This window comes from Aminobacter sp. BA135 (assembly GCF_050859125.1).
GTDB classification, from domain to species: Bacteria; Pseudomonadota; Alphaproteobacteria; order Rhizobiales; family Rhizobiaceae; genus Aminobacter; species Aminobacter ciceronei.
In genome coordinates this window covers 4,177,919-4,293,261 of the sequence record NZ_CP139572.1, presented here as the reverse complement: position 1 = coordinate 4,293,261, position 115,343 = coordinate 4,177,919, and the positions used below count along the sequence as shown (strand labels likewise).

Annotated in this window: 95 protein-coding genes and 4 pseudogenes (1 of these 99 cut by a window edge); 58 read left to right on the top strand and 41 right to left on the bottom strand. The window is 62.5% G+C overall.

The window, feature by feature from the left end; translation table 11 throughout:
- On the bottom strand, positions 1–663 hold the 5' portion of the coding sequence (locus SLT36_RS20865) for an HNH endonuclease (RefSeq protein WP_432284235.1). 138 nt of this gene lie to the left of the window's left edge; the window shows 663 of its 801 coding nt (coding positions 1–663); its start codon is at positions 661–663; its stop codon lies off the left edge, out of view.
- Between the two features lie 400 nt (positions 664–1,063).
- Here SLT36_RS20865 and SLT36_RS20860 point away from each other — a divergent pair, with 400 nt between their 5' ends.
- Both SLT36_RS20860 and SLT36_RS20855 read left to right on the top strand, forming a co-directional pair.
- On the top strand, positions 1,064–1,531 hold the full coding sequence (locus tag SLT36_RS20860; protein WP_432284234.1) for a hypothetical protein: 468 nt from the start codon (positions 1,064–1,066) through the stop codon (positions 1,529–1,531).
- 94 nt (positions 1,532–1,625) lie between these two features.
- Positions 1,626–2,567: a DUF4238 domain-containing protein gene (locus tag SLT36_RS20855; RefSeq protein WP_432284233.1), complete on the top strand. Its 942-nt coding sequence runs from the start codon at positions 1,626–1,628 to the stop codon at positions 2,565–2,567.
- A gap of 603 nt (positions 2,568–3,170) precedes the next feature.
- On the opposite strand, the gene SLT36_RS20850 is transcribed toward SLT36_RS20855, so the two are convergent.
- Positions 3,171–3,872 (bottom strand): DUF1194 domain-containing protein, encoded by a 702-nt coding sequence (locus SLT36_RS20850; protein WP_432284232.1) that lies wholly within the window; start codon positions 3,870–3,872, stop codon positions 3,171–3,173.
- A gap of 565 nt (positions 3,873–4,437) precedes the next feature.
- Between SLT36_RS20850 and SLT36_RS20845 the strand changes: the two genes are divergently transcribed.
- Complete coding sequence (locus tag SLT36_RS20845; protein ID WP_432284231.1) at positions 4,438–5,586, top strand: amidohydrolase; 1,149 nt, start codon at positions 4,438–4,440, stop codon at positions 5,584–5,586.
- 239 nt (positions 5,587–5,825) lie between these two features.
- On the opposite strand, the gene SLT36_RS20840 is transcribed toward SLT36_RS20845, so the two are convergent.
- The 6 genes from SLT36_RS20840 to SLT36_RS20815 all read right to left on the bottom strand — a co-directional run bounded on the left by SLT36_RS20840 (position 5,826) and on the right by SLT36_RS20815 (position 12,876).
- A complete protein-coding gene (locus tag SLT36_RS20840) occupies positions 5,826–6,752 on the bottom strand; it encodes an IS110 family transposase (RefSeq protein ID WP_432284230.1) in 927 nt (308 codons plus the stop codon).
- 796 nt (positions 6,753–7,548) lie between these two features.
- Positions 7,549–8,502 carry an ankyrin repeat domain-containing protein gene (locus SLT36_RS20835; protein ID WP_432284229.1) on the bottom strand — a complete coding sequence of 318 codons (954 nt, stop codon included), beginning with the start codon at positions 8,500–8,502 and terminating at the stop codon, positions 7,549–7,551.
- A gap of 237 nt (positions 8,503–8,739) precedes the next feature.
- Positions 8,740–9,666, bottom strand: coding sequence for an IS110 family transposase (locus SLT36_RS20830; protein ID WP_432284228.1), 927 nt, complete (start codon positions 9,664–9,666; stop codon positions 8,740–8,742).
- 318 nt (positions 9,667–9,984) lie between these two features.
- Positions 9,985–11,181 carry a PAN domain-containing protein gene (locus SLT36_RS20825; RefSeq protein ID WP_432284227.1) on the bottom strand — a complete coding sequence of 399 codons (1,197 nt, stop codon included), beginning with the start codon at positions 11,179–11,181 and terminating at the stop codon, positions 9,985–9,987.
- Positions 11,165–11,467 (bottom strand): hypothetical protein, encoded by a 303-nt coding sequence (locus SLT36_RS20820; protein WP_432284226.1) that lies wholly within the window; start codon positions 11,465–11,467, stop codon positions 11,165–11,167. Before SLT36_RS20820 ends, SLT36_RS20825 begins: the two co-directional genes overlap by 17 nt.
- Complete coding sequence (locus SLT36_RS20815) at positions 11,419–12,876, bottom strand: hypothetical protein (RefSeq protein WP_432284225.1); 1,458 nt, start codon at positions 12,874–12,876, stop codon at positions 11,419–11,421. The genes SLT36_RS20820 and SLT36_RS20815 overlap by 49 nt, the downstream gene beginning before the upstream one ends.
- 442 nt (positions 12,877–13,318) lie before the next feature.
- On the opposite strand from SLT36_RS20815, the gene SLT36_RS20810 reads away from it, so the two are divergent.
- Positions 13,319–15,520 carry a putative bifunctional diguanylate cyclase/phosphodiesterase gene (locus SLT36_RS20810; RefSeq protein ID WP_432284224.1) on the top strand — a complete coding sequence of 734 codons (2,202 nt, stop codon included), beginning with the start codon at positions 13,319–13,321 and terminating at the stop codon, positions 15,518–15,520.
- A 13-nt stretch (positions 15,521–15,533) separates the two neighbouring features.
- Here the strand turns inward: SLT36_RS20810 and SLT36_RS20805 are convergent.
- Positions 15,534–16,291, bottom strand: a pseudogene (locus tag SLT36_RS20805) (IS5 family transposase).
- Between the two features lie 257 nt (positions 16,292–16,548).
- The gene (locus SLT36_RS20800; RefSeq protein WP_432284223.1) at positions 16,549–17,469 is read right to left on the bottom strand and encodes a LysR family transcriptional regulator; all 921 of its coding nucleotides are present in this window, start codon (positions 17,467–17,469) and stop codon (positions 16,549–16,551) included.
- A 115-nt stretch (positions 17,470–17,584) separates the two neighbouring features.
- On the opposite strand from SLT36_RS20800, the gene SLT36_RS20795 reads away from it, so the two are divergent.
- The 5 genes from SLT36_RS20795 to SLT36_RS20775 are packed head-to-tail and all read left to right on the top strand — an operon-like array spanning position 17,585 to position 23,697.
- A complete protein-coding gene (locus SLT36_RS20795) occupies positions 17,585–18,700 on the top strand; it encodes a BMP family ABC transporter substrate-binding protein (RefSeq protein WP_432284222.1) in 1,116 nt (371 codons plus the stop codon).
- 29 nt (positions 18,701–18,729) lie between these two features.
- The gene (locus SLT36_RS20790) at positions 18,730–20,316 is read left to right on the top strand and encodes an ABC transporter ATP-binding protein (protein WP_432284221.1); all 1,587 of its coding nucleotides are present in this window, start codon (positions 18,730–18,732) and stop codon (positions 20,314–20,316) included.
- Complete coding sequence (locus tag SLT36_RS20785; protein ID WP_432284220.1) at positions 20,316–21,368, top strand: ABC transporter permease; 1,053 nt, start codon at positions 20,316–20,318, stop codon at positions 21,366–21,368. The genes SLT36_RS20790 and SLT36_RS20785 overlap by 1 nt, the downstream gene beginning before the upstream one ends.
- A 9-nt stretch (positions 21,369–21,377) precedes the next feature.
- Positions 21,378–22,313: an ABC transporter permease gene (locus SLT36_RS20780; RefSeq protein ID WP_432284219.1), complete on the top strand. Its 936-nt coding sequence runs from the start codon at positions 21,378–21,380 to the stop codon at positions 22,311–22,313.
- 55 nt (positions 22,314–22,368) lie between these two features.
- Positions 22,369–23,697: an amidohydrolase family protein gene (locus tag SLT36_RS20775; protein WP_432284218.1), complete on the top strand. Its 1,329-nt coding sequence runs from the start codon at positions 22,369–22,371 to the stop codon at positions 23,695–23,697.
- 131 nt (positions 23,698–23,828) lie between these two features.
- On the opposite strand, the gene SLT36_RS20770 is transcribed toward SLT36_RS20775, so the two are convergent.
- The gene (locus tag SLT36_RS20770; protein WP_432284217.1) at positions 23,829–25,010 is read right to left on the bottom strand and encodes an N-acetylneuraminate epimerase; all 1,182 of its coding nucleotides are present in this window, start codon (positions 25,008–25,010) and stop codon (positions 23,829–23,831) included.
- A gap of 75 nt (positions 25,011–25,085) precedes the next feature.
- On the opposite strand from SLT36_RS20770, the gene SLT36_RS20765 reads away from it, so the two are divergent.
- The 10 genes from SLT36_RS20765 (at position 25,086) to SLT36_RS20720 (ending at position 34,903) form a co-directional block, all read left to right on the top strand.
- Entirely contained in the window at positions 25,086–25,232 is a 147-nt protein-coding gene (locus SLT36_RS20765) for a hypothetical protein (protein WP_432284216.1), read from the top strand.
- A gap of 213 nt (positions 25,233–25,445) precedes the next feature.
- Positions 25,446–26,177, top strand: coding sequence for a FadR/GntR family transcriptional regulator (locus SLT36_RS20760; RefSeq protein ID WP_432284215.1), 732 nt, complete (start codon positions 25,446–25,448; stop codon positions 26,175–26,177).
- Positions 26,174–27,760, top strand: coding sequence for an ABC transporter substrate-binding protein (locus SLT36_RS20755; RefSeq protein WP_432284214.1), 1,587 nt, complete (start codon positions 26,174–26,176; stop codon positions 27,758–27,760). The genes SLT36_RS20760 and SLT36_RS20755 overlap by 4 nt, the downstream gene beginning before the upstream one ends.
- Before the next feature lie 177 nt (positions 27,761–27,937).
- On the top strand, positions 27,938–28,897 hold the full coding sequence (locus SLT36_RS20750) for an ABC transporter permease (RefSeq protein ID WP_067963766.1): 960 nt from the start codon (positions 27,938–27,940) through the stop codon (positions 28,895–28,897).
- Positions 28,863–29,771, top strand: coding sequence for an ABC transporter permease (locus SLT36_RS20745; RefSeq protein WP_432284213.1), 909 nt, complete (start codon positions 28,863–28,865; stop codon positions 29,769–29,771). The genes SLT36_RS20750 and SLT36_RS20745 overlap by 35 nt, the downstream gene beginning before the upstream one ends.
- A 22-nt stretch (positions 29,772–29,793) precedes the next feature.
- The gene (locus SLT36_RS20740; protein WP_432284212.1) at positions 29,794–30,711 is read left to right on the top strand and encodes a dihydrodipicolinate synthase family protein; all 918 of its coding nucleotides are present in this window, start codon (positions 29,794–29,796) and stop codon (positions 30,709–30,711) included.
- 8 nt (positions 30,712–30,719) lie between these two features.
- Complete coding sequence (locus SLT36_RS20735; protein WP_432284211.1) at positions 30,720–31,736, top strand: ABC transporter ATP-binding protein; 1,017 nt, start codon at positions 30,720–30,722, stop codon at positions 31,734–31,736.
- On the top strand, positions 31,733–32,680 hold the full coding sequence (locus SLT36_RS20730; RefSeq protein WP_432284210.1) for an ABC transporter ATP-binding protein: 948 nt from the start codon (positions 31,733–31,735) through the stop codon (positions 32,678–32,680). The genes SLT36_RS20735 and SLT36_RS20730 overlap by 4 nt, the downstream gene beginning before the upstream one ends.
- 268 nt (positions 32,681–32,948) lie before the next feature.
- Positions 32,949–33,920: a Gfo/Idh/MocA family protein gene (locus SLT36_RS20725; protein ID WP_432284209.1), complete on the top strand. Its 972-nt coding sequence runs from the start codon at positions 32,949–32,951 to the stop codon at positions 33,918–33,920.
- Complete coding sequence (locus SLT36_RS20720; RefSeq protein WP_432284208.1) at positions 33,917–34,903, top strand: Gfo/Idh/MocA family protein; 987 nt, start codon at positions 33,917–33,919, stop codon at positions 34,901–34,903. Before SLT36_RS20725 ends, SLT36_RS20720 begins: the two co-directional genes overlap by 4 nt.
- 63 nt (positions 34,904–34,966) lie before the next feature.
- Here SLT36_RS20720 and SLT36_RS20715 read toward each other — a convergent pair whose 3' ends face one another.
- Together SLT36_RS20715 and SLT36_RS20710 are read right to left on the bottom strand one after the other, a co-directional pair.
- Positions 34,967–35,659, bottom strand: coding sequence for a DUF899 domain-containing protein (locus SLT36_RS20715; RefSeq protein WP_432288422.1), 693 nt, complete (start codon positions 35,657–35,659; stop codon positions 34,967–34,969).
- A gap of 14 nt (positions 35,660–35,673) precedes the next feature.
- Entirely contained in the window at positions 35,674–35,967 is a 294-nt protein-coding gene (locus SLT36_RS20710; protein WP_432284207.1) for a hypothetical protein, read from the bottom strand.
- 95 nt (positions 35,968–36,062) lie between these two features.
- Here SLT36_RS20710 and SLT36_RS20705 point away from each other — a divergent pair, with 95 nt between their 5' ends.
- The 9 genes and pseudogenes from SLT36_RS20705 to SLT36_RS20665 all read left to right on the top strand — a co-directional run bounded on the left by SLT36_RS20705 (position 36,063) and on the right by SLT36_RS20665 (position 47,566).
- Positions 36,063–37,277: a helix-turn-helix domain-containing protein gene (locus SLT36_RS20705; protein WP_432284206.1), complete on the top strand. Its 1,215-nt coding sequence runs from the start codon at positions 36,063–36,065 to the stop codon at positions 37,275–37,277.
- A 9-nt stretch (positions 37,278–37,286) separates the two neighbouring features.
- Positions 37,287–37,919 carry a Vgb family protein gene (locus SLT36_RS20700; RefSeq protein WP_432284205.1) on the top strand — a complete coding sequence of 211 codons (633 nt, stop codon included), beginning with the start codon at positions 37,287–37,289 and terminating at the stop codon, positions 37,917–37,919.
- Positions 37,920–38,132: 213 nt separating this feature from the next.
- A pseudogene (locus SLT36_RS20695) lies at positions 38,133–38,456 on the top strand (hypothetical protein); the annotation flags it as partial.
- 130 nt (positions 38,457–38,586) lie between these two features.
- Positions 38,587–40,386, top strand: coding sequence for a DUF4209 domain-containing protein (locus tag SLT36_RS20690; protein ID WP_432284204.1), 1,800 nt, complete (start codon positions 38,587–38,589; stop codon positions 40,384–40,386).
- Between the two features lie 149 nt (positions 40,387–40,535).
- A complete protein-coding gene (locus SLT36_RS20685) occupies positions 40,536–44,336 on the top strand; it encodes a hypothetical protein (protein WP_432284203.1) in 3,801 nt (1,266 codons plus the stop codon).
- Positions 44,337–44,824: 488 nt separating this feature from the next.
- Entirely contained in the window at positions 44,825–45,616 is a 792-nt protein-coding gene (locus tag SLT36_RS20680) for a radical SAM protein (protein ID WP_432284202.1), read from the top strand.
- 23 nt (positions 45,617–45,639) lie between these two features.
- On the top strand, positions 45,640–46,047 hold the full coding sequence (locus tag SLT36_RS20675) for a DUF6375 family protein (RefSeq protein ID WP_432284201.1): 408 nt from the start codon (positions 45,640–45,642) through the stop codon (positions 46,045–46,047).
- Between the two features lie 165 nt (positions 46,048–46,212).
- A complete protein-coding gene (locus tag SLT36_RS20670; protein WP_432284200.1) occupies positions 46,213–46,764 on the top strand; it encodes a hypothetical protein in 552 nt (183 codons plus the stop codon).
- Between the two features lie 268 nt (positions 46,765–47,032).
- A complete protein-coding gene (locus SLT36_RS20665) occupies positions 47,033–47,566 on the top strand; it encodes a hypothetical protein (RefSeq protein ID WP_432284198.1) in 534 nt (177 codons plus the stop codon).
- Positions 47,567–48,026: 460 nt separating this feature from the next.
- Here the strand turns inward: SLT36_RS20665 and SLT36_RS20660 are convergent, their stop codons facing one another.
- Positions 48,027–50,864 (bottom strand): autotransporter outer membrane beta-barrel domain-containing protein, encoded by a 2,838-nt coding sequence (locus SLT36_RS20660; RefSeq protein ID WP_432284197.1) that lies wholly within the window; start codon positions 50,862–50,864, stop codon positions 48,027–48,029.
- 301 nt (positions 50,865–51,165) lie between these two features.
- Here SLT36_RS20660 and SLT36_RS20655 point away from each other — a divergent pair, with 301 nt between their 5' ends.
- Positions 51,166–51,537, top strand: coding sequence for a nuclear transport factor 2 family protein (locus SLT36_RS20655; protein ID WP_432284196.1), 372 nt, complete (start codon positions 51,166–51,168; stop codon positions 51,535–51,537).
- Between the two features lie 115 nt (positions 51,538–51,652).
- On the opposite strand, the gene SLT36_RS20650 is transcribed toward SLT36_RS20655, so the two are convergent.
- Together SLT36_RS20650 and SLT36_RS20645 are read right to left on the bottom strand one after the other, a co-directional pair.
- Complete coding sequence (locus SLT36_RS20650; RefSeq protein WP_432284195.1) at positions 51,653–53,302, bottom strand: ABC transporter substrate-binding protein; 1,650 nt, start codon at positions 53,300–53,302, stop codon at positions 51,653–51,655.
- A 51-nt stretch (positions 53,303–53,353) separates the two neighbouring features.
- Positions 53,354–54,142 (bottom strand): HalD/BesD family halogenase, encoded by a 789-nt coding sequence (locus SLT36_RS20645; protein WP_432284194.1) that lies wholly within the window; start codon positions 54,140–54,142, stop codon positions 53,354–53,356.
- 103 nt (positions 54,143–54,245) lie between these two features.
- Between SLT36_RS20645 and SLT36_RS20640 the strand changes: the two genes are divergently transcribed.
- Entirely contained in the window at positions 54,246–55,154 is a 909-nt protein-coding gene (locus tag SLT36_RS20640; protein WP_432284193.1) for a LysR substrate-binding domain-containing protein, read from the top strand.
- Between the two features lie 36 nt (positions 55,155–55,190).
- Here the strand turns inward: SLT36_RS20640 and SLT36_RS20635 are convergent.
- The 3 genes and pseudogenes from SLT36_RS20635 to SLT36_RS20625 all read right to left on the bottom strand — a co-directional run.
- Positions 55,191–55,352: pseudogene (locus SLT36_RS20635) on the bottom strand (DDE-type integrase/transposase/recombinase); the annotation flags it as partial.
- A gap of 134 nt (positions 55,353–55,486) precedes the next feature.
- Entirely contained in the window at positions 55,487–56,230 is a 744-nt protein-coding gene (locus SLT36_RS20630) for a LuxR C-terminal-related transcriptional regulator (protein ID WP_432284192.1), read from the bottom strand.
- Positions 56,231–56,452: 222 nt separating this feature from the next.
- On the bottom strand, positions 56,453–57,676 hold the full coding sequence (locus tag SLT36_RS20625; RefSeq protein ID WP_432284191.1) for an acyl-CoA dehydrogenase family protein: 1,224 nt from the start codon (positions 57,674–57,676) through the stop codon (positions 56,453–56,455).
- A 17-nt stretch (positions 57,677–57,693) separates the two neighbouring features.
- Here SLT36_RS20625 and msuE point away from each other — a divergent pair, with 17 nt between their 5' ends.
- The 4 genes from msuE to SLT36_RS20605 all read left to right on the top strand — a co-directional run bounded on the left by msuE (position 57,694) and on the right by SLT36_RS20605 (position 61,163).
- Complete coding sequence (msuE, locus tag SLT36_RS20620) at positions 57,694–58,443, top strand: FMN reductase (RefSeq protein WP_432284190.1); 750 nt, start codon at positions 57,694–57,696, stop codon at positions 58,441–58,443.
- 17 nt (positions 58,444–58,460) lie between these two features.
- The gene (locus SLT36_RS20615; RefSeq protein WP_432284189.1) at positions 58,461–59,261 is read left to right on the top strand and encodes an alpha/beta fold hydrolase; all 801 of its coding nucleotides are present in this window, start codon (positions 58,461–58,463) and stop codon (positions 59,259–59,261) included.
- Between the two features lie 45 nt (positions 59,262–59,306).
- A complete protein-coding gene (locus SLT36_RS20610; protein WP_432284188.1) occupies positions 59,307–59,750 on the top strand; it encodes a cupin domain-containing protein in 444 nt (147 codons plus the stop codon).
- 138 nt (positions 59,751–59,888) lie between these two features.
- Positions 59,889–61,163 (top strand): MFS transporter, encoded by a 1,275-nt coding sequence (locus tag SLT36_RS20605; RefSeq protein WP_432284187.1) that lies wholly within the window; start codon positions 59,889–59,891, stop codon positions 61,161–61,163.
- A 448-nt stretch (positions 61,164–61,611) separates the two neighbouring features.
- Here the strand turns inward: SLT36_RS20605 and SLT36_RS20600 are convergent, their stop codons facing one another.
- The gene (locus tag SLT36_RS20600; protein ID WP_432288420.1) at positions 61,612–62,397 is read right to left on the bottom strand and encodes an SDR family NAD(P)-dependent oxidoreductase; all 786 of its coding nucleotides are present in this window, start codon (positions 62,395–62,397) and stop codon (positions 61,612–61,614) included.
- Positions 62,398–62,495: 98 nt separating this feature from the next.
- Here SLT36_RS20600 and SLT36_RS20595 point away from each other — a divergent pair, with 98 nt between their 5' ends.
- From SLT36_RS20595 to SLT36_RS20585, 3 genes are read left to right on the top strand one after another with little or no spacing between them, the layout of a single operon-like run.
- Positions 62,496–63,077 carry a TetR/AcrR family transcriptional regulator gene (locus tag SLT36_RS20595; protein ID WP_432288418.1) on the top strand — a complete coding sequence of 194 codons (582 nt, stop codon included), beginning with the start codon at positions 62,496–62,498 and terminating at the stop codon, positions 63,075–63,077.
- Positions 63,074–64,081 carry an NADP-dependent oxidoreductase gene (locus SLT36_RS20590; RefSeq protein ID WP_432284186.1) on the top strand — a complete coding sequence of 336 codons (1,008 nt, stop codon included), beginning with the start codon at positions 63,074–63,076 and terminating at the stop codon, positions 64,079–64,081. Before SLT36_RS20595 ends, SLT36_RS20590 begins: the two co-directional genes overlap by 4 nt.
- Positions 64,081–64,740, top strand: coding sequence for a MaoC family dehydratase (locus tag SLT36_RS20585; RefSeq protein WP_432284185.1), 660 nt, complete (start codon positions 64,081–64,083; stop codon positions 64,738–64,740). The genes SLT36_RS20590 and SLT36_RS20585 overlap by 1 nt, the downstream gene beginning before the upstream one ends.
- Before the next feature lie 40 nt (positions 64,741–64,780).
- On the opposite strand, the gene SLT36_RS20580 is transcribed toward SLT36_RS20585, so the two are convergent.
- A complete protein-coding gene (locus tag SLT36_RS20580; protein WP_432284184.1) occupies positions 64,781–69,046 on the bottom strand; it encodes an NACHT domain-containing protein in 4,266 nt (1,421 codons plus the stop codon).
- 293 nt (positions 69,047–69,339) lie between these two features.
- Here SLT36_RS20580 and SLT36_RS20575 point away from each other — a divergent pair, with 293 nt between their 5' ends.
- Both SLT36_RS20575 and SLT36_RS20570 read left to right on the top strand, forming a co-directional pair.
- Complete coding sequence (locus tag SLT36_RS20575; protein WP_432284183.1) at positions 69,340–70,701, top strand: hypothetical protein; 1,362 nt, start codon at positions 69,340–69,342, stop codon at positions 70,699–70,701.
- Positions 70,702–71,240: 539 nt separating this feature from the next.
- The gene (locus SLT36_RS20570) at positions 71,241–71,555 is read left to right on the top strand and encodes an HNH endonuclease (RefSeq protein ID WP_432284182.1); all 315 of its coding nucleotides are present in this window, start codon (positions 71,241–71,243) and stop codon (positions 71,553–71,555) included.
- A gap of 123 nt (positions 71,556–71,678) precedes the next feature.
- On the opposite strand, the gene SLT36_RS20565 is transcribed toward SLT36_RS20570, so the two are convergent.
- On the bottom strand, positions 71,679–72,824 hold the full coding sequence (locus SLT36_RS20565; protein ID WP_432284181.1) for an efflux RND transporter periplasmic adaptor subunit: 1,146 nt from the start codon (positions 72,822–72,824) through the stop codon (positions 71,679–71,681).
- 14 nt (positions 72,825–72,838) lie between these two features.
- The gene (locus SLT36_RS20560; RefSeq protein ID WP_432284180.1) at positions 72,839–75,979 is read right to left on the bottom strand and encodes an efflux RND transporter permease subunit; all 3,141 of its coding nucleotides are present in this window, start codon (positions 75,977–75,979) and stop codon (positions 72,839–72,841) included.
- A 216-nt stretch (positions 75,980–76,195) separates the two neighbouring features.
- On the opposite strand from SLT36_RS20560, the gene SLT36_RS20555 reads away from it, so the two are divergent.
- The 4 genes and pseudogenes from SLT36_RS20555 (at position 76,196) to SLT36_RS20540 (ending at position 78,708) form a co-directional block, all read left to right on the top strand.
- Positions 76,196–76,768, top strand: a complete 573-nt coding sequence (locus SLT36_RS20555; RefSeq protein WP_432284179.1) for a TetR/AcrR family transcriptional regulator — start codon at positions 76,196–76,198, stop codon at positions 76,766–76,768.
- Positions 76,755–76,907: pseudogene (locus SLT36_RS20550) on the top strand (IS3 family transposase); the annotation flags it as partial. The gene SLT36_RS20555 and the pseudogene SLT36_RS20550, both read left to right, overlap by 14 nt.
- Before the next feature lie 216 nt (positions 76,908–77,123).
- On the top strand, positions 77,124–78,215 hold the full coding sequence (locus tag SLT36_RS20545) for an AraC family transcriptional regulator (RefSeq protein WP_432284178.1): 1,092 nt from the start codon (positions 77,124–77,126) through the stop codon (positions 78,213–78,215).
- A 232-nt stretch (positions 78,216–78,447) separates the two neighbouring features.
- Positions 78,448–78,708 carry a hypothetical protein gene (locus tag SLT36_RS20540; RefSeq protein WP_432284177.1) on the top strand — a complete coding sequence of 87 codons (261 nt, stop codon included), beginning with the start codon at positions 78,448–78,450 and terminating at the stop codon, positions 78,706–78,708.
- A 361-nt stretch (positions 78,709–79,069) separates the two neighbouring features.
- On the opposite strand, the gene SLT36_RS20535 is transcribed toward SLT36_RS20540, so the two are convergent.
- Together SLT36_RS20535 and SLT36_RS20530 are read right to left on the bottom strand one after the other, a co-directional pair.
- Positions 79,070–79,831: a FadR/GntR family transcriptional regulator gene (locus SLT36_RS20535; RefSeq protein WP_432284176.1), complete on the bottom strand. Its 762-nt coding sequence runs from the start codon at positions 79,829–79,831 to the stop codon at positions 79,070–79,072.
- Positions 79,832–79,950: 119 nt separating this feature from the next.
- Positions 79,951–80,847 carry an NAD-dependent epimerase/dehydratase family protein gene (locus SLT36_RS20530; protein WP_432284175.1) on the bottom strand — a complete coding sequence of 299 codons (897 nt, stop codon included), beginning with the start codon at positions 80,845–80,847 and terminating at the stop codon, positions 79,951–79,953.
- Positions 80,848–80,944: 97 nt separating this feature from the next.
- On the opposite strand from SLT36_RS20530, the gene SLT36_RS20525 reads away from it, so the two are divergent.
- Positions 80,945–81,871, top strand: a complete 927-nt coding sequence (locus SLT36_RS20525; protein WP_432284174.1) for an NAD(P)-dependent oxidoreductase — start codon at positions 80,945–80,947, stop codon at positions 81,869–81,871.
- 24 nt (positions 81,872–81,895) lie between these two features.
- On the opposite strand, the gene SLT36_RS20520 is transcribed toward SLT36_RS20525, so the two are convergent.
- The 3 genes from SLT36_RS20520 to SLT36_RS20510 all read right to left on the bottom strand — a co-directional run bounded on the left by SLT36_RS20520 (position 81,896) and on the right by SLT36_RS20510 (position 84,835).
- Positions 81,896–82,663, bottom strand: coding sequence for a FadR/GntR family transcriptional regulator (locus tag SLT36_RS20520; RefSeq protein WP_432284173.1), 768 nt, complete (start codon positions 82,661–82,663; stop codon positions 81,896–81,898).
- 157 nt (positions 82,664–82,820) lie between these two features.
- Positions 82,821–83,807: a substrate-binding domain-containing protein gene (locus SLT36_RS20515; protein WP_432284172.1), complete on the bottom strand. Its 987-nt coding sequence runs from the start codon at positions 83,805–83,807 to the stop codon at positions 82,821–82,823.
- 47 nt (positions 83,808–83,854) lie between these two features.
- Positions 83,855–84,835 carry an NAD-dependent epimerase/dehydratase family protein gene (locus SLT36_RS20510; RefSeq protein ID WP_432284171.1) on the bottom strand — a complete coding sequence of 327 codons (981 nt, stop codon included), beginning with the start codon at positions 84,833–84,835 and terminating at the stop codon, positions 83,855–83,857.
- Positions 84,836–85,092: 257 nt separating this feature from the next.
- Between SLT36_RS20510 and SLT36_RS20505 the strand changes: the two genes are divergently transcribed.
- Both SLT36_RS20505 and SLT36_RS20500 read left to right on the top strand, forming a co-directional pair.
- The gene (locus tag SLT36_RS20505; protein ID WP_432288416.1) at positions 85,093–85,836 is read left to right on the top strand and encodes an ATP-binding cassette domain-containing protein; all 744 of its coding nucleotides are present in this window, start codon (positions 85,093–85,095) and stop codon (positions 85,834–85,836) included.
- Between the two features lie 41 nt (positions 85,837–85,877).
- A complete protein-coding gene (locus tag SLT36_RS20500) occupies positions 85,878–86,876 on the top strand; it encodes an ABC transporter permease (RefSeq protein ID WP_432284170.1) in 999 nt (332 codons plus the stop codon).
- Between the two features lie 109 nt (positions 86,877–86,985).
- On the opposite strand, the gene SLT36_RS20495 is transcribed toward SLT36_RS20500, so the two are convergent.
- The 9 genes from SLT36_RS20495 to SLT36_RS20455 all read right to left on the bottom strand — a co-directional run bounded on the left by SLT36_RS20495 (position 86,986) and on the right by SLT36_RS20455 (position 93,625).
- On the bottom strand, positions 86,986–87,219 hold the full coding sequence (locus SLT36_RS20495) for a hypothetical protein (protein ID WP_432284169.1): 234 nt from the start codon (positions 87,217–87,219) through the stop codon (positions 86,986–86,988).
- A 122-nt stretch (positions 87,220–87,341) separates the two neighbouring features.
- Positions 87,342–88,475 carry an aminomethyltransferase family protein gene (locus SLT36_RS20490; protein ID WP_432284168.1) on the bottom strand — a complete coding sequence of 378 codons (1,134 nt, stop codon included), beginning with the start codon at positions 88,473–88,475 and terminating at the stop codon, positions 87,342–87,344.
- A 203-nt stretch (positions 88,476–88,678) separates the two neighbouring features.
- A complete protein-coding gene (locus SLT36_RS20485; RefSeq protein WP_432284167.1) occupies positions 88,679–89,296 on the bottom strand; it encodes a HupE/UreJ family protein in 618 nt (205 codons plus the stop codon).
- Positions 89,297–89,346: 50 nt separating this feature from the next.
- Complete coding sequence (locus tag SLT36_RS20480; protein ID WP_192317363.1) at positions 89,347–90,393, bottom strand: arginase family protein; 1,047 nt, start codon at positions 90,391–90,393, stop codon at positions 89,347–89,349.
- 23 nt (positions 90,394–90,416) lie between these two features.
- On the bottom strand, positions 90,417–91,490 hold the full coding sequence (locus tag SLT36_RS20475; protein ID WP_192317361.1) for an agmatinase family protein: 1,074 nt from the start codon (positions 91,488–91,490) through the stop codon (positions 90,417–90,419).
- 21 nt (positions 91,491–91,511) lie between these two features.
- The gene (locus SLT36_RS20470; RefSeq protein ID WP_432284166.1) at positions 91,512–91,901 is read right to left on the bottom strand and encodes a hydrogenase maturation nickel metallochaperone HypA; all 390 of its coding nucleotides are present in this window, start codon (positions 91,899–91,901) and stop codon (positions 91,512–91,514) included.
- Positions 91,902–91,910: 9 nt separating this feature from the next.
- The gene (gene hypB, locus SLT36_RS20465) at positions 91,911–92,636 is read right to left on the bottom strand and encodes a hydrogenase nickel incorporation protein HypB (protein WP_432284165.1); all 726 of its coding nucleotides are present in this window, start codon (positions 92,634–92,636) and stop codon (positions 91,911–91,913) included.
- Complete coding sequence (locus tag SLT36_RS20460) at positions 92,633–92,845, bottom strand: hypothetical protein (RefSeq protein WP_432284164.1); 213 nt, start codon at positions 92,843–92,845, stop codon at positions 92,633–92,635. Before SLT36_RS20460 ends, hypB begins: the two co-directional genes overlap by 4 nt.
- A 75-nt stretch (positions 92,846–92,920) precedes the next feature.
- Positions 92,921–93,625 carry a TetR/AcrR family transcriptional regulator gene (locus tag SLT36_RS20455; RefSeq protein ID WP_192317355.1) on the bottom strand — a complete coding sequence of 235 codons (705 nt, stop codon included), beginning with the start codon at positions 93,623–93,625 and terminating at the stop codon, positions 92,921–92,923.
- A 689-nt stretch (positions 93,626–94,314) separates the two neighbouring features.
- On the opposite strand from SLT36_RS20455, the gene SLT36_RS20450 reads away from it, so the two are divergent.
- From SLT36_RS20450 to SLT36_RS20430, 5 genes are all read left to right on the top strand, one after another.
- Positions 94,315–94,506: a hypothetical protein gene (locus tag SLT36_RS20450; RefSeq protein ID WP_432284163.1), complete on the top strand. Its 192-nt coding sequence runs from the start codon at positions 94,315–94,317 to the stop codon at positions 94,504–94,506.
- Complete coding sequence (locus SLT36_RS20445; RefSeq protein WP_192317351.1) at positions 94,506–95,918, top strand: purine-cytosine permease family protein; 1,413 nt, start codon at positions 94,506–94,508, stop codon at positions 95,916–95,918. Before SLT36_RS20450 ends, SLT36_RS20445 begins: the two co-directional genes overlap by 1 nt.
- Before the next feature lie 194 nt (positions 95,919–96,112).
- Complete coding sequence (locus SLT36_RS20440; protein WP_432284162.1) at positions 96,113–96,619, top strand: helix-turn-helix domain-containing protein; 507 nt, start codon at positions 96,113–96,115, stop codon at positions 96,617–96,619.
- Between the two features lie 354 nt (positions 96,620–96,973).
- Positions 96,974–97,552, top strand: coding sequence for a cysteine hydrolase family protein (locus tag SLT36_RS20435; RefSeq protein ID WP_432284161.1), 579 nt, complete (start codon positions 96,974–96,976; stop codon positions 97,550–97,552).
- Positions 97,549–98,565, top strand: coding sequence for a GlxA family transcriptional regulator (locus tag SLT36_RS20430; RefSeq protein WP_432284160.1), 1,017 nt, complete (start codon positions 97,549–97,551; stop codon positions 98,563–98,565). The genes SLT36_RS20435 and SLT36_RS20430 overlap by 4 nt, the downstream gene beginning before the upstream one ends.
- 234 nt (positions 98,566–98,799) lie before the next feature.
- Here the strand turns inward: SLT36_RS20430 and SLT36_RS20425 are convergent, their stop codons facing one another.
- Positions 98,800–100,278, bottom strand: a complete 1,479-nt coding sequence (locus SLT36_RS20425) for a protein adenylyltransferase SelO (RefSeq protein WP_432288414.1) — start codon at positions 100,276–100,278, stop codon at positions 98,800–98,802.
- A 287-nt stretch (positions 100,279–100,565) separates the two neighbouring features.
- On the opposite strand from SLT36_RS20425, the gene SLT36_RS20420 reads away from it, so the two are divergent.
- The gene (locus SLT36_RS20420) at positions 100,566–101,036 is read left to right on the top strand and encodes a metallophosphoesterase family protein (protein WP_432284159.1); all 471 of its coding nucleotides are present in this window, start codon (positions 100,566–100,568) and stop codon (positions 101,034–101,036) included.
- A 350-nt stretch (positions 101,037–101,386) separates the two neighbouring features.
- Entirely contained in the window at positions 101,387–101,923 is a 537-nt protein-coding gene (locus tag SLT36_RS20415; protein WP_432284158.1) for a dihydrofolate reductase family protein, read from the top strand.
- Positions 101,924–102,204: 281 nt separating this feature from the next.
- Here the strand turns inward: SLT36_RS20415 and SLT36_RS20410 are convergent, their stop codons facing one another.
- On the bottom strand, positions 102,205–105,585 hold the full coding sequence (locus tag SLT36_RS20410; protein ID WP_432284157.1) for an autotransporter domain-containing protein: 3,381 nt from the start codon (positions 105,583–105,585) through the stop codon (positions 102,205–102,207).
- A 486-nt stretch (positions 105,586–106,071) separates the two neighbouring features.
- Here SLT36_RS20410 and SLT36_RS20405 point away from each other — a divergent pair, with 486 nt between their 5' ends.
- From SLT36_RS20405 to SLT36_RS20385, 5 genes are all read left to right on the top strand, one after another.
- Entirely contained in the window at positions 106,072–107,034 is a 963-nt protein-coding gene (locus SLT36_RS20405) for a helix-turn-helix domain-containing protein (protein ID WP_432284156.1), read from the top strand.
- A 349-nt stretch (positions 107,035–107,383) separates the two neighbouring features.
- Positions 107,384–108,370 carry an AraC family transcriptional regulator gene (locus SLT36_RS20400; protein ID WP_432284155.1) on the top strand — a complete coding sequence of 329 codons (987 nt, stop codon included), beginning with the start codon at positions 107,384–107,386 and terminating at the stop codon, positions 108,368–108,370.
- A 111-nt stretch (positions 108,371–108,481) separates the two neighbouring features.
- A complete protein-coding gene (locus SLT36_RS20395) occupies positions 108,482–109,978 on the top strand; it encodes an aldehyde dehydrogenase family protein (RefSeq protein ID WP_432284154.1) in 1,497 nt (498 codons plus the stop codon).
- A 12-nt stretch (positions 109,979–109,990) separates the two neighbouring features.
- A complete protein-coding gene (locus SLT36_RS20390; RefSeq protein WP_432284153.1) occupies positions 109,991–111,715 on the top strand; it encodes a GMC family oxidoreductase in 1,725 nt (574 codons plus the stop codon).
- Positions 111,716–112,958: 1,243 nt separating this feature from the next.
- Positions 112,959–113,618 (top strand): hypothetical protein, encoded by a 660-nt coding sequence (locus SLT36_RS20385; protein WP_432284152.1) that lies wholly within the window; start codon positions 112,959–112,961, stop codon positions 113,616–113,618.
- Between the two features lie 3 nt (positions 113,619–113,621).
- On the opposite strand, the gene SLT36_RS20380 is transcribed toward SLT36_RS20385, so the two are convergent.
- Together SLT36_RS20380 and SLT36_RS20375 are read right to left on the bottom strand one after the other, a co-directional pair.
- Positions 113,622–114,125: a hypothetical protein gene (locus tag SLT36_RS20380; RefSeq protein WP_432284151.1), complete on the bottom strand. Its 504-nt coding sequence runs from the start codon at positions 114,123–114,125 to the stop codon at positions 113,622–113,624.
- A gap of 801 nt (positions 114,126–114,926) precedes the next feature.
- Positions 114,927–115,328, bottom strand: a complete 402-nt coding sequence (locus SLT36_RS20375; RefSeq protein ID WP_432284150.1) for a hypothetical protein — start codon at positions 115,326–115,328, stop codon at positions 114,927–114,929.
- Positions 115,329–115,343 lie beyond the last annotated feature (15 nt).

Below are 115,343 nucleotides of genomic sequence, written 5' to 3'. Positions count from 1 at the left end.
CAGGACAAAGAACCATTCGCCTTGATCGCTTACAAGGAAATCGAATTCGTGAACGATCTGTTCTGCATTGCCATTAGGCCCAAAAGTCTTTCCGTCTTGATGATAAATGGTCCTGACGTGAACGGGCCAATGGTTAGTATAACCTTTTCTGGCATGATCGCGTAGAACATCCAGTTGCACCTCATCACAAAGGTAGGCAATACCTTTAGGAAATTCGACAAGACGCAAGGCTATCGCTTCCAGCGCGATCTTTGCTAGGAATCGCGAGACAATTGGCGTACCGGTAAGATCGACAACTAGTGGAAACATCATGGTTACTTCTTTAGCCTGGAGAATCTTCGCGAGATCCGGCTCTGACACCTGGGCTGAGGTAAAATCATACTTAGGATATCGTGTAAGCAGCACCGGTATATCCGGTGTTATCAATCCACTTAACGGTGGGATATTGCCGCGCTTGCTTTCAAGATCCTGGTGGAAACGCAATTGCCGAACGGCTGGTAGATCCAGAAACGGCTTTTCGACCTTTCTGGAAAAGTAGTTGTTGCAGCCGTCACATACGATGCCTCTCGGCAAGACATGTCGCTTGTTTCCCAAGGATTCAGGAATGACGTGCTCGACACTTTTCGAGGATGAGGATGGATTCTTGCAAAAAATGCAACGCATGTGTTTCGACATACTTTAAAATTGGCGATAGGGATGGCGGTGAAGCTGAGCAAAAATTAGCCACGATTTCAATATGTGACAGACATCTTCAATTGCTGAAGCAACCGCAAAGCATTCCGCCAAAGCCCGTATCCCTATTATCGCAGGTGTTCTCTTACAGAAGGCAAACGGAAAGGGTTCGCCGCTACGTTTGCTTTCGGTGAAATTTGTCACAATGCGAATGGCCTATATGAAGGTGCATTCCCGGTTGGCAGGATACTCTCTCTCGGTCGTTAGCGCGCTGGCTTCGAGATGACCGATTTGCGCCCGAAGTGGACATGTGCTTGTGCACCCTGGCCGGAAGGGGAGATTTGGGAAGTCAGGCATGGCACCCACCAATGGTTGCTAGAGGGGAGACAGCGTGGACCAGCGTTTTCGTGTACTCGTGGAAGGGCTACATCCGAAATTTGAGCAACTAGTTGGGATGGCACCTCATGCCGGCGTTCCTCCACCGACCAAAATGCCAGTGAGCGGAATCTATCTTTTCAGCGATGGCGATCAACCGCTTTACGTAGGCCGTTCGAATCGGTTGCGGAAGCGGTTTTTCCTACACACCCGCGAGGGCTCTCGACACAACCAGGCGAGCTTCGCTTTTCGGCTCGTGGCAGAGGCGCTGAAGCTCCCTCCTGCTTCCTACACCAAGAAAGACAGCCGCAAGGTGGTGGCATCGACCGAGGAGTTCATTCAAGAGTTCGCGACTGCCAAGAAGCGCATACGCGCGATGAACTACCGGTATGTCGAGGAAGTCGACCAGACGCGTCAAGCGCTTCTCGAAATCTATGCTGCAGTAGTTCTCCAAACACCCTACAACGACTTCGGAACGCACTGATGCGTTTCTAACGATTTATGAATGCAGAGGAAGCGTTCGGGCATGCGTGCATAATGAGGCTAGCGAGCCGAAGGGTGCTAAGAGTGGGGATGAGATGAGAGAGCGCACTAAACGACAACATGTCGTGCCGCGGTTCTATCTGCGGTATTTCACTCAGCCCGATGGCGAGCTTTGGACCCACGACTGCGTTACAGGTAGCGCTCGTAAGACAACGCCCGAAAAAACAGCCTTCGAGACGAATATCTACACGCCGCTAGGTGAAGATGGTTCTCGGATTGACCTGATCGAGGACACGCTCGCCACAATCGAGTCGCAGGCCGCAGCAATCTATCCCGAATTGTTGGGCTTCAGGCCGCTGGGAGAGGTTACGAAGCTCGACTTTGCGGTATTCTTGGCCACGATGTTCACCCGGAGCCCGGCTCAGCTACGGCAGTTTGCTCAATTAATGGGCCAGATGGCGTCATGGGGCGGCGAACTTGAAATGGAGCGCGAATATCGGCGGAGGCAGAGGGCTGGCGAGATTTCAACTGCTGATACGGCCGTTCGAGAAATACTCCGCAATAAAGAAATGTATAAGATGAATGTCGACCGTCGCATTGGACTCCTTGCATTTCAGCAAGCTGAGGCTTTGGCCCACCTCATGACGCGCATGACCTGGAGCTTCGAAATCAGCGACAACGAGCAATTAGTCACAAGCGACAATCCAATGTTTTGGGTCAAGGGCGGTGGTCCAGCAGACCTTCAAGGCTATGGATTTGGGCTCGGCAATCGCTACGCCGTTGTACCTTTTCCGCTAAGCCCAGGTGTAATACTTCGTCTCGATTGGCGCGCCGATGGAGCGTGGAAGAAATTCAGGTTAGAGCGGCAACGCGCAAAACTGGCAAATCAGTATCAAGCAAAGCATAAGGAAAGACTTTTATTTTTCAGAGATCATGAACAGGGACTTGTGACGCTCGCAATGAAATACAAGGCCCCTGTGAATCTTATTAACGCCGGTGTGCCATCGCCGACTATCGACATTGTCCGCAAGCTGTAGCTTGCTTAAGCTTACCGTGGCATGTGGAAGCGGTACAGGGCCATCATTGGCGAATGAGACGTCAGCGACACGCCAGCGTCGATTCAACGATGTCGGTGCTCGAAGTCAATTCCGCCAGACGATGAAATTCTCAAGGAATTCATCGCGGGTTCGAATGGGTTTTCAGCACTGGCGTTTGCGGCGCAACTCATCGTAGACAACAGGGCTTATTGCCCGAACTGCACTGCAAACTTCTAGGAAGCCTTGCTCATAGGCTTGGGTGCAAGTGGCAGGAACGCCAACGTATTCTTCCGCATCATTTCTGCTGCATGATGTTGTTAGGATGGCAACAAGCACTGTGGACGCCGTTCGCACGAAAGTCATGGTCATCTCCCCCAATCTAGGTTGACCTTGGGCGGCCGCGGCACCTGACCGCTAGGCTTTTTGTGACTTTACCATTTAGCGGCCGGGCAAACGAGAAGCGCCATCGAGCCGGCATTCGTCAACGCTATCAGTCGGCCGTGTTCGCCGCCGCCTTCTCGACATGCTTCAAAACCGCGACGCGCTTTTCGTGGAATTGCGCCCGTCCTGGAATAGCGCTGGTCCTGGTATTGCGCGGGCCAACTAGCGGTGGGCGAGCATTGTGTTGCCGGGCGAGCTGGTCGACTGGCTTATTTCTCTCACCATCTTCCACCTGAGCGCCAGCGCATAGTCGCGCGGGCTGGACAGCGGCATGACGAAGGCGTTTGGACCGCCAATGACGCTGTCGGCGAAATACCGGGTGAGATCGCGCGGAATGCCGCGTATCACTTCCGGCAGAGCGATTGCGTTGATCGTGCAGCCATTGGCGATCGCCCGCAGCCGGCTTTCTTCAACCGGCACGCCGTCATTGTTGGTGCCGTTGGCCGAGATGTCGATGATCTTGCGGGCAGCATGCCCAGGGTAGCTCTCAAGCAGCAGAACACCCAGATCGATTGCGAACGAAATCGATGTCGCACAATAGGTATGACATCCATGACCCTTGTCGCCCTCGTTGCGGATGCCGGATGCGACAGCTTGCGCGTCCGCGCCGCCGCAGACGCTTGTCCACGGCACCACCAGGCGCATTTGTCCCTGGCTCGACCATTCGACATAGGTGATGGCGATGCAGCCGCCACGGCTGCGGGCAATGGTCGCGAGAACTTCGGGTGAGGAGATCGCTGCGGCATGGCCGTCGCGCTGCAGGGCGGCCGTGGTCGGATCGATGGATGCCGAGACATCGACTGCGAACACGATCGCGGTGTCTACATCGGTGGCATGTGCCGACGGAGCCCAAGGCAGCGTCATGCCTGCGAGTATCGCCAGTGACCGGCCCAGGGCGTTCGCGGCCGCAACTGGAACCGCAACGACGCCCGCCGCTCGAAACCCGTCAACGCCCATCTTGCCCCCCAATCCCTCGGGTGACCAGGCCGGATGCTACGCCACATGCTGGATGCCTGACAGATGACCGAATGAGCTAGCTGCAGGCGGATGGCGGGCAAGCGGATAGCGCGCGGCGCGTTGCGCCCACACGGGGACGCAGGCAAGCAGAGTGTTCGTCCCATGGCCACAGCCGTCCTTTCGCTTGCCAGGCCGGCGTCATGATTTGCCGATACGCGATGTGGGCCGTCGTTCGGAACGTGCCGCTTGGCTCAAGCCGACAAGGCCGATCTCTCCAATCGGCTTGAGCCAAGCGCGGCCATCCTCGCGCTGGCACAGGCGTTGCAACCGCTGCGCCACCATGCAGGATCGAACCGAAGCGGCTATGGTCGTGGGTGGAGCAGGGCGGTCGCAGCTGCCGGAGCCGATCGAGCGGCCGGCATGACCGGCATGGCCGGCGTCACGACCAGCATATCAGCGGGAGAAGTTCGAATTGACCCTGACCAATCACGACCTTGTCGAACTGACGGCATGGCGCAGGCATTTGCATCGGCATCCCGAGATCTCCAACGAGGAAAAAAACACCGCTGCAGCCGTGGTGTCGTTCCTCAGCGACAGCGGGCCCGACACGGTGCTGACCGGCATGGGCGGGCACGGCGTCGCTTTGGTCTATGACGGTGCAGCACCAGGGCCGACGGTGCTGTTTCGCTGCGAGCTCGATGCGCTGCCGATCGAGGAGCTGTCGGGTGTGGCGCATGCCTCGCGCGTATCCGGCAAGTCGCATATGTGCGGCCATGACGGGCATATGGCGATCGTTGCCGGGCTCGGCCGGCGCTTCGGGCGGCAACGCCCGGCGCGCGGCCGTGTCGTGCTGATGTTCCAGCCGGCCGAAGAAACCGGCGACGGGGCGGCCGCCGTCGTCGCCGACCCGCGTTATCAGGAGATCGCGCCCGACTTCGCCTTTTCGCTGCACAATCTGCCCGGCGTGCCGCTCGGCGACGTCCGCCTCAAGGCCGGCACGGTCAACTGCGCCTCGCGCGGCATGCGGGTGCGGCTGACGGGCAAGACCGCGCATTCCTCGATGCCCGAGACCGGCACCTCGCCGCGTCTCGCCGTGGCGGAGCTGATCACCGCATTTCCCGGCCTCGGCAGAGCGACATTTGCCGACGACGGCTTTCGCATGGTCACCGTCACGCATGCGACGATGGGCGAGGCGGTGTTCGGCATCGCGCCGGGACATGCCGAGGTCTGGGCGTGCCTGAGGACCCGGCAGGACGACGCCATGGCGAGCCTGTGCCAGGCTGCCGAACAGCTTGTGGCTGAAACGGCAGGGGCGTCTGGCCTCGACCACGCCGTCAGCTACCACGAGATCTTCGTCGCCAGCGTCAATGCCGAGGACGCCGTCGAGCATCTGAGGCAGGCGCTGGATACGGAGGGCATAAGCCACAGCGAAGAGGCGTTGCCGATGCGGGCATCGGAAGATTTCGGGCTGTTCGGCCGCTCGGCCAGTTCGGCGATGTTTTTCCTCGGCGCCGGCACCACGCACCCGTCGCTGCACAATCCCGACTATGACTTTCCCGACGACCTGATCCCGATCGGGGCGCGTGTCTTTGCCCGCGTCGCCGACAACCTGCTCGGCTAGGCGAAGGAAAACTGTGCCGCGCCTTTCCCAGAAATTGCATCAAAACAAAGGGCTGGAGAGGTTTTGCGATTCAAGGCATGAGCTCCCTGGCCGCCTGCCGGCGCTGCAGGTCCGCCCACAGGCGTTCTGTACCGTCTGCGCGCTGACGCGAGGGTGGGGAATGTTATGCAGGGTGCAGAAAGAGCACGCGTTCTTGACCATTTGAGCCCGGCGGCGATGTCACGGCATGGCAACTGTGTTCAAGCGAAGTGTTTTTGATCGCGGATCATGGCGTTGAGGATTGTGATGAGCTTTCGCGCGACGGCGATGATTGCGCATTTCTTTGATCCGGAGCGTTGGGCGATAGCCTGGTAGAAGGCCTTGAAGCGCTGGTTTGCGCGGATGGCGCCGAGGGCTGCCATATAGAGCGCCCGGCGTAACCTTGGCCGGCCGCCCCGGATGCTGCGCCGGCCGGTCCTTGTGCCGCTGTCGTTGTTGCAAGGCGCAAGGCCGGCGAGGCTGGCGATGGCCTTGGGCGAGATGGTTCCAAGTTCAGGCATGTGGGCCAAGAGGGTGATGGCGGTCACCTTGCCGATGCCTGGAGCGGAGGTCAGGCGCTCGGCCTGTTCGGCAAGCTCGTCCAGGGTTTCGATATGGCTGGCGATCTCGACCTCGAGGGCCGAGATGCGCTGGGACAGGCCAACGATTGCAGCTTCGATGTCGGCAAGCACGGTGATGTCGGTGGTTTCGTCGTGATGGCGCAGCTCGATCGCGCGCGCTGCGACCAGTTGGTCGCGGCGGCGGGCAAGGGCAACAAGCCGCTCACGCCCGGGGCATGGCGGCGTGTCGGCATCGGGGCAGAACATCGCCCCCATCTCGCTCAGGATGCGGGCATCGATGCGGTCGGTCTTGGCCAGGTGGCCGCGCGCCTGGGCGAAACGGCGCACCGTCATCGGATTGATGCGGACGCAAGCGATGCCGGCCTTGGCGAGCGCCTGGCGTAAAGCCCGGTCATGGTGCCCCGTCGCCTCGAGGACGACAAAGCTGTTTGGTGCCAGGCCGGCAGCGAAGCGGGCCAGAGCCGCAGCCTCGTTGGCCACCCGGCTGAAACGGCGGCTGAGCGGATCGAAGACATCAATCATCGCCTTGGCGATGTCGCAACCGATGTAACTGTGATGTATCGTCATGGAACCTCTTCCTGTGGTGCGAGGTCCGCGCCAACGGCCTCGTGCAACTGTGCAGGTTGACGGCAGGTGGTGCGGGAAGGGAGCCGAGCCAAGCCGCGGTCTGTCGTGTTCAGCACGACGACCAGGATCCTGACGGCCTCCTTCCCGCATTCATTCTACACCAAGCGCAACACACAGGATCCCAGGGTCTCCGCGTCGCTGCGCTCCTGCTCCGCCCTAGGATGACGAATTGGAGAGGCCGCTCGGGCAGTCGAACATCACTCCTGCGACGCCCCCCGTCCTTCGTCATCCTAGGGCGGAGCAGGAGCGCAGCTCCGTCGCGGAGACCCTTGGATCCATGCCGTGAAGGTGAGGAATGCGGAGATGGCGGAAGAAAGAGCACTTGTTTGCTCGCTTGAACACAGTTGCCATGCCGTGAGGGTGAGGAATGTGGGGCGAGTGCAGAAAGAGCACGCGTTCTTGACCATTTGAGCCCGGCGGCGATGTCACGGCATGCATCCCCGGGTCTCCGCGACGTCGCTTCGCCTTGGGATGACGAAGGGGTGGGTGGTCGCAGGCTCAGTGATTGCCGCGAGCGTGGGCTATCCAATTCGTCGCCGAGAACAGCCTCTCCACTTCGTCATCCCAGAGGCTTGACCCGAGGATCGATGCCGTGAGCGTGAAGGGGCGGGTGGAGGAGGCTGCAGGGGGTCTCCAGCTTACCGGTGGCGGCGCAGGCCCGCGCCGCGACCGCAAAGGGTGGCAAGCAGCACCTGCCGATGCCGACATGGGTCGACAGGTTCGGCCTGTCGGGCAATCACTTGTCGGGCAGCGGCAGCGGTGTCTCGCTCAAGCTCCTGAGATAGGCGATGAGGTCGGCGCGCTGATTTTCGTCCGCCAGTCCCGGGAACGACATGTCTGTTCCAGGCAAGGTGAGGGCGGGGTTCGAGATGAAAGAATTGAGATCCTCGAAGCCCCAGACGCCGCCGGCCTGCTTCAGGCTTGACGAATACTGGACATCGCCCTGCGACCCCTTCTGCCGTCCGACGATGCCCCACAGATTGGCGCGTTTCGGAACCTTGAGCCCCGGCGCCGAGAGATGACAGGCCGCGCAGGTCTTGGCGAAAATGTCCTTGCCCGATTGTGCGTCTGCCGAGGCAAGGCGTGGCGAAATCGGCTGGATCGTCGGCCCCGCGGCACCATGGCCGTGCAGATAGGCGACGACGTCGTCGTGGCCGGCGAGCTTGGCCAGATGGATGGGCGGACTTCCATTCGACGTCAGGGCATTGACGTCGGCTCCCGCCTCGACAAGGTACGTCACGCAGGCAAGGCAGCCGGTCTCGGCCGCCACATGCAGCGGGGTCTGTGCTTTCGCCAGCTGATTTGGATCGGCGCCATGGCCGAGCAACAGTTTGACGATGTCGCCAAAGCCGGCCTTGTTGGCGGCGTAGAGTGGCGTTCGCTGCCAGCTGACGGGCAGGTTGACGTCCGCGCCACGCGTGATCAGCAGCTCGGCCAGCGCGGCATTTCCGGTTTCGCAGGCGATGTAGAGTGCGGTGACGCCGTCGATTTCGTCGATGGCTGCACCCTTGTCCAGGGCCGAGGTCACCGCCGCGACGTCGCCGCTCCTGACAAGATCGCCCAGCTCGTTGGCCTGGGCCGGCAGCGCAAGAAGCCAGAGGAGCGACCAGGCCGCTATCGCCGGCCAGGCCCCTGTTACCGACAAGCGCGCCTGCTTGATCATTGCATCCTCGCAGCTGAGGAGTTCCATGACGGACTTATCTTAGGCCAAGGGCTGGCCGGCGACAACGCCCGAGCCGGCGGACGAGGTTCTCCATGCCTGGAAATTGACCGTTCCGGGGCCGCAAGCCATGCGACACCCCCCCTTCGCCATCAAGAGGCTTGCCCCTGGAATCCATGCCGTGAGGGTGAGGAGGCGGGTGGAGGAAAGTGCAGGCGTTCTGAACCGCTTCGGCGCGGCCGCTAGGTCACGGCATGGCAACTGTGTTCAAGCGAAGTGTTTTTGATCGCGGATCATGGCGTTGAGGATTGTGATGAGCTTTCGCGCGACGGCGATGATTGCGCATTTCTTTGATCCGGAGCGTTGGGCGATAGCCTGGTAGAAGGCCTTGAAGCGCTGGTTTGCGCGGATGGCGCCGAGGGCTGCCATATAGAGCGCCCGGCGTAACCTTGGCCGGCCGCCCCGGATGCTGCGCCGGCCGGTCCTTGTGCCGCTGTCGTTGTTGCAAGGCGCAAGGCCGGCGAGGCTGGCGATGGCCTTGGGCGAGATGGTTCCAAGTTCAGGCATGTGGGCCAAGAGGGTGATGGCGGTCACCTTGCCGATGCCTGGAGCGGAGGTCAGGCGCTCGGCCTGTTCGGCAAGCTCGTCCAGGGTTTCGATATGGCTGGCGATCTCGGCCTCGAGGGCCGAGATGCGCTGGGACAGGCCAACGATTGCAGCTTCGATGTCGGCAAGCACGGTGATGTCGGTGGTTTCGTCGTGATGGCGCAGCTCGATCGCGCGCGCTGCGACCAGTTGGTCGCGGCGGCGGGCAAGGGCAACAAGCCGCTCACGCCCGGGGCATGGCGGCGTGTCGGCATCGGGGCAGAACATCGCCCCCATCTCGCTCAGGATGCGGGCATCGATGCGGTCGGTCTTGGCCAGGTGGCCGCGCGCCTGGGCGAAACGGCGCACCGTCATCGGATTGATGCGGACGCAAGCGATGCCGGCCTTGGCGAGCGCCTGGCGTAAAGCCCGGTCATGGTGCCCCGTCGCCTCGAGGACGACAAAGCTGTTTGGTGCCAGGCCGGCAGCGAAGCGGGCCAGAGCCGCAGCCTCGTTGGCCACCCGGCTGAAACGGCGGCTGAGCGGATCGAAGACATCAATCATCGCCTTGGCGATGTCGCAACCGATGTAACTGTGATGTATCGTCATGGAACCTCTTCCTGTGGTGCGAGGTCCGCGCCAACGGCCTCGTGCAACTGTGCAGGTTGACGGCAGGTGGTGCGGGAAGGGAGCCGAGCCAAGCCGCGGTCTGTCGTGTTCAGCACGACGACCAGGATCCTGACGGCCTCCTTCCCGCATTCATTCTACACCAAGCGCAACACACAGGATCCCAGGGTCTCCGCGACGGAGCTGCGCTCCTGCTTCGTCCTGGGGTGACGAAGTCCTCCTCGCTTCGTCTTCCGAGGGGCTGTGGGTGGTCGCAGGCTTAGCGATGATTGCGCGAACGGCCTCTCCACTTCGCCATCCTCAGTTCGAAGCCTTCAGGCCCGACTCTACCCCCTTGAACGGCGATGACGCCTCCGCGCTGCCCATCAGCGAACACATCCTGTTCTTGGCATCGTAGTTGAAGCCGGCACAGGCCCGGTCCTTGGCGCAGGCCAGGACACATTCGGTGTGGTCGGCGACCGCGCTGGCATAGGATTGGCCGACGACGACAGTGTCGCTGGCAAACACCAGGGTCGACAGCGTGATCGACGGTTCCAGGACCTTGCGCGCGGCCATCGTCGCTTCGTCGCTCCTGACCAGGATCGAGGCGTCCGACTTGAGGAAACAGGCGCGGTGTTTCTTGTTGTAGGTCACGGCGAGGCACTTGGCGTCGTCCTTGCAGCGGGCCTGGCACTGGTCGAAGGAGACGTTCCTGATCGGTACACTGAGCATGTCGTTGCCCAGCGCATCCCAGCCATCCCTGGTCAAAAACTCCTGCACCGCCTCCATTTCCCGGCGTTTTGCGAAGCTGGGCTGGAAGTCGGCGCTGGCGAATTTTGCCTCGTCCAGCCAGGGGCAATGGCTGGCGAGCGCGACAGCCTGTGCGTCGTTCAGGCCGGCGGAGGCAAGGGTTGGAGCAGGCGACAGCGGCGCCTGGGGCCGGGCGGTCGGCGACAGCCGGGCGGCAAGGTCGATGTTGACGTCGATGCCGTTGACGACCTTACGCGTGTAACACCAGGCATTGTCCCAGCTCTGGTCTTTCTCGTCCTTGAAATAATGGCCCGACGTCAGTTTCCAGGTCTCGCCCAACAACGGCACGTCGACATTGAGAAACTTGGTGTAGTTGACGGTGGCGACGTCAGGCTCTCTCGGCGCCTCCGGCGGGGAAGACGCTTCCGGCGGGGCAGGCCGTACGGTCGGGATCGGGATTTCCTGGGCGGGGTCGGCTGATCTGGGCGTGTCGGCCGGGGGCAGCTCGGCCTGTGCCGTTTCCGCCTGGGACGGGGCACCGAAGTCGGTGGCCACAGGCGTCTCGGCTGGCCAGAGCAGGGACACGCCGATGCCGATGCCGATCGCGGCGATGGCGATGGCGCCGCCCGTCGCCAGCCGGCGGAAGCCGGTGGCGCGTGCGATCCTGTCCTGAGCGGCGGCTTGCGCCTCGAGCGTCGGGATGGCCGAACGCTTGACCAGCAGGTCGACCGCCTGTTCCAGCAGCTGGGTGTTATGTCGAACTTGCACGCCGCCGCCGCCCATTCTTTGCCCAGACACCGTCCGTTGCCGAGACGCCGTCGGGTGCCGCAACGCCGTCGGTTGCCGAGACCCCATTCTCTGCCGAGCCCCCATTCTCTACCGACACCGTGTCCGCAACTCCGTTCCTGGCCGCAACCCGGTTCCTGGCCGAGATCTTGACCATTTCCGCGACATCGGACGGCAGGTCCGCGTCCAGCGCCTTGCGCAGGGCGTCGGGATCGTCGGTCAGAAGCGGAACATAGAGGATCTCCTTGACCACCCTTTCGACCGGCACCTCGACGCGCTTTTCGACTTCGCGATCGACGGGGACCTCGACCGGCACGGTGATTGTGCGGGTCCGGCGCCAGCGCCATTTGAGCAGCAGGGTGCGGATGAGCCGCGAAAGCCTGCCTTCGACCCGCTGTTCGGCGCGCGCCGCGATGCGCTGCAGGCCGCCATCGCCGTGATCGGCCCGGCAAGGGCGGCGATCAGCGCCAGCGAGCCGAACCAGATGACCGACACGCTGCCGGCCTGGCTTTCGGTGACGTCTTCCGGCTTCACGCCATACCAGCGCCCGGCAATGCGCCGCACCTGGTCGGTCCTGGCGATGGGGATGCGCTGTTTTTCAGCCGCGACGATCTGCTTGGCGATTTCGTCCTGCCGCAGCTGATTGGCGGCAGCGGTCCTGGCTTCGTTGGCCTCCGCCTCCTGGGCATGGGCCCAGCGGGTGCGCGCGTCGTCCTTGCGCGCCTGCCAGTCGGAGGCGGTGCTGGCATAGAGACGTTCGAGCCCGTCCTTCTGGTCGGTCAGCTTTTGTCGCTGCGCCGCCGTCATCGCCGGGCCGGAGGCGCGGAGACGATCGAACTCGGCCCTGAGGCGGTTGAGATCGCCATCGAGCGGCGCGATGGTCTGGTCGAACTTGGCGATGATGCGCGGCCTGGGGTTGGCCAGCTTGGCAACCTCCGCCTCCAGCCGGCGCGCCGAGTCGGTGTCGCCGGCGCTGCGGGCCATTTCGATGCGCCTGTCGAAGCTGTCGCGCTGGCGCTCGAAGACGTCGCCGGCCTCCTTGGCCTCCCTGTCCCGCTGGTCGATCAGGGCAGCCCTGGCCTTGTCCTTGTCGTTGATCTGGTCGCGCACTGCAGCTGCCGCCGGCGTCAGCGCGGTGGTCGCCAGAAGTTCGATCTTGACCTCTTCGATCTGGGCCTGGGTCGCCGCGAGCTCGCGGTCGGCCTGGGCGACGGTTTCGTCCATCACCGCCTTGGCATCGGCGACACGATCGGTCTTGCGGGCGAGCTCGTCGGCGGCGGCCAGTTCGGCGGCCTCCGCCCGGAGCTGGTCGATGCCGTTGGCAAGCTCCTCATATTGCAGCTGGCGCAGCGTGGCGGCCCGCTCGAGCCCCATGAACACCGTCTCGAAGGTGATGGCGGCAAGCACCAGCAGAAAGGCCAGGATGACAGGCTTCCACAGCCAGGAGGCGCTGAACAGCAAGGTGGCGATCGGGATCTTGGTCAGTTCGGCGATCGCGACCATGAAAAACGGCGCACTCGCCAGCGTCAGGTCCATCGCGGTTGCGGTCTGGCTGGCGGAAAACGCCTGCAGACCAAGGGCGAGGCCGGTTGCCAGGCCGATCGTCGCCGCGGCGATTTCCAGCGCCCAGGCACCGCGATAGGTCCACTGGCCGTAGCCGGCCAGCTTCTCGCTCATCGACGCATGCATCCTGATCCCCCAAGCCTGTCCAAGAACAGTTTGCCATCTCGGCAGCGGCTTTGCATTACATTGTTCTGAGCTGAGCCAAGAGAACATCCGGCCTGGTGTTGGACGACAGCTCGTTGGACACATGCCCGCAAGTAAAACGGTGCCGTTCGACATGGTCGTGGGGGCAGGGGCTGCCTGTTTTTTCCCTGGAGCCTGCGGCGTCACCGGCCTTGCCGTTCGGCCGGGCCGTCATGACCCCTCCCGGCCCGCCATGACTTTGCCCGGGCCGCCATGACCCTGGCCGGGTCGTCATGATCTTGCCAAGGAACCTCAGGCTGCGAGTGTCGCCGCGGCGTGGCCGAACAGAGAGGCCTTTGGCCCTGGAGTCACTGACCTAACGTTATGTTAAGTCGATGCTGATATGCCGACGGATCAATAGCTTGCGGACGCCATGGTCATACAAAGCCACCCTCGACCGCTGACCTTTCAGGTGACGCTGACGGTGTTGGCGCTTGCCGTTCTGGGTCTCGGCCTGGCGGTGGGCTTCGGATTGTTGGCCACCCTGCAGGTCGATCGCGCAGCCCTCGACACTGAGCGCACCTTCCTCGTCAACGGCCTGAAGGAAGAAGCCGAGGCGCTCAGACGCGAACAGGAGAGCATCGCCGTCTGGGACGATGCCGTCACTTACGCCAAATCGGGCAACCAGCAATGGATGACCGAAAACCTCGGCGCCTGGATGCATTCCTATTATGGCCATGACCGCGTCTATGTGCTCGACGAGCACGACCGGCCGGTTCATGCCATGCGCGAAGGCCGGACAGTGGCGCCTGATGTTTTTTCCGACGACCGGACAGCGGTCCTGCCCGTCGTCGGCCGCGTCAGGCAAGTGCTGGCCGCCGGATCAGGCGACACGGCCGACAAAGCTGCCGCCGAAGACCTCGTCACCATCGGCGACAGGCCGGCGATGCTCAGCGTCATGCCGCTGGTGCCGAGTTCGGATCGGGTCGCCCAGTCGCCCGGTACGGAATTCGTCCACGTCACCGTGCAGTTCATCGACGATGCCCTGACAGGCAGGATTGCCGCGCGCTACCAGCTGAAAAACCTCCATGTCCTGCCCCGCCTGACCCAGACAATCACCGACGCCACCGTCCCGCTGATCGGCGCCAATGGCATGATCCTGGGTTATGTCGGATGGCAGCAGGCGCGCCCGGGCACCAGCCTCGTCCGCGAAGCCGCGCCGGCGCTGTTTGGCGCGATCGCCATTTCGGCGGCGATCCTGATCTATCTGTTGCGCCGCCTGCGCCGCGCCTCCGGCCAGCTGCAGATCAGCCAGGACAAGGCGCGCTACCTCGCCTTCCACGATACGTTGACGGGGCTGCCCAACCGCGCGCTGTTCGAGGACCGGCTGCGACGCGCTTTGGTCAATGCCGACAGGGACAAAGGCCGCGTCGCACTGCTCTATGTCGATCTCGACCGGTTCAAGCATATCAACGACACGCTCGGCCATCCCGCCGGCGACGAGCTCGTGCGCCAGACCGCGGTGCGCCTGGTCCAATCGGTGCGCGAGATCGATACGGTGGCGCGGCTGGGCGGCGACGAATTTGCCATCATCCTGAGCGGCGTCAAGGACGCGCGCAACGCCGAGGATTTCTGCGACATCGTGCTTGCGCAGTTTTCCATCCCGTTCCAGCTGGCCGACGACCAGGTCTTTGTCAGCACCAGCATCGGCATTGCCCTGTCCCCCGATGTCGGAGCCGATCCCGACGACCTGTTGCGCAAGGCCGACATTGCCCTTTACGAGGCCAAGAAGAATGGCCGCGGCCGCTACCAGGTGTTTGCCGGCGACATGGACGAGATCCTGCTGCGCAAGCGCCGTATCGAAAGCGAATTGCGCGAGGCGCTGACCTCAGGTGACCAGATCCGGCTGACCTACCAGCCGATCTATGCCGGCGACTGCCAGACAATCGTCGGCGCCGAGGCGTTGCTGCGCTGGGCGCACCCCATCCACGGGGCGTTGCCGCCGGGCAATCTTGTGGCGATCGCCGAAGAGCGCGGCATGATCGGACTGCTTGGCGATTATGTGCTGCGGCAAGCCGCCCGTTTTGCCGCCACCAGCACTTTGCCCTGGGTGGCGGTCAATGTGTCGCCGCTGCAGCTGCGCGACAAAAGCTTTCCCGAACGCCTGGCGCAGCTTCTGGAAGAATGCGGACTGACGCCGTCGCGCCTGCAGCTCGAAATCACCGAAAGCGTGCTGTTGGCCAACAACGACACGACACGCAACGTGCTCGGCGAGCTGCGCGCGGCCGGCATCGTGGTCGCCCTGGATGATTTTGGCACCGGATATTCGGCGATCAGCTACCTCAGGCATCATCGCATCGACAAGCTGAAGATCGACCGCTCCTTCATCCAGACGATCGGCAACGACACAAGTGCCGCGGCCATCGTCAAGGCCCTCGTCGAGCTGGCGCTGGCATTGGACATCAGCGTCACCGCCGAGGGTGTCGAGACCGAGGCGCAGAAAGACCGGCTGATCGCCATGCATTGCCATGAATTCCAGGGCTTTCTGCTGTCGCCATCGCTGGAGGCGACAGAGCTTTCCGCAGTGCTGGCGGGCGATGCACAGCCCCTGCAGAAGATCGGGTCCAGAGACTAGGCTGAATCGACATTCAGCGGATCCAGATCATGGTTGCGGCGATGTGGATGAAGCCGAGGAAGTGGATGGCGCGCCGGTCGTAGCGGGTGGCGAAGCGTCGGAAGTGCTTGAGCTTGTTGAAGCATCGCTCAATATGGTTGCGGCATCGGTAGATGAGCGGATCATGCGGGATGGGTTGTGATCTGGAGCGGGTGGAGGGGATGACCACCTTGGCGCCGATTTCGGCGATGAGGCTGCGCAAGGCATTGGAATCATAGGCTCGATCGGCCAGAACGGCCTCAGCGGTGTAGCCTTGCAGCAGCATCGGCGCGGCAAGGATATCGTGGCTCTGGCCAGCGGCGAGCAGGAGCCTCAGCGGGCGGCCGAAGCTGTCGGCGAGCATGTGGATCTTGGTGGTCAATCCGCCTCGGGAACGCCCCAGAGCCTGATTTTGGTCCCCCCTTTTCCGGTCGCCGCCTGCTGGTGGGCGCGGACCAAGGTGCTGTCGAGCATCAGGTATTGGTTGTCCCGGTCCTTGGTGAGGTCGTCGAAGACCCGCTCCCAGACCTTCGCCTTGGACCAGCGCGAGAAGCGCTTGTGCAGTGTCTTCCACTTGCCGTAGCGCTCCGGCAGGTCATGCCAATGGGCGCCCGATCGAAGCACCCACAGCACACCATTGACGAAAAGACGGTTGTCAGAGCCAGTCCGTCCCGGATCTCCAGCCTTGCCCGGCAACAGTGCTGCGATCCGCCGCCACTGCACCTCGCTCAGTTCATATCGTTTCACTGACATCATCAGGTCTCCGCCAAATCACGGAAACCTATGAATCACGCTTCCATCCCGCCGGGAATCCTGAATGTCGATTGGCCCTAGCGCGTTTTCTTCGAATCGCGGGATTGCTCTGACTTTCTGTCTTGCGCAATCCGGATGGAAAACCGCTCCGCGCGCTCGCCCATCTCAAGCGCGGCACGCTCGACTTCAAGCTCGGCACGATGCTTTGGATCGGCGGCAAACTCGCCGCAAGGCTTGAGCCAAGGAACTGCATGAAATCAGGCATTGTTGAGCGACAACGCCTGAACTTCCTCCAATGAACTGGCGATAATGCCGGCAATTGCCTTGCCGGTGTCGGTCAGCGCGTTGACGTCGCGCGAGCAAAGAGACAGCGCCACCGACATTCGCGGGCCGGCCAGCGGCACAAAGCCCAGCTCGCCGCGTCTGACCTCCTCGTAGACATCGATCAAGGTCAGTATGCTTACGCCAAGCCCTTCCTGAACGATCGCCTTCAGGAGAGCGATCGAATTGGACACCGCAAGCTTATGGATCGGCGATCTCAATCTCTGAATGAGCAGGTCGGCCATGGGCCCGATGGTCAGGCTGTCGTCCGTCGAGATAAATCGTTCACTCAATATGTCTTCGATATCGACGTATTTGCGCTGCATCAGTTTATGAGAAGGCTGAGCCACGATTCCAAGACTGAGATGGGCAGTCTTGACGATATTCAACCCCATGTCCTGGGGCGTATTGAAGGCGATTGCCAGGTCCAGTGAGCCTGATTTCACCTTGTCGAGCAATATGTTGGTACCGTCGACATAGGCCCGCAGGCTGATGCCGGGATGCTGCGCCTGAAGGGCGCGAAACGCCTTCGGCAGGAACCCTGTCGCCAGGCATTCCATGATCCCGACACTGACGGTGCTGCCATGCGAGGGACGCAACCCTTCCACTTCGGCGCCTGTCGCGGTGATCTCCTGCTGCAGTTTCCTGACCTGCCCGACCAGAATTCGGCCGGCCTCCGTCGGTCGCATGCCGCGCGGCAACCGCTCGAACAGCGGCAGCCCATATTCCAGTTCCAGATTCAGTATCTGGCGGTTGACGGCCGAGGCTGTCGCATTCATCTGCTCTGCCGCCTTACGGATCGACCCAAAGCGAGCAACCATCTCCAGCGCCTTCGCGCCTTGCGTGATCAAGGGCATTCTCGACACCTGAAATGCGACTGTACGTTTTTTTGATACACTACTGACGCAAATATTCGCTGGTCAATGAGGGGGATGAAAAACTAGCCTTCAGCTCGATTTCGGGGGGAATTCAATGAACTTCAAGCACAGCTTTTCTCGTCGTCGGTTCCTGGCCCTGTCGGCCGCTGCGTCTTCGTCCCTGATCATGCCGAACTGGATCGGCCAGTCGCGGGCGGCACCTCTCGCGGGCATCAAGGAAGAGGATGCCGTCATCGCCTTCGGCCTGACGGGCCCGGTCTCGGACGAGGGCTGGAACACCAAGCAGAATGAAGGGGCCAAGGCGGTCCAGGCGGCCTTCCCGAAGGCGAGGGTGCTGGTGGTCGAAAGCATTCCGTTCTCCGCCGACGCGAGCCGCACCTTCCGGCAGTTCGTGCAGGAGGGCGCCCAGATGGTGTTTTCAACCTCGAACTATGGCGACTTCTTCGCATCGGTGGTCGAACGGTCGCCGGACGTTGCCTTCCTCGAAGCAGACGGCCGACGTGTCGCCGACAATCTCGGCTGGTACTACGCCGCCCACTGGCATCCGACCTATGTGCTCGGCGTGACGGCCGGCCTGCTCAGCAAGTCTGGAAAACTCGGCTTCGTCGCCTCCTTCCCGGTGCCGATGGCGATCTCGTCGAGCAATGCATTCCTGATGGGTGCCCGCTCGGTGAACCCATCGGCGACGCTCCAGGTCATCAGCATCAATTCATGGTTCGACCCGCAAGGCGCCAACCAGGCCGCAAGCGCGCTTATAGACAATGGCTGCGACTTCCTCTTCGGCTCCATGAACGAGGCCTCCTATCTGCAGGTCGCCGAACAGCGCGGCGTGCGGGCTGCGATGTGGGGCTCCGACATGCGACGCTACGGCAACAACGCCTATGTCAGCTCGATCGTGCCCGACTGGACCGCGTTCTATGTCGACCAGGTCCGCAAGCGTCTCGAAGGCAGCTGGTCGGGCGGCGGCCAGACCCTGCTTCCGCTGGGCGGCGGCATCGACCGCGATGCCTGGGGCGAGCAGGTTCCGGCCGAGGTGGCAGCCCAGGCCGACGCGGTGCGCGAGAAGATCATCGGCGGCTGGAGCCCGTTCACCGGCGAGATCAAGGACACAACAGGGGCAGTGCGGGTAAAGGCGGGCGAAACGCTCGACGAGATCGCGCTCTACAACTGGGACTGGTCGGTGGAGGGCGTGTCCGGGCTCAGCACCTAAGCCGATCGCCTCGCTCGATGGACGCTGCAATGCCAGATCCGAGACATCGCCCTGTCAATGGCGACACGACACGGCCGCTCGTGTCGCTGCGCGGGATCGCCAAATATTTTCCCGGCGTCATCGCCAATGCGGATGTCGACCTCGACATCCGTGCCGGCGAGATTCACGCCCTGCTGGGCGAGAACGGCGCCGGCAAGTCGACTTTGATGAACATCCTGACCGGCATCTACCAGGCCGATGCCGGGGAGATCGCCATCGATGGAATGCCGGTTCGCTTCGGCTCTCCGCTCGACGCGATCGCCGCAGGCATCGGCATGGTTCACCAGCACTTCAAGCTGGTCCAGGCCTTCACGGTCGCTGAAAACATCCATCTTGGATGGCGAGAGACGCCGCGGCTGGCCTCGGCCAGGCAGCTGGAAGCGCGAACGGCCGCGATCGCGGAAAAATTCAATCTTGCCGTCAAGCCTGACGCCCGCATCCACGCTTTGTCGGCCGGCGAGCAGCAGCGCGTCGAGATCCTGCGCGTGCTGGCGCGCAATGCGCGCGTCCTGATCCTCGACGAGCCGACGGCGGTGCTGACCCCAGCCGAGGCGCGCGAACTGTTCAAGGCCCTCGACGCCTTCCGGAAATCCGGCAATGCCGTCATCTTCATCAGCCACAAGCTGCATGAGGTCCTCGAGATTTCGGACCGCGTGACGATCCTGCGCGGCGGGCGCAAGGTGGCGACGCATGAGACGAAGGCGTGCGACCATCGCATGCTTGCCGGCCTGATGGTCGGGCGCGAAATCGTGCTGGGAAATTACCGCGACCGGTCGGTCGAAACGGGACAGCATGCCTGTCCGGCGGCTCTGGAGCTCAGGAACGTCTGCGCCAACGACCAACGTGGCCTGCCGGCGCTCCGGAATGTCGACCTCGTCATCCGGGCCGGCGAAATATTGGGGATTGCCGGTGTTGCCGGCAACGGCCAGCGTGAGCTGAGCGAGGTCATCACCGGCATTCGGCCGCTCGTATCGGGCGAAATCCTGATCGGTGGACAGGCGGCGAGCCGCCAGGATGCGGCAGCCTTCGCAACATTCGGCATCGGCCACATCCCGGAGGACCGCCTGCGCAGCGGCCTTTCGCCCTCGCTCTCGATCGACGACAATGTCGTGATCCGGGAATACAGGACCGATCAGGTTTCGCGCGGACCGTTCTTCGACCCACGGGCCGCCAACCGGCTGGCCCGGCGCATCGCAGCGGATGCCGAGGTGGCCATTCCCGATTTCGGCATGCCGGTGCGGAATCTCTCGGGCGGCAACCAGCAGCGCCTCGTCGCCCGGCGCGAGATCCGCATTGCGCGCAAAGTCCTCGTCGCGGCCTATCCCAGCCGTGGCCTGGATATCGGCGCCATCAACACCATGCTTCGCTATTTCGTCGAGCTTCGAAACCAGGGCGTGGCCGTTGTCCTGATTTCGGAGGACCTCGAAGAACTGCTCAGTCTCTCGGACCGCATCGCGGTTCTCTACGAAGGCCGCATCATGTCCGTTTTCGACGCCGACAATGCCGACATGGAGACCATCGGCCTGCTGATGGGCGGGCAGATGGCTGCGTCCACAACCGCTGGCGCGAGGCCGTGATGTCCTGGCGTCTGCAACGGTTCCCTTCGCCTAGGCCTTCCGTGGCCTTTGCCGTTCGCGTCATCGCGATCCTGCTTGCGCTGATCGTCGGTGGCCTCGTCGTCGCCGTCTCCGGGCTCGATCCGCTGACCCTCGGCGGCCAGGTCGTGAAGTCGACATTCGGTTCGAGCTTCGGGCTGGAGGACCTCGGCCTTCTGGCGACGCCGCTCATCCTGACAGGGCTTGCGGTCATGATCACCCGGCGCATCGGGCTCTGGAACATCGGTGCCGAAGGCCAGTTCTATGCAGGTGCGCTGGCAGCCGCCGCACTCGGCCTGTTCGTCCAAGGCCCGGCCTGGCTGATGCTGCCGGCGATGTTCCTGGCGGGCGTCGCCGGCGGCATGGCATGGATCGCCATCCCGACGCTCGCCCGTGCCTTTGTCGGGGTCAACGAACTCATCACCACGCTGCTGCTGAATTTCGTGGCGACCCTGCTCGTCTATTATGTCGCCACCGGGCCGTGGCGCGACCGGGGTGCCGGAACGCTCGGCTCCACGCCGCGCATTCCCTACGAGATGCCTGAACTCTGGGGCATGGTTCACTGGGGCTTTGCCATCGCGGTGGCGCTGACGGTGCTGGTGGCGGCCGTGCTGTCCTTCACCCGATGGGGATACGAGGTGCGCATCAGCGGCGCCAATCCCGAGAATGCGCTCTATGCCGGCATTCCGGTAAGGCGGCGCATCATCGTGGTGATGCTGCTTTCGGGCGCGATCGCGGGCATTGCCGGAATGCTGGAAGTGGCCGGCACGGTGCACCGCCTGCAGGGCGGCATTTCCAACAATTTCGGCTATCTCGGCATCATCGTCGCGGTGCTGGCGCGCACGTCGTGCCTTGGCGTGCTCGCCGCCGCGGCATTGATGGCCTTCATCCTCAACGCCGGCATCATCCTGCAGACGCAAGGACTGACCACCAGTGCGATCGTGGCGCTGACCGGCCTCGTATTGATGTTCACCGCCATCGGCGACGAGTTTGCGCATTATCGTCTCGTCCGCACCGATCGAGCCACCGCATAGGACGCCGCCATGGACATCATTACGGGGTTGCTGACGACGGCGGTGCTTGCCGGAGGCGTGCTCGCACTGGCGGCACTTGGCGAGGTCATCTGCCAGCGCGTCGGGGTGGTGAACCTTGGCGTCGAGGGCCTGATGGCGCTCGGCGCGGTGACGGCCATAGCCGTCACCATCAGCGTCCCGAACCCGTCGGCCGGTTTCGCCGCAGCCCTTGCGGTGGGTCTCTGCTTCGGCATGGTCTTTGCCTTGGCGACGGTGATCTTCCGCGCCAACCAGGTCCTGTGCGGCCTGGCGCTGACGCTGATGGGCACGGGTCTGGCCGCCACCGCAGGCAGGGCGTTTTCCGGAATGCCGGCCAAGGCGACGTTCCAGCCCGTGGCCGTGCCCTATCTGAGCGACATTCCCATCCTCGGACCGGCCTTCTTTTCCCAGAATGTGCTCGTCTACCTGATCTTCATCATCTTGCCCGTCGCCCTCCACTGGCTGATGTTCAAGACGCGTCACGGCCTCAACATGCGCGCCGTCGGAGAAAATCCGGCAGCCGCCGACGCAGCCGGCATCCCGGTCCTGGCGATACGCTTCTGGTATGTGTCGCTGGGTGCCGCACTGGCTGCGGCGGCCGGCGCATATCTCACCCTTGCTTTTGTCCCGTCATGGTCGGACGGGATGGTCGCCGGCCGGGGCTGGATCGCCGTCGCGCTGGTCATCTTTGCCCGCTACAGGCCGCTGAACGTCGTCATGGCGGCGCTTCTGTTCGGGCTGATCACGGCACTTGGCTATGTCGGGCAGGCGCGCAACTGGCCAGTCGCGCCGGCGCTGCTCGGCATGCTGCCCTATCTCGGCACGCTGGGCTTCATCATCGTTCCCGTCATCGTCCTGCAGCGCATGAGGCAAGTGTCGGCGGCGCCGGCAGCGCTAGGCCTGCCCTATTTCCGCGACGTGCGCTGAACATCTGAAATTCTGAAAAACCGGATCCCGTAACGGATCGCGTAGGAGGATACGCATGACCATCGATATCGCCATCATCAACGGCACCGTAATGCCCATGGGCGGCACCACGCCGATCGAGCGCGGAGCGATCACCATCGCCGGCGACAAGATTCTGGCCGTCGGCCCGCAGGACGCCATCGATACCAGCGGCGCTGCAAAGATCATCGATGCGTCCAACTGCGTGGTCATGCCGGGTTTCTGCGACAGCCACACCCACATTGCGTCGAACCTGCTGCTGCGCGGCCTGCTGGAGGACGTCAGGCTGTTCGAATGGCTCTCCACCATGTGGCAGCTCAAGCGCAACTTCGATCCCGAGACGCTGTACTGGGCAAGCCTCAACGGCCTCGTCGAAATGGTCAAGTCGGGCGTCACCTCCTTCAACGAGCATTTCGATGCCTATGCCGTCGAGCCGCAGATCGAGGCGCTCAAGAGGATCCCGCTTCGCTCGACCCTCGGTTACGGCTTTGCCGATCGCGGCGTCTACGCATCGATCACCGACTGGTCCTGGAAGACGCTGCACAGCTTCGGCGATATCGTCGCCAGGCACCACAAGTCGCAAAACGGATTGCTGCATGTCGGACTGTCGCCGCATGCCACCTATTCCTGCGGGCCGGAAATGTTCCGCCTGTCGCGCGAGGTCGCCGACGCGCACAACGTGCCGATCCACATCCACCTCGCCGAAGCGCCCCAGGAGACCGCCTATGTCGCCGAAACCTACGGCACGTCGGCGGTGCGCTGGCTTCATTCGCTGGAGTTCCTGAAGTCCGACGTGACCGCCGCCCACTGCACGCAGCTCGACGAGGACGACGTGAAGATCCTGGCGGCGACCAGGACGAAGATCGCCCATTGCCCCTGCTGCAACGCCAAGGTGGCGTCCGGAACGCTGCCGCTCAAATGCGTGCGCGAGCATGGCGTGACTGTCGGCATCGCCACCGACGGGCCGGCCAGCCACAACACGCTCGACATGTTCCAGGAAATGAAGTTCGCCGGCCTGATCCACAAGGACAAGACAGCCGACCCGGAATTCCTCAAGACGACCGAAATCCTGGAAATGGCGACCTCCGAGGGTGCCAAGGCAATGAACCGTCCCGAAACCGGGACGCTTGCGCCCGGCATGGCGGCCGACGTCATCGTCGTCGACCTCGACAAGGCGCACACGCTGCCGGTTTACGACACGGCTGCGGCATTGGTCTATTCAAGCCGTGCCGATGACGTGCTGCACACCATCGTTGCCGGCCGGCTGCTGATGGAGAACCGCATCGTTGCCGGCATCGATGAGGCAGAAATCCGGGCCAATTTCCGCAGCAAGGCACATGCGCTGCGCAAGCGCAGCCTGGGGTGACCGAAGCGTAAGATGCGGAGGCAATCGGCGCTCCGGGGCCGCAGGCAGACGGTCCCATGCCGCGCCGGCTGACCGGCCGCCGTCGCCTCTCCCCCGGGCCTCGGGTGAGGGCGACGACGGGCCTGCCTTGTTCAGTGTTCGATCGACAGCGCCTTGCCGTCCCATTTCATGAGGAAGACCTCGCGGCGCGGCTTGGCCTCGCCGTCTTCGCCGCCGACGATGAGCAGGCCTCCGGATACAGGGAAGGAGGCGCCGTAAGCGAGCCCGGCCGGCAGTTTTCCGACCTCCCGCCAGATCTTGCCGCCAGTAGCCTCGCCGTCGGAAGGCTTGCCCTCGGCAGCCTCATCATAAACATAGACCTCGTCGCGCCAGCCCTTTTTCAGCCCGTCATGTGCGAACCACTTGCCATCGGCGGCATTGGCCTGGGCGCCGACGAAATTGGCGCCGCCGGCAACGAGAACGGCGCCGCCGACATTGCCGGCAAAGGCGCCGGCAACGCCTTCCTGGCGGTCGTTTGCCTCAGGTGTGGGCAGGTCGGCCAGCTCAAGCCATGAGGCCGACTGGCCTGAGATGCTGACCTTTTTGACCTCCGGCGTGCGCAGGCCCGGCTTGATCTCGCCGCTGATCAGGGTGAAGGCGTCGTCGTCAAGTGCTGCCACCGCGGCGTCGCAATTGGGCAGGAACGGGCTGTCGCCGAGACTGCTCCAGCTGTTGGCCCGGGGATCGTAGGACAGCAGCTCGGCATTCCAGCGATAGTCGGCGGGCGCCATGCCCATATAGGCGTCGACCAGCGTCCTGAAACCTTCCGGGTTCTTCTCCTTGTCGGTGGCTGTGACCTTGGCGAGGTAATCGTCGAACAGCTTCTTGTTGTAGCCGCCGACAAGGGCGATGCGGCCGTCCTCCAGCGCCAGCGCTTTTGCGCCCGACAGTCCGACAGGCGTGGTGGTGTCGACCTTTGTCCAGCCGTCGGCGACAGGGTCATAGGCATAAACCGTGTCGAAGATGATGGCGGATTTTGCGTCGGCATCTGCCTTGCCGTTGCCGGAGAAGACGAAGATCCGGCCGCCCGACACCGCCGCCGCCGCGCCATTGGTGGCGGGGCCCGAAAAGGCGGCGCGCCTGACCCAGCCGGCGGCGGGATCAGCGATATCGAGCGCGTAGAAGTCGCTGCCCGCCGAGCCGAGCCCGACATAAAGCGTGTCGCCGACACGCGCGGCGATGCCGCTCTTGATGCCGACGGGCAGGTCCGGCCAGGCATCGGCGGCCATGGCCGTGGAAAGGGGCGAGGCGAGGGACATTGCGGTGGCGGTCATGACGGCTCTCAACAGGGATTTGCGGGGCAGGGAAGGTTTGCCGGGCCGGGCTGGTTTGGACGATCTGTTGGGCATGTGGGCACTGCTCTCCTTGGTGGTGTGGGCACGGCGCGGCGCGACGGCGCGCCGACGGGCAGGGCGCTGTCCTGGGCTGCGGCTTCGCCCGACAAGCGGCGCAGCGTCGCCGGCGGTCGGCTTCCGGCGGTCGCGGTCGAGCGGTGAGACAGCGTCCGATCGGGTGAACTGTGGACGGCGCGCCTGGGGCCGGCCTGCGGCAGCGAATGCGCTTCGGTCATCAAGGCATCTGCGCTATCCCTGAGGTGGAAATGAGCAACAAGTGGGCATTCCAATATCCCGTTGACAGATATCCTACAAGTGGGTAATCAACTCACCGGTAGCTGTTTTTCGGAACGCCCCAGGCAACCGGAGACCGAGATGAGCCTGAAATCGATCAAGCCCCTGAAGCGCGCCCCGCTATTGCATGTGTCCGTGCAGGAGAGCCTGCGCGCCTATATCGACGACAACGGCCTTGCCGCCGGTGCGCCGCTGCCGCCGGAAGGCGAGCTTGCCACCCAGCTCGGCGTCAGCCGCAACTCGGTGCGCGAGGGCATCAAGGCGCTGGAGTCGCTCGGCGTCGTCGAGTCCAGGCGCGGCATCGGTGTCTTCGTCAAGGCGTTCTCCTTCGAGCCGCTGCTGGAGAACCTCGCTTATGGGCTGGGCGATGCGCTGAAGCAGATCGAGGAGGTCATCACCATCCGCCGCACGCTGGAGGTCGGCCTCATCGACAGGACGCTGGCGCTGATCGGCAAGGACGACATCGCCGAGCTGCGCGAGACGCTCGACAAGATGAAGGCGCTGGCCGAACGCGGCGAGAGCTTCCCCGAAGAGGACCGCCACTTCCACTATCTGTTGTTCCGCTGCCAGGACAACGAGGTGCTGTCGCGCCTGATCGAGGTGTTCTGGCTCGCCTTCTACAAGGCCTCCGACTTCGTCAACCTCGACAATGCCGACCCTGTCCAGACCTGGCGCGACCACGCGGCAATCGTCGACGCGGTTGAAGCCGGCGACCTCGCCGCCGCCAGGGACCGGCTCGCCAACCATTATGCCGGCATCACCAAAGTGATCGCCGACAACAAGACACATCAGTCAAACGGGAGGAGTACATGAACTACAGGACAATGATTTCGGCGCTTGCCTTGTCGGCGGCGCTCTTCGCAGGTGCTGCCGTAACCGCCGCGCCGGCCAATGCCCAAGGGGCCACCATCTCGGGCGGCTTCGATGTCGGCCCCGGCGGCTTCCAGGGCAATTTCAACCCGCTGGCCGCCACCGGCGGCTTCACCTGGCTGGTCACCTATTTCGAGCCGCTGGTGATCTATGACGACAAGCTCGCCACAATCATCGGCGCGCTGGCCGACAGCTACGAGGTCAGCGCCGACCAGAAGGCCTACACCTTCAAGCTCGTCGACACCAAGTGGCACGACGGCAAGCCGTTTACCGCAAAAGACGTGAAGTTCACCATCGAGCTCGCCAAGAACGACAAGGCCGGCTCCGTCTTCGCCGCCCGCCTCGGCGCCATCGAGACCGTCGAGACCCCCGACGACCGCACCGTGATCGTCAGGCTGAGCACGGCGACGCCGAGCATGCTCGACACGCTGACCAAGCTGATGATGCTGCCCGAGCATGCGCTCGCCGCCATCCCGGCCGAACAGATCGCCAAGAATGCCTGGTGGTCGACGTCGCCCGTCGGCACCGGACCGTTCAAGTTCACCAAATATGTCGCCGACCAGTATGTCGAGCTCGCCGCCAACCCCGATTTTCACGGCGGCAAGCCGGCGGCGGAAAAACTGATCAACCGCTATTTCGCCAATCCGGCAGCGGCCATCGCAGCGCTCCGCGCCGGCGAGATCCAGTTCACCTATGTCGATTCCAACGACGTCTCGACCTTCACCGGCGACAACGCCTTCACCGTCATCGAGGGCGACTCCTATGTCGTCAATTATGTCGGCTTCAACCAGGAAGTGCCTTTGTGGAAGGACCTCAAGGTCCGCCAGGCCTTCATGCATGCCATCAACCGCGACGCCATCATCCAGAGCCTCTATGGCGGTGCCGCCAAGCCGGCCAACTGCGTCTATGTCGCCGACCGGCTGGTGCCTGAGGGCATCGACCCCTATGCCTATGATCCGGAAAAGGCCAAGCAGCTGCTCGCCGAAGCCGGCTGGGACAAGATCAACGGCGACAAGCCGATCACCATCCTGACCTATTACACCTCGCCGCTCGCCACCAACGTGCTCGCCGCCATGCAGGCGATGCTGGCCCAGGTCGGCATCAACATCGTGCCGCGCGCCGTCGACACGCCGACCTACAATTCGGTCGTCTACCAGCAGTCGGGCAATGCCGGCGACTTCCCGCTGATCTATGCCGGCCTGCAGAACGGGCCTGATGCCTCCAACATCAATATCGGCCTCAACGAAAAGCAGATCCCGCCGGCCGGCGCCAATCTGATGCGCATCCGCATGCCCGAGGTGACCACAGCGCTCGACGCCGCCCTTGCCGAGACGGATGCCGCCAAGCGCGACGCCCGCTACCAGGACGTCTGCAAGGCGACCAACGCCAACCTGCCCTGGGGCACGATGTGGGTCGCCAACCGCTACGGCGTGGCCTCGAGCAAGCTGAAGGACTTCGTCTGGACGCCGGCGCCTGCCGGTGGTCCCTACCAGGCCCACCCGGAAAAGTGGTCGATCGCCGAATAGGCCAACTCCTCCCTCGGGGGGCGGCCATCCCAGTGGTCGTCCCCGCCTTTTTGTGGAAGCCTGCCTTTCCGGACGCCCGACTTTTTCTGGAAGCCCGACTTTTCTGGAAGCCCGACTTTTCTGGAAGCATGCCGCCGCTGGCCTGGCTTTCCTTTTGACAGAGGGTTCTGAACCCCAATGCTCCGCTATTGCCTCAATCGCCTGTTGATCGGGCTCGGCATGCTGCTCGCACTGACAGTGCTGATCTTCGTCTTGCTGCAGCTGACGCCGGGCGACCCGATCGACGCCTATATCGACCCCAACGTCGCCATGTCGAAGGAGGCGATGGACGCGCTTCGTGCCCAGCTCGGCCTCGACCGGCCGCTGCCGGTGCAATATCTCGCCTGGCTGTCGCAGGCCGTGCAGGGCAATCTCGGCCACTCGCTGCAGCGCTTCAACGAGACCGTGTCAGGCCTGATCGTCTCGCGCATCGGCCCGACGCTGTTGCTGATGGGCGCGGGGCTTGCGATCGCCATCGTCGTCGGCATCGCCTCGGGCATCGTCAGTGCCGTGCGCCGCAACTCCTTGCCCGACTATTCCTTTTCGGTGCTGGCGCTGCTCGGCATTTCGAGCCCCGCCTTCCTGACCGCCTTCCTTGGCCTGTACCTGTTTTCGGTCAGGCTGAAATGGGCGCCCTCGGGCGGCATGCTGACGCCGGCCAGCGATTTCTCGATCGCCGACCTGTTGCACCACCTGATCCTGCCGGCCTGCGTTCTGTCCATCGGCCATGCCGCGCTGATCATGCGCTACATGCGCGCCTCGATGCTCGAAGTGCTGAACCAGGACTATGTCAGGACGGCCCGCGCCAAGGGCGTCAAGGAGTTCTGGGTGGTGACCAAACATGCGCTGCGCAACGCGCTTCTGCCCGTCGTCACGCTGATCGGCTCGACGATCGGCCTCGCCGTCGGCGGCGCCATCTTCATCGAGAGCGTGTTCAACTGGCCTGGCATGGGCCTGCTTCTGATCAGCGCGGTCGAAACCCGCGACTATCCCGTCATCATGGGCGCCACGCTGGTCATCGGCGCTTGCGTCATCGTGGTCAACATCCTGACCGACCTTGCCTATGCGGTCATCGACCCGCGCATCCAGGTGGCCTGACATGAGCGTTCTGACCCTGTCCTCGACCGGCCCGATGGCCCGTGCCTACAACCGCTTCACCCAGAACCGGGCGGCCCTGTTCGGCGCGGCGCTGCTTCTGCCGATGCTCGTTGCCGTGCTCACCTATCCTTTGTGGCTGCCCTACAAGCCCAACGACATCGACCTTCTGGCGATGAACGGCGCGCCGTCCCTGAAACACTGGTTCGGCAGCGACGGCGTCGGCCGCGACGTGCTGGCCCGCACGCTGGAGGGCGGCCGCATATCGCTGATGGTCGCCGTCTCCTCGGTGGTGCTGTCGACTGGTATCGGCTTCCTCGTCGGCGCCGTCTCGGCCTTTGGCGGCCGCTGGGCCGATGCGCTGGCCATGCGCTCCGTCGACCTTGCCATGACGTTGCCGCCGGTCATCTTCCTGCTCGTGCTCGCCTCGATCGTCGGCTCGGGCATCTGGTCGACTGTCGTCGTCATCGCCCTTCTGTCCTGGCCGGTGCTGTCGCGCATGATCCGCGCCCGGCTGCTCGAACTGCGCGAACGCGAGTTCGTCATGGCCTCGCGCGGCATGGGGGCGGGCCTCGGCCATCTCTTGTTCCGCCACGGCCTGCCCAATTCGATCGACATCCTCGTCGTCTACGCCACGCTGCAGGTCGCCAACGCCATCCTGCTCGAAGCCGGCCTGTCCTTCCTCGGCCTCGGCGTGCCGCCGCCGGCGGCCAGCTGGGGCAACATGCTGAACGCGGCGCGCTCGACGGCGGTGCTCGAACAATTCCCCTGGCAATGGCTGTTCCCCGGCGCAGCGCTTGTCCTTGTCGTGCTTGCCATCAACTTCATCGGCGACGGCCTGAGAGACGCCTTCGACCCCCGCGCCGACCTCAACTAACCCTCTGGAAGAGAAGCAAAAAATGTCCAAATTCTTCGGTGTCGTTCCTCCCGTCGTCACCCCGCTCAACGACGATTTTTCCGTCGACTACGCCTCCTATACGCGGGTCCTCGACTATCTCATCGACAATGGCTGCCACGGCCTGTTCCCGCTCGGATCGACAAGCGAGGTGGTGTTTTATGACGATGCCGAGCGCCGCAAGATCCTCGAACACACGGTCAAGGTCGCCAATGGCCGGGTGCCGGTCATTGCCGGCGTCATCGACCCGACGACCGACCGCGTCATCCGCCACGCGCAGACCGCCAGGGACGTCGGCGCCGACGCCGTCGTCGTCACCGCCCCGTTCTACACCATCACCAGCCAGGCCGAGACGCTCGACCATTTCCGCATCATCCGCGACGCCGTCGACATTCCGCTGATTGCCTATGACATTCCGGTCTGCGTCCACAGCAAGCTCGCCCGCCAGACGGTGGTGACGCTGGCCAGGGAAGGCACGATTGTCGGGCTTAAGGACTCTTCGGGCGACGACGGCAATTTCCGCTACGCGCTGAGCGACCTTGCCGACACCAAGGACGTGTTTTTGATGACCGGCTCCGAGATCGTCGTCGACAATGCCCTGCAGATGGGCGCGCATGGCGTCGTGCCCGGCCTCGCCAATGTCGATCCGGCCGGTTACGTCAGGCTGTGGAACCACGCCCAGAAGGGCGACTGGGACGCCGCCCGCAAGGAGCAGGAACGCCTCTGCCGGCTGTTCGAGATCGTCTGGGTCGCCGCCGGCCGCGTCAGCGGCGGCGCCACGGGCGTCGGCGGCTTCAAGACCGCCATGCGCAGCCTCGGTATCATTTCGACCAATGTCATGGCGCGCCCGCGCGCCCCGCTCAACGACGCCGAGACCGCCCGGATCGACGAGATCCTGCGCTCGGTCGGCCTGCTCAACTGAGGCTTCCGATGCGCACCGAACCCATCCTCGAGATCAAGGGCCTGAGAACCGTCTTCCGGGTGCGCGGCCGCGAGATCGCCGCCGTCAACGGCATCGACCTTGTCGTGCACGCCGGCGAAACGGTGGCACTTGTCGGGGAATCGGGTTCGGGCAAGTCGGTCACCAGCCTGTCGGTGATGCGGCTTTTGGCCCGCGGCATCGGCGCGATCGACGCCGGCGAGATGCTGTTCCGCGGCAAGGACGGCAAAATCCGCGACCTGGCCAGGCTTGGCGCGGAAGAGATGCGGCGCGTCCGCGGCAACGACATCGGCATGGTGTTCCAGGAGCCGATGACCAGCCTCAACCCGGTCTACAGCATCGGCGACCAGATCTCGGAAGCGCTCAGGGTGCATCGCGGCACCGGGCGGCGGGCAGCGCTGGAGGCGGCCGTCGCCCTGCTCGACAAGGTCGGTATTCCCGATGCCCGCCGCCGTGCCGGGCAATATCCGCATGAACTGTCGGGCGGCATGCGCCAGCGCGCCACCATCGCCATGGCGCTGGCCTGCGACCCGACACTTTTGATCGCCGACGAGCCGACGACGGCGCTCGACGTCACCATCCAGGCGCAGATCCTCGAGCTGCTGCAGGGCCTGCAGCGCGAGCGCGGCATGGGCGTCCTGTTCGTCACCCACAATCTCGGCGTCGTCGCCGAGATCGCCGACCGGGTCGCTGTCATGTATGCCGGCCGCATCGTCGAGTTCGGCCCGGTGGCCGAGGTGTTCCGCAACCCGCGCCACCCCTATACGCTGGGCCTGCTGAACTCGATGCCGCGGCTGGGGGCCGCCAGCGCCATGAAACGCGCCGGCGAGAAGCTCAACGCCATTCCCGGCATGGTGCCGAGCCTCGCCGACATGCCCGCAGGCTGCGCCTTTGCGCCACGCTGTCGTTTTGCCATCGAGGCATGCCGCCAAAACATTCCCGAACTCGAAAGCGTCGCTGCCGGCCATGGCAGCCGCTGCATCCGCTGGCAGGAGATCGCCCGATGACCCCGCTACTTTCGGTCCGTGGCCTCGCCAAGCATTACCAGACGCGCGGCGCGACCCTGAAGATCCTCGAAGACATCTCCTTCGACGTCGCCAAGGGCGAGGTGGTCGGGCTGGTCGGCGAATCCGGCAGCGGCAAGACCACCATCGGCCGCTCGGTGCTCCGGCTGATCGAGCCGACGACGGGCGAGGTGCGCTTCGACGGCACCGACATCACCAGGCTGTCCAGTGGCGAGATGCGGCGCCGACGGCCGCGCATGCAGTACATCTTCCAGGATCCGTATGCCTCGCTGTCGCCGCGCATGACCATCGGCGAGATCCTGACCGAGGGCCTGAAGATCCAGGGCATCGGCACCAGGACGGAGCGGCTGGAGCGGGCGAAGAAGGCGCTCGAACAGGTCGAGCTGCCGGCCGACGCCATCCACCGCTACGCCCACGAATTCTCCGGCGGCCAGCGCCAGCGCATCGGCATCGCCCGGGCGCTGACGCTGGCGCCCGAATTCATCGTCGCCGACGAACCGGTCTCGGCGCTCGACGTGTCGATCCAGGCGCAGGTGGTCAACCTGCTGCGCGACCTGCAGCAGCGGCTCGGCCTGACCATGCTGTTCATCTCGCACGACCTCGCCGTGGTCGAATATATCTGCGACCGCGTCATCGTGCTCTATCTCGGCCGCATCATGGAGATCGCCACCACGGAGGATCTTTATGCCAGGCCCGAACACCCCTACACCAGGGCGCTGATGTCGGCGATCCCGTCGCCGGACCCGGAGGCCAGGAAGGTGCGGGAGATCCTCAAGGGCGACATTCCGAGCCCGGCCAATCCGCCCAGCGGCTGCGTCTTCCGCACCCGCTGCCCCAACGCGCTCGATGCCTGCGCTGCAACGCGACCTGAGCTGCGCGAGGTCAGGCCGGGTCATTTCAAGGCCTGCATCCGCGATGATCTCTAGCGCAATTCCAGGAAAACTGTGCAGCGGTTTTCCGTCCGGAATTGCGCAAAAACAAAGAGCAATTCCAGGAAAACTGTGCAGCGGTTTTCCCAGGAGAATTGCGCAAAAACAAAGAGCAATTCCAGGAAAACTGTGCAGCGGTTTTCCCAAGAGAATTGCGCAAAAACAAAGAGTTAGTCTTGTCGCCTGAAGCCGTTTCCATCAGCTGGCTTGGGCCGCCGTCCCGGGCAGCGCCGTTCAGGCGGCCGTTTTGAGTGTGAGGTCCCCGATGAAATTGTCTTTCCTGGGTGTCGGCCATTGGCATGCGGCGATGCATGGTGACGCGGCGCTCGCCGCAGGTGCCGGCATTGCCTCGGCCTGGGACCCCACGCCCGAGGCGGCCGCCGGCTTCGCCCAAAAATTCGGCTGTCCCGTCGCGCCGAGCCTGCAGGCCGCGCTGGACCATGCCGATCTTGCCGTCGTCATGGGCCGCCCGTTCGAAATCGTCGAACGCGGTCTCCAGGTCATCGCAGCCGGTGTGCCGCTTCTGCTCGAAAAACCCCTGGGCATTTCGGCTGATGCCGCCGACGCGCTGATCGAGGCGGCACAGCGCAAAAGGGTGTTCGCCGCCATGGCCTTGCCGCACGGCATGGCGATGCTGGCGGCACTCGGCGATCTCGACGCTGCCGGGCGGCGCGGGCCGATCTCGCATTCGCATTTCCGCCTGATCAACGGGCCGCCGCAGCGTTATGTCGACGACGGCGTCGCCTGGGTGCTGGATCCCGCGATCGGCGGCGGCGGCGCGCTCAGAAATCTCGGCATCCACGGCATCAATGCCTTCCTGATGCTTGCGGCCGGGCAGGAGGTCGAGGTCGTCAGCGCCTCCTTCGGCAGACCGCTTCACGGCACCAAGGTCGAAGACTATGCGGCCATCGTGCTGCGCGCCGCCGACGGCATGCTCGGGCTGATCGAAGCCGGTTACACCTTTGCCTCGATGAAACGCGGCCTCTTCGAATGGCGTGTCTCCGCTGCGAATGCCACGCTGAGCGATTTCGGCGACCGGCTGGCGCTGTCGACCCTCGATGACGAGAAGCAGACCGACCTGCCGGCGACGCCTATCGCCCGCCGTTATCACGACGTCATGGCTGACACCCTGCAGCGCCTGGCCGCCGGCCGGCCGCCGGCGGTGTCGCTCGCCGACGCCAGGCGCGCCATGGCCATCATCGACAACTGCTACGCACTCCAGCGAGCCTCGACATGATCGGGATCGGCATCATCGGCGCCGGCCATTTCGGCGCGGCCCATGCGCGTGCCCTGCGTGACATCGAGGGCGCGCGCCTCGTAGCCGCCTGCCGCAACGATGCGGATGGGCTCGCAGCCTTCACCGGGGAATATGGCGGCAAGGGCCATCTCGACTATCGCGAGCTGCTCGCCGATCCGGACGTCGACGCCGTGGCGGTGGCGCTGCCGCACCATCTGCACACCGAGGTGGCCATCGCCTGCGCTCAGGCCGGCAAACACATCATGGTCGAAAAGCCGATGGCGCCGACCGTCGCCGAGTGCCGGCGCATTATTTCTGCGGCAAAAGCCGCCGGTGTCGTGCTGATGCCCGGCCACACCATGCGCTTCACCTTGCCGTATCTCGCGGCGCGGAACGTCATCGACGAGCGTGGACTGGGCACCATGCGTTTTGGCTCGAGCCGCATGATCAAGCTCTGGATGGAAGGCAACCGCCGCGACTGGCATCTCGACCCAGCGACCGGCGGCGGCATGCTGTTCACCGCGGGGATTCATGCGCTCGACCGGCTGCTGGCCTTTGCCGGCCGTAGCGCCACCCATGTCAGCGCCATATCAACCACCAGCTTCCACCAGCAGAAGGCCGACGACATAGCCCTTCTGCTGCTGCGCTTCGGCGACGATGCCGTCGGCCAGGTCGCCAGCATCGGTTATGCCGACGGCGCCTTCATCTCGGGCGACGAACTGGCCTTCGATCGCGGCGTGCTGACCGTCGATTTCTTCAACGGCGTGACGCTCGGCCGCGACCTGAAATGGCAGCCGGTCGAAAACTCGATCGAGAGGGATGTCGCCGGTCGCGGCCTCGTCCGCCAATGGCAGGCCTTTATCAAAGCCATAAGCTGTGGCACCACGCCGCCCGTCTCAGCCGAAGACGGCCTGCATGTCGTCGCCTGCATCGAAGCCGCCTTCAAGGCCTCGCGCGAACGCCGGGAAGTGGCGGTGGAGTAGGGGGCGTCGCAGCGGCCGGCGATCCCCTCGCGCTGCCATCCGCTCGTCGTGCCGCTGGGGCGGTCAGGCGTAGCGGTCGTGGCGGCGTACCCAGTCCATTCCCTCTGTTTCGTTGCGTCCCTTCGGCGTGAGATCGAGCATGTTGTAGGTGCCCATCATCACCTCGACGCCGCGCCCGTAAGTGGAGTAGGTGCGGAAGATCTCGCCCGCACCGTCCTTGTAGAAGGCGCTGACGCCGGGCCATTCCGCGCCGGTTTCCCGCCATTCGCCGAAATTGTAGTCTATGCGTCCGCTGGCGACCTCCTCGGCCGTGAAGCTGACGCGGAAGTCGAAGTTGAAGTCGTTGCCTAGGGACGACACCCATTTGAACTGCCAGCCCATGCGTTTGCGGTAGCGCTCGATCTCGGCAAGCGGGGCGCGCGAGACGGCGATCATGGTGACGTCGTGGTGCGCCAGATGCCTGTTCATGCCGTCCGTGTGATCGGCCATGTAGGAGCAGCTCGGGCAACCTTCCTTCCACCCCGGCGCGAACATGAAATGCTGCACCAGGAGCTGCGACCGGCCGTCGAAGAGCTCGGCCAGCCTGCGCGGACCCTCCGGCGTGTCGAACACATAGTCCTTGTCGATGCGCAGCCAGGGCAAAGAGAGCCGCTCGCGGGCGACCTTGTCGCGATGACGCGTGAGCTCCTTCTCCGCTTTCAAGAGGTCTCGGCGGGCAGTCAGCCAGTCATCGTGCGAAACAACAGCGTGTTGCACAGCGTGTTGCATTGTCAGTCTCCTTCGGTTTGGGTGACGGGTGTAGTGGGGTGCTGCGAACGGGAGGAAAGGAGCTTCATCCACGGCGACAGGTGAAACAGGCTCATCAGCACATACATGAGGGCCATGTCGTTGATCGGCGCGAATGCCGAGGCTGCCGAGCACATCGTCATGCCGGGCGAGCCGACGGCCGAAATCCAGGCCATCAGCGCGCAGGTCGGAGCGACGGCGAGCCCAAGCCAGCCGGCCGCATCGATCGTCGCCCTGGGCGACGAAGCGGCCTGTTCTGGTGCTGCGCGCATCGTCATGACAGGTCCTCAGTTCGCCGTCTCAGTGGTTGCGATAGGAACAGGCTAGCGCGGGCACGGGGGACGGGGAGAGTTACAAAGGTGACGGGATTTTCATGGACGCGCTGATCATGGCCGCCGCACACGCTCTTTCGGCTGGCGACCCCCTCGCTGCGCTGAAACGGGTCGCCTTGCGCGATGACCCGCCGGCGCTGGCGTTGCGTGGCATCGCCATGGCGCAACTCGGCGACCTCGCGCGCGCCAGGGAGCTTCTGCGCAGCGCGGCGCATGCCTTCGGCCCGAAAGAGCCTCTGGCCCGTGCGCGTTGTGCCTTGGCCGAAGCCGAAATCGCCCTTGTGTCGCGTGATCTCGGCCGCTCCCTGCAAACGCTCGATGCGGCACGGACGGTGCTGGAAGCATCAGGTGACCGCAGGAACGCAGCCCACGCCGGCTATCTCCAGGCCCGGCACCTTCTCCTGATCGGCCGCCTGGATGACGCCGAAAGGGTGCTCGCTGCGTTCGATGCCGCTGCCCTGCCGCCTGCGTCGCTGGTCGGGCGCGAACTGGTGGTGGCGGGCATAGCCATCCGACGCATCGAGACCAGGCCGGCGAGAATCGCTCTGCAACGGGCAAGACGGGCGGCAAAAGACGCGCGCATTCCAGCACTCGCGGCCGAGGTCGACCAGGCCGTGCGCGCATTCGCAGCACCTGCTGCGCGCCTGGTCAGCCGCGGCGTCGGGCGGCTCCTCGATCTCGAAGAGGTCGAAAATTTACTGGCCTCCGATACGCTTGTCGTCGACGCCTGCCGCAACGTGGTGCGCAGAGGGACAAAGCTGGTGCCGCTCTCCAGCCGTCCCGTCTTGTTCGCCCTTTTGCGTGCGCTCGCCGAGGCATGGCCGGACGATGCGGCGCGCGAAACGCTGCTCAGACGCGCTTTTGGGGCACGGCATGCCGACGAGGCGCACCGTGCCCGGCTGCGCGTCGAAATCGCCCGGCTGCGCGAGGCGATCAGGCCGCTGGCGGCGCTGAGCGCGACCCGGGACGGTTTCGTCCTGCGGCCCAGGGCTGATGTCGCCGTGCTGGCGCCGCCCGTCGAAAGCGAGCACGGCCAAGTGCTCGCTCTGCTCGGCGACGGCGAGGCCTGGTCGAGTTCGGCATTGGCGCTGGCCTTGAGCGTGAGCCCGCGCACGGTGCAGCGGGCGCTCGAAGAGCTGGCCGATGACGGCAAGGTCGAGGCCTTCGGACGCGGGCGGGCCTGCCGCTGGATCGCGTCAAGCGTGCCCGGTTTCCCGACAAGCTTGTTGCTCCCCGCCACCGGCATTTCCGGCTAGTATGAGGCCATGAAACATTCGACCGCCGAAATCATCCGGGAATATGGTCCCTTTGCCGATGTAGACGACGTCGCCGGGGTCAGCTTCGACGGCAATCAGGTCTGGTTCGCAAGCGGCGAAAAACTGAATGCCCTCGATCCCGAAAGCGGCGAGATCCTGCGATCGTTGGACGTCGCAGCCCATGCCGGAACCGCATTCGACGGCGAGCACCTGTACCAGATCGGCGACGCCGTGATCCGCAAGATCGATCCCAGGACCGGCGCGGTGATCGCCACGATCCCGGCGCCCGGGGAGGGCGGCGACTCGGGCCTGGCCTGGGCGGAGGGGTCGCTCTGGGTCGGGCAGCATCGTGGCCGCAGGATCCATCAGCTCGACCCCGTAACAGGAAAAGTGCTGCGCACCATCGAATCCGATCGCTTCGTCACCGGCGTCACCTGGGTCGACGGCGAGCTTTGGCATGGCTCCTGGCAAGACAGCGGCAGCGACCTCCGCCGCATCGACCCCGAAACGGGTGACGTGCTCGAGCAACTCGACATGCCGGCCGGGGTCGGCGTTTCCGGGCTCGAATCCGATGGCGGCGACCGCTTTTTCTGCGGCGGCGGCAACAGCGGAAAAGTCAGAGCCGTGCGCCGGCCGAGGTAGCGTCTTGAGTGAGGGTGGGCCAAAGCCCGGAGAATGGCCAGAAGCTGACGGATAGAAAATCACCTGGGACGGGCGGGGGCGCAAGGTTTAGCGCGCGACGAAGCGGTCGTCGGCGCCGCCTCGGATGGCCGGTCAACGTCAGATTTCGTTTCGCTCCGCCAGGAGCAGCGCGTCCGGGGGGCGTGCAATTCCGACCGTTGCCGACGTTGCAGACAAGGCGATCGGTGGGTGCCGGTCGAAAACTCGATCGAGCGGGATGTCGCCGGTCGCGGCCGCCAGTGGCAGGCCTTCGTCCCGGCGATAAGCTGTGGCACCAACCCGCCCGTGTCAGCCGAAGACGGCCTGCACGTCGTCGCCTGCATCGAAACTGCGTTCAGGGCCTCGCAGGAACGCCGGGACGCTGCGGTGGGGGAGGGGCCGGGGGGCGGAATGGCTGGCGCGGGTTTGGGGCAGGGAGCTGAACGTTCGGTTTGGGGAGTGCTAGGTGGCAAGCTGTTATTCTGGCTCCGCCGCATCAGACTAGGTTCGGCTAGTTAGCTTTCGACACCATTGCGGTCGTTTCTAAATATGTAGTGAATACTTAAAGCTGCCCCTCCTCCACAAGGCGTTCGAGCAGCGCGGAGTTCCGTTTTCGTATATTCATAGAGATGCGATTTCGGAGGGGCGGATGAAGGTACCGGTAGAGTTCGAGAGCATCATCGCGGATGCCGAAAAACGACAGGAGCCGCTTCCGTCCCATTACTTTCAGACAGAGTTGACTAAGGCTCGCGCTGCCCTTGGCAAAAATCTCGACGCAGACCTCAATGCCGGCGCGTTTGCTGAGCTCGTCGCATGGTCGCTGACGACCGAGGCATGGGGCCTTGAGCCGTGGCATTCTTATTTTGGCCCATTCGGTTCATGGATCAGCGTCGACGGGAAGAAGGCATTCGCGCCTGCTGTCGACAAGGTCGACGAAGCCATCTTCTGGCATTGGGCCAGCCGTATCGGTCAGTTCAGGCACCCAGCACTGGAGGCTCGCTATGCGGACCTATGCTGGGAGCTTGCCAGGACAGTCGGCAATGTAAAGCCAGATTTTCGCCATGCCGTCGCTGCCGTTGATGCGTATATCGAGGGCGTGTCTAGCGGTCTCGTCACCGAGTTTCATGAGCAAATTGCGTCAGCGAGCCGGGCACTCGATATAGCTCGCCAGATCCGGGACAACGAACGCTCCGAGGCAGCGATCGTCATGCTGCTGGAGCTTCATGATAAAGCCGTGGCGGGAGAAGGATGGTGGTGGAAGACCTACGACCGCCTGATCGCAGATAAGGCATTGACCGATGACAGGCGTGCCCACCTCGCCCAGAGCCTAGAGGGGCTGGCGGCTGACTACGCAGACACTGCGAACCCTGAGAAGTTCGACCCTTTCCAACTCGAGAGCGTCTCTGAACGACTGCAGGCCTACTACAATCGCGTCGGCAGCCGCCCGGACGTGGTCCGGCTTCAGGAGACAGTGGGTAGGGCTTTCGAGCATACCGCCGATCTTGGTGACAACTTGCGCGCGTCTTCGATGCTCCAGAGCGCCGAAAATGCCTATCTCGATGCCGGCAAACCAGAGGATGCGAAGCGAGCGAGGATCGCGCGGATAAAAGCGATCGAAGCGTCTCGAGAGGAGATGCAATCGTTTGAGACGACTCAGACGATTACCAAGGAGGAGATAGAGGCGTTCATCTCCACCGTGGTCACCGACAATCCACTGCATACCTTTGCCAGGATTGCGAACCAGTTCGTGCCTGAGGTCGCCCAGATAGAGGCCCAGATCAAAAAGGGCGGGGAGGATGGTGAGGCGTCGATCATGGATTTCATTCCCATTGCGATAATGGCGAAAGATCACCAAGCTGCGATGCTTGGAGGGGTTGAAGACGATCTTGATGGACGTGTAATCCATCATGCACAGCAGAATGTGCAGTGGACTTCACCATACCTGCATCGCGCGCTGCAGGCAGCGATCGAGAAACACGAGCTCAACCCGTATGCGGTTACCGGGTTTGCCGAACGATCAGGTCTGTTCGAAGATTCCAGCTTCCTACTCGAGGGGGTAAGCGCGTGGTTCGCTCACGATCACATGAAGGCAATTCATGTTCTAGTCCCCCAGGTAGAGCGTGCACTACGTACGATCACCGGCAAACTGGGTGAACCCGTCACTAGAAAGCATCCGACTATGCTCCATCGCGAGATCGCTATCGGTATGGGCGAAATCTTTGGGAACAAAGTCGTTAAGGAGACCCTTGGCGTTGATCTGACCCTCTATTTTAAGCTCATTTACTCCGATCCGCGGGGACTAAACCTGCGGAACTCGATCGCTCATGGCACTCTTGAGCGCGGCATGATCAACTCAGTGATCAGCGATCTTCTGATCCATTCTCTGCTTGTACTTGGCCTGTGGGATCAACTAGCCGGCCATCGGAAGAATAAGGCGGCTGGGAGCTAGTGGGGATGGTTATCGGCTCGGACCTTCGGCGCGTTGTTCGTCGAAATTTCGTGACCAACTCGAGCCCATTTTACTCGCGAGACTGATGAAATCCTCTAATATCGGACCGTCTTTACTGCCATTGCTGTTGAGAATTTTACGAGTGGCACATGGAACCTGAAGCTTCCGACATCCAGCCAATGATCGAACAGATCCCCAACTCGTTACCGACGTTTGGTCTCGGCGGGATCGATCTTGCCTATGTAGCGAAAGAGCACGAAATTGCGCTGCGATACCTATCTCAGTTCAAGCCCGTCCAACTGGCGGCGATCTTTGGCGGGTTGCTCACGCAGCCAATCCTGCAAGCAAATTGCGTCCGGCTAGAAGCGCTGGTGCATCTTTCATTAGCTATCGGCAATGGCCCCAAGAAGCCGTCGTCCAGGGTTGTCGCTCCCGTTTTTTCAGAACTCGGGCGAGGTATGACCGGTCGATTAGAAGACCCTGCCGAAGATATTTTTGTTTCTCTAGTCGTGACCCCTAGGGGAGATTTCAGGCTGCTCGAAGGCGTCTGGGAAACAGCTGCCTTCTATACCCAGCGTCTATTGAATACGCTGGAGCGTTTGCCAGACAACGATGTTTTCCGTGTCCTTCGAAACCGTGTGTACGCGCTCCTCTCTTTGTCGGAAGCTGTGTGCGAGCGCGCGGAATTAAGGCGATATGCAGTCGGTGATGAAAACCCTCATCTACTGCTTCCGCGCCTTCTTCGAGATCGGCTTGGCTCGATATCGCAAATAGTCAGATTTTCGCCGGAGGATTTGTCGGCGCTAGGTATCAATCCCGACGACCTTGCCGAATTTGGCTTTGATCCGCGTCGCAGACGCGATCTGCAATCGGACGATATCGGAAACTCGCTGCTGGAGCGGTATCCCGTCGTCTTCTCCGACGATCATACGTACTTGATCCTGCCAAGTGCGGTTAGCGCTGCATTGCGCCGCTATGTCGTCGAGACGATGGAACTTTTCGAACTACGTGATGCATTCGCTGCGACACTGGCGCACGAATTCGCCGATGCACTTGCGGAGTTGCCTATACTAGGTGGTGAATTAGGTGCCAAACTTGAATTTAGAAAAACCGAAAATGGGCTGTTGGCAGGCGTAACCATGCGCGCCGACGCTGGACGCTTTATTAATCTCATCTTCTTCTCCGACACGCTGGATGATTTCGCCGAAGGCGGCTTAGTCGGAACCTTCCCTCAGAACGAGAAACGAGAAGGATTGGCAAAGGAAGTCGATCGATGGATTGACTTTGCGTGGCAGCAGGCAAGCGCTAGCGAAGGGTTCAAAGGAGGGGTCACGCTCCTTGTCCCATGCGGCCTTGGGAGAGGAGTTGTCGCCTTTTTCAGCGAAAAGAGGAGAGAGAATTGGCGCGTCGAATTTGTCGGGGCGTCGGATTTATTCACGCTCAGTTGGATTCCCGATTTCAATGCTCTGTCGCTGTGGCGCCTGCTGGATGGACGGGATCGCCTCGCTGAAATGGGCGTGGAACTGCAAAACGTAAATGGCCTGTTGAATCTGGTCGCGTGGGTTCGGCAGCTAGGGGGCCACCTTGTCCCCCATGCCAGCATGCCTATTGAATTCGGCCTAGGAGATGGGCGCAACTTCGTGATGATCGAGCAAAACGGTCTGCTGAAGACGCGCAAAGAAGTAGCGGAAATCTGGGATGTGCACTCATGTCGAGACATTGACGGCCACTGGATTCCTGTCCGCAAAGAACGAACCTCCATGTTTGATGAAGACAACGAGAGACGATTCTATGTAGCTGTCACTGACAGAACATCTCGCTGGCCGCTCGGAGTCTTCGAAACGGCGCAGCGCGCTTGGTGGATTCGCCTTGAGACCGATGAGGGTGTTGCCGGGTCGATGGCCTTCCAGCGCTTTCAAATGCTTCGGACTTGGATTTGCCTAATCGCTCCGGTTCTTGACGTAGCCTTCGAGTCGATCCCATCTGGTGCAGTTATGCTGAGAGCCGCGTTCAAGGGATCTCTCAGCGATCGTCGAGCGGGCATACCAGAAGAATTCATGACGTTGGAGGCGACATTGGACTTCATAAGTGCATCAGCACATGGGTCCATCGTAGACATCGAAATCGCTGACGGATTTGACCATGCAGTTTTCAATCCGGAAAACGTGGCGGAGACTGCGTTTGTTCAACGCATTGTCGAAGGGTTTGCTTCCCTCGCAGGCATCAGTCTTGATCAAGCTCGCCGTGACGCACTCGTAAGCGAGATAATACCCGGCGCTGACGCACGTCAGAGCCACGCATTTCCGGCACGAAGTTTCCGCGACTTTGTCCAAAGGTCAGCCGGTGGGCCCCCCCTTACAATCGACAATGATGACGGCGCGTTGATCAAGCTCGGCCTCGGCTGGCGCGTTCGCGCGCGAAGCGAGGGCGGCGAGATCCGTGGGCGAGAGGCCTGTACATCATTCCTCAACAACCTAGTGAAAGTGCTGGAAGATGACCTTTGCGCGAAGTTGAGATCATTCGATCGGAAATCTTTGATCCGATTTGCTCTCCTGAACCACGAGCGTGCAGCGCTTGATCGAGAACGATGGCATCGGACGGCCGCAGCTGTTCTGGCCCTTCACAAAGATCGCGACGCTGCGCTCGAAGGCATTCTCCAACATGAGGCCGAGCTAAATGCTGTCTTCCAAGCATCCCGGCTGTTGGTTGAATTCGCGATTTGCGAATCTCCGCTCAACGATGGAGCTGTAGCTGGCCGCTTAGACTTGTCGCGAATGATGGCTACGATAGTCATGATCGGAGGTATGGGCGGCTGGTCCGACGCAATTCGATGGGATGCGATGGAGCCTAGAATTCAGATAACAGCGCTGGGTGACGTCCAAGCGAATGTGTCGTTCCAAGAAAACGTGCTTCAGCCGTTCGGACGTGCAACCGCTCAATCCCGGATTGACCAGCGAGTCCGCGATTACGCGCGCAATCTGAAGGAACCGGAATTTCAGGAAACCGACGATCGCGAACTTGCATCCGATTTCGCGGTTGCCCTCGAAGAGCAGTTTGGTGCGTCACTCGATACGGTACGCAAGTTCGTCGATTTCGTGGAAAATCTAGGCATCCGTAAGACACAAGCCGTCCTCGAATTGCGGCGGAGCGACCTGTTGAACGCGAAGTTGGATGGTGTCGATCTGGATCGGTATCAAGTCGACAATCTGGTCGCGTTTCTCACTTTTAAGAGTCGCCAGTCATGGCGTGAACTGCCCGACGGCTACGATGCAAAGGACCTCTTCCCTTGGCGATTCCGACGGCGGCTTTCAGTGCTGCGAAAGCCATTGATCCAAATCGATCTCGAAGCGGATCCTACGATCTTGGTCGCTCCAGGAATCCTACGAGACTCATTCGTCTACATGTTGAGTAACTACCATCGAGGAGATTTCCCGATATGGCAGTTGTCGCCCGCTATGAAGCGATGGGCGGGGACATCGCGAGACCGGCAAGGGTCTAAGTTTGCTCAACAGGTATCGGCGCGGCTCAAAGAACTTGGCTGGCAGACGGAAACCGAAGTTCCTGTCACAAAACTGCTCGCGAAAGGGTTCGAACGCGATTTTGGCGATGTCGATGTCTTGGCGTGGTGCGAAGACTCTCCCCGCATACTGTTGATCGAGTGCAAAGACGTTCAGTTTCGCAAAACAGAAGGGGAGATTGCCGAGCAGTTGTACGATTTCCGCGGGCTTACCCGATCCGATGGGCAACGGGACCTGCTCCGCAAGCATCTTGATCGCGTCGATCTGATTTCGAAAGAGCAAAAAGCGCTCGAGCGTTATGTGAAGCGGAGTGGAAGCTCCAAAATCGAAGGACACCTTGTGTTCAAGCACATGGTACCAATGGAGTATGCGTGGGAGCATATGAAGGAGCGGATTGCTCTGCATGTGTTTGATGATCTCGATAAACTTTGAACAACTGCGGTAGACGAATCCGTGGTCCGGCGCCGGTGGAGCGGGAAAGCTCCGGAGCCGGCGAGTAGGTCAAGGGCGGCACGACAGCCCCTTGTGATGGGTTCAGTGGGCACGACGGCTCCTCGATCGATGGGTGCCGCGAGAGTGAAGTCGCTCGGCGCGACGATAGCCATGGGGTTTCAGAAAGACCGGACGCTCCCTAAGATGGGCGAAAGCAACGCGGTAGCGTCGGTGCCGAAGGTGGAATGCACTACTGCTGACAGGTGCCAAAAAATCGTTGCGCAGTTTCTACTCCGATAGAACTTCGTGGCTGAACCATCAAAAGAATCACGTTATCAGTAAGTATGTTGACTAGTAGAGAACATCAGGGGGTACGCGTCCGTCGCTGCGCCGAAGGGGTACACTTCTTCGATCGTCGGACCGGATGGAATCTGCTGTTAGACGAGATAGCCACTGACGCGTCGAGTTGGGCGCGCGCGCCCCGCTATATGTCGATCGCGCTCACCAACGCCTGCGAGCTTGCCTGTCCTTATTGCTATGCGGCGAAAGCGCCGGCGCGGAACCGTGCCGATCAGGTACTAGAGTGGACGCGAGAACTCGACATTGGCGGCGGACTGGGCGTTGGCTTCGGTGGCGGTGAACCGAGCCTGTTTCCGGGTTTCGCGGATCTCTGCCAACAGGTTCACGCGGGGACGGGTCTTGCGGTTACCTTCACAACACATGGTCATCGCTTCAGACCGGATTTGGTGTCGCAGCTGTCCGGTGCCGTCGATTTCATTCGCTTGTCGATGGACGGTATCGGACCCACCTATGAACGGCTGCGCGGCCGATCCTTCGCCGAATTTAGGGAAAAGCTGGTTCTGGTGCGCGAGACCGCGAGCTTCGGTATCAATATGGTACTCAACGCCGACACGATCGGCGACTTGGCGCACGCTGCCACGTTTGCTTTTAGTGAGGGCGCGCGCGAGCTTTTGTTGCTTCCCGAAACAGAGCCGGATGGTCGACTCAGCTGCGATGGGGCGACACTCGAACGCGCTGCCGAGTGGATCACGGCAAACCATGAACATGTGCGTCTGGCGACGTCTGACCACGCGGTTGAGGCCCTCGGCGTCCCGCGGCTGCCAACCGCAGGAGCCGACCCTAGCCTCGACTTCATGCATATCGACGCATTCGGGATGCTCAAGTTCGGGGCATTCGAACGTCACGGAGCCAAGCTGGAACAAGGCGCCGCCCTGCTTCCTGCGATCGAGGCGTTGCGCGCGAAGCGCAGCGCTACTTAACCACAAGGGATGGAGACTGCGCCTTGAAACTCTGGAACGGTTATGGCAGCGAGCATTCGGCAAACTTAGTCCTGATTGGCACGTTCGAAAACGCCGACAAGGCGGAGGAAGCGGTGAAGCTCCTTCAAGACGCGACCGACGTCGCCCGCGCCGACGAGGCTGCGGGCCGCCTCAACCCTGGTCACGTGGCAACTCGCTTTTCGGAAGGCGTCTTGGACTTATTCAAACGCACCAATCTCTCGCTCGAATATGGCAATCCTGAAGAGTTGCTCTATGATTTTGATGCTAGGCGTGAAGGCGACCAAGTTGTCATCACCACCGAGGAAATGGGACTCAACGCCTTCATAAAAGTGCTTCTGCACGGCGGTGCGAAAATCGAGCTATATTCGCGGCACGATCACCGCGGACCATACGGCAGGCCAACTCGGTAGCCGTCTGCGGAAGATGTACCTGCAACGCCCCGATGCGATAAATGGAAGAGGGACAGCTTGGGGCTCGTCCTCGACTCTGGCCATCGACGCGGCGCTTTTGCTGAAGCGCGTGCATCGGCTCCGTGACGTCTGGCCGGCATCCTGACGTCACAATACGCTATGCGCATGCAGGCCTTCCCTATTCGCACACTTACGGAGACTGATATCGACGGTATCGTCGAGGCCACGGGCGGTGTTCGCGCCCATCTCGATGCCGATCTGCGCGGGGAGGTAGGTGCCGACTATGTGCTGGGCGCAACCGTTATCGAGCTCAAGCTCCTCGACGAAGAAGGGTTCGACAAGCCCGAGCGGCAGGCGAAGCTCGCAGCCTTGTTCCGGGGAACCCAGCCCAATCGGCCGGTAGTCGTTCTCGACGAAGAGTTGCTGTCGGCTTCCGAGCAGCGAGAATACCGCAACACGATCGAGCAGCCGGTGAAGAGTGTCGTCACGAAGGCGAAAAAGCAGCTCGTCCAAACCCGCAGCGAAAAGCCCGAGACCAGCGGATCGGTGCTTTGGATCTTCAACAATGGCTATACCGCGCTCGACCATGACATGCTCGAGGCGCTCGCTGCCAACCGCATTCGACAGGACACCAGCAATATCGACGGCGTGATCGTCTCGGGCTGCTATTATCACAGCGACGGGTACGACAGCGTTTTCCTGTGGCCGTGCAGTTAGGTGCCAATCAGAGTCGATCATTCGTTCCCAGAGTTCGAGCTACTTCAAGAGAAATTCCAGGATTTCGCCAACCGCTACATGACAGAGCTGATGCGGCAGACCGAGCCAAGTGGGAGGAAGGTTGAGGTCAAAGATCTTGTTTTCGACGTTGAGGGCATCCGCTATGTGCGACCGTCGCCCCGGATGGGAAGCCCATCGGAATTCTGTCCGGGGCCGCCCGTGCACGAACAGCGCAGGTTACCATGGCTTTCCCCCGGTTGCGGTGATCGTGCCAAAGCTGACTCGGCCAGATTTTGAGACCATCGCCGGAGTGGTTCGCGCGCAGAGAGGTGCGCTGTCGAGTTGGGAGAGCTGGCAGCGGCATGTTGAGAGCGCCCGGCAAGCCGCCATTCTGACCAAACCGCTCGTGCCGATGGTGGTCGAGGCTGAGGCATGGCTGCGATGGTGCTACGACGAAGGGCGGACTCCATCGCTCAATGCGCTCAATCACTTTGCGCACGATCTCTTCGACAACCAGATGCTCGTGATCCTGGATACTGCGCTCGAACATAAGCCGGGGGCAATCCTACCCTGCACTTATGTCTTCGCGGTAACCCAGGAGATCGGGCAGGATCGGGCGAACGACGTGTCGGACATCGCGGTCGTGCGCGAGCGCCTGATAGGGGATCCATTGATCCGTCCTATAGTTGAGAATCTGAGGACGTATCACGAACACGCGGCGATCCTCGCGGCTGCCTATGCGCTCTCCGAAGGCATTAACGCGATACTATGGACAAGGAATCGCCGACACGGATGGGCTTGACCCGGTCTGTCCGCGCCCGTCTAACCACCGACCGGTGTAGTCGCGGGCAGCTTCAATTGCAGCTTTTCAGTGCTTCCAGTGCGAAGGGCCGAAATGGGGGCGCGTTTCGCCGCTCGTCGGTTTCGGTCGCAACCTTTGCTTCTGGTTAAAGCCAAAGTTGCCCTTACGTCCGGCTTGCGCCGCGACCCCGTCCGTCCCCTGCCGCACCCCCTGCGCCCGCGCGTCAGCCACCCCGCTCACCCGCAGTTGCCATCCAGCGGCTGCACCGCTTCCCCCGGAAAATCTTCTGTCGCCTTCCTTGATGCCTGACGTCAGCGTCACCAGGTCGCCGTCGATGGGGCCGAGGGCGACGACGCGCTTTTCGACGAGATTTTCCTTGCCGACGACTATTTGCCGAACTGGCCGGAGCCCAGCGCCGTTGCAATCACCTGGCTCAAGCTTTGACCCTGCCGTTGCCGGCTCAGAAATTCATCGCGAACCCCACCGTTCCCTTGACGCCATAGCTGCCGGCGAAGCTGGTGGAGGCGAGCGCCTCGCCGTGCAGGGTGCCGCCGGCCCAGCGGTAGGTTGCGCCGAAGCCAAGTTCGGCGCGGAAACGCTGGACGGCAAAAGCCGTGTCGAGGCCCGAGACCAGCACGCTTGTGCCGTCGCCGAACTGGTAGGTCAGGTTGGCGATGCCGTGGAGCTGCGTTGCGGCCGCTTCATGGTTGGCGGCAACGCCGATGCGGCCCTTGAGGCTGTCGCCGTCCTTGAGCGAGACGACGGCGCCGAAGCGGTCGGTGAAGCTGTCGAAATCGACCGACGACCAGGCCAGCTGCGCCTGCGGCGTCAGCGACCAGCCGTCGCCGAGCGCGATGTTCCGGCCGGCCTCCAGGCTGAGCGCATGGCCGCTGCCGTGAATGTCGTCGCCGACCCTGCCGATGCCCGTGGCATCGAGGTCGCTGCGCAACAGGGCGATCTGCACTTGTCCGTCGACATAAAAGCCGTTCTCGCCGAACCAGCTCAGCGTCGCGCCGACGCCGTAGCTGGTGGTCGAAGCGGTGCCGTCGCCGAGGCCGGAGAAGATGTCGGCGCCGGCGCGGCCATAGTGCACGGTCAGCCCGCCGACCCACATGCCCTGGGCATTGCTTGCCAGCTGGCCGTCGAGGCCGGCCTGCAGCAGCGAGCCGGTGCTGTCGAAGCCGGTGCTGCCGCTGCTCGAACTGGCAGAGGTAACGCGGCCATGCGCGCCCTCGATGCGCGCCCAGATGGCGCCCGGCCAAGCGCTGCCGCCCAGAGCGGCGGCGCCGCCCGGCGTGGCGCCCGGGCCTGGAACGGCGCCGTCCGAAGCAGCCCCGTCCAGCGCCGTTTCGTAGCGGGCGCCGACGCGCTGCTTGAGGGTGGGCAGCTCGACCATGCCGAGCAGCAATTGCGGATAGGTCTCGTAGACAGGCAAGGTCGGCGCCAGGCCGGCCGAGCGCAGATACCAGTCGCCGTCGGCGGGGTCGGCAATGCCGTTGTGGAAAAGGCCGTAGCGATAGGCGCCGGCGATGGCCGGCCCGGAAAGCGCGAAGGCGCCGGCAGCGGAGGTGCCGTCGACCTCGATGATGCGGATGCCGTCGGCGGTGGTCAGGCCACCCGTGCCGCCGACATTGATGACGCTGACCAGCGTGGTGCCGCCAATGCTGTTGCCGCCGATGACGAGCAGGTCTGTCGGCGCGCTGTCGGTGCCCAGTGCGGTGGCGATTTCGAGCGCGCCGCCGTTGCCGGTATAGTCGCCGGCAACCGTCAGCGTCGTGCCGGGTGTGCGGCCGAAGGTGACGCGGCCGGCATTGTTGAGCGAGGCGACAGTCTGGTCGAAGCCGTCGAGCGCCAGCGTGCCGCCGCCGAGCACCATATGCGCCGAGCCGGCACTGAAGACGTTGGCTGCCCCCGCGGCCAACACGCCTGACGCAACGGTCGTGCCGCCGGCATAGCTGTTGGCGCCGGTGAGCGTCAGCCTGCCCAGGCCGTCCTTGGTCAGGCCGCCCGCGCCGGTCATTTCGGGGGCGATGCCGATATCGTGGCCATTGGTGTCGATGATGCCGCCGGCTGTGCCAAGGCTGATCTGTTGCGCGCCATAGTTGCGGAAGAAGGTCGCGTTGTCGGCGATGGCGCGGATGATGCCGCCATCCAGGGTGACATGGGCCGTGCCTATGCCGCCCCGGAAGCCGCTGGTTTCGAGAACGCCGCGGGCACCCGGGGTGCCCCGCACCTCAAGCGTGCCGCTTGCCGCCGCGTCCGATATGCCGAGATAGACACCGCTCTGCGCAAGGACCCGGGCGCCGTCTGCGATGGTCATGGCGCCGACGCCGTAATTGCCCAGGGTGAGATTGTAGCGCGTCATCTCCCAGCTCGACCCCGCACCCGTCACCGTGACGCTGCCGTCGCCGCCGGCATTGGCGCCGACATAACCCTGGCTGCTGGTCACACGGGCGCCGCCCTCGATCCGCAGCACGCCCTGGCCGCCCAGGCCGACCGTCAGCTGGTCCGCCATGGTCCAGGACCCGGCCGATGTCAGCAGCGCCTCGCCAGATCCGGCGACGCCGATGATCGCGTCGTGGCTCGAGACGGATGCGCCGTCCGAGATGGTCATTTTGCCCTGGCCGTAAGTGCCGATGTTGATCCGGCCTCCCGTCACGACGCGGCCGCCATGGGCGACGTTCAATGTGCCGCTGCCCTCATAGCCGACATTGAGGTTGTCCTGCTGGGTCCAGCTCGAGGCGTTGCCCTGGCCATCGTCGCCCGACACGGTGACGACGCCGACGCTGCCGGGGCTGGCGCCGACATAAGCCGTTGCGCTGCTGACGCGCCCGCCCGAGAGAATATCGAGCGTTCCGTCGCCAGACTGGCCGATGACGACGTCGCCGAGATTGTTCCACCATGAGCCGTGGCCGGACACCGTAACCGAACCGGTGCTGCCAGCCTCATTTCCGACAACGCCGCCGCTGTCGGTCACCACGCCGCCATCGAGAATGTCCAGCCTGCCGCTGCCCTGAGCGCCGATGGTGAGACTATCCGTGTTGGTCCAGCTGGAGGCGTTGCCCGCGCCGTCGCGCCCGCTGACGATGACAGTGCCATTGCCGCCGATATCGCTGCCGAGCGTGCCCTGCCTGTTGGTCAGCGTGCCGCCATCCTGGATGGTCAGGGCGCCGGTGCCGGTGCGGCCGATCTGCAGATCGTCGCCGCTGGTGATAACAGTCGGATCGGAGGGATCGGTGTCGCCGCTGAGGATGACCTGCTGCGCCGCCACCGGGGCGCTTGCCAGCAGCAAGGCCAAGGGCGCGGCTGCCATAAGCAGGCAATGACGGGACAGTTGGAAGGCCCCAAACGGGCGGCGATGCTGCAACATGGAAAACCAAAATGTTTCAAATACTAAGCGAGGTTGGGAGGATCATGGTTAAAACTTCGATAATCTGCGTCTGGCGGCACGATGATAAATTCGTGGGGCAGGGGCTGTGACGAGAGGTCAATTGCACGCGCTGGATGGCGCCAGGCGCAGAAGCCGCTCATAATCAGGACATGCCCGCGCCGTTGCCTAGCCAACAGAGGGCAGGGCTCTTTATGGTCGGAGACGCGCCATGGATATCCGGTTGCTGCTGACGGAACTGAGCGACGCTTTCAACGCCCACGATCTCGATCGCATCCTCGCGCTGTTTGCCGACGATTGCGTTCTGGAGATGCCGAGGGGCAATGCGCCGTGGGGCGCACGCTTCGAAGGCAAACCGAAGGTGCGCGAGGCACTGGCATTACGCTTTCAAGGGCTGCCTGACGTCCACTACGGCAATCCAGAGCATTTCGTCGATGCGGCGGCTGAAACCGGCATCTCCAAATGGACGCTGACGGGCACGACCCCGGATGGCGTTCGCAAGGAAGTCCGTGGCTGCGACTTCTACAGCTTTCGCAACGGCAAGGTGATCCGCAAGGACTCCTACTGGAAGATCGTGGAGTGAAGCCTTAGCCAAAGCCGCGTCGTGCTGAACGCCACCCGCAACAGGCAGGTCGACGCGGTCTGCCGGTTTGCCGCCACCTGCCGGGCTGCCCGGCAATGCGCGCCGGAGCCGGCAGCTATGCGTCGAGCCAGACCTTTTCCAGGAACATGCAGAATGTCGGGTGCATGGCCATGTCTTTCACCTGTGGCGCGGTGTGGTGGTAGAGCTTGCGCCAGAACGGCTGGATGATGATGCCTGAAGACTGGAGGATCGCTTCTATCTCGGCCATCAGGACACGGCGCTTGTCCGGATCGGGAATTGCCAGTGCTTCGGCGATCCTGTCGTCGAATGTCTTGTCGGCGAAAGCCGTCTCGTTCCACGTTCCGTCCGACTTGTAGGCCAGGCTCAACACCTGGACCGCCAGTGGGCGCATCGCCCAGTTGGTCAGGGAGTAGGGGTATTTTGTCCAGTCGTTCCAGAAGGTCGACCCGGGCAGGACGGTCCGGTTGACCTTGAAGCCGGCCTCGCGAAGCTGCGCGGCTATCGCATCGCCGGTGTTCTTCTCCCACTCTTCGTCGACGGTGATGAGCTCGTGCTGGAAGTCGAGATGGCCGGCCTCCGCCATCAGCGCCTTCGCCTTCGCGATGTCCCGGCCGATCGCCGGCAGCTCGGCATATTCCGGATGGATCGGGCAGACATGGTGGTTCTCCGCCGGCGTGCCGAGGTCGCCATAGCCGAGTTTGAGCACTGCCGCATTGTCGACCGCAAGCTGGAGCGCGTTGCGCACGCGCCTGTCGTCATAAGGCCTGGCCGACAGATTGGTGCGGGCAACGATCGTGCCGGCGGTGACGACCTCGGATCTGACCAGCTGCAGTTGATCCAGGATCGCGACATAGTCTCCCGATGTCTCGTAGTTGGCATGGACTTCGCCCGCCTCGAAGGCACTGGCCGTGGCTGCCGGATCCGTGCCGTAGTCGATGAACTCGACGCCGTCGAGCAATGCCTCGCCGCCCCACCAGCTGCCGTTGGCGCGCCGCCGCAAGACGGCGCGCTCGCCGACAGCGTAGGAGACGAGCTCGAAAGCGCCTGTGCCGATGGGGTTTGCGACGAGGTCGCCGCCGGTTTCGTCGAATGTGCGATGAACCAGAAGCGCGGAATATTCGGCCAGCCCCGCGACGATGGAGATGTCCGGCCTGGCCAGCACAAGCCGGACAGTGTGGTCGTCCACCTTCACGATCGATCCGGCCCGCGCCTTGCGGGTTGCCGGGTCGATCAGCGACGCCATATGCGTGGCCATCGAGTTGCCTTCGACACTGCCGTCGCACCAGCGGCCGAGATTGAAGATCACGTCATCGGCGTCGAAAGCGTCGCCATTGTTCCAGGTCACGCCCTTGCGGACATGAAGCACATATTCGGTCGCGTCGTCATTGGCCTCCCAGCCATCGAGCAGCACGGGCTCGAAGGTGAAGTCGTGCGTGTAGCGCACCAGCGGTTCGATGACCTGCCGGGCGACATTCGACATTTCGGACCAGTCGAAAAGCCTGGGATCCTTCAGCGGCTTGACGAACATCGCGACCTTCAGCGTGCCGCCCGTCTTCGGCGCAGGCTGTTCGGCGCGTGCCGGCGCGGGCAGACCGAGCATCGCGTAGGCAACCGCTGTGGAGGCGCCGACAGCGCTTGCGATGGCGAGGAACTCCCGCCGGTCACAAAGCCCCGAGCGGACCGCCACGGCGAGCCTGTCGATCGAAGCCGGCACCGGCGTGCCGTTGCGTTTGAGAAATGTCATGCTCGTCTCCCCGGAGAATCTGGCTATGCAGTGGCAGCCGCAGGCGGCCCGTCAGGCAGCCCGCCCGTAAAAGCCGAGCCGCTCTTCGGCACTGAAAACGACGCCTGGCCGCTCGTAATAGGAAAAGACGGCGACCATGCGCTCGCGGCTGCCGGCGACGGGCGTGACCCGGTGGGCGGTGTTCTTGCCCCTGAAGACGTTCAGTGTGCCGGGCTTGAGCCGCTTTGCCTGCACCTGCGGATCGTTGCCCTCGAGCAGCCGCGAGACGCCATCATAGTTGGGATTGTCGTCGGATCGCAGGTCGGTGCGGTATTCGAACACGCCGCCCTGGTCCGGCGCCTGAAGCAAAAGGGTGGTGGTGAATTCGGACCTGTCGAAATGCCAGTTGAGCGCCTCGCCGCTGCGGTAGGCCATCACATTGGTCCGCGCCAGCGGGTCCGCCATCATGTGAAGATCCGGCTTGCCCATCGTCGCTGCGAGGAACCGCGCCAGTGGCGCATATTCGTAGATCGACAAGAGCATGCTGGTGGGTATCTGGTCCGCGCAGACCGTGTGGCCGATCGTCTCGACTTTGCGCAGCGCCGGATGCTCGGCCGGAAGCTCGGGGATATCAGGCTTGAAGTAGATGTTGTGAACACGCCGGTGCTCATGCGAGCGGCTGTCCATGACCGGCTTGATTTCGGCGGTCGCGCGCTCGGCGACGCCCGGCAGCAGAAAGCCCTCGAGGTCGTACATACCGTCGGCCGCAAGAGCCGCCCGCGATCGTTCGACAAGTGCCGTCCAATCGGCACTTCCCTCGCGATCGAGCGGGAAACGGTCGAGATCGATGATGTTTTTCACGGTGCGATCCTCCTTTGTTGTGGTCTCATGTGGCGGCAAAAAAACCTTTCGCTCAACGTGGAAAATTGTTATTTGCCCGAAAGAAAAACTTCGGGAGGCTGTGATGGAAAGGCTTCCGCCGCTCAATGCGCTCAAGGCATTCGAGGTCGCCGCACGCACCGGCAACTTCACCCTGGCGGCCCGTGAACTGGGGGTCTCGTCTGCCGCGGTCAGCCAGCAGGTGCGCAATCTTGAAGCCTATTTCGGCAAGCAGCTGTTTTTGCGCATAGGCAATCGCATCACGCTCACCGATGCCGGCCACGCAATCTATCCGCAGACGGCACGCGCCCTGGGAGACATCGCCACGGTGACGTCGCGCATCCTTGAAGGCGAGGTGCGCACCCGGCTGGTGGTCAGCGTACCGTTCTCCCTGGCCGAGCACTGGCTGATGCCCCGTCTTGGCATGCTGCTTGCGGGTTCGCCGCGCATGGCGATCGACATTCGTGTCGAGGACGACCCGATCGACATGGCGCGCCATGGCACCGATGTGCGCATCAGCTATGGCGACTATCACTATCCCGAGCTGGTCAGGGTGAGCCTGCTGCACGACGACGTCCTGCCGGTCTGTTCACCGGAGTTCCGGCGTCGTCTCGACGTTGACACCGGCGATATCGCCGATGTGCACGACAGCGTCTTCATCCACACCAATTGGGGACCCAATTACGCATCCCATCCGACCTGGTCGGAGTGGTTCGCAGCACAGGGAAGCGCGCGGCGCCCGGACCCGTCGCGGGGACGGCGTGTCGGCCTGTCCAGCCTCGCCATCTCGGCGGCGCGCCTTGGCCTGGGCATCGCGCTCGGCCAGCGCGTTCTTGCCCGCGCCGACATCGAGGCCGGACGCCTCATTGCGCTGTCTTCGGCATCTATCCGGCTCGGGCAGCCCTATTGCGCCTTCGTACCGCCCGCCAAAAGACAACGCAGCGATGTCGTCGGCCTGATCGAGCTGTTGCAGGCAGATACCCCGGACACGTGAAGATCCTATGGGGACGGAAGGCGACCAGCGCTCTGCCAGCGCCTCCCGGGTTGTCTGACTGCCATCGATGACAATTCGCGACGGCCGGACGTGGCGGGCCAATGCTTTGCGCAGAAACCGCTTGGCAGCCGGGAGGTCCCGGTGTTCGCTGAACCAGAAGTCGACCGTGTCGGCGACGCTGTCGATGGCCCGATAGAGAACCGAAGCATGTCTGATCGCCTCCGACGGGGGCCAGCGTCATCTACATCGGCAATCGATGCCGACCCCACTTGCGGACACCGCATCCCCAAATCCAGACCGTACTCGAAGGTAGCCGACGCATGCGGGTGGGTTTAGTGCGTCGTCAGCAGTCGCTGGACCAGCTCAGTTCTGTTGTGGGCGTGAAGTCGCTGGCAAAGTTTGCCGACATGATCCTTGACCGTATACGCGGAAATCCCCAGCACCCGCGCGATCTGTTTGTTGGACTGGCCGCGGCAGAGCAAAAGCGCCACTTCGCGCGATCGCGCCGGCAACTGGTTCAAGGCATATGCCCCGCCGATCGTCCGCTCATGGCGCGACGCAACGCGGGACTGCGCTATCCAGCCGATCGGCGCACCGCCGAGCCGGCCGGTCTCCACCATGGTGGCGAGTGCGAGTGAACCGGCCCGGCAAAGAATATCCATGCTGTCGACTGCCTCAGCGCGATAGGGTCCCGTCTCACCGCCATTGGCGGTATAGACGACGCCAACCACGCGCCCCTCTACCAGAAGGGGCCCTGCCATGCAGTGCTTGAAGCCCCAGCGCCTCAGCAACTGGAAATTGTTGCAGTGCTGCCAGCCAGATGCACCCACCACCGTCGACCCGTCGACAGGCCGGCCTTTCTCGAAAATATAAGCGAGCAGTGGATCGTATTTGTCGAATTCATCGCTGTACTCCCGGATGAAGCCCTCGGGCGCCTGCTTGCTGTAGACAAGGCTCGGCTTGTGATCATCCAACAGGTAAAGCCCGACCGTGGGCGATCCCATGAGCTTGCCCATTTCGCGGTGGCATGACTCGCCAAGTGCCTCGAGTGAGCGGCTTGCGGCAACGGCCAGCACGGCATGGCCGACCTCTCCCGTCGAATGGTTCGATCGTCCAGCCGATGTCCCCGACATCATTTTCTTCCTCCTCAGCCCTGCTGCTCATTGTTCGAGCTTGTCAGGAACGTGTGGCAAAGGCTCCGCCAGTGCGCGAGCGTTTCTGCCGAGGCGGGATTTTCAAGCAACCTCGGCAAAAATCAAGCTGACTGCGGCGGCGAAGACTGCCGTTTGCGCGACTACCTAGCCATCCACACCAAAGACTCCCCATTTTGCGTCGGCTTTGACCGCGCCGAGATAGACGCGGCCGCATTCCTGTACGATTTCGTCAGCCATCAGGATGTGCTGGGTACCCGAATGGATATCGCGATAGAAACGCTGCATGGTTCCGTTGTGAAGTGACGCGCCGCGCGCCGCACGGTGGGCGAAGGTGCCGACATCGGAGATGACGTCATGGACATGACGCATCGCAAGCTTCACATCGGCGATCTGCTCGACGGAAGCGTTGCGGCCGGCATCGAAGGTTTCGGCCATGCTCGCCCAGGACTGATAGGCAAAGGCACGTGCCGAACGGAAGCGCGCCTCAGCGCGGGCGAACTCATATTTGAAGGTCGCGCTCTCATTCATCTTGCCAAACGCGTCGACGCGAACCTTAGCCAGTTTGGCAAGTTCGTCGAGCATGCGCCGCCCGACGCCAAGCGCCCATGTCGTGTGACCCCAGGCCGTGTAGCCAACCAGCCCGAGACTACCCTGCGGGCCGCCTCGCTTGGCATCACCATCGTTGAAGCCATAACAGAGATGCTTGGGCACAAAGAGCTCGTCGGCATCCTTGAGGGTGTAGTCAAAACTGCCTGTGGCGCGCAGACCGAGCACATCCCAATTGCCTTTCAACTCTATGGTCTCGCGCGGGTGATGGGTGATGACGATTTCCGGCTGACCATTGGCTTGCTTGACCATGGTCTTGCCGTCCGCCTCGGTAACGAAACAGCCGGAATGGATCCAGGCGGCGTGATGAATGCCGCTGCCATAGGCCCAGTTGCCGCGGATCATGTAGCCGCCTTCGACCGGCCGCGCATAGCCTCGCGGCACACCGTTTCCGGCAACCATGACATCGGGACCCTCGGCGAAAATATCGCCGGCGCCCTTATCTGAGACAAACAGCGACATCACGCCGCCGACAGCGTTGTTCACGATCACGCACCAGCCGGCAGAACCATGCGCCCATGCCACGCGTTCGCCGAGCCGCATCGCGTCGACGTGAGAAAGTTCAGCACCGCCAACCTCCTTTGGCATCATCATGCTGAAGAGACCTGCATCACGCAAAAGCATGTATGTCGCATCGGAAAGCCTGTTCAGCTGTTCGCTCTCTTCCGCAGCCGTTTCGATCGCCGGCAGGATGTTTTCGACATGGGCGGCCATTTCGGCCAGCGACGGATTTCCGGTTTTCTTGAACTCGACGACTGACATGTTCACAGGCTCCACCCTTGTTGGTCTGCGCCTTGCCGGTCGTGCCAGGCGCTTTCTCGCTGCACTGTTCCAACCGGGCGTTGCGTCAGCAACCCCCTCAACTGGGGGGCTTGCCCAAGCAGCTTACCGTTCGGAAACTGAGCGCTCATGGGAGTTGGCGAACCGCCGAACAGGTCGATGAAGACCTGGTGGTTCCATACGGGAGTGAGATCTGGATGACCGGTGTCAAAGTCATCGGCTTCTGCGGCAACGCGCAGAGGCCGTCGAAAACACGTGCGCTTGTCGAAGCCGTTTCCGAAAAGATCCGGCAACGCCATGGCTTTTCCGTCGAGATATTCGACCTGGTGGACGCCGGAGAAGGGTTGGCCGCCTGTTCACCGGCCGGATTGAACAAGCAGGCCCGATCGATTGTGGAGGCGATCGAAAACGCCGACGCGCTGATCGTCGGCAGCCCGGTCTACAAGGGTTCTTATGCCGGGATGTTCAAGCACGTGTTTGACCTTGTCCACCCGTCTGCGCTGATCAACCGACCTGTGCTGCTGACCGCAACGGGCGGCGGCATGCGCCACTCCCTCGTCGTTGAACACCAGCTTCGACCGCTTTTCGGGTTTTTCGAAGCCTGCACCATCCCGACAGCGATCTACGCCAGCGAAACCGACTTCACCGATGGCGTTCCAAGCAATCCCATGGTGCTCAAGCGCATTATCGACGCGGTCGACCAGTTTGCCGGCCTCGCCGGGCGGCCGTGCTGTGTCGCCGCCGAATAAACAGGAGTTTTCAGATCATGACACTGCAACCAGGACCCTTTCCGGCCTTGGAAGGTTTTGAGCGCGCCGAGTACGAGATCCGCGGCATTCGCACAATCGTGCACAGTATCGGCGAGGGCTTTCCTCTGGTCTTCCTGCATGGCGCAGGTACGTTTACCGGCTTCGAATTCGCCCGCACCTTGGCTACGGGCGCGAAAGTCATCATTCCCTATCATCCAGGGTTCGGCGACTCGGCAGACGACGATCGCATCACCTCAATCGACGACTACGTGCTGCATTATGCCGATCTGTTTGACCGGCTCGGGCTTGAAGCGTTCGACCTTGCCGGCTTCTCGCTTGGAGGTTGGATCGCTGCCGAGTACGCGGCTCGGCAAAGCAGCCGTCTGCGTCGGCTGGCACTGATTTCACCGGCGGGTCTGGTCGTGCGCGATCACCCCGCGCCCGACCTGTCCACCGTCAGCCCGCCCGAACTTCCTGGCTATCTGACCCATGACCCGCGCGTCGCGCTGGGATATTTTCCAACGACCCAGGACCCAACATTCGGCGCGTCGCTTGGGCGCGAGATGGCCGCACTCGGTCGCCTGCTTGCCATCGAACCGCAAGGCAATCCGAAACTGGGCGCCTGGCTTCATCGCATTGCTGCTCCCACCTTGCTGCTTTGGGGCAGCGAGGACCGAATGCGGCCGGCTGCGCAGGCAGACGCCTGGCTGAAGTGCATCCCCGTTTCCCGTCTCGAACTGGTCCCGGGCGCCGGGCATCTGCTGTTCGAGGAAGCGCCCCAGGCGACCACCCTGCTTCGCGATTTTCTCGCCGCCTGACGGCACCCTCAACGACGAACACCAACTCACAAGGACAACCACATCATGATTGCAATGCAGGCCGGCGTGACAAAAAGCGACGAAGCCTATGACGGAACCGTCTGGAGTATTCTTGGCCAGACATACACTCTGAAGCAGCAATCGGATGCCTCCATGGCGTGGCACGCGATCTTGCCCCCCGGCACCTTCGTTCCGCCTCACACGCACCCGACCCAGGACGAGTTTGTCTCGGTCTTCGAGGGCCGCCTCGACCTCTGGCTCGACGGCAAGGAAGTGATTGCAACCGCAGGCGACCTGATCCGCATGCCGATGGGAGAGCCGCACGGCATCTTCAACAAGTCTTCCGGCACTGTGCGCTGCCTGTTCTGGGTCTCGCCGACGCGGGTCCTGCGCGGACTGTTCGACCGCATCCACAATGTCGGCGATCCGGCTGAAGTCGTGCGTATCGCAGCCGAACACGAGGTCAATTTCCTGCCGCCGCAGAGCTGACGGCGACACATCCTTCCGCCTGTGTCAGTCGCCGCAGGCGGAATACCCGCGGAAAGTGGGCCGCAGCTCGAACGAAGCTGCAAAATTGGGCGACCACACTCACGCAAAAACCAGGTTTTTCCAAACGGGGGACGGACGATGAACTGGGACACAATTACCGAAAACGACCGGTCGCGCATCCGGCGATGGCAAATCGGCATGCTTGCACTCGCCTTGGTGTGCGAGGTCTTTCTTGCGGCGGACTGGTATGCCTTTGCAGCAGTCATTCCATTCATCTCCGAAACCCTGCAACTCGACCCGGCTCAGGCCGGCTTCGCGCAGGGTATCTTCGCGCTGACCTACGGCATCGGCATGGTCGTGTGGTCGCATTTCAGCCGGCACATGACGGCGCGCATGATGCTTTTGATCGGACTTGCAGGCACCGGCCTGGGTATGGTCCTGCAGATCTATGTGCAGAGTTATGGTCAGCTGGTCGCGTTGCGTCTCTTCATCGGCTTCTTCGACGCGGCGATCTTTCTCGGCAACATGAAGCTGGTCATCGGCTGGTTTCCGCAGTCTCGACGCGGCAGCATCATCGGCCTCATCCTGGCGGCATACAGCCTGGCGATCACGCTTGATTTCGCGCTTGGAATTCCGCTGACCATGGCCTTTGGCTGGCGTACATTCTTCGCTGTTCTGGCCGGCGGGACGTTGATCGTCGCTCTCATCAACTGCCTCTTCGCCCGCAATGGGCCGGCCGAGATAGGCATCAACGGCTTTGCCTGGGAGCCGCCGCTGCCGCGTGGTGCATCGATCCCGATCAGCGTCATCTTCCGCTCGAAGTGGATCATCGTTGGGGGTCTGGGCATCGCGGCCTGCACTTTCGCCATTGCCGGAACGGCGACCTGGGTCGTGCCAGCCTTCATCGCCGTGCAGAACATGCCAGTCGAAAGCGCTGCTGTTATCGGCACGCTGATGGGGCTGTCGCAGGTGTTGTTCCTGGTCGTCGGCGGTTACGCGGCCGACCGCGCAGGCAAGGCCTTCATGATCAAGTTCGGCACCGCGATGGCGCTGATGACCGCCTTCGCCTTCACTGCTGCGGCAATCTATTCGATGTCATTTGGCTGGCTGCTGGTTCTGGCCGGCCTGAGCGGCATCGCGGTCCTTGGTGGCGGCGCCATCTTCGCCCTGCTCACCGAGAAATATGCCGACGAACTGGCGACCGTCGCAGTTGGCTACGCGGAAGTCCTCGGCGTGGCGGCGAGTTTCGTTTCTCCCTGGATGATGGGCCTGGTGATCAGGGCTTCGGGGGGCTCGTTTTCTGAAGCCTTCATGGCCTTCGCTGTGGTCGAAGCGGTCTTCCTGGTGTGCCTGCTCGTCCTGGCTCGGGAAAAAATTGCCCGCCCAGGCGTGATGGCGGTCACCATCAACTAGCAGGATCGGGAGGTTCGCTGTCCTGGCGGACCTCCCGGCGATGCAGAGCACCGCATCATCTTGCAAAACGCGCTGTCCCTCTATCTTCAGGCCGCCCAACCCTCGGTCATCCCCAGCAGAGTTTTGTTCCCTGGCGCCGATGCGTTCTGAGCTTTCGTCGGTTCCACGGTTCCTGCTTCAGCAAGGTGACGGGCCGCGCGGGCTGCAAGGGTGGCAAAGCGCGTTGGATGGCCGACCGCGCTTCGGCAAGCAAGATGGCCCCGCCAAATGCGACGTCGATCGGAGGACGCCGCCGAGGAAAGACCACACCATTGGCCCCGCGACTGGCTTGCGAAGTGGATCGCCAGCATGAAGCGGTCCCGTCGACACTACCGTCGTTCCCTGCCTTCCTGGTTCCGTCGTCCCGGGAGCAGGGAGGCGAGCGTCCGAGAGTGTCTCGATCGTTGCCTCAGGCAGCCCGGTAGCGCGCAGCAGGAACGACCCCGCCAAACTCCGGGAGCATGGCTTTGCGGGCGTTCTGATAGGAGTCCCAGAGTCCGGCGTCGGACAGGACCGGGATGGTGATCGCCTCGCGTCGGTCGAACCCGACCAGCGCGGCGTCCACCAGGGCGCCGACATCCATCATCGGCGGCAGTCGAGAGGGGTTGGAGCCGGCGCGCGTCCAGATTTCCGTCGCCGTCGCCGCAGGCAGAACCGCCTGCACGTAGACGCCCTTGCCAGAGAGCTCGACCGCCATGGACTGCGAGAGCGTCGTGACAAAGGCCTTGCTCGCGGCATAGGCCGTCTGGCCGAACTCCGGAATGAGGCCGACGACCGACGAGATGTTGACGATCGCGCCATTGCCAGCGTCGACGAAACGCCTGGCTGCCGCCTGCGCCAGCGTCGTTACCGCGCCGACATTGACCGCCACGAGTTTCGCCACGGCGCCTGGGTTCTGATCAGCGAAAGCGCCCGACAGGCCCACCCCGGCATTGTTCACCAGAATGCCGATCCGGTCGTCCTCACCAAGGCGGGCCGACACACGCTCGAGGGCTTCATGATCGGCCAGATCGGCCTGCACGACGTCGACGGATACACCGCGAGCCGATCGCAGGCGCGCCGCAACCTCGTTGAGACGATCAGCGCTGCGGGCAACCAGAACCAGATCGTGTCCTCGGGCGGCAAAACGGTCTGCATAGGTGGCACCGATGCCGGACGAGGCGCCGGTGATGAGAACTGCGGGGTTGGGGGTCATGGGATCCGTCTCTTTTTTCATGATGACCATCATCATTGTTGCTTTTATATGATTGTCATCATAAATATGTCAACGATGATGAGCCGGAGATGACGATCATGAAGGTCAGCCGCGAGAAGATGGCCGAGAACCGGACACGGATCCTCGAACAGGCGGGACGCCTGTTCCGCGAACGTGGCTTCGAGGCCGTCAGCGTCGCCGAGGTCATGAAGTCGGCGGGGATGACCCACGGCGGCTTCTACGGACATTTCGCGTCCAAGGACGATCTGATCGCCGAAAGCCTCGCGCACATGCTGACGACATCGCTGGCCGAGCCGCGAAATTTCGAGCGTTTTGCCGACGCCTATTTGTCGGACGCCCATCGGGCCAACGCTTCGACAGGATGCCCGACGGCGGCGCTGGCCTCGGAGACGGCGCATCGCGACCCAGCCGCGCGTGCAGCGATGACCGCCGGTCTGAAGATGCAGCTCGATCGCATGGGCGGTTCGGCTCCGGGCACCGATCACGCCATGGCGCGTCGCGAAGCGATTGGACGCTGGTCGGCGATGGTCGGCGCGGTGATCCTCGCGCGGGCCTGCGACGATCCAGCCTTGGCGAGCGAACTGCTCAGCGAAACGCGCGCCTGGATTGGCCGGGAATTCCTCAACCCCACCATTCAATCTTCGGAGTCAGGCACGTGAAGGCCTTTGCCATCGAGACATACGGGAAGACATCGCCCGTTCTGCCGCTAGACCTGCCAGAGCCGGCCCTGACGCCTGGCGACGTGCGGGTCAGGATCGAGGCTGCCGCGCTGAACGTGCTCGACAGCAAGATCCGCGACGGCGCCTTCAAGGCGTTCCTGCCCTACAAGATGCCGCTGATCCTCGGCAACGACCTCGCGGGCATCGTCACCGAACTCGGGGCCGGCGCGACGCGCTTTGCCGTCGGCGATCGCGTCTACGGCCGTCCTGACGACAGGCGCATCGGGACCTTGGCGGAAAGCATCTGCGTGGCCGAGACAGACCTGGCGCGTGCGCCGGGCAACGTCTCCGTCGAAGAAGCAGCATCGCTTCCTCTCGTGGCGCTGACCGCCTGGCAGGCGCTGGTCGAGCGGGCGAAGGTGAAGCCGGGCCAGAAGGTCTTCATCCATGCCGGATCCGGCGGCGTCGGCACGGTGGCCATCCAGCTTGCCAAACATCTCGGCGCGACGGTTGCCACGACCTGCAGCACGCGCAACATCGACCTGGTCAAATCCCTCGGCGCCGACGTAGCCATCGATTACACCAAACAGGATTTTGCCAAGGAACTGTCCGGCTACGACGTCGTGCTGAACTCTCTCGACGCCAAGACGCTGCACCGATCGCTCGACGTCCTCAAGCCCGGCGGCCACCTGGTCTCGATCTCCGGCCCGCCGGACCCCGCCTTTGCGGACGAGCGGCGACTGGGCTTCGTGCTGACGACGGTCTTCCGGGCCCTGAGCTTCGGCATCCGCAGGGCCGCCCGCAAGGCGGGCGTGCACTATTCCTTTCTGTTCATGCGGGCCGATGGCCGCCAGCTCGCGGACATCACCAAGCTGGTCGAAGCCGGCGTCATCAAGCCGGTCATCGACCGCATCTTCCCGTTTGAGCAGACGCACGAGGCGCTGGCCTATCTCGAACGCGGCAGTGCGAGGGGCAAGATCGTGGTCAGCATCGGAGAGGCATGATGGCGCTTTATCTGGAGGACTTCGCCGCCGGCCAGCCCTTCCTGTCTGGCAGCGCAACCGTCAAGCCGGAAGCCGTGGCCCGCTTTGCGACGGAATTCGACCCGCAGCCGTTTCATCTCGATGCTGATGCGGCGAAGGAGTCGCTGTTTCGCGGCCTTGCCGCCAGCGGCTGGCATACGGCGGCGATGACGATGAGGCTCCTGGTCGAATGCGAGATGAAGCCCGCCGGCGGCATCATCGGCGCCGGCTTCGAGGAACTGCGCTGGCCGAAGCCCGTCCGGCCCGGCGACACGCTGCGTCTGACGAGCGAGGTGCTGGAAGTCCGCCGCTTAAGCTCCCGCCCGACCCAGGGCATCATCAAGGTTCGTACTGTCACGCTGAACCAGCACGACGAGCCTGTGCAGATCATGGTCGGCAATCACACAATCGCATTCGATCATGCAGTTGCAGTTCGAATCTTGTCTGGCGGCGGGCCAAAAACGATAAAACGGAGAACCGCGTCTACGCCATCGCTCTCCATGATCCTCCAAATAGAGTTGAGGCAATCGGAAACACCGGATAGCGAGCAAGCTACGTTGCCGAAAGCAGCCTCTAGTCCAATCACGCTTTGCGATCTGCCCGGTGTGCAAAACTCGCCTCCATTGGCAACGCAAATATGACGTGCAGGCCGTGCGGCCATGACGTATCGCGAGATTGAGTTCATTTCGCTCGTTGGGTCAGATCGATGCCAATGACGCGGATGTCATCAATACCGGCAAATCTGTCGGAAATCGTCGTCCAATGCGCCTGTAATACTGCAATCAAGCCGATAAAATCGACAGTCTTACCGGTGTGAGGCAGTTCCCAGCTCTGCTTTTCGCCCCGATAGACTAGAATGAACAGGCCGCGGTTAGATCGATTGTCTCGGAGATAATCCCTGCAAAGCTGATTTTCCAAACGCTCGAACAACTTCGATCCCGTCCATTTATCGGCGAGCTTGAGTTCAACAGGTACGGGCGCATCAAATCTCACGCCATGCATTCGTAAATCCATGCGCTTATCGTCAGCTAATTCTTCCTCTTGGGGAATCGCATATCGACCCTGCGCCCGGTCTCGGAGCCAATCGCCGATATACTTGCGCATGTCGGTTTCTTGTGTCGCGCCCTTAACAAGGATGTCCGCAATGCTGCTGTCGCCATGCTCAAGATTGTCCTTGAGATCGAGGAGGCGCATCTCGGTCAACTCAAACAACTCGCGATGATTGGTAGGGGTGCGCTCAATCGCGGTTTGGAAATCAAGGGTTTGCTCGATCGTCCACGGAGTGAGATCGGCATCGAGTTCCGCCTTCGTTTTGGCGTGGTGTCGCATCCACGGTCGCGAAGAGGGTTCAGGGTGAAGCCGCCCTAGCTCCATCAGTGCCAAGTAGGCTTCCTTGCCCGGTATCTCTTTTAGCAGCGCAAAGAGCTGATTCCTCGCATCCTGAGCATCATCGCGTAGGCCCGGTGAGTAGACACCTTTGCCGGCACGCTGAATATCTTCCTTTTCCCTGATGTAGTGATGCATGAGCGCATAGAGATTTTTGAGATGCTCCGGGGAACGGAACCCATCTCCATTCTTCACCGTGCTTCGGCGCCCTCCCAACAAATAGGTGATGAACTGCATAGCGAAGCTGGTCTGCTTTGTCGGCCCCTTGACCGTCTTCAATCGGGACGTGAGAGCCGGTATCGCTTTGCTGGGCTCGGCTCCGGCCCAAACTGCATACCACCGTGCTGCATGCGCAAGCCTTCGATCGGCGCTTCGGGCTTCAGCTAACCGCGCAATGTCTTCCGAACTGGTCCTCGTGTCGTGGACGATATTGAGTATGTAATTAAGATTCGTCAGGTTCTTCGGTTCACGCGCTTTTAGACGTGCGAAGATGCCCGCACCGATACCAGGCCAGGCCCACGAGCCGCTCCAACTCAGGTCTGCTAAGACGTATTGGCTTCCCACCTTAACCTTTTCGATGCGCAGATCACGATCCACCTCACGCAGCAGTAGCTTTGCAATGAAGCCAGGAAATGCCGCGAACAGTGAAGGCATCCAATCCGGAAACCCGTTCAATTCGTCCATGGCATAGCGGAACGCAATTTCGGCTTCATCCTCGCTCAATGTCAAAGCCCAATTTTCTGTCTCGCGCGCCTCTATGCTGAGCCCCGTAAGCCCAAAAATCACGCTGAACGGTATGCTGTTACTCGCCTTCCCTTCGGAGCGAAGTTTTGGGCGATAGCGACGCCAATAGGCCACCACACCGTCACGAAACGCGTGCGCAATCTCCTCTCCAAATTCTGCTTTGAGAACATGCCAATGCCCTTCCGTCCAATGGGAAGACCCCGTGTCCAACTGGCGCATTTTCTCATGCAAATGATGTTGCCAGGTCGACACATCTGTTGGCTTGGGCAACTGAGGATCGCGTATCTTGTCGATATTCTTAGAAAGGGTCTCTTTCCATTCCTGCTGGTTTTTTGCGTCAGCAGCTTCCCGCTTCCTATCTCGCTGTTTCCATTTCGCCTCTTGTTGCTTCCAGCGCTTATGGTCTGGATTTGGTTGCGGATGCAGATGAGTGTGCAGTGCGGCGCTAAGGGCGGGCGTTTTTGCAACGGCCGCCCTCAACGCGTGGAGCCCTTTCCTCGGCCGCCCAGCCTGAACGTACAACCGAAATGCCAATGAGAGCGCGACGAGTCGATCATCTCGGAGTGGACGTGATTTCATATCGGCAAGAATGTGGTCGAAATCGTCCGGTCCGAATTGCCAATAGGAGCCGAATACGCTCACCTGCCAGAAATCGGTCAGTCGCTCTTTTTTCTTTTTTTGACGAACTCGCCGCGCTTGGCCGACTTCGTACCAGAACAACGCATAGTTTAGTTCCGGCCAAACTGGCACCAGCGCAGGTACATTTGATCGAATGTCGCGCAAATCCCAATCACGATAGTGCTGTGCCGAAGGCAATTTTTGTAAAACCGAAAGCGTCGATGGCTCCAAAGCGGCTGGATGACGAGCCACGATGAGCCGTTCCGCCACCTGAGCTGCGCTCTTGATCAGCCAGCCATATCGTTTGGAAATCTCACAAAAGCGTCGCTCCACAATGGGGCGCTTGGAAAAGAGGGTGTTCATCCCCTCTAGCAGCTCCGCTTGAAGGTCGAGACTGAGCGATTTACCGTAAACCTCGAGCGCCTGCGGTAAGGCATCGATGCTATGGCGGTCTTTCGATTTGAGCTTGGCAATGCAGGCTAGAACCCACTCCACCGATGCCTTGGTCGGAGTCAAATCCTCCAGCAATTCTGCAAACCAGTCGCGACTTAGCGCCGGCGCCTCTTGCTGAAAATGCTCGCGGACCTCCAAGTAGTCAGCTTCTGCACCCACCGCGTGTACAGCACGAAATGACGCGATACGCGCATAACGGCCCGCCTTGTGGTTCAACGCGACTTGTTTGGCTTCGGGCAGAGCGTCCGACAGCTCACCTTGCCATATCATTCGCAATAGGAACCACTGAAGATCATCACTAGAGGCATATCTCGCGAACAGTGCCTTCACGTCTGCGGCAATGTCCTTGTCTGCAAAACGCTGCACGGCACGATAATCACTCGTAGAACTTCTTGCGATGCCGGTGTGCATCGTCTCGCATACGTCGCGGAGAATTTTCTGCCGCGTGGCGAGCGGCAGCGCCTTCGGTTCGCCCCCCTCGAAGATAAGCTCCGGCGAGATGGCCAACGCACGTTCACGGATTTTGTCATCGAGGAGGATAAGCCATACGAGCACCGGCCGCATCGTCGGTACGATCACTTCCTGGCCGTACTGTTCTCGGAAGAGCAAGGATTCTATCCTGCGCCGCGAGGTTTCGCGGTCGAGCAACCCTTTAAGCCACTCAGCAGTCAGATATTCCCGGACAGTACGGTGATGGAATCGCACCGTCTGATAGATTGCTTCGTCAAAAATAGGTCGAGCAAGCAGTGCCGCGCATTTCTTACTGTCCCAGTCGGGCAGCACCGCTGCAACAGCAATGCCTTTCGTGTTCTCCGATCCATCCGGAACGCGGATGGTCGATTCCTGTGTCATGGTCGCCGCAGCCGCGACACTTCGCGCTCCCACCAGCGCATCTACGGCCGAGAGAGGAAGCGCATCCTCGCGATTCTGGTCCCGTTCAATCAAACGTCGCGCAATGCTCGATTGCATCAATTCAAGCCGGTTGCCGATACGCTTGTGCTTGTTCCAATATTCTACAAGCTCCGTTAGATCATCCGGGCGGGCCGCCATCGACCAAGCGTCGGCCCGTTCGATGGCATCCACCAGCGGCCTTGGGTCTGCAATGCCCTTGGCTTTGGCAAATTTCTCAACCTGTGCCGCCCCGAGATCGTCCAGCGCCACGATCTTGAAGATATTATCCTTCTTGCTCGGATTAGATTGCCCATTCTCCGCATCGGCCCGCGTAGGTTCGACATATTTTAGGTGCTGTTGACAGAGCTTGAGGTCAGTCACCGGACGCCACGCAGTACCACGGCTGGTGAGCACTATATGCGTCCGTTGCAACGCTCCCGATAGGCGAGCACCAATTTTACGGATCGCTCGCTCGAAATCCCTGGGTTCCCGCAGCCGTGCCTCATCGACTGAATCGAAAAACAGCCAGCCCTCTTCGTCGGAAGCCAACCATTGGTCAAACTCCGCGAGATCGCCCTCTTCGAAAGCAATCTCGAAGTCGTCAGCTACATGTTCGAGCCGCAGGAAGAACGCCGGCTTTTCTTCCTGACGCAATGTTTGCGCCGAGAAACGTATCTCTGCAGTCTTCCCCGACCCCGCTTCTGACAGGATGACCGTTCGGTATCCGGCGAGGAGATCCGTCCAGCCGAACTTTTTGCCAAACCGAAGATTGCGAAAGTCGAACTCATCGCTTTCCTCGCTCTTCAGTGAAAGCTCATGAAATGTCCGCTCCAGCTCAATATAGTCTTCAGACAATGCCCGCTCACAATTTTCCATGATCCCCGATTGAACGTTACCCGATAGCATCTCGATAGGTAAATCAAAACGAGAACAGGATAAGCCCCGCGCTCCTAGACACATAGTAGCCAGAGCCAGCTCGCTATTCGTCACGTTCCGATCGCTGATGGACGCGAGGGGCGGCTTGGCAGGAGCGTCGGATGGTAGCGTAAGACGGCGGCGACCGGCGTGCCTGTGCTATCCAAGGATTTTGGTGACAAACCCGCCGGCAAGCGATTGGTGCTGATCGTGAGGTGTGAGCTAAGAAGAAAATGTCCTTTACGTTGGCCAACTTTGGATTCGACCTCTCCAATCGCGAGATTGCCACCCTCATCTACTTGGGGCTTTTGCTGGCTGCAGTAATATTTTGGAAGAAAGGACGCCCTCTCGCGCATGATGTGGTGCGTGCCTTCTTTTTTCCGAAGCTCGCACTGATATGGCTGTCCATGTCCCTTTACGTGGCGGCCTGTGTCTGGCTGCTCGCGTGGTTGAGTCTATGGGACTGGCCCAACCTAAAATCGACCCTGCTGTGGTGGCTGACGGTCGGCTTCACCTGCATCTTTGAAGCGCAGCAGCTCAAGGACAAGCCGTATGCACTGCGCAAGCTGGTGCGCGATGCGTTCACTCTATCTGCCATCATTCTGTTCATCGCCGAGTTGGTAAGCTTCCCGCTCTGGGTCGAACTGCTCATGCTTCCGTCGCTGGTGTTTCTAACCCTCTTTATTGCCGTCGGCGAACATCAGGCGGACAAGCCCGGCATGCCCCGAGTGCTGAACCTGTTGCGCGGGTTACAGACGCTCGCGGGACTCATCATCCTCGGCTTCAGCTATTGGCTGGTCGCCGGCCGCGTAACCGATTTTTGGTCACTGGACACCCTTCGCGAGTTCGGATTGCCCTTGTTGCTCTGGCTTATGTTCGTCCCGTTCATTTTCCTACTCGCAGTCTATATGACCTACGAAGAAGCCTTCATCCATTTACAGACGAGGCCAAGGCAGACCTCCATCATCCGCTATGCCCGATGGCGCGCTCTGCTCGCGTTCGGCTGGAATATCGATGGGGTGAAGCGCCTCGCGCGGGATATCCGCGGGCGGGACATCGCCGACAAGCAGGGCATCAAAGAAGCCATCGGGGAGATCAACCGGGCCCTCAAAATCGAAAAGAACCCGCCCGCCGTGGCGCGTGCCGAAGGTTGGTCACCCTACGCGGCGCGGTTATTTCTTGAAGAATATGGCCTGGTCACCGACGACTATCACCGCACGCAATGTGAGTGGTTCGCGCATATCCCGTCGGTGAAGCTGAACGACAAAGTCCTGGCTGATCGGATTTCCTATTACGTCACCGGCCATGAGCGGGCCGCGACGCGGCTGCGACTTGCACTCGATGCCTCGAACCAGAATGACGCCAAGGAAGCGCAGTGCGCCTTCGATGAGCGCGCATTGGCACTGCTCGTCAAGGTATTTGACGTCGAGCGGGCGACGACGATCTACCTCCGCGCCCAAACCTCCGAGCCCGAGGCCTTGGTGATAGATGGCATGCGGGTATCCCTGGACCGGTCAGATTGGGGAGACGTTCGCCTCGGCGGTTATGTCCGGAATCTGACTATTCAGCATCCTATGCACCAAGGAGATAATTGAAGAGTCTATTGCTTGTTTTGTCGAATCCTCAGCCTGACCGCTGGCAGAAACAAGTAGGCTGTAGCATGGAAACGGCGGTGATCGGCGGTTCGCTGCCACTTGGTGATGATGCGACAATCGGCAGTAATATCGTGCCATAGAGGGCAATCGGCGGTGTTTGGCAGACCGGCTGGAATTTGAACACATATGTGTAAGTAATTGGTCTCCAAATAGGCCACGATAGATGTCGGCTTTTGGCGAAGGGCAGCCGCGTCCCCAACGACGCATTTGCGGGCGCGTAGCGGCCACTCCGCCTGATCCGAACTGTCGCCTGCGTCCGAGACCAAGCAACGCTTGACTCTGCCAAGGGCGCTTTGTCGACTTCCCGATCTCTCCTGGCCGTCCTTGAGACAGTGGTGAAACCGGGCTATCATGTTTTCGCACACATCAGGGTCGGGTCAACATGCCCCGTCCGTTGCCCGTTCAATAGCGGCCGAGTGCAGGGGCGCCTATGCAGGTTGCGGCAACTTTCTGGATCATCATCGATCTTGGAAGTTGGCATGCCGAAACTCAGAAAACTGCGCGATGACGCTTACAACCGACAGGACGGTCACTGCTGGTATTGTGGCCGCCTCATGTCACCAGCCGATGGTATTGATTCCAGCAGATGCACGGCTGAACACCTTCTCCCACGGTGCGAAGGCGGCAAAGATACGCCTGCCAATGTCGTGGCTGCATGTTGGTATTGCAACAGTCGGCGGCACCGACGAAAGGTGCCTCTCAGCCCCGAGGCCTATGTCATTCACGTCAGAGCGCTGATTGCGGAAGGACGATGGCACGCACGCTGCTGGATGTCTGACCGTATTCTTCCTTGATGAAAGGATGTCGGCTTCTCAAAGTTCGCTCGGCTAGCTGGATGGCCGGATTGAACGCGCGAAGCCGCCCGTCCGTCCGGTTGCCACATAGTCACGCCCCCCGTCAGCCAAACCGCAGCCCGCTCACCCGCCGCCATCGAGCGGTTGAACCGGTGCCCCTGGAAAAATCTTCTGCAGATTGCCGGAGATGATCTTGTCGCCTTCCTTGACGCCTGACGTCAGCGTCACCAGGTCGCCGTCGGTGGGGCCGAGGGCGACGACGCGCTGTTCGACGAGATTGTCCTTGCCGACGACATAGACATATTTGCCGAACTGGCTGGAGCCGAGGGCCGTCTGCGGCACCATCAGCGCGTTGGGCAGTTCCCTGATGTGCAGGCGAATGCGGACATATTGGCCGGGCAGCAGCGAGAAGTCGCTGTTCTCGATCGTCGCGCGGGCGGCGATGGTGCCGGTGTTGCGCTCCACCGCATTGTCGATGAAGGTCAGTTTGCCCTGACGCGGCTTGGCGTCGCTGCCGGGGATGATGACCTCGGTCTCGACGGTGCCGTCGGCAAAGGCCTTCTGGATCTCGGCCAGTTCGGTCTCGCCAGGGTTGAAGGTGATGTAGACCGGTGAGAGCTGGACCAGATTGTTCAGCGGCGTGCCGGCGGAGCTTGTGACCAGCGTGCCTTCCGGCGCCTGGTTGCGCCCGAGGCGACCGTCGAAGGGGGCGCGAACTTCCGTGTTCTTCAGATTGATCTCGGCGGTGCGCAAGGCCGCGCGCGAGATGGCGAGTGCCGCTTCGGCCTGTCGCACCGCACTCCGGCGCTGGTCGAAGCCGTCCTTGGCGAGATAGCCGTTGTCGGCGAGCTTGTTGCCGCGGGTGAGGCTCGACTTGAGATATTCGAGCGATGCCTGGTCACGTTCGATCTGCGCCTTGGCCTGATCGAGTGCTGCCTGATAGTCCGAGGCCTCGATCCGGTAGAGCAGGTCGCCCGCCTTGACGTCGGCGCCGTCGGATACCGGCTGGTCCTGAAGATAGCCCGACGCCTTGGCGCGCAAAGTGACGTTGCGGATGGCCTCGGTGCGCGCGGCATATTCGAGATAGATCGGGATCGTCTTCTTGACGACGCCGACAACCGGCACCGGCATGGCCTGGGGCGCCTGGGCCGAAGGGGCGGCGCCGGCAGTGGTGCTGCCGACGTTCCAGCCCTGCTGGGCCAGCAAATAGCCGCCCGCCACAGCCAGAGCGAGCAGGCTGCCGTTGAGAGCGAGTTTGAGAGGGCGCATCTGGATACTCCTGATTATTCGGCCGGCTCGACCGCATGGGCGGGCAACGAGCGGCGCGCGAAACGTTCACGCCAGGTTTCGAGGACGACGTAGAAGATCGGGACGAAGGCAAGCGTCAGAACGGTCGCGATCAGCATGCCGCCGAAGACGGTGGTGCCGATCGACTGCCGGCTTGCCGCACCCGCACCTGACGCCAGCATCAGCGGCACGACACCGAGGATGAAGGCGAAGGCCGTCATCAGGATCGGGCGCAGCCTGAGGCGCGCGGCTTCGACGGCGGCTGCGACGATCTCGACCCCTTCTTCGCGCCTTCGCTTGGCAAATTCGACGATCAGGATCGCATTCTTGGCGGCGAGGCCGATCAGCATGACGAAGCCGATCTGCGAATAGACGTCGATCTGCAGGCCGCGGATCCAGATCGCCAGCAGGGCGCCGAGCAAAGCGAGCGGCACGGCGAGCAGCACGACGAAGGGCATCGACCAGCTTTCATACTGCATGGCCAGGACCAGGAAGCAGAAGACGATGGCGAGGCCGAAGACGAGGTTGGCGATCGAGCCGGCGCGGATCTCCTGATAGGTGATGCCGGTCCATTCGAAGGCGAAGTCCCGGGGCAGGGCGGTTGCCGCGACACGCTCCATGGCGGCGACCGCCTGGCTCGAACTGAAGCCTTCGGCGGCAGCACCGTTGACCAGCGCCGAGGGATAATTGTTGTAGTGGGTGACCGTTTCCGGTCCCGAAACCGCCTTCAGCGCGCCCAGCGTGCTGAGCGGCACCATGTCGCCGGAATGGCTGCGGACATAGAGCCGTGAAATGTCGGTGGCTGAGGCGCGCGCCTGCTGTTCGGCCTGAAGCGTGACGCGGAAGGTGCGGCCGAACAGGTTGAAATCGTTGACATAAAGCGAGCCGAGATAGATCTGCAGCGTCGAGAAGATGTCGGGCAGGTCGAGGCCGAGCAGCTTGGCCTTGTTGCGGTCGAGGTCGTAGGAATATTGCGGCGTCGAGGTGCTGAAGGTGGTGAACAGGGTGAACGGGTTCAGCTCCGGCTGCTTGCGGGCCTCGGCAAGCAGTGCCTGCGTCGCCTCGTCGAGGGCGACCGCGCCGCGGCCGGTCAGGTCCTCGACCTGAAACTCGAAGCCGCCGGTCGCACCCAGACCCTGGATGGAGGGCGGGTCGAAGGCGAGCACCAGCGCTTCCGGAATCTGGATCAGCTTGCCCTGGGCGATGTTCTTGAGCTCGGTCGCACTTTCGCCTGGGCCGCGCTCGTCCCAGGGCTTGAGCACGGCGAACTGGACACCCGCATTGGACTGGTTGGCGAAGGTGAGGAAGGAGAAGCCGACGACGGAGCCGACGGATTCGACGCCGGGCAGGGCGCGGAGAATGTCCTCCGACTTCTTGGCGACGGCTGCCGTCCGTTCCACCGAGGCACCATCGGGCAATTGCAGGACGACGAAGAAGTAGCCCTGGTCTTCGACCGGCAGGAAGGTCGAGGGAATGCGCTGCGACAAGGCGTAGGTTGCGGCAAGCGCCAGCCCGAACAGGCCGATGAAGGCCCAGCGCCAGCGCACGAAGCTGCGGATGCTGCCGGCATAGGCGTCGGACAGTGAGCGGAAGCCGGCATTGAACCAGCGGAACAGGATGAATTTCGGCGGGCCGCGATGGCGCAGGAACACGGCACTCAAGGCCGGGCTCAGCGTCAGCGAGTTGAAGGCCGAGATGGCAAAGGAGATCGCCACCGTCAGCGCGAACTGGTTGTAGAGCTGGCCGGCGACGCCGGGAATGAAAGCGACGGGCACGAAGACGGCGAGCAGCACGCCCGTCGTTGCGATGATCGGGCCGGTGACCTCCTTCATCGCGATCTTCGCCGCCTCCAGCGGCGGATGGCCGTCCTCGAGCTGGCGTTCGACGTTCTCGACAACGACGATGGCGTCGTCGACGACAAGGCCGATGGCCAGCACCATGCCGAGCAAAGACAGCATGTTGAGCGAGAAGCCGAGCAGGTACATCACCGTCAGGGTGGCGATCAGCGACACCGGAATGGCGATGATCGGGATGATGGTGGCGCGCCAGCTCTGCAGGAAGATGAAGACGACGAAGACGACGAGCAGCAGCGCTTCAATGAGCGTCTTGATCACGTCGTCCATGGCGGCGGAGACGAAGCGGGTGGTGTCGTAGAACATGTTGTAGGACATGCCCGAGGGGAAGCGGCTCGACAGCTCGTCCATCTTGGCCTTGACGCTGCCCTGCAGGTCGAGCGCGTTGGAGCCCGGGGCCTGGAGCACCGCGAGCACGACGCTGTCCTCGCCGTCGAGGCTGAAGGACGAGGAGTAGGACAGCGCGCCGAGTTCGATGCGCGCCACGTCGCGCAGGTGGATTGCGGCGTGGGTTTCAGGGTCGACACGCAGGATGATCTCGCCGAACTGCTGGGGGTCGCTCAGCCGACCGACGGCGCTGACCTGCATCTCGAAGGGTGTTCCCGACGGCGCCGGCGACTGGCCGATCTTGCCGGCCGCGACCTGGATGTTCTGCTCCTGGATGACGTTCTGGACATCGACGGCGGTGACGCCGAGGCTCGCCATCTTGTCCGGGTCGAGCCAGACGCGCATCGAATAACGACGCTCGCCGAAGAACTGGACGTCGCCGACGCCGGGCAGCCTTTTGATCGGGTCGAGGATCTGCAGATAGGCGTAGTTCGACAGCGTGGTGAAATCGACCGACTTGTCGGGCGAGCTGAGATTGACCAGCACGTTGAAGTTGGGGTTCTGCTTGATGACGGTGACGCCGGTCTGGTTGACCAGCGCCGGCAGGGAAGGGGCCGCCTGCGAGACGCGGTTCTGCACGTCCATGGCGGCGATGTCGACGTCATAACCGACCTGGAACGAGATGGTGATGCGCGCCGAGCCGTCATTGGAGCTCGTCGACGACATGTAGAGCATGCCCGGCACGCCGTTCAGCTGCTGCTCCAGCGGCGTCGTCACCGTGTCGGCCACCACCTGGGCGCTGGCGCCGGGATAGTTGGCGGCAACCACGATCTGCGGCGGGGTGATGTCGGGAAACTGCGAGACGGGCAGAAGGAAGTAGGAGATGGCGCCCGCCAGCACCATGATGATGGCGATCGCCGAAGCGAAGATCGGCCGCAGGATGAAGAAATTGACCATGATGGCTCTCTCCGAGGCGGCTCGTGATGGTCGATGGCTGCCCTGGGAGATGGCAACGAAAAACCGTTGCAGCACACGGAACCGTGCGCTGCTCCTGAACAACCCGATATTGACTTCAGAAGATGGATGTTACTATCTAGTAACAGGATAAATGTTACGGTTCGGTAACATTGTCAAGGGCGTTCCAGCGACAAGATTGGAAGCGAGGAAACGTTGATGACAGCTGCTGTCAGATGTCCACCACGGGAACGGATCATCGACGCTGCGCGCGACCTTTTCAGAAAGCATGGCATCAAGGGCATTGGTGTCGATGCGATCGCCGAGGCCGCCAACAGCAACAAGATGACGCTCTACCGCCACTTCGGCTCGAAGGACGACCTGGTGTTTGTCTGCCTCAAGGAGGCGGCAGCCGAAGCTGACGCCTTCTGGGAGGATATCAAGGCCGCCAATCCCGGTGATGCCAGGGCGCAGCTGAAAGACTGGGTCCGCCGCGCCGGCGAATTCGTCACCGTCGAACATTGCAATTGCGAGCTTCTCGATGCCGCAGCCCAGCTGGTCGAGATCGACCACCCGGCGCGGCAGTTCGTCGAGGACCTTCGTTGCCTGTACCGGGTGCGCCTGGTCGAGCTCTGCGAAGCTGCAGGTGCCGCCGACGCCGAGCTTTTGGTCGATGCGCTGACGCTTCTTGTCGAAGGCGCGCGGACCAACTGGCGCAGCGCCGGGCCTGGAGGTGCGGCAACCCGCTTCGTCAAGGTCGCGGAGATGATCGTCGGCGATTTTCTGGCGTAGCCTGGTGGCAGATCTGGGCCGGATCCAGACAGTCCGATCAAGGCGCCTCGACATCCACGAGAATGTTCTGCGCAAATGGGGGCGCGGGACCGATCTGCAGCATGCGTTTTTCGGTCATGGGCAAATGCAGCCGGAGCAGCAGGCCGGCGGGCCGCCGTCTCGATCGCAACCTGTTCCAATCGAACGGCGCCGTAGGCGTCCCTCATCGCCTTCATCACGGCGGACGAGGATTGCGTGCTTGCCCTCATCAATGGCAAATTAGCTGTCTCTGTTATATGGTTGTCACAATTCGGTTTGCTGACACCGGGATCCTGTCATCAGCAACCGATCCGCGCTCGAACCGATTTCGGTGGCAATGCTGGCTGGGACCGATCCGAACAATCCTGCTTTGCCCCATGGCGAGGAGCCGGAAGGGTTCAGGCTCGCACGCATAGGCGACCTGCAGGATCTGGAAGGCGGCGTGTATTGGCCGCGGCTCCAGCCGCACTTCCGCAAGCCTCATTTCAAGCTGTTGCGCTATAAGATCCAGGAAAGGACCGGGGCCGACCGGACCCCGAAATTCTTTTCTGTCCGGGGCGCGAGCGGGGTCGGCGATTTGGACGTCGCCTATGTTGCGGATCGGCTCGCCGCGACGCTGACTGTCACCGGATCCGGCATACCCGACTACTGCCTCACTGCCGTGAGCAGGGGCGCCTTGACGTTCGGCGGCGCGCCGGGCGCTCGGACAGTGCCTGGAATCGGCCGCAGCGTGGGCCTGGTTTACCGCGGCGAGCCCGGAACGACGCTGTCCGCGACCGGGAGCCACGAGCGACTTTCGGTCTGGATCCCTGCGACGAGCCTGAACCAGCGATTGGCTGCGTTGCTGGGTGGGCCCGTGACCAAGGACATCGCCTTTGAGCCGGTCTTCGACTGGGGTGCTGTGCCGGCACAGCGCTTGAGGCGCCTTATGGAACTGATGGTGGAGGAGCTTCGCGCGCCGACACCCTTTGCGGGCAGCGAACTCGCCAGCCATTCCTTCATCGACCTCATGCTCTACACACTGCTGCGCGCACTCCCTCACAACCATTCGGATCATCTTGCCCGGGCAGGCAGCCCCGCTATCCCGGGAATCATACGGCGGGCGGAGGCCTATATCCACGCCCATGTCGAAGAGCCCATCGCGCTGCACGAGGTGGCGGAGGCGGCGGGATGCAGTGTGCGCAGCCTGCAGCTTGGCTTCCGGCGGTTCCGCGAGACGACGCCGCTGGCAGCGGTCCGCCTCGCCCGCCTCGTCGCGGTGCGCGACACGCTGCGGAGCGGCGACATCGAGGGCACGGTCACCGACCTCGCCCTTCGGTTCGGCTTCACCAATCCCAGCCGTTTCGCGCACGACTACAAGGCGGCATTCGGTGAGGCCCCACGCGACGCCTTGCGTCGCGGTTCAGGACATCGACGACACGGCAGGTGATAAAGGTGCCACGCAGGCCCGTGGGCGGTTCGCTGGTGTCGCGATGTTTGCGCGATCTGTCCTGCTGTTTCGTTTTCCGCATAGAACGCAGCCTTAACTTGGCGTTAACTTAGGCCCGTCGCGCTCAGTCCGGCTCTCTTGCCGTTGAGCAGCGCAGCCGCCCCTGCGGCTGCCAGGCAACCGACACTATGACACGACCCGCAACCACCAGTTCGCTTAGGGAGGGCTGATCATGAAACGCGCGCTATCTGCACTTCTCGCATTGCCTGCACTTCTTGCGTTGCCTGCACTTCTTGCACTGCTTGTACTGTCGCATGCAGCACAGGCGGATACGAAAACAGTTGTGGTCAAGAAGAAACCGGTCATGACAGAGGAAAGCCCGCCGGCTCTCGACAAAAGGCCCACCGGATCGGTCAGGCCCGCATCCGATGCAATCACAGATAAAACCAGCAAAGACCCGTCCTATCCTCCAGCACTGTGGTTCACTTTCTAAGCAGCGCGGCGCGTCCTTTGGCGAGTGCGAACGACGTTTTGACACGTCGAGTTGACTTATGACGGCACGGGTCAGCTTCGCTGATCTGGAGCGATGTGTCGCGCGCGCTGATCGACCGCAGGGCGTTTGGCCTGCTGACCCCCGAGCCGATGGTTGGGGCGGCCGGTGGAGCCAAGCTGCCACGAAGCCTGCAGGCGGTACAGTTTCTGCGCCCGGTCCCGGTGGCGGTGGCAGCGCCGTTCAACGCATGTCCGATCGTCCCGCTGGCTGTACCGGAGAGCCGCCGCCCGTCCAAGCCGTGGCAACACCCGGCCACGCGCTGTCGCTCCTGCGCGCGCCGCGGCGTGACTGACTGCAGCCCCTATCTTGATCTTCGAGCGATGATCTCATCGGTATTCGCCAGAAGCTTGCGGACCGCATTGCGCGCGGCATTCGGCTTCTGCAGCCGAATGCACTTCTCGATGTTCTCGTGAAGTTTCTGCGCGCGAAGCAGGCTGCTGTCTTCGCGGGTCACGTGGACGAACAGGTGGTTCAGGGCCGATTCGATCAGGACACCGAGCGGCACCAGAAGGTCGTTGCCCGAGGCGCGCAGGATTGCCACGTGAAAGCGTGTGTCGGCCTGTGTCCGGTGCTGCAGCGACGCGGCATTGCCCATGTCGTGAAGGGCCTGGCTTATTTCAGCCATCTGCGCTTCGGTCCGGCGCTCGGCGGCCAGTGCCGTCGCTTCCGGCTCGATGATGTGGCGGAACTCCTGTACCGTCCTTAAGAAGCCCTCGCGGTCGGGCGAGGCGGCGTACCAACTCAGGACGTCACGGTCGAGCAGGTTCCAATGCTCCTTGGGCTCCACCCAGCTGCCGATCTTGGGGCGGGAGGCCAGCAGGCTCTTGGCCATCAGCATCTTGATGGCCTCGCGCACCGCGGAACGACTGACATCGAAGATTTCGGTCCACTTGGCCTCGTTGGGCAGGATCGTTCCAGGCGGATAGTCGCCGCGCACGATCCTGAGGCCGATCTCGCTGGCAAGGGACGTGTGGACGCTTGCGCCCGAAATACGCGTGGCGTCGGTTCGGCGGCTCGCCAGCGGCTTGTCGGCGATGAGTGCGTCTGTCGGCTTCGAGGCCATTGGTCTTCCTGTTGTCGTCTTCCTGCTGTCGTTTGGCCGATGCTTGAATTTCGGGCCGCCTTCGCAACAGAGTGGTGCGCCATGGCAAGTGTCAAGCGTCGCTTCCCGGCGCCGGCCAATCAGTTTTGCGAGACGTATTTTCGCCAGCTGTGCTGGCTGCGGAAACCCAGGACCTCCTTGGCCTTGCGATTGGACAAAAGCGTTTCGAACTGGCCGAGTTCATGCTTCAGCGGCACGCCGGGATAGAACCGCTCGAGCAGCTCTTGTGTCGGCAGGTCGGACGAGGTGTCGTCATTGGCCGCGTTGAAGACCTGATAGCCCAGGCCGTCGGTCTTGACCGCGAGGTCGGTGATCTGGCCGAGGTCGCGCGCGTCGATGTAGCTCCAGGCGATGCGCTTGCGGAAACCCGGATCGGCAAACCATTTCGGAAACAGCTCGTATTCGTGCGGCTCGATGACGTTGCCGATCCGCAAGGCATAGATGTCGAAGCCGCTGCGCAGCGCAAAGGCCCGTGCCGTCTTTTCATTGACGACCTTGGAGAGGGCATAACTGTCCATCGGATCGACGTCATAGTCCTCATCGAGCGGAAAATAGTGCGGGTTTCGCGGCTCATTGGCGAAGACAAGACCATAGGTCGTCTCGCTCGAGGCGATGATGATCTTGCGGATGCCGAGTTTCACCGCCGCCTCGATGACGTTGTAGGTGCCGAGCGCGTTGACGCGGAACAGCTCGTTGTCAGGTGTGAGCATGATCCGGGGGATGGCGGCGAAATGCACGACGGCGTCGACCGGCTGCGGCCGCAGCGACGGGTCGAACTCGTGCAGCCCCATATAGCTGGTCAGCGCGTTGAAGAGCTGGCCGCTGTCGGTGATGTCGGTGATCAGCGTCCGGACCTTTGGATTGTCGAGCGGCCTGGTGTCGAGATTGAGAACCTGGTGCCCCTGGTCGACAAGGTACTGCACGACATGCCGGCCGGCCTTGCCGCTGCCGCCGGTGAACATGATCCGTTTCGACATTTTGTCCTCCACATTCTGCCAGATCGGTGGATATTGTCAGACAATATCATCGGTGACGACGGCGCTGAATTCAACCTGCGAACAGAGGGCACGGAAGATGGCAACGAGTACGAAAGCAGCCGAGCAGATCGGTTTCATCGGCCTTGGCCTGATGGGGCATGGCATTGCCAGGAACATCGTCGACAAGGGCTATCCGCTGACCTTTCTCGGCCGCAGGAACCGCGGCCCGGCGGAAGACATGATCGCCCGCGGCGCCGTCGAGGTCCCCACTGCGGCCGAGGTGGCCGCCCGCTCGAGCGTCATTTTTGTCTGCGTCACCGGTTCGCGGCAGGTCGAAGACGTCGTCCGCGGCGCAGGCGGGCTGAAGCAGGCGCTGAAGCCGGGCTCGGTGGTTGTCGATTGTTCGACGTCCGACCCGGTGTCGACGATGGCGCTGGCGGCCGAGCTTGCCGCTGTCGACGTCACATTGGTCGACGCGCCGTTGAGCCGCACCCCGAAGGAGGCGTGGGAGGGCACCCTGGACACGATGGTCGGCGCTTCCGACGTGATGTTTGCGCGGCTGAAACCGGTGTTCGACACCTGGGCCGGGCGTGTCGTCCATGTCGGCCAGACCGGCGACGGCCACCGGATGAAGCTGTTGAACAATTTCCTGTCGCTCGGCTATGCAGCACTTTATTCCGAAGCCCTGGCCCTGGCCGGCAAGGTTGGCATCTCGCCCGCCCGCTTCGACAGCGTCATCCGCAACGGCCGCATGGACTGCGGTTTCTATCAGACCTTCATGCGCTGGACCCTTGAAGGGGATCGCGACGCCCACAAATTTTCGCTGGCCAATGCGGTCAAGGACCTGACCTATCTCGAATCGATGGCCGATTCCGTCGGCATGGTGAACCCGCTGGGAAATGCCGCCAAGAACGCGTTTGCGGGTGCCGTCGCCGCCGGTGGAGGCGAACGCTACGTGCCGATGCTGGCGACACATATCGGGCAAATCAACGGCGTCGACCTGGCGCCGCCGGAAAAGAGCTGAGTGAGCCCGGCGTGGGACGGGCGTCTACCGTCCGGAGCGGGCGATCACGTCGTCGGTGTCGGCCAGCAGCCTGTGCACCGCGTTGCGCGCCGCCCTGGGGCGCCGCAGCCGGATGTTCGTCTCGATCGCCTCATGCAGGCTCTGGGCGCGGTCATCCCTGATCTCCTGCGTCACGAAGGTGAAGAGGTGACTGAGCGCGGATTCGATCAGCACGCCCAGCGGCACCAGAAGGTCGTTGCCGGATGCACGCAGTATGGCAAGGTGGAAGCGCGTGTCTGCCTGGGTGCGTTCCTGCAATGATGTCGCCTGGCCCATGTCGCGACAGCTCTGGCTGATCTCGCCCATCTGCGCTTCGCTGTGGCGTTCCGCGGCAAAGGCGGCGGCTTCCGGCTCGATGATGTGGCGGAACTCCTGCACTGTGCGCAGAAAAGCTTCGCGATCAGGCGAGGCCGCATACCAGCTCAGCACATCACGATCGAGCAGGTTCCAGCGATCCTTCGGTTCGACCCAGCTGCCGACCTTGGGGCGCGATGCCAAAAGGCTCTTTGCCATCAGCATCTTGATCGCCTCGCGCACGGCCGAGCGGCTGACATCGAAGGTTTCGGACCACTTCGCCTCGTTCGGCAGGATGGTGCCCGGCGGATAGTCGCCGCGCACGATCCTGAGGCCGATCTCGCTGGCGAGCCAGGCGTGTACGCTCGATCCGCTCATGCGCGCGGCATTGGGGCGACGCATTGCCGGCGGGCGGTCGGCGACCGTTTCCTCAGGCCTTTTGGACGTTCCGTCTGCCATCGACCGCGTTGATCTCTGCTGGATCAATTCCGTTCTGATTGGTGCAGCAAAAGCCGGCTCGTGCGGCGGAACCGTCCGCGCTCGACATCAACCGCGCAGGCTTGTCGGAGCGCCGGCGAGCCGGACGCTCCGAACTGCACCTACTTCTGGCCTGCACCTATTTCTGGATACAGGTATCGACCGTGTCCTTGGTGCATTCGTCGAGGCCGGTGAAGACCGGATCATCGACCTTCTTGCCTTCGATCAGGTCGATCATGACAGTCGGTGCCTTGTAGCCCATTTCGAACGGACGCTGGCCGACCAGCGCAGTGACAAGGCCCTCCCTGGCAATCGCCACTTCGTCGCCGATCGTGTCGGCAGCGCCGATGACGAACTCGTTCTTGGCGATCTTGTCGGCCATCGGCTTGAACAGGTCGCGATAGGGCTGCGGGGCACCGAACAAAGGCCAGCCGCCCATGATGCCGAAGGCATCGAGATCGGGATTGGCCGCCAGGATGTCGGTCATCGCCTGGACGCCCTTGGCGCCATCGTCATTGGTGAACACAGGGCAGCCGGCAACCTCGGTCCAGCCGCCGTCACCCTTGAGTTCAGTCAGGCCCTTCTGGCCGGTCAGCGTGTCGCGCATGCCCTGGGCGCGGCGCAGGATGTTGTCGGCGCCCGGATTGCCCTCGATGGTGCAGATCTTGCCGCCACTCGGCTTGGCTTTCTTGATGTATTCGCCGATGCGCGCGCCCATCAGGTAGTTGTCGGTGCCGAGATAGGTCTTGCGCAGCGCGGCGTCCTCGGCGGCGAGATCCGCGTCCAGCGTCATGACTGGAACAGTCGGGTTGGCGGTCTTGATGGTCTGGGCGATCAGCTTGGCGTTCGAAGGCGAAATGGCGATCGCAACCGTGTCGGCCTTGCCCAGCATGTCCTGGACGATCTGCGCTTCGCCAGCCTCGTCCGACGTCGATGCCGGCCCGGTGTAGAAGCATTCATATTCCGAGCTGGCGTTTTCCTTGTTCCACTTCTGGCAACCCTGGTTGATGGCTTCGAAGAACGGGTTGTCGAGGCCTTTGACGACGATGACGAGTTGCTTCTTGGCGAACGCGTTTCCAGCGCTGAGTGCCAGGACAGCGGTAGCGAGCAATAATGCCTTCCTCATTGTTTCCTCCCATTTGAACAAACGGGCACGGCGTGCCCGCGACGAAATCAACCCGGATACCAGACGGTGCGAGGATCGTTCTCCGAACGCTCGTAGCGCCAGGCCGAGTCGATGAGCATTTCGAGGTCGTACTGGGGTTGCCAGCCAAGCAGGTGCCTGGCCTTGGCATTGTCCATCCAGTTCGAGTGGTACTGGCTCGTTATGTCGACCGAGGCGAGGTGACGGGTGCGGGCGAGGTGGCGGGCGACCTCGCCATAATCGACCGGACGATCCATGCAGACGTTGAAGAGTTGCTGCCTGGCGCGCGGATTGTCGATCGCCGCAAGGATCGCCGCCACCAGATCGTCGACATGGACGAAGTTGCGCTTCAGCGGCTGGCCGTCGGCATCACGCAACAGCGGCACGGTGCCTGCCCTGGCATGACGCCTGGCGTCTGCCTCAGGCACCAGTGTCTTCCAGTCCGGGCCGCCAAAGACGTCGTCACCGAAAGACAGCGTGTATCTGAAATCATCCTTCTCCATGATCCACGGCGCGCGCAGGCAGCACCAGTCGAGGCCATATTGGATGCCGAACTGCTCCAGCATGACTTCTTCGAGAACCTTCGACAGCGCATAGCTGCCGGGATAGGCCTGATGGCGTGCCGCCTCGGTGAGGGGTGCTTCGTTGCGGTAGTAGAAATGACCGATCGCCGCGTCGCCGCCTATGAGGATGAATTGTCGGGCGGTTGGACTGAGCCGAAACGCCTCGAGCAGCCAGAACAGGCCCTTGACGGCGACGTCCATCACGTCAGCTGGCGTTTCCTTGCAGGTGGCGAGGTGCACGACGTGGGTGACGCCGACGAGCGCGTTGGCAACGACGTCGCGATCGGCGATCGAGCCGCGGGCGATCTCGATGCGGTAGCCTTCATCGAAGGAGCGGTTGTGACAAAGCGCGCGGATGCGGGTCTCGGAAAATCGCGGATCGTCAAGCAGCCCAGCGATGAAGTGCCGACCGACCTTGCCCGTTGCACCGGTAACAAGGATCAGCATGCTCTTCCTCCGACGCCCAGCTAATATCCTGGCGCCGTCGTCGTCAATGCTATTTGTCCGACAAAACAGATTTTTGAGACATTTGTGCCGCCTCTGCCCGACAATTGATTGACGCTGTCGTGACGTTTTGCATAAATGCGGGTCTTCGCGTTTCCCGGGAGGAGATCGGGGAACGTGAATGCGCAGTGCCCGAGCGTGACGCGTGCGAGACGCGTGCGGGACGGCTGCGAGGCTTGCATGTTTCGGGAGGCTAGAGGCTGGTGGCAGTTCTCGAACTCGCCAACATTTCCAAGCATTTCGGCGCCATCCAGGCGGTCAGCGACGTGTCGTTCTCGCTCGAGGCGGGACAGGTCGTCGGCCTGATGGGCGACAACGGCGCCGGCAAGTCGACCCTGGTCAAGATGATCGCCGGCAACTTTCGGCCGAGCCACGGCACGATGCGGCTGGAGGGGGCCGAGCTGGTCATGCATCGCCCGGTGGAAGCACGGCAGCATGGCATCGAGATCGTCCACCAGGACCTCGCGCTGTGCAACAATCTGACGGCGGCGGCGAACGTCTTCCTTGGCCGCGAGCTGCGCCGAGGTTTTGGACCGCTGCGCGTCCTCGACTACAAGGCGATGTACAAGCGGGCCGGCGAGATCTTCAGGGACCTGAAGTCCGAGACGCGGCCGCGCGACCTCGTCCGGCAGATGTCGGGTGGGCAGCGGCAGGCGGTGGCCATTGCCCGCACCATGCTTTCCGAGGCCAAGATCGTGTTGATGGACGAGCCGACGGCGGCGATCTCGGTCCGTCAGGTGGCGGAAGTCCTCAACCTGATCCGCCAGCTGCGCGATCGCGGCATTGCGGTCGTGCTGATCAGCCACCGCATGCCTGATGTCTTTACGGTGGCTGACAGGGTCATCGTCATGCGGCGTGGCCGGAAGGTTGCCGACAAGCCGATTGCCTTGAGTTCGCCGGAGGAAGTGACGGGCCTTATTACCGGTGCCATCGAACAGGTATGATCAACCCTGCCGGTCGCGCAGTGACGAAACGAAGGTCGATGATGGCTGTTACCCTTGACCAGACCATTTCACAGAAACAGCAGAGCTGGATGGCGAAGGTTCTCGGCAGCCAGACCTTCTGGGTGCTCATTGCCGTCATTCTGGCCTGCATCTTCCTGTCCTTTGCCACCGATTCATTCGCGACGACGAAAAACCTCTACAACATCACCCGCAACGTCACCTTCGTCGCGATCATCGCCCTCGGCATGACGCTGGTCATCATCACCGGCGGCATCGATCTGTCGGTCGGTTCGGTGCTGTGCCTGTGCAGCATGGTGCTGGCGGTGGTCATGCATGCCGGATACGGCATCGAGGTCGGCATTGCGGCGGCCATCGGCACCGCGCTGGTGATCGGCGCCTTCAACGGCTTTTTGATCGCCTATCTCGACTTTCCGCCATTCGTGGTCACGCTCGGCATGCTGTCGATCGCACGCAGCCTGGCCATGGTCGCATCCAACAACACCGTCGTCTTCCAGTTTGGCCCCGACCACGACAAGCTGCTGGCGCTGGGCGGCGGCGCGTGGTTCTTCGGCATCGCCAATCCGGTGCTGTACATGATCGTTCTGGCGCTGCTCACCGGTTTTGTGCTGCGCTGGACGCGATTTGGCCGCTACGTCTTTGCCATCGGCGGCAACGAGCACGCAGCGACGCTGACGGGCGTTCCGGTCCGCAAGATCAAGGTCGCCGTCTACATGATCTCGGCACTGTCGGCCGGCATCGCCGGCATCATCCAGACCGGCTGGCTCGGCGCCGTCACCACCAATATCGGCGCAGGCATGGAACTCCAGGTGATCGCGGCCGCCGTCATCGGCGGCGCCAACCTGGCCGGCGGGGTCGGCACTGCCTTCGGCGCGATCATCGGTGCGGCGCTGATCGAGGTGATCCGCAACAGCCTTGGCCTGCTGGGCATCAACGCCTTCTGGCAAGGCACATTCATCGGCAGCGCCATCGTGCTTGCCGTGCTGTTCGACAGGATCCGCAATTTCCGACTGAGCGAATAGTGGTTCTGCGGGGCGTTGATCCTCGAGAGCCGAACCGAACAATTCCGTCCCGTTGCCTGTGTGAGCAATCGGCTTGAAGCGAGCGGAAAGCCGACCGACGCAGCCGCCGTCAATCTCCAGCCGGCAGTCCGCCCGCCTTGTCGCCGAGGTCGAACATCCACAGGCCGCCATCGTCGAGGCGGATTGCAATGACGGTCGACCGGGATCGACTCCAGCCGCAAGCCGGTTTTGTCGGCGAGGTCGTCATAGCCGACGCTCGGGCAGCGTCGAGGCGGGGCAGGGCGAAGGCGACCACGGCCGCCCGCGCGCCGCTGGGCGGCCAGCGCGAGCGTGACGCTGCCACTTCGCGCTCCGGCCTGATGTGCGGGAGCGCGAAAGGCAGGCGGTCGGGGATGCAGTTCGCGCAGCCTTTCTTCGAAGGCGACGATGAAATGCAGCGCGGGTCTGGCTCCCTTCAGCCCGTCTTCAGCCCTTTGCCGTGCGCTTCTTCTTTTCCGGATCGTCGAAGGTCAGCGTGTGCGCAATCGCGCTGGCCCGGAGGGACTTGCCGCGGACTTCCAGCGGAACACCCTGCCTGGCGTAAGGCACGTCGAGACGGGCAATGGCCATCGAACGCCTGGTCAGCTTCGAATAGGACGGACAGGTAATGACGCCGACCTTCTTGCCGTCGGCCCAGACCTCGTCGCCGAGATCGGCCATCTGGTCACCTTCGATCAGCATGCCGAAGATCTTGAATCGCTCCTGTCCCTTCTGGCGGTAGTGCTCCTCAGCGCCCCTGAAGCCGGTCTTGCCAGGCGACACGGTGAAATCGAGGCCGAGCTCCCACAGGCTGTCGCCGACGGGCTGGCCCGGGATCGGGTACATCTGGGAATTGTCGTAGGGATAGAACAAAAGGTAGCTCTCGACACGCAGCAGGTCGAGCGTGCTGAAGCAGCACGGGATGATGCCCATCTCCTTGCCCTCGGACAGGATCGTATCCCAGACAAGCCGCGCGTCCTGGCCGCGCACGAAGATCTCGTAGCCGCGTTCGCCGGTGTAGCCGGTGCGCGAAATCGTCACCGGGGCGCCGAACAGTGTGGTGTGGATGTGGTGGAAATAGTTGAGGTCGCGGATGCCGGGCACATGCCTGGCCAGGAAGTCGACCGCAACAGGCCCTTGCAGCGACAGGTCGTGCAGGTCGTCGTCGAACAGCACGGCGCAGTTGCGCCCGGCAGCCTGCTTGACGATCTCCTCATGCGCGGTGCCTGTGCCGGAGACCAGCATCCAGGAATTGGGACCGTTGCGGTAGAGCACGCAATCATCGGTCAGGTGGCCGCGCTCGTTGAGCAGGGCGGCGTAGACCGAGCGGCCCGGCTGGATCTTGGCGACGCTGCGGGTGGTGATGTAGTCGAGGATCGCAATCGCATGCGGCCCGATCAGATGCGTCTTGCGCAACCCCGACACGTCCATCAGCCCGGCTTTGGTGCGGATGGCGACGTGCTGGTCGTAGGGGTCGGCGTCATAGGTCCAGGCAGTGCCCATCCCGCTCCAGTCCTCGAGATTGGAACCAAGGGCGCGGTGGCGGTCGCCGAGGGCGGTGAAGCGCCAGCTCAAAGTCATTGTTTTCCTCCAGTCATGTCTTGGCAAAAAAGGGGTCGTGCCGGCGCGGCAGAGGCACGCCAGTTCAGGTCTTTCGCTCCCGTCCAAGGGACAGGGGCTCGCGGATGTCAGGGAAATGACCCGGTTTGCGCCCGGGCCTTTGAGGCTCTCGTCCGGCGCCCGGACGAGGCGGAGGGCGGCAGGCCCTCCGCCGGATGGCATGCTCAGCCGGCGAGGCTCGAGGCCAGCGCGACGCCTGCCACGGCGATGCCGCCGCCGCCCAGCCTCAGCGCCGTGCGCCAGGACAGGCGGGCGACCAGGGTTGCGAGCGAAAAGCCCATTGCGTGCAGGACCATTGTCGAGGCGACAAAGCCGAGCCCGTAGAGCAAGGCATTGCTGGCGATCGGCAGTTCCTGGCCATGGGCAAAACCATGCAGGCCGCCGAATGCAGCCGTCAGCGCAAAGGCCGCGCCGAACGGCACCCGGCTGCCCAGCGCCACGATCGCGCCCAAAAGTACCACCGATCCGGCAATGCCCAGCTCGACGAAGGGCAGCGAAAAGCCGGTCATGCCAAAGACAGCACCCGCGATCATGCCGATGACGAAACCGAGCGGCAGCCAGCGGAAAGCCGGATCGCTGTCGGCATTCTGCCCGGCCCAGATGCCCACCCCGGCCATGGCCAGAATATGATCAAGCCCGGAGAAAGGGTGCGAGAGGCCTGCCCCGAGGCCGCCGGCGTCGGGCAGGACATGTGCGTAGCTCGGCATCGTCGACGCGGCATAGGCAACAGCAACCGCTGCAGCCAGCCGCGTCATCTTTGTTGTGTTCGTTGTCGTGTTCACCATCGACTCCCTTGACCGGCGTCCGCCGGCCTTCTTCAGGTGGATATCCATTACTCGGCGGCAACCAGGTCGGTGCGGCGCAGCTTGGCGTCGATCACGTCGCCATTTTCTGCCGCCAACGACGCCATCAACCGCATGATCACGCAGGCTGCGAGCCGCGCCGCCGTGCCGCTGATGTCGAAGATCGGGCAGAGCTCGGTGAGGTCGATGACGCTGACGCTGCCGCGCTTGGCGATCATGTCGGCGATGCGCATCATCTCACGCGACTCGATGCCGCCCGGTTCCGTCGAGGTGACGCCAGGTGCTGCCGACGAATCCATGACGTTGAAATTGAAGCTGAGATACTGCGCGTCGGTATCGCCCCAGACGCGCTCGATCGAGCGCTCGACCAGCGGGTAGATGCCGCCGTCGAACAGGTCGAACATCGAGTCGTACTGAAGGCCTCTTTCCTTCGAAAGGTCGATATGGTCCTTCGGGTTCATGGCGTTGCGGGCGCCCAGATGCGCGACATTCCTGATGTCGAGATTGGGCAGTTCGGTGATGCGGGCCATGGCGCAAGGGGCGAGATTGCGCTCGCCGGCCCAGCTGTCGGCCATGTCGAGCTGGGCGCTGAAATGCATGTAGCCCATCTTCTTGTCCGCCCCGATATGGTCGGAAAGCGCGCGCGCCGCGGCGATCGAGATCGAGCGGTCGCCACCGCAGATGATCGGTGTGAGCCCTGATTTCAGCACTTCGCGGACGGCGCGGTAGATGCGCTCATGCGCCACCTCCGGGCTCACCTTCGGCATCGAGACGTCGCCGCAGTCGACGGCCTTGCCATGGAGGTCGACATTGTATTCGAACCAGTAGGAGAAATACTCCTGCGAGACGAGGCGGAACTCGCGCGGACCATCCTCCGATCCCGGCTTGCCGATGTTGCCCTCGTCGAACGGCACGCCGACGAAGGCGTATTTCGCGCCGCAGGCCTTCAGCGCTTCGGCATTCAGCGGCACGTGAGCCGAACGCAGGAACGTGATCAGGCCGGGCGCCCGGTAGTTGTCGCCGGCATCGCCGCCAAGCGGCGAGAACAGATGGGCGTAGGATTTTGCTGGGTTCATGACGTGGTCTCCTCCCTGAGAACTTACGGTTGCTTGCCCTGCTGGCGCAGTGTCTGGGCGCGTGAGCCGAGATAGTGGTAGATCATGTTGACCGTCATCTTGGCGCTGATCTGGCTCGAGTCGAAATACGGGCAGAGTTCGACGACATCGAGAATGTCGCAGCCATGCCGGCCGGCGATGCGGGCAAACTGGATCGCCTCGCGTCCCTTGAGGCCATAGCACTCCGGCGAGGTCGAGCCGGGCATGCAGCTCATGTCGATCGAGTCGGTGTCCCAGGTGAAGTAGAGCGTGTCGGCGTCCTTTTTCACCCGTTCGAAAATCTCGTTGGCGCATACCTCCAGCCCGCGCTCGATCATCTCGGGCATGGTGACGACGCGGATGTCGTTGTCGACGTAGAAATCCCACCAGTCCTTGGGATTGAGCCCGTTGCGCGAGCCCATATGCGCCATGTTCCTGGCGTTGCAGTTGGGCAGGTCGAGCGCCCGCGGCGCGCCGGAGCAGTTGGTGATCAGGTTGCCTGCCCAGTCCGGCCCGGCGTCGAGGTGGCTGTCGACATGCAGATACCCCATCTTGCCTGCGCCGGTGAAACGCGACAGCGCCTTGGCGCCGGGGATCGGCAAGGAGTGATCGCCACCGAACAGAATGACCTTGGCACCGCCTTCGAGGCATTCGGTGACGTAGTCGGTGGTGTATTCCTGCGACTTGATGTTGTTGCCCGGCACCGTCGGAACGTCGCCGCAGTCGACGACCCGGAAGAAACTCAAGAGGTCGACGTCATATTCGAACATGTAGGGGAAATACTGCGTCGTGGCTTCACGCAGGCCCGAAGCCCCCTGTGAGGCGCCGGCGCGCACAATCTGGCCCTGGTCCCACGGCACCGCCAGGAAGCAGATCTTGGCACCCATTTCCCGGATCTTGTGCCGATCCGGCGGGCAATAGGGGGCGCCCATGAAGGTGGCGAGCCCCCTGGATTTGAACGAGCCGTTGTGCAGCTTCGGCGAATAGATGTGGTCATTCTCACCGAACTGCTCGGCAGGGCCACGATGTTGATGTGGCGTGAACTGCCACCTGGCTGTTTCTGCTTTTCGATCAAGCATGCTGTTCCTCCCAACAGGTAACTACTGAAGTGTTTGCCCAACCGGGGCCAACGCCGGAAAAGGAGCTTCTCCCTCAAGCTCGATATGGGTCAGTTCCATCTCGCGGCCCGACAGCACCTTGCGCGAAGGCCTCCCGCAGTCGGGACAACGAAGATTGGAAAGCGAGAGCGGCGAGCGCGCCTCGGCGCAGTGCTCGCAGAAAATGGTCAGCGGCACCTCCTCGATGTGCAGCCTGGCACCTTCACACGGCGTGCCGCGCGTCGCCGGACCGAAGCAGAAGTAAAGCGAGCGGGCGATGCCGCACATGACCCCGAGGCGCACATGCATTCCGGTGACCCGGCCGCGGCCGTTTCTCGACGCATGATCGCTGGCGAGGTCAATCAGGCTTGAGGCAATGGTGAGCTCATGCATGACACAACCTCACGCGTGCAGCGTGTTGCGGATGGCTTCCACCCGCGCCTGCAGGTTTCGGGCAAGATCCTGCAACTGCTGCTGACGCGCCTGAACGATCCACGCCAGCCATTCCGTCATGCCGGTGCCGTCACGCGCTGAAACGACGAGGCTTTCGAGTGTCGGGTTGATCTCACGGGCGCGGGCAACACAGGCCGCGATGTCGAAATCGCAGTAGGGCGCCAGATCCGATTTCGAGATCACCAGAAGGTCGGCGGCGGCAAATGCCTCGGGATATTTGACCGGTTTGTCGTCGCCTTCGGTCACCGACAGGATGACCACCTTGTGCGCTTCGCCGAGGTCGAAGCCGGCCGGGCAGGCGAGATTGCCGACATTTTCGATGAACAGCACGCCGCCCTGCTCAAGCGAAAGCGACGCGAGCGCACGCTGGATCATGTCGGCATCGAGGTGACAGCCCTTGCCTGTGTTGATCTGTACCGCCTGGGTATCCGTTGCGCGGATGCGGTCGGCGTCGTTGGTCGTCTCCTGATCGCCTTCGATCACCCAGGTCGGGAAACTTCCCTTGAGCCGCTGCAAGGTCTCGACCAGCAAGCTGGTCTTGCCCGCTCCGGGGCTGGCAATCAGGTTGAGTGCAAGCACGCCATGAGAACAAAGCTCGTCGCGCACGTCATCGGCGAACATTCCGTTCTTGGCCAGGATCTCCTGTTCGATCTGCACCAGCCGCTTCTGGCTCATGCCCGGTACATGGGTCCTGGTGGCCTCCTTGCCGAAATGCAGGTCGCCGGGGCGCCTGCCGTCAGCGGCGTGATGATCATGGTCGTGATGGTGAAAATGTCCGTCACCATGATGATGATGACCTTCTGCGTGGTGGCGATGTTCGCCCTCATGATGAAAGTGGGCATGATGAGAGTGGGCATGATGGTGGTGCGCATGAGGATGCTCATGATCGCAGCCCTCAGCGTTGCCCCTGCCGTCAATGCGAATGTCCTCTGGCCCGCAGCCGCACACCTGGCACATGGCTATCTCCCGCTTCTGGTCGTGGATGTTTTGCCGGTGGACGGGTCGCCGGCATAATGCAGCAGCCCCCAGACCACCTCCTTGAGGTAGCGCATCGCAGCCGGGATCGGAGCGCCGTGCGGCATGAAGCTGCCGAAGTAGATGCCGTCGATGTTGCGTGAAATGAACGCCGCCATCTCGTCGGGATCCGGGCAGGAAAAAATGCCGACTTCGACGCCGGTGCGGATGCAGTCGGCCAGGACCTTCTTCTCGGATTCGTAGAAATCCTCGACGAAGCTGTCGATGAACTTGGGGCCGGAGTCCCTGGCGCCACCGGCATTGACGAACATGATGCGCACCAGGCTGCGCAGCGTCTCCGACATCTCGACATTCAGGTCGAGATAGGCGCTCAGCAGCTCGGCCGGGCTTTCGTGCCGGGCGACGACCTCTCCGTAGTTGGTCATCAGCCGGTCAAGCGCATGAAGGACGGAAGACTGGTACAGGGAGTCCTTGTTCTTGAAGTAATAATAGATGAGCGAGTGGGCAACGCCCAGCTTCTTGGCGATGAGCGGAATGGTGACGCTCTCGTAATCTTCCTCGGCGAAGCATTCCAGTGCAGCCTCCAGCAACGATTCCGCCCTGACGCCCGGATTGCGATAGAAACGTGTCTTGGCCCGTTTGACCGATTTCACGCGATCTTCGAGGTGAATGAGAGCGGCGGATTCCATTGATGACTTCCTGACCCTGAGCATTGCGGAGAAGTTCGCCGCGGCTGCGTGCGTTCAGCGTCCGAAGCCAGGCGGAACTTGCCGCTTCGGATGGCGAGGCGCTTGCAACGAGGCTGCGCTTTCGACCTTGACGCTACGTAGGTTTGACAGCGCTGTCAACACGCTGATTTGAGCATTTTGGGGCTCTAATGGGAATTGGCAGTCCATGGCCTGCCCAACAGCCACCCGTCATCGGAGCATGAAGAGAAAGCAGAAATTGATCATAAATGTCTGTAAAACAACGTACTTTGATGAGACAATTTCCCGCCGGAGAACAGGCGGTTGCATGTTCGCAACTCCCGCATATGTGCGTCCAAGCTAATATTTTTACATTCATGTCAGGAAATTCGTTTGACACTGAATTCAAACTGCCGCAACGTCATGGCGTGATGGGCAGCGACCCCTGCGCGACAAGACAAAGGGCGCGCCGCACATACGACAATCCGATGGAACCTGGGGTCGATCAGACAGGAGAACCCCGCTTGCGAGCTTCCCGGTCCCCAACAGAGCCAATGCATCGGGCAAGCCCACTTCGAAAGGGCGCTGCTGCGATTTCGACCGCGTGGCACATAAGACGACCCGAGCCCGAACGCTGAAGTTCCTTCAACGCGAAAGCATCGGCATTCATTTAATCTTTGGAGGAGGATGAAATGACTATCGCTTCAACGAGCCCCGACAATGAAACGCGTCGGGAGTTGCACAGGCGACTGACCATTATCGCGGATCCGAACTATGAAGATCCTGCGCGAGCCGACTTGTCAGGCCGCGAGATCGGTGTGTGGTTTCTTGTGACCATGGCTATCCTGGCTGTCACGATCGCCATGTGGATCGGAGGCAACTGATGGCGCCTCCTCCCAAATTCACCGGGGCGAGTGCTGCATTCGGCACGCTTCCCGTACTGAAGGAAGAACGCGAGCTCGGCTTCCTCGACCACTCCTGGATCAATATCGGCCTCGCCATCGCGACCTGGGCATTCCTGCTCGGCGGCAGCACGGCGTTGGTCGTGGGTGCCCGCGACGGCATCTACGCGATCATCATCGGCAACCTCATCGGTGTGTCGATCATGGCCGTCAGCGTCTGCATATCGACCGGAAAGTTCGGCATCGAACAATTCACCCTGATGCGCAGCGTCTTCGGGCCGATCGGCATCCTGATCCTGGTCGGATTTTTCCTGGCCATCTACGGCGTCGGCTGGTCCGCCGTGTTGTCGATCATGTTCGGACGCGCGATCAGCGGCGTCATGAACCAGGTCGGCGGCACGCATATCGGCGAAAACGACCTGGGTGTGACGCTGTTCGCGATCCTCGCAATCGCCATCTCGTGGCTGTTGCTGTGGAAAGGACCGACCGCCGTCAAATGGCTCAACCGCTTTGTCGGCCCCGGCAAGCTCATCTTGTGCTTCGGCATCCTGTTTCTCATCTTCAGCCACAAGAACTGGAGCGACATCGCCAATGCCGCGCCGCTTGCGCCGTTTGACGACAGGCGCATCAACTTCATGATCGCTGTCGAATTCAATCTGGCGGCCGGCTTTGGCTGGTGGCCGGTGCTGGGCAACATCTCGCGCTTCACCCGCACGCCGCGGGCAGCGCTCTGGCCCAACCTGATCGGCATCTTCGCTGCTGCCGTGCTCGGCGAACTCGTCGGGTTGTTTGCCGCCCTCAGCCTCGGATCGCATGACCCGACCGCCTGGATGATCCCGCTCGGCGGAGCTTTCATCGGGGTGACGGCACTGCTGTTTGTCGGGCTGGCAAACATCACCGCCATCGTCAGCATCTTCTACGGCATGTGTTTGGCGATGCGACAGGCCGGCGGGCGCTATTTCGAAGCCCTGCCGTGGGGCGTGTTGACCGGTGCGCTGTTTGTGCCGGTGATCGTCATCGCCTTCTTCCCGGGTCAGATCTACGACAACTTCTTCAAGTTCCTCGCCTGGACGGCGCTTGGATTTGCTCCGCTTTCCGGGGTAACGGCGGTCGACTATCTGATCCTGCGTCGTGGCCGGATCAAGCAATGCGATGTCTTCAACGACGGCCCCGATTCCGACTATGCGTTCTGGCGCGGCATCAATCCGGCCTCCTTCCTGGCATTGGCAGGTGGTGGCCTCGTCTATTACGCCCTGTTCGATCCACAGTCGCTTGCCGCGCATGGGCCATTCATCTGGGTCAGCGCATCCGTTCCCGCATGCCTGGTGGCAGGCCTGCTGCATTACGTTCTGACGAAATCGGTCGTGATGCCGGCGAGGCTCGGTGGCTACTGATCCGCGTGGGGGTGATCCGTCGGTTCAGGCGGATCACCCCGGTTCGTTCCAAGCTGGCGCGAATGCGTTTGTCGTCGCGGCCGCAATGACCGTGACCAACCTCATCAAATCCCATGGCCGTGACAAGAAGCCAGAGAACATTGCTGTGCAGCGCAATTGGTCGGGAGGTCCGCGCCTTTCGAAGACGGCACGGCATGAAGGTCAGCGACCTCGCCGCCGCCACAAACCTGTCGGCCGGAATGCTGTGGAAGATCGAAAATGGGGAGACCTCACCCTCATTGACGACCTTGCAGGCGATATCACGTGGACTGGCCGTGCCAATCACCTGGTTGGTGGGCGGGGTCGAAACTGAACGGACGGCAGTCTTCAGCACAGCTGCCACCGGCACATCTGCCGGCCGGGTCGGCCAGCAACACATTCTCCTCAGCGACACAGGGGCCAACGCCGAAGGGCTCCGGGTCGAGTCTCACATGATTTCGCTGACCTGCGAGACGGATGTCTTTCCCGCAATCGGCCACGAGGGCACGGTCTTCCTGTACCTGCTGCAAGGCGAAGTCGCCTACCGGCACGGCGCAAAAGTCTATCGGTTGACGCTAGGGGACAGCCTGTTCTTCGACGCGGCCACCCGGCATCATGTCGACGAACTCGTTCGATTGCCCGTCCGGTGCCTGTCTGTCACGACCCGTCGCCAGGACCGGTGAAACGCCCCGTCGGTTAATACAAGTTTGGCGGTTGATGCAGGCTTGGCGGCCGATGCGAGGCCGCTTTGCGATGGCGTAGCAGGTTCGGCGCCCGGCCGCCGATGGCCCGAGAGTGGCTGGACAAGCCTAGCCCAGCAGTTCTCCTGTGCCTGCCTTGTCGCCGAGGTCGAACATCCACAGGCCGCCATCGTGCTCCTGCCACCGCTCCGGCCGACGCACCAGTCACCGGCAATCAATCTGATCCGGCCGTCGCATGATTGTCCTTTTTTGTCCGATCCTTGTCCGCTGCATGGCTGGCGCGGCTGGACACAAGGCCTAGGATGACGCACATCATGGTTCACGGAGTGTCCAGAAATGACCGATACCGCCCTGCTTGTCATCGATGCCCAGGAAAGTTTCCGCCAGCGCGCCAGCTGGCACGAGGTCGACAGCCCGACCTATCTCAGCAACCAGCAGGCGCTGATCGACGGCGCGGTGAAGAAGGGCTGGAAGATCGTGCGGGTGTTCCATGCCGAGCCTGAAGGCATTTTTTCGCCCGCTTCGGGTTTCGTCAGGCCGCTGGCCGAACTCAGGCTCGACAGGCCCGACCTCGAATTCCACAAATTCCGGCATTCCGCCTTCGTCGGCTCGCCGCTTGAAGTGTTCCTGATCGAGAACGGCATCCGCCGCCTCGTCGTCTCGGGCATCCGCAGCGAACAGTGCTGCGAGACCACCACCCGCCATGGCTCGGATCTCGGCTGGCAGGTCGACTATGTCACCGAGGCGACCCACACCATGCCGCTGACCGATGCGAGCGGAAAGACCTGGACGGCGCAAGAGATCAAGGCCCGCACGGCGGCCGTGCTCGATGGACGTTTCGCCCGCGTCTGCACCATATCAGAGGCGCTGGCCTACGAATCTCTGGCCGACGAGGGCAGGGCCGCCGCAGCATGACCGAGCCGCGCCGGATTCCGACCTATGTGGTGATGCCGGCGCGGACGCTTCTGCTTGATGTCGCCGGGCCGATGGAGGCCCTGCGATATGCCAATTTGCTGCAAAGGGAGGTGCGGTTCGACGTCGCCTATATCGGCGCCTTGCCCGAGGTGACGAGCTCGATAGGCTTGCGCATTTCAGGCATCTCGCCGCTGCCCGAGACAATCGAGCCGGACGCGATGATCGTGGTGTCGGGCGACACTGACGAGCCGATGGATGCGGGCCAGCCGGTCGAGGCGGCCGGTCAGGGGTCGGACGAGCTGGTCCGCTGGCTGAGGCGCAGCATAAGGCCCGGCATGCTCCTGGTGTCGATCTGCTCGGGCGCGCTTCTGGCCGGCAGGGCCGGGCTGCTCGACGGCGTCAGATGCACCACCCATTTCAGCGATTGCGACCGTCTTGCCCGCCTGGCACCTTTGGCGCGGGTGCAGGAAAACAGGCTCTATGTCGAGGATGGCGAACGCTACACCAGCGCCGGCATCACCGCCGGCATCGACCTGATGCTGCACATCATCGGCCGGCTGACCAACCCGGCCGTCTCCGCCGCTGTGGCCAAGTCGCTGGTCGTCTATATCAGGCGCCTCGGCAGCGACCCGCAGCTGTCGCCCTGGCTTGAGGGGCGAAACCACATCCACACCGCCATCCACAGGGTGCAGGACGCGATGTCTGCCGATCCGGCGCGGGACTGGTCGCTTTCGACCCTGGCCGACATCGCCATATCAAGCCCCCGCCACCTCAGCCGGCTGTTCAACGACCAGGCCGGCATGAGCATTCCGGATTATCTCAACCGGCTGCGCGTGGCACTGGCGCAGCAGCTTCTGAGCGAGACGCGGCTCGACATCGAGCGGGTGGCGGAGCGCGTCGGCTACAGCTCGAGCCGGCAGTTGCGCCGCGCCTGGGGCCGCTTCAACGCCACCCCGCCAAGCGCCTTTCGCCGCGGCGGGGCAGGCCAGCCGCAGCAGCTGCCCACAAGCTGAAACGCCTGGGCAGATCGGCGCCAGGCTGGGGTCGGCGGATGTCGAGGCGCTCAGCCATGCACCCGTGCCTTTGTCTCGCGGGGCTCAGAGGCTCTGCAGGATTTCCAGCCGCAGCCCGATCGACCGGCCGTTGCCCGACAGATATCAGGTGACAGCTGCCATTCCTCCCCACCCCATTCTCGCCGAACCATGCATGGGACAGACAGCCCATTCGGCACCTGCAGCGTGTTGCTGTTACGTACCGCAGAATGTCTGGAGGACGCGTTCTTCGTCTGCCGGTGGCTGCGCATAGTCCTCCATCCCGGGCTGCTCGTCGAACGGGCGCGAGAGGATGGCGAGCAAGCTCTGGAAAGGGCCAAAGTCGCCTTCATTGGTGGCGGCGGCGATGGCGGCTTCGACACGGTGATTGCGTGCTATGTATTTCGGGTTCACCCGGCGCATGCGGGCAGTGCGGTCGGCTGCATTCTCCGGCTCGCGAGCCAGCCGTTCACGCCAGCGCAAAGCCCAGCTATCAAAAGCAGCAGGGTCGATGAAGTGGTTGCGTACGCGGCCGGAGCCGTCGACCTCATCAGCGAGATCGCGAAATGTGAGGGTGAAATCCGCCCCGTTGCGCGCCATCAGCTCAAGCAGTTCGGCAGCAAGACCAAGGTCTTCAGGCTGTTCGGCAAACAGCCCGATCTTGTGGCGCATGCCTTCATGAAACGCAGCCTCGTAGCGTGCCTGGAACGATCCGATCGCCGCTTTCGCCTGCTCAAAGCCTTCATCGTCTCCGCCTGCTTCGCTTCCCAGAATGGGCAGCAGCGCTTCGGCCAGTCGCGCCAGGTTCCAGACGGTGATGCGGGGCTGGTTGGCAAAGGCGTAGCGGCCTTGATGGTCGATGGAACTGAACACAGTCGCCGGATGATAGGCGTCCATGAACGCGCATGGACCATAATCGATCGTCTCGCCGGAAATTGCGACGTTGTCGGTATTGAGGACGCCATGGATGAAGCCTGTCAGCATCCATTGCGCCACCAGCTTCGCCTGCGCTGCTACAACGGCATCTAGGAAGCCGAGGTAGCGATGGGGGATGTCGGCGAGATGCGGATAGTGCCGCGTTATGGCGTAGTCCGCCAACGCCCTCAGGCCGTCGATGTCTTCCCGTACGGCAAGGTACTGGAACGAGCCGACGCGGATGTGGCTGGCGGCAACGCGCGCTATCAGCGCTCCGGGAAGCCTGGTCTGGCGAAAGACGTGCTCGCCGGTGGCAACCAGCGACAGGGTTCGCGTGGTTGGGATGCCGAGGGCGTGCATCGCCTCGCTGACGATGTACTCGCGCATCATCGGTCCGAGCGCTGCGCGCCCATCGCCGTTGCGGGAAAACCGGGTCGGACCGGAGCCCTTCAATTGAACGTCGCGCAACTGGCCTGTTGTATCGAGCAACTCTCCGACGAGGACGGCACGACCGTCGCCAAGCTGCGGCACAAAGTTGCCGAACTGGTGACCCGCATAGGCCTGGGCGATGGGACGCGCGTCAGCGGGGAAGCGGTTTCCGGCCAGCATGTCGATACCTTGGGGACCACGCAACCAGCCGATGTCGAGGCCCAGTTCCGTCGCCAGTGTTTCATTCAGCTCAAGCAGACGCGGTGTCGAAACCTGGGATGGATCCGGACTGCTGTAAAGCCGTTCGGGGAGGTCGGCGGCATAAGTGTGTTGGAACCGGGGGCTGCGCATGACAACTCGGAGTTTGTTCAGGTTACCGGCTAGATAGGGATGCCGCGAGGCGCGGGCCAGCAATTCGAGAGGGGCTGTTGGATCGCAACCCAATCGCAGTTTCTGATGTTGGCGTCCAGCAAGGAAGCTGCTGTCAGTTGCAGCCGTAGCCCCATTCCATATCTGGAAGGAAGCGAGCGGCCGAGGCTCTGATCCCTTGACGTCGTCCTCGTTCCGGGTGGCGCAGAGCAAAGACTCCGAAGTCGGCATCTCGCCAGTGCCAGCGAGGACTGATAGTTCTGGGCTCCATGAACACGCTCGGTGTGATCTCGGATACTCACGGCCTTCTGCGCGAGGACGCCGTTGCGCTTCTTCAAGGCGTCGACCACATCGTCCATGCGGGCGACATTGGAAACCCCACCATCATCGAGAGATTGGAGCGTGTTGCGCCAGTCTCGGCAATTCGCGGCAATGTCGATGTCGAGCCGTGGGCGTCTCTGTTTGCAGATACCCTTCAGGTGACGCTGTTCGGGCAGAAGATATTCGTGATCCACGACCGGAAGGACATGACGTTTGCTCCAGCCACGATGGGCATCAATCTCGTGATTTCCGGTCATTCTCATCGTGCCGGTATCGAGAGCCGCGATGACGCCATTTATCTCAACCCGGGCAGTGCAGGCCCGCGCAGGTTCAGGCTGCCCATCACCTTGGCAATGGTCCAGATCATTCACGGGCGATTGGTGCCCAAGATCTGCGAGATTGCCTCAGATCTTCATTGAAGCCGACTGCATGGCTGACCAGGGGCCGATTCCAGACTGACTGGTTTGGGCCAACTCAAAGGACAACCACCCCTAGGCAACCGGCCCACTTGCTGTCGCTTCGCGCTGACAAGCGAAACCTCCCAAGTCGCCGCACGGATCGCTCCCGCAGGCTTGTGGAGATGACCAGGCGCCATTGCTTTTGCCAAGGTTCGGCCGCCGAACGCGATCATTCAAGGCTGGCGTAGACCGTGCTGTCCATCTCGGCCGTGCCGGAGATGGCCACCAGTCGCAGCGGTTGACGTTGCGCCGGCTGCCGCCACGAGGCAGGATGCGATGCGGTCGATCGGCCTTTCCACGGGAGCCTTTGCATGGCGTTCTTCTTCTTTGGCATGAACCAGTCCCTGGATGGTTTTGTCGATCATGATCGTTTCCCCTTCGCCCCGGGCCCAGGACTCTATCGCCGCTTCGTCGAGCAGACGGAGAAGCTCGCCGGCAGCCTCTATGGCCGCCGCCTCTATGAGACGATGCGCTACTGGGACGAGGACCAGCCCGGCTGGGATGCGGACAGGCGCGCCTTTGCGGCGGCATGGCGCAAGAACCCGAAATGGGTGGTCTCCAGGACGTTGCAGACGGTCGGGCCCAACGCAAGGCTGCTCGGCGCCGAGACCGAAGCCGAAATCCGCCGGCTGAAAGTCGAGCTGGAGGGCGAGGTGGAGGTCGGCGGCCCTGAACTGGCGCGTTGCCTGACCGAATGGGGCCTGATCGACGAATACAGGATCTACCTGCATCCGGTCGTGCTCGGCCACGGCACGCCCTTTTTCGCCGGCCCCCGGCCGCCGCTGCGCCTGACCGGAACCGAGCGCTTTGACGGCGACGTCATCCGGCTGAGTTATGTGCCGGCCTGATTGGTCACACGAGGGCAATTTGCACGCGTTGCATGGCGCCAGGCGCATAAGCCGCCCATGATCAAGACATGCTCGACCCGTTGCCGAACCAGCAGAGGGCAGCGTCAGGGCTCTGGCCGGTCGGAGGCGCGCCATGGATATTCGGTCGCAGCTGGGCAGTTGATTTCAGTCTAACCAGGGGCCGTGTCCGGACCGTCCGGTTTTGGGCACTGGGCGCCTTGGCCGACGTTCTGAGTTCTGGCGCGTCGACATTCCCTTCGGAAACCACCGCCACATCATCCCTACCATGTCACGGCGATCTTGGCCTGCCCGCTATATGATGTGACATTCTGCGAGAACTCGCCCGCGAAGTTGAGTTTGGCGGTAACGTTTGCAGCAAGGTTCACGTCTATGCCGAGGTCGACGAGGGCCGCATGTGCTGCGGGCTCGGCTCCGTAGACGGTGAAGCTGGTGCCCGGCAATGCCTGGAAGGCTGGGGTTAAGGCGCGCACGCGCTCAGCGTTCCAAACCCAGGCGGCGCGGCCTGTGAGTGTTACGCCCGAGCCCAAACCGACCGCCGTGCGAGCGCCAAGCTCGGTGCGGACGGCTGTCTCGCTCTGCGCGTCGAAGTCGAGGGCGAAGGGCGAGCCCCCGTCGGCGGTTTCCGCGTAGCCCGGCAGGCGATAGAGCGTAGCTTCCGCCGCGCCATAGGGCGTCAGGCTGAAGCCGCCAAGGTCCATACGGTATCCGGTCTCGACGCGGCCTGCGACGGTGTGCGCGTCGAAGCGGCCGGACAGCGTGTCGCCGGCGACGTTCCGGCTGGTCCGGGTCGCGTGATAACCATAGGCCAGTGCACCGGAAAGATAGATGGTCTCGGTCAGGTCGAGCGAGCCATGGATACCGGCATTGAAGGACGTGGCGTGGCCGGAGCCGAGCCCGTCGGCGAGCGAGAAGCTGGCGCCGGCGCCGCCGAGCGCGATGCCGAGAGCGCCTCCGTCGAAGCTTCTGGTCACGCCTGATGCCACGCCCCAGTTGGAGGCCGTGAGCTTAGCGGAACCGACCGTATCATCGCCGTCGACGCGCTCGCCGCCGCCATAGGCAGCGCCCCACAGCTTCCAGCGCGAGGCGAAGGCTTGCGAGATCATGTCGGCATGTGCCGTTCCCGACATCGCCTCCGCGGTGGCGGCCTGCGCCGCCGTGTCCTTGCCGTCGGGGGCGAGGGATGCGAGGGCCGTATCCGGCCTCGATGCGCTTGCGCCATCGGCCGCGTAGGCGGTCATGGCGCCTTCGGAGGCGTAGCCGAGCGGCATTGCGGCGCCGTCGTTGACGCCCGTCGTGCCAGGCTCGGTGATCACCGTCAGGAACAGGTTCGAGGCTTCGAACGCGGCTCCCATCGCGCCGGTCGTGATCTCACCGGTGATGGCGGCGAGTTCGTCTGCGCCAAGCGCCGCAAACGCGGCAGGCAGATATCCGTTGGCTGTGTAAAACGCCTGTATCGTGCCGGCCACGGTCGCCCCGGTCCGGTTCAGGCCCAGGACAGGCGCGGCATCGAAGGTGACGTCGAAAAACACGTTGTTGGCGTCGTAGTCGAGCGTCGCGTCGAAGAAGATCGAGCTGTCGATCACGCCCGTAAACGTCGTTCCGGCGAGCCCGCCTGCGGCATTCAGGATGGTATGGTTCCCGGCGGAGACATTGCCGTAAAAGGCCAGTTCGACCGCGCCGCCCGACAGGTCGGCGGCGCCCGGCTCGGAGAGGCCGGCCACGACGTTCGTGCGATCGGCCGCCCCGGACGAGACTTCGACCACGTAGGTCGAGCCGGCCGCGAAGGCCAGGTCGTCCGTCACGGTGAGCGTGCCGACGGAATTGCCGGGAGCCAGCGCACCGCCCGAGCCGATGGTCGTCGCGCCGACCGTGCCGGCGCCACCCAGGAAGCCGCCACTGACGGAGACCTCGCGGGCCTGGCCGTTCACGACGAAGCCGCCGCCGCTCACCGTCGTGGCAGATGCGATCGAACCGCCCGCGGCGATTTCCAGCGTGCCGCCCTGGACAGACGTGCCTCCCACATAGGTATTTTCGGCCGCGAGGATCGTCCGGCCGGTGCCGCCCTTGACCAGGAAGCCGCCGGCGGACGGGTCGTCAGCCGTGCCGTCGCCATTGCCGTCGCCGTTGCCGAAATCGTCGGCGATCGAGCCGGCGATGGTCTGCGTCTGGCCGCTGCCGGGATCGAAGGCGATGGTCGCGTTCTGCAGGTAGATCGACGTTCCAGCCGCTTCGCCCGCCTGACCCGCACCAGCACCGCTGCCGCCGGTCACCGTTCCCGCGCCGATCGTGCCGGCGCCTTTCAGGATCAAGGTCCCGCCCGAGCGGACGAAAACCGCGCCACCGAAGGCCGCGCCGCCGCCGCCGCCGGTCGTAGAGCCGTCACCGGCGCCAAAGCCACCGACGCCTGCCGTGGTGGGAGACGCGCCACCGCCGCCGCCGAACCCGCCATTTCCTGCAACGTCGGAAAAATACCGTTCGCGCTGCCGCCGCCGCCGCCGCCACCGAACCCGCCATTGCCCGCGCGGATTTGAGACGTGCCGCCGCCGCGCAAAATCGCCGCCGTCGCCGCCCTGGCGGTCGTCGCCGCCGCCGCCGCCGCCGAAGTAGCCGCCGTTACCACCATAATTCTCCAGCGGTGCTCCTGCGCTATCGGTACCGGATCCTCCGCCACCACCGCCGAATGCTCCATCGCCGCCATGGGCGCCAGGCCCGCTCAAGCCGAAACCGCCACCGCCGCCACCGCCGCCGAACCCATTGCCAGGCTGGCCGTCCGCACTGATGCCCCCGCCATCGCCGCCTTCTGGCGATCCTCCAGCACCGCCCGAAGTGTCGTTTCCCGGCTCACCATCCGCAGTGAGGCCACCGCCGCCTCCACCTGTTAGCTGGCCATTATCACCGCCGGCGCCGAAGAATCCGCCGCCGCCGCCGCCGGCAGAGGTGAACCCGTCAAAAACGCTTAGGTCACCGCCGTCCCCGAGCGCGCCGCCGCCGCCGCCGCCCACGTCGGTGGTGAAGTCGTCTCCGCTACCGCCATTTCCATATAGCCCGCCGCCGCCGCCGCCGCCGGCGAAAACCGCGCCTCCGTTGCCGCCGAGGCCGCCACCGCCGATACCGACATCATTTAAGTCACGTTCAACGGCGTCTCCGTTTCCGCCCATCGCATTGCCGCTGAAGTTGACGATATCGAGCACGACGGTGGTGTTCTGGTCGACGAACAGCGCGCCGCCAGCCCCCATGCCGCCGCCGCTGCCGTTGCCGCCCTTGGCCATGGCGTTGACGATGCTGAGATTGGAGACCGTGACGGTCGGACCGCCGGGCGTCGTCGGTGAACTCGACGAGACGAAAAGGGGTCGCCAGGCGCCGGCGCCATCGATGGTCCGGCCGTTGCCGTTGATCGTCAGCGTGCGCCCATCATCCAGAACGACCGGCGCCACCGGCCGGGTCATGGCGAAATCGGCCCGGATGTTGATCACATGATCGTCGCTGCGATCCAGGGCGATAGTCCGCATCGCGTCGTAATAGTCTGCCTCGCTGTTGACGTTGAAGACATCGGCTCTGGCGCCGCCCGAAACAACGAGCAGACCTGCCAGCACGGTCGAGCTCAAAAGCCCGATCTTGGGCTTCGACCAACAAAACGGCATTTCAGCCCCCAACGCCTCGCATCTGGCGAGAAAATCTGTCGCAGGGGAAGGTCGGCGTGCAGCTATGAATTGATTTCGCAAGCTTGTCATATGTTCATCGAGCCCACTTCGTTGCCAAATGGCAGTCACGCTGCAACACCAACCGCAGTTCCTCCAGGCTGCTGCAGCCCGCGAAGTCCGATTTTGGATATCATCCCGACCGCGCCGAATGGCGGCGCGAAGCTGCCGGACAATTTGCGTTGACCGCCGGGCCTGCAAGGGCGGGCAACGGGATTGAGACGACAGGTCGAGAAAATGAGACGCCAGGCAAAGCCGGGCCCGGCTTGCGTGCCCGCAAACGCCCGTCTACGCTGGCATCGAGGGATGAAGGGGAGCACGCCATTGGACAGGCCGGCGACGGAATCGCACGGCAGGAGGCCATCGTCCCGCCTGGACATAACAGTCCGTCCGGGCAACACGCGTGATTTCGATCTGCTGCGTCTTGGCATGTCGCCGCTCTACGAGATGGATGCCGCCGACGCCTCGGCCCGTGCCTCCTTTGCCGCCGAAATGACGAGTTATCATTTCGCCGACATCGCCATTGCCACCGGCTGGGCCTCGGCGGCCAGCTTCGAACGCTCGCCGCTGACCATTGCCCGCGGCGGGCTCGACAACATCTGCCTGCTTGTCTACGCCGAAGGCGGCTGCGACCTGTCGGTCGAGGGGCGTTCGTCAGAGGTCCATGCCGGCGACGTCTGCATTCTCGACATGACCCGGCAAAGCAGCCTGCGCGCGCCGGGTTACCGCAGCCTCTCGCTCGTCTTGCCGCGCGCTCTGCTGGCCCCGCTGGTCGTCGATCTCGACGCTTTGCACGGGCGCATCCTGAAGCGCTCGACCGCGCTCAACGCGATGCTGGCCCGCCATCTGGGCGCTCTTTACGACGAAGCCCCCGGGCTGGCCTCGAAGGACGCCGGTGCCGCCGCCCACGGCACGGCAGCCCTTGTGGCGGCATTCGCCGGCGCCTCGGCGCAGGGCCGCGAGATGATCGAGCAGGCATCCGCCGGCACCTCGCTGCAGGCCGCGCGCCGGCTCATCGAGGCGAATGTGCCCGAGCCCGATCTCGGGCCGGAATTTTTGTGCCAGCGGCTCGGCATGTCGCGGGCCAAGCTCTACCGGCTGTTCGAGCCGATCGGCGGCGTCGGCGCATATATCCAGCAGCGGCGCCTGACGCGCGCCTACCACGCGCTGACCGACCCGGCCCAGGCGCATCTCTATGTCGGCATCATCGCCGCAAGATGCGGCTTCGGCAGCGCCTCGGTCTTCAGCCGCGCCTTCCGCCAGGCCTTCGGCCTGTCCCCGACCGACCTGCGCGCCACCCATCAGCACCTCGAGGCCGACAACACCGCCGACGACAACGCCTTCACCACCATGCGGAGAAATCTGCTTGGGATGGGCGCGCGGCGGAGGTAGGGGGGAGGCATTGATTTCAGTCCAAACAGAGGCCGGTAGCGGTCGGTCGGCTGCTGAACGTCAAATGTCAGAAAGCTGCCATTGATCTTGGCCGGCCAACGGTGCCGCTTGCAGAACATGCTCCGCAGCAAGTGTCGTCGGAGCCGTTTAGCGGCGATTGCAAGGCCGCCCATGTCTGAACGAGATGATTGCGCGGTAATCAGATAATCGAAACAGGGGCTGGCGGGGTTTATCGTTTGAACTTGTGCAATGGCTTGCCCGGTGCGGCAGACTGTCTATCATCGCTCCATCGTGACGCGATCGTCATGACGTTCCCGACCATCGCAGCCCGCAGGAGGAGCAGAATCTGATGCTGCTGGAACAGAACAGGGGAAATGTATTCCCCGGATTGGTTCTGTCGCCTCTCTATGAGAATTGCATGCTGCGTTCGCAGGAGCGGCGTGCAACCTATGACGCCATTGCCGGGGAGCTGTGCGATTATGGGTTGCGGTGGCAGGGAGGCGAAGTAGATGCCCGCGCTTTTCGCTGCAAGACCGACAGCCTTGCGCTCTATTCCATGCGCTATGGGGATGAAGTCACGATCTCACCGGACATCTACAAGGATTTCTTTCTGGTCCATCTTTGCCTGAAGGCTGGGATCGAGTTGGAAACCGATGGCATCATCACCAGTTTGCGCGAGGGTGCTGTGTTTTTCAGCGCACCGCAAAGGTCCATCCGCCTGCGCTGGCAGGAGGGGTGTGAGCAGTTGATCCTCCGCGTCCCATATGCCGCGGCCGGGATCGAAAGCCGCAGGTTGCAAAGATCCGGTGCCCTGCTGCCGCACGCCTTATCGCCCCTGCTGGTCAGCCAGTTGAACACTCTTATGGCGCTGTCCCGCCAAGGCCCGGTTGACGAGGATTGGGCGGCCCATGTTCAGTCAGGTCTGGCTCGCTTTGCCGCGCAACACCTGCTTCCCGCCCCAGGCGAGGCGGTCGGGACGCCCGACGCCGATACCCGTGACCGATTGATCGGCTTTATCAGCGCACATATGGCGCATCCGATCCAGCTTTTGGATCTGGGACGGGCCGCGGGATTGGGGCGTTCGCAACTAAATGCGCTGACACGGTCTGCTTTCGGCTGCACCCCGATGGCGCTGCTCCGCCGGATGCGGTTGCAAGCAGCGCATCGTGATCTGGAAGAAAGACCCGAGCAAAGCCTTACGCAGCTGGCGCTGCGCTACGGTTTCGATCACCAAGGCCGATTCTCTCAATATTACCGTGACGAATTCGGGACCGCGCCCCGCCAGATGCGGATTGATCTGCGTCGAGGCAGCAAAGCAACCGGTAAAAACGGATAGTCGCGCGACCGCAGCCGGTAACTGCGGATATTTTGACCTTCAAGTAACTCCTATGCTGACCCAAATCCTGGGGCATGGCCTGCCTGCAGGATAACAGCAGGGGAGAAGGTCATGGCCCATGAGATGCCCGCACACAAAACGCGATACGAGAATTTCATCGGTGGTGAATGGGTCGCCCCGGTTGAAGGTCGATATTTTGAGGATCACTCACCCATCGACGGCAGCCTGATTGCCGAGTTCCCGCGCTCCACCTCTGCGGACATAGATCTGGCGGTGGCGTCCGCCTGGAAGGCCGCACCCGAATGGGGTGCGATGTCGCCGCAGCTCCGGTCCAATACACTTCTGAAGGTGGCCGACAGGATCGAGGCCAATGCGCAGGAACTGGCTCAGGTCGAATGCTGGGGCAATGGGAAACCGATCCGCGAATGTATCTATGTCGATTTGCCAAATACGGTGGACCAGATCCGCTATTTCGCGGCCGCACTACGGGCCGACAGTGGCGAATCTTCCGATATCGACGCGACAACGATCAATCTTGAAGTGCATGAACCCTATGGCGTGGTGGGCTGCATCATCCCGTGGAATGCGCCCCTCTTGATGGCCTCGATGAAGCTGGGCCCGGCGCTGGCGGCGGGCAATGCAGTGATCCTGAAGCCGGCCGAGGACACCCCTTGGTCGATCACCCGCGTGGCCGAACTGGTTGCCGATCTGCTGCCACCGGGTGTGCTGAACATAGTGCAGGGCTTTGGCGCCGAGGCTGGTCATGCGCTGGTCGTCCATCCCGGCGTGAAGAAGATTGCCTTCACCGGCGAGGCCTTGACCGGCAAAACCATCATGCGCAACGCGGCCGACAATCTCACGCCGGTGACGCTGGAGCTTGGGGGCAAATCGCCCAATATCTTCATGCCGTCGATCATGGACAAGGATGATGAGCTGCTCTCAAAAGCCATCGAAGGCTTCCTGATCTACCTCTATGATCAGGGCGAGGTTTGCGCTTCGCCGACCCGCGCGCTGGTGCATGAGGACATCTATGATGCCTTTATCGCCAAGGTGCGCGCCCGGATCGCGCAGGTCGGCCTTGGCCACCCGTTGGAAATGACCACCGGGATGGGGGCCATGACCTCAAAGGCGCAGTTCGACAAGGTTATGGGATATCTGGAGATCGGCCGGGCTGAGGGCGCGAAGGTCACCCATGGTGGCGAGGCCTACACCGTGCCGGGCTGCGACGGCGGGTATTACATCCAGCCGACCATCCTGGAGGGCACCAATGACATGCGGACCTCGCGCGAAGAGATCTTCGGGCCGGTGACATCCGCCATTCGCTTCAAAGACGAGGCCGAGGCTCTGGCTATCGCCAATGACTCCGAATTTGGCCTGACCGCCGGGGTTTGGAGCCGCGATTACCACGAGATCCAGCGGTTCGCCAAAGGCCTGCAAGCGGGCAAGATCTGGTGCAACTGCTATTATCTCTGGCCCGGCCATACCTCGTTCGGGGGCTACAAGAGCTCGGGTTTCGGACGCGAGATGCACAAGGTTGCACTGAACAATTACCGTCACACCAAGAGCGTCGTGCATTCCTTCGGGACGCAGGCGTTCGGCTTCTTCTGATCGGGGAATATGATGAAACAGCTTTCCGAAGGCTTCCGTTCAGTGATGCTGGACAAACTCGATGCGGGTCTGATGCGCGGCACCCTCAGCCGGCGCAAGTTCATCCAGTGGTCGCTGGCACTAGGCGTCTCGATGCAGGCCGCGGCTGCGCTGGCCGATACGCTGGATGCAGCCCGCGCCAATCAGGACGAACGCGCGGCCAATGTGCCCGCCGAATTCGACGTGGTGATCTGTGGTGCAGGCACCTCTGGGTGCACCCTCGCCGGGCGGCTGGCCGAGGCGGGCCTGTCGGTCGCACTGATCGAGGCAGGCGACTGGGACAACGCGCCCAGCATCCTCGACCCTGGCCAATGGTTCATGAACCTTGGCACCGAGCGTGACTGGGGCGACATCGCGGCACCGACTGACAGCGTGAACGGCCGCGCCATCGCCTCTCATATGGGCCACGCGGTCGGAGGCGGATCGTCGATCAACGCGACGATCTGGGTCCGCCCGCCGCGTGCCGATCTCGACGGCTGGGCCGAGATCGCGGGGGATGCAGGCTGGGGCTATGATGCCGCGCTGAAGATCTTCCGCGACAAGATCGAGAACTGGCAGGGTGCAGCCAGTGCCCTACGAGGAAAAGGCGGCAAGGTTTGGGTGCAAGAGGCCGCCAATCCGCCTGCTATCGCCCCCGCCCTGCTGGCGGCCGCCGCGAACCTTGGCCTTCCCGCGATGGCGGATCTGAATGGCGAACGCGAAGAAGGCATCGGCGGCTTTGCCCTGATGAACCAGATCATCCGCGAAGGCCGCCGAGTGAACATGGCGCAGGCCTATCTTTATCCGGTTATCAACCGGCCCAACATCACGGTGCTGACCAAGACGCAGGTAACGGGTCTGGTGATCGACGGCGGTCGTGTGGTGGGCGTAAAGGCGATCCGCAACGGTGGGGAAATCACCCTGCGCGCCGCGCGAGAAGTGGTATTGTCAGCGGGCGCGATCCGCACGCCGCAGATCCTGATGCTATCGGGCATTGGCGACAGCGAGCATCTGGCCGAACATGGGATCGCCTCGGTTCTGCACGCGCCTGAGGTTGGGGCGAACTTCCACGACCATATCCTGCATGGCGGCTGTATCTGGGAAAGCCCCGAGCCGGTGGCGATTGCCAACTCCGCCGCCAATGCCTCGGGTTTCTGGAAATCCGATCCGGCGCTGGATCGGCCTGATATGAACATCGTGCAGATCGAACTGCCCTATGCCTCGGACGTCATCGGCAAAGAATATGCTCCACCCGGTCAGGCCTGGGCGCTATGTGCCGGGTTGGTCGACCCCAAAAGCCGCGGCACAGTGCGGCTGGCCTCATCCAACCCGCTCGCAAAGCCGATTGTCACGGCGAATTTCCTGTCGGACCCGCAGGACGTCAAGTCCCAGATGGCCGCCATCGATCTTTGCCGCCAGCTGGGCAATGACGCAGCATTCGCCCCCTATCGCACCCGTGAGGTGGTGCCGGGCAAGGACCTCGACCTCGCCGCCAAGGCTGAATTCGTGAAGAATGGTGCCACGACCTTTTTCCACCAGGTCGGCACCGCCCGAATGGGCAAGGAAGACAGCGCCGTCGTCGGTGCCGATCTGAAGGTGAAAGGCATCGAGGGGCTGCGCATCGTCGACGGGTCAATCATGCCGCGCATCGTTACCTGCGCCACTATGGCCACATGCGTCATGATTGGAGAGCGCGGTGCAGACCTGGTCCTTGGGTAGGTAAAAGGGAGCGCAGCGCCCCACGGGGCGCTGCGCTAGAGACCTAGTCTGATCAATATCGCTTCAACCTGTATGAATGTTTGGATAAGTGTGAGCAGCGCTATGCGGGTCAGCGACCGCTATGGGCTGGACAATGCCGTCGCTCATGCCTCCACAGGGAAATGGAACTGACGTTTCAATGCCTTGGGCAGGGCACCATTCGGTTTGAGACAGTTCGACCACCACGTCCCCTTTCGGGAGACGCAAAGTGTGCCTGAACGTCGGCGACGTGAGCGCTTTCTTGAATGCAGTTGTCGTCATAGGCGACCAGTGGATCTGTTTGACGCCGCAGTTGGTCCCAGTGCCGAACAGGTTTGAGTTTATTCCTGACACCCATCTTGAGTGGCGAGACATAAATGGAGGTGCAAGTCGGGTAGCATTTCGTCACGGCGATGAAGTACCGGAAGCACTTCGCAGAGACCCGGGCCGACCTATCCGTATGCGGGACGAATTCCAGGCTCTTGTCGCAAGTGGGCATTCGGTGATCTCTGCCAGAGACCTCATTGCAACGTCCGCTTCTGGAAGATTGAGCATCAGTTCGGAATGACCGAAATGGGGGCGCGAAGCTGCCGGCAATGCGGCGGTCCAGATGGCATGAAGCATGTTGCTCAGGACGCGACCGGAACAACGCCCGCTGACCCAACAGCGGGCCGAGCGCCTTCTCGACCGTCATGATGGTTGCGAACCCCGTAGATGCTCGGGGTCCGTCAAGTGTTCCGCCAAACGCTATGCAAACCGTCGACCTGCGCCGCAAGCGCCGGTTGTGCTAGAGGCAGGTGGGCGTCTGCCAGATGGTCGATCACACGGAGGAGGTTCAGTTGGTCTTTGCCCCCGATACCCCCGAATGTTCGTGCGGTTCGCTCGAGGCGCTTTCGCGGGAACCCGATACGGCATACAGGAACCACGATGGCGTAGTGCGTCGATTGAGGGGCTGCTTCGGCGGCCCTTTTCACGTTTCTGCGGTCAAAGTCAGCCGTCGAAGCGGGATCTGGCAGGCAATCGACAATCAATCGGCGCGCCTTATCCGGCGTGCGAAGACGCCCAGGCTGGTGCCATGACCTGCCCGGCGTCAGGCCGTCCCTGACAGCGTCGGGAACAGCGAAGCAAACAAGTGCTCCTTCTTCTGCCCTTTCCGCATTCCTCACCCTAACGGCATCAATCCCAGGGTCTCCGCGACGGAGCTGCGCTCCTGCTTCGCCCTGGGATGACGCAGGGGTGGGCTGCCGCCCTGAACAAGGATGCCGACCGAACCATCATCATCAAGGGCGTTACAGACAATCCGCTCTGGATGAAGTCGAACCTCGGGAAGCTGGTTTTTCAGTTCAAGTCGTTCGCCTTGGCATCGCACCAGCGCATTCTGATCGCCGGGCTTCAGGAGCGCCCGCATCGCCTGGCCGAAGCGATGGTCTTTGCGACCGGCATCGGAATGATGATCAGCTATCTGAAGCATGCCGAGCGTGGCGACTTCGACGAGGCTGACCGGCTGATGAGCAATCCAGGTCTCTGGATAGCGAACGGCCTGGACCGCTCCGGCATTCTCACGATCCCCTTTGAGATCAGCACTGTCGAAAAGCTTGGTGGTAAGGGGGGCGTCTCGGCCGCGCAGGCTATCGCCGGCGACAAAGACCGCGGCGGAAGCTCGTCGCGGTATGCCAGTCGAGGGCTGCGGGGGGCTGTCGGCGGCCCGTCAGTCGGCCTGTTTGAGGATCTGCATACGCTTGCACTGCAGGCATCTGGGGGTGACTTCAACAAGGCCGGAGCGAATGCCCTGTTGCAGCAAATTCCTGGCGCTGCCCTGCCAGGAGTCCGTTCAGCGATCCACTTTGGGATTAAGCCCGCGTTGGTCGATGCCGTCGAAAACTGACGCTCAATCTACGGAAAGGGCGCTGTATGAGTGAACCTTGCCGGCGGCAGTTTTGGCTATCCTGTTGAGTGTGTCAAAGTCAGGGTTCCGCGTTGGTTTCGCCGTAGCAATGATGGTCTCGAAGTAGGCGTTCTTGCGGCGCTCCAACTCGATTTCCATCTGCTCAAACTGGCTATCTGATATCTCCCCCCGGACTGATTTCACGAACAGGCCGGCCTTCTCCGCATAGAACCTCGCCAATTCGTCCGTCGACAACTCGCCAGCGAGCGTTTCCAAGCCAGCGTAGTGGCGGGCCATGACTTTCCTCGCCCACATGAACCCGTCCTTGGCGTTCTCTGGGTCGTTGACCATTCTCTTTGCTTTCTCGGTCAGCAGGTTTTCTGCGGTCTTGACCACAAACAGCCGCTCAACCTCAGGTGCCGTTTTCAGGTTCTGGGCATCATCTGGCAAGAACTGCGCTTGAGCGGAGCAGATCAAGAGCAGCAGCCCGGCTACGGCTACAGTCATAAGGCTCAGTAACCTAGCGCTCGTATACATTGAAGGCCCCCCGCGCCGACTTGAACAGCTCGCGCAGGCGAGCCGTTTCCCGCTGAGGATAAGTCATGGCGACAGAATTCGACAACTCCCTGCATTTGGGTTTTTTCTCACTGGCACGACGCTCACGAGAGAAACCAGCAAACATTTCCGGGTGTCCAAGCCGGGTGCGCGAATATGGGCAGAGGAACTTGATGCCGAAGCCGTTGGCGAGGCTCGGCTGATCAGGAGCGCAGGCCAGGAATACGACAATCTCTTGGCTGCCCGGGATGTTGCGGGCTTATTGGTTGGCCATATCCTTGGCAAACCTGCAGAGGTTGTCAGGCGGGGTACGGCCCAAGTTCTCTCGGCTGAGCAATCCAATCATGGTCAAGATGCTCGAAAAGTACGGGCTGGTGGGCGTGGCGCCATCGACGATCGCCACGGCCGCCATTGCGTCAGGGAGTCATCTGTATTCCCCTCGCAGGGCCCAATGTGTACCCATGCTGTTGCGGTCTTTTTCTGGGCGTAGGTCCTAGGCCCGTCCAACTCGAACTGTTTGGCAGCCAGATCCAGTTGTTCGTTCCAGAGAATTACCTGTTCTGTGTAGCTCAATTCCTTGAACCCGGCCTCAGCCGGGCCCGTGGCCAGGATCAATGCAAGCATCCCACCGTGTCGTCGCATCGACGCCCCCAAATTGCGAACCTCAATTCCGGCGCCAACGCGCCAGCTTCAATGATGCCTCGCGCATAACGTGCATTGAGCCCGAAATAACCAGCTGTTTCAAGGCTTGTCCTATTCACAGACTGAAGAGTTAAAACTTCCATCCAGCACTGTATGGCAACGGCCGCTGCCTATGGCTTTCATGCGCCAGCCGATGCCGGGGATATCGTCGGTGAGCATGGCCAGGCCAAGCCACAGCACGGCCACCGTCACGATGCCGATCATCCAGCCCAGCCAGTCCTTGCCGGACGCCCTGGCAATCCTGACGCCGATCCAGACGCCGGCAGCGATTGCGCCCACAAGGCCACCAAAGTACAGCAGATAGGCAACAAAGGTCTCGGCGACCCCGACGACGAAATCACGCTCACCCCATGCCGTGCGGACGGACTCGAGCAGCACGCCGGCGCCGAAGCCTGACGTCCACCGCGCCCAGGCCGGCCATTCCGACCATCGGTCAAACAAACGAACAAGCATTGGTGCCCCCAAGGG

What these genes read in the sequence shown, in the direction of transcription:
- SLT36_RS20415 (WP_432284158.1), top strand. Translation starts at nt 101,387, where the DNA reads ATGGCGTTCTTCTTCTTTGGCATGAACCAGTCCCTGGATGGTTTTGTC.
- SLT36_RS20475 (WP_192317361.1), bottom strand. Translation starts at nt 91,490, where the DNA reads ATGCTTGATCGAAAAGCAGAAACAGCCAGGTGGCAGTTCACGCCACAT.
- SLT36_RS20790 (WP_432284221.1), top strand. Translation starts at nt 18,730, where the DNA reads ATGCCAGATCCGAGACATCGCCCTGTCAATGGCGACACGACACGGCCG.
- SLT36_RS20440 (WP_432284162.1), top strand. Translation starts at nt 96,113, where the DNA reads ATGAAGGTCAGCGACCTCGCCGCCGCCACAAACCTGTCGGCCGGAATG.
- SLT36_RS20525 (WP_432284174.1), top strand. Translation starts at nt 80,945, where the DNA reads ATGGCAACGAGTACGAAAGCAGCCGAGCAGATCGGTTTCATCGGCCTT.
- SLT36_RS20795 (WP_432284222.1), top strand. Translation starts at nt 17,585, where the DNA reads ATGAACTTCAAGCACAGCTTTTCTCGTCGTCGGTTCCTGGCCCTGTCG.
- SLT36_RS20775 (WP_432284218.1), top strand. Translation starts at nt 22,369, where the DNA reads ATGACCATCGATATCGCCATCATCAACGGCACCGTAATGCCCATGGGC.
- SLT36_RS20770 (WP_432284217.1), bottom strand. Translation starts at nt 25,010, where the DNA reads ATGACCGCCACCGCAATGTCCCTCGCCTCGCCCCTTTCCACGGCCATG.
- SLT36_RS20545 (WP_432284178.1), top strand. Translation starts at nt 77,124, where the DNA reads ATGCTGGCTGGGACCGATCCGAACAATCCTGCTTTGCCCCATGGCGAG.
- SLT36_RS20740 (WP_432284212.1), top strand. Translation starts at nt 29,794, where the DNA reads ATGTCCAAATTCTTCGGTGTCGTTCCTCCCGTCGTCACCCCGCTCAAC.
- SLT36_RS20835 (WP_432284229.1), bottom strand. Translation starts at nt 8,502, where the DNA reads ATGGAACTCCTCAGCTGCGAGGATGCAATGATCAAGCAGGCGCGCTTG.
- SLT36_RS20670 (WP_432284200.1), top strand. Translation starts at nt 46,213, where the DNA reads ATGCAGGCCTTCCCTATTCGCACACTTACGGAGACTGATATCGACGGT.
- SLT36_RS20710 (WP_432284207.1), bottom strand. Translation starts at nt 35,967, where the DNA reads ATGACGATGCGCGCAGCACCAGAACAGGCCGCTTCGTCGCCCAGGGCG.
- SLT36_RS20460 (WP_432284164.1), bottom strand. Translation starts at nt 92,845, where the DNA reads ATGAGCATCCTCATGCGCACCACCATCATGCCCACTCTCATCATGCCC.
- SLT36_RS20600 (WP_432288420.1), bottom strand. Translation starts at nt 62,397, where the DNA reads ATGACCCCCAACCCCGCAGTTCTCATCACCGGCGCCTCGTCCGGCATC.
- SLT36_RS20840 (WP_432284230.1), bottom strand. Translation starts at nt 6,752, where the DNA reads ATGACGATACATCACAGTTACATCGGTTGCGACATCGCCAAGGCGATG.
- SLT36_RS20470 (WP_432284166.1), bottom strand. Translation starts at nt 91,901, where the DNA reads ATGCATGAGCTCACCATTGCCTCAAGCCTGATTGACCTCGCCAGCGAT.
- SLT36_RS20755 (WP_432284214.1), top strand. Translation starts at nt 26,174, where the DNA reads ATGAACTACAGGACAATGATTTCGGCGCTTGCCTTGTCGGCGGCGCTC.
- SLT36_RS20500 (WP_432284170.1), top strand. Translation starts at nt 85,878, where the DNA reads ATGGCTGTTACCCTTGACCAGACCATTTCACAGAAACAGCAGAGCTGG.
- SLT36_RS20450 (WP_432284163.1), top strand. Translation starts at nt 94,315, where the DNA reads ATGACTATCGCTTCAACGAGCCCCGACAATGAAACGCGTCGGGAGTTG.
- SLT36_RS20800 (WP_432284223.1), bottom strand. Translation starts at nt 17,469, where the DNA reads ATGCCCTTGATCACGCAAGGCGCGAAGGCGCTGGAGATGGTTGCTCGC.
- SLT36_RS20830 (WP_432284228.1), bottom strand. Translation starts at nt 9,666, where the DNA reads ATGACGATACATCACAGTTACATCGGTTGCGACATCGCCAAGGCGATG.
- SLT36_RS20490 (WP_432284168.1), bottom strand. Translation starts at nt 88,475, where the DNA reads ATGACTTTGAGCTGGCGCTTCACCGCCCTCGGCGACCGCCACCGCGCC.
- SLT36_RS20515 (WP_432284172.1), bottom strand. Translation starts at nt 83,807, where the DNA reads ATGAGGAAGGCATTATTGCTCGCTACCGCTGTCCTGGCACTCAGCGCT.
- SLT36_RS20595 (WP_432288418.1), top strand. Translation starts at nt 62,496, where the DNA reads ATGAAGGTCAGCCGCGAGAAGATGGCCGAGAACCGGACACGGATCCTC.
- SLT36_RS20655 (WP_432284196.1), top strand. Translation starts at nt 51,166, where the DNA reads ATGGATATCCGGTTGCTGCTGACGGAACTGAGCGACGCTTTCAACGCC.
- SLT36_RS20385 (WP_432284152.1), top strand. Translation starts at nt 112,959, where the DNA reads ATGACGCAGGGGTGGGCTGCCGCCCTGAACAAGGATGCCGACCGAACC.
- SLT36_RS20625 (WP_432284191.1), bottom strand. Translation starts at nt 57,676, where the DNA reads ATGTCAGTCGTCGAGTTCAAGAAAACCGGAAATCCGTCGCTGGCCGAA.
- SLT36_RS20785 (WP_432284220.1), top strand. Translation starts at nt 20,316, where the DNA reads ATGTCCTGGCGTCTGCAACGGTTCCCTTCGCCTAGGCCTTCCGTGGCC.
- SLT36_RS20855 (WP_432284233.1), top strand. Translation starts at nt 1,626, where the DNA reads ATGAGAGAGCGCACTAAACGACAACATGTCGTGCCGCGGTTCTATCTG.
- SLT36_RS20700 (WP_432284205.1), top strand. Translation starts at nt 37,287, where the DNA reads ATGAAACATTCGACCGCCGAAATCATCCGGGAATATGGTCCCTTTGCC.
- SLT36_RS20720 (WP_432284208.1), top strand. Translation starts at nt 33,917, where the DNA reads ATGATCGGGATCGGCATCATCGGCGCCGGCCATTTCGGCGCGGCCCAT.
- SLT36_RS20565 (WP_432284181.1), bottom strand. Translation starts at nt 72,824, where the DNA reads ATGCGCCCTCTCAAACTCGCTCTCAACGGCAGCCTGCTCGCTCTGGCT.
- SLT36_RS20730 (WP_432284210.1), top strand. Translation starts at nt 31,733, where the DNA reads ATGACCCCGCTACTTTCGGTCCGTGGCCTCGCCAAGCATTACCAGACG.
- SLT36_RS20685 (WP_432284203.1), top strand. Translation starts at nt 40,536, where the DNA reads ATGGAACCTGAAGCTTCCGACATCCAGCCAATGATCGAACAGATCCCC.
- SLT36_RS20690 (WP_432284204.1), top strand. Translation starts at nt 38,587, where the DNA reads ATGAAGGTACCGGTAGAGTTCGAGAGCATCATCGCGGATGCCGAAAAA.
- SLT36_RS20725 (WP_432284209.1), top strand. Translation starts at nt 32,949, where the DNA reads ATGAAATTGTCTTTCCTGGGTGTCGGCCATTGGCATGCGGCGATGCAT.
- SLT36_RS20380 (WP_432284151.1), bottom strand. Translation starts at nt 114,125, where the DNA reads ATGACTGTAGCCGTAGCCGGGCTGCTGCTCTTGATCTGCTCCGCTCAA.
- SLT36_RS20750 (WP_067963766.1), top strand. Translation starts at nt 27,938, where the DNA reads ATGCTCCGCTATTGCCTCAATCGCCTGTTGATCGGGCTCGGCATGCTG.
- SLT36_RS20640 (WP_432284193.1), top strand. Translation starts at nt 54,246, where the DNA reads ATGGAAAGGCTTCCGCCGCTCAATGCGCTCAAGGCATTCGAGGTCGCC.
- SLT36_RS20810 (WP_432284224.1), top strand. Translation starts at nt 13,319, where the DNA reads ATGGTCATACAAAGCCACCCTCGACCGCTGACCTTTCAGGTGACGCTG.
- SLT36_RS20615 (WP_432284189.1), top strand. Translation starts at nt 58,461, where the DNA reads ATGACACTGCAACCAGGACCCTTTCCGGCCTTGGAAGGTTTTGAGCGC.
- SLT36_RS20555 (WP_432284179.1), top strand. Translation starts at nt 76,196, where the DNA reads ATGACAGCTGCTGTCAGATGTCCACCACGGGAACGGATCATCGACGCT.
- SLT36_RS20815 (WP_432284225.1), bottom strand. Translation starts at nt 12,876, where the DNA reads ATGAGCGAGAAGCTGGCCGGCTACGGCCAGTGGACCTATCGCGGTGCC.
- SLT36_RS20575 (WP_432284183.1), top strand. Translation starts at nt 69,340, where the DNA reads ATGTCCTTTACGTTGGCCAACTTTGGATTCGACCTCTCCAATCGCGAG.
- SLT36_RS20560 (WP_432284180.1), bottom strand. Translation starts at nt 75,979, where the DNA reads ATGGTCAATTTCTTCATCCTGCGGCCGATCTTCGCTTCGGCGATCGCC.
- SLT36_RS20850 (WP_432284232.1), bottom strand. Translation starts at nt 3,872, where the DNA reads ATGACGCTGCCTTGGGCTCCGTCGGCACATGCCACCGATGTAGACACC.
- SLT36_RS20540 (WP_432284177.1), top strand. Translation starts at nt 78,448, where the DNA reads ATGAAACGCGCGCTATCTGCACTTCTCGCATTGCCTGCACTTCTTGCG.
- SLT36_RS20780 (WP_432284219.1), top strand. Translation starts at nt 21,378, where the DNA reads ATGGACATCATTACGGGGTTGCTGACGACGGCGGTGCTTGCCGGAGGC.
- SLT36_RS20735 (WP_432284211.1), top strand. Translation starts at nt 30,720, where the DNA reads ATGCGCACCGAACCCATCCTCGAGATCAAGGGCCTGAGAACCGTCTTC.
- SLT36_RS20480 (WP_192317363.1), bottom strand. Translation starts at nt 90,393, where the DNA reads ATGAACCCAGCAAAATCCTACGCCCATCTGTTCTCGCCGCTTGGCGGC.
- SLT36_RS20585 (WP_432284185.1), top strand. Translation starts at nt 64,081, where the DNA reads ATGGCGCTTTATCTGGAGGACTTCGCCGCCGGCCAGCCCTTCCTGTCT.
- SLT36_RS20410 (WP_432284157.1), bottom strand. Translation starts at nt 105,585, where the DNA reads ATGCCGTTTTGTTGGTCGAAGCCCAAGATCGGGCTTTTGAGCTCGACC.
- SLT36_RS20445 (WP_192317351.1), top strand. Translation starts at nt 94,506, where the DNA reads ATGGCGCCTCCTCCCAAATTCACCGGGGCGAGTGCTGCATTCGGCACG.
- SLT36_RS20395 (WP_432284154.1), top strand. Translation starts at nt 108,482, where the DNA reads ATGGCCCATGAGATGCCCGCACACAAAACGCGATACGAGAATTTCATC.
- SLT36_RS20390 (WP_432284153.1), top strand. Translation starts at nt 109,991, where the DNA reads ATGAAACAGCTTTCCGAAGGCTTCCGTTCAGTGATGCTGGACAAACTC.
- SLT36_RS20430 (WP_432284160.1), top strand. Translation starts at nt 97,549, where the DNA reads ATGACCGAGCCGCGCCGGATTCCGACCTATGTGGTGATGCCGGCGCGG.
- SLT36_RS20420 (WP_432284159.1), top strand. Translation starts at nt 100,566, where the DNA reads ATGAACACGCTCGGTGTGATCTCGGATACTCACGGCCTTCTGCGCGAG.
- SLT36_RS20425 (WP_432288414.1), bottom strand. Translation starts at nt 100,278, where the DNA reads ATGCGCAGCCCCCGGTTCCAACACACTTATGCCGCCGACCTCCCCGAA.
- SLT36_RS20705 (WP_432284206.1), top strand. Translation starts at nt 36,063, where the DNA reads ATGGACGCGCTGATCATGGCCGCCGCACACGCTCTTTCGGCTGGCGAC.
- SLT36_RS20375 (WP_432284150.1), bottom strand. Translation starts at nt 115,328, where the DNA reads ATGCTTGTTCGTTTGTTTGACCGATGGTCGGAATGGCCGGCCTGGGCG.
- SLT36_RS20680 (WP_432284202.1), top strand. Translation starts at nt 44,825, where the DNA reads ATGTCGATCGCGCTCACCAACGCCTGCGAGCTTGCCTGTCCTTATTGC.
- SLT36_RS20570 (WP_432284182.1), top strand. Translation starts at nt 71,241, where the DNA reads ATGCCGAAACTCAGAAAACTGCGCGATGACGCTTACAACCGACAGGAC.
- SLT36_RS20760 (WP_432284215.1), top strand. Translation starts at nt 25,446, where the DNA reads ATGAGCCTGAAATCGATCAAGCCCCTGAAGCGCGCCCCGCTATTGCAT.
- SLT36_RS20535 (WP_432284176.1), bottom strand. Translation starts at nt 79,831, where the DNA reads ATGGCCTCGAAGCCGACAGACGCACTCATCGCCGACAAGCCGCTGGCG.
- SLT36_RS20530 (WP_432284175.1), bottom strand. Translation starts at nt 80,847, where the DNA reads ATGTCGAAACGGATCATGTTCACCGGCGGCAGCGGCAAGGCCGGCCGG.
- SLT36_RS20405 (WP_432284156.1), top strand. Translation starts at nt 106,072, where the DNA reads ATGTCGCCGCTCTACGAGATGGATGCCGCCGACGCCTCGGCCCGTGCC.
- SLT36_RS20510 (WP_432284171.1), bottom strand. Translation starts at nt 84,835, where the DNA reads ATGCTGATCCTTGTTACCGGTGCAACGGGCAAGGTCGGTCGGCACTTC.
- SLT36_RS20400 (WP_432284155.1), top strand. Translation starts at nt 107,384, where the DNA reads ATGCTGCTGGAACAGAACAGGGGAAATGTATTCCCCGGATTGGTTCTG.
- SLT36_RS20435 (WP_432284161.1), top strand. Translation starts at nt 96,974, where the DNA reads ATGACCGATACCGCCCTGCTTGTCATCGATGCCCAGGAAAGTTTCCGC.
- SLT36_RS20455 (WP_192317355.1), bottom strand. Translation starts at nt 93,625, where the DNA reads ATGGAATCCGCCGCTCTCATTCACCTCGAAGATCGCGTGAAATCGGTC.
- SLT36_RS20650 (WP_432284195.1), bottom strand. Translation starts at nt 53,302, where the DNA reads ATGACATTTCTCAAACGCAACGGCACGCCGGTGCCGGCTTCGATCGAC.
- SLT36_RS20610 (WP_432284188.1), top strand. Translation starts at nt 59,307, where the DNA reads ATGATTGCAATGCAGGCCGGCGTGACAAAAAGCGACGAAGCCTATGAC.
- SLT36_RS20605 (WP_432284187.1), top strand. Translation starts at nt 59,889, where the DNA reads ATGAACTGGGACACAATTACCGAAAACGACCGGTCGCGCATCCGGCGA.
- SLT36_RS20520 (WP_432284173.1), bottom strand. Translation starts at nt 82,663, where the DNA reads ATGGCAGACGGAACGTCCAAAAGGCCTGAGGAAACGGTCGCCGACCGC.
- hypB (WP_432284165.1), bottom strand. Translation starts at nt 92,636, where the DNA reads ATGAGCCAGAAGCGGCTGGTGCAGATCGAACAGGAGATCCTGGCCAAG.
- SLT36_RS20745 (WP_432284213.1), top strand. Translation starts at nt 28,863, where the DNA reads ATGCGGTCATCGACCCGCGCATCCAGGTGGCCTGACATGAGCGTTCTG.